The sequence below is a fragment of the uncultured Microbacterium sp. genome (genome assembly GCF_900078385.1).
In the GTDB taxonomy this organism is placed as follows: Bacteria; Actinomycetota; Actinomycetes; order Actinomycetales; family Microbacteriaceae; genus Microbacterium.
Genome location: NZ_FLQR01000011.1, coordinates 1 through 113,229 on the forward strand (window position 1 = coordinate 1; position 113,229 = coordinate 113,229).

The following is a 113,229-nucleotide window of genomic DNA, read 5'->3' on the forward strand; positions in this document are numbered from 1 at the left end:
GGCTCCGGCCCCGGCAGCACCCGCCGCTCCGGCTCCGGCTGCCGCCGAGGCACCGGCTCCCGCCGCGCCCGGCGCAGCCGCCCCGGCAGCCCCCGGCGCGACGCCCGGTGCGCCGCAGCCGCCGCGCCCGGGTGGCGCGCGCCCCGGCAACAACCCCTTCGCCTCGGCGCAGGGCATGGGCCAGCGTCCCGCCGGTCCGCGTCCGGGCAACAACCCGTTCGCATCCGCGCAGGGCATGGGCCAGCGTCCCAGCCCCGGCAACATCCCGCGTCCCCAGGCCCCGCGCCCGGGCGCACCCCGACCCGGCGCCCCGCGTCCGGGCGGTGCGGGTCGTCCCGGCGGTGCCGGTCGTCCCGGCGCGCCCTTCCAGCAGCGTCCCGGCGGCCCCGGCCGTCCCGGCGGCGCGCCCGGAGGGTTCCAGCGTCCCGGTGCACCGGCAGGCGGCGGCTTCGCCGGCCGTCCCGGCGGTGGCGGCGGTCGTGGCCGCGGCCCCGGCGGTGGCACGGCAGGTGCCTTCGGCAAGGGTGGCGGCAAGTCCAAGCAGCGCAAGTCGCGGCGGGCGAAGCGGCAAGAGTTCGAGATGCGGGATGCCCCGGTCGTCGGCGGCGTCAACGTCTCCCGCGGCAACGGGGAGATCATCCGCATGCGCCGCGGCGCGTCGATCTCGGACTTCGCGGACAAGATCGAGAACATCACCGGCTACACCGTGCAGCCCGGCACGCTCGTCACCATCCTGTTCAACCTGGGTGAGATGGCGACCGCCACCGAGTCGCTCGACGAGGCGACGTTCGAGGTGCTGGGTGCCGAGCTCGGCTACAAGATCCAGATGGTCTCGCCCGAGGACGAGGACAAGGAGCTCCTCGAGAGCTTCGGTCTCGACCTCGATCAGGAGCTCGAGGACGAGAACGAGGACGACCTCGAGATCCGTCCGCCGGTCGTGACCGTCATGGGTCACGTCGACCACGGTAAGACGCGACTCCTCGACGCGATCCGCAACGCGAACGTGGTCGCCGGCGAGGCCGGTGGCATCACGCAGCACATCGGCGCGTACCAGGTGTGGACCGAGCACGACGGCATCGAGCGCGCGATCACCTTCATCGACACCCCGGGTCACGAGGCGTTCACCGCCATGCGTGCGCGTGGTGCGCAGGTGACCGACCTCGCGATCCTCGTGGTCGCCGCCGACGACGGCATCATGCCGCAGACGGTCGAGGCGCTCAACCACGCCCAGGCCGCCGGTGTGCCGATCGTCGTCGCGGTGAACAAGATCGACAAGCCCGACGCCAACCCCGGCAAGGTCCGTCAGCAGCTCACCGAATACGGCCTCGTCGCCGAGGAGTACGGCGGCGACGTGATGTTCGTCGACGTGTCAGCGCGCGACGGTCTCAACATCCAGGCTCTCCTGGATGCCGTGCTGCTGACCGCCGACGCGGGCCTGGACCTCACGGCCAACCCGAACAAGGCGGCGCGCGGTGTCGCGATCGAAGCCAAGCTCGACAAGGGTCGCGGTTCGGTCGCCACGGTGCTCATCCAGTCCGGAACGCTCCGCATCGGCGACGCGATCGTCGCGGGCACCGCCTACGGCCGCGTGCGCGCCATGGCGGACGAGAACGGCGAGCCGGTCCTCGAGGCCGCCCCGTCGCGACCCGTCCAGGTGCAGGGCCTCAACTCGGTCCCGCGTGCCGGCGACACCTTCATCGTCACCGAGGAGGATCGCCTCGCCCGCCAGATCGCGGAGAAGCGTGAAGCCGCCGAGCGCAACGCACAGCTGGCCAAGGCCCGCAAGCGCATCTCGCTCGAGGACTTCACCCGTGCGCTCGAAGAGGGCAAGGTCGAGTCGCTCAACCTCATCATCAAGGGCGACGTGTCCGGTGCCGTCGAGGCGCTGGAGGAGTCGCTCCTCAAGATCGAGGTCGACGACTCGGTGCAGCTGCGGATCATCCACCGCGGTGTCGGTGCCGTCACGGAATCCGACGTCAACCTCGCGACGATCGACAACGCGATCGTCATCGGCTTCAACGTCCGTCCGGACGCGAAGGCCCGCGAGCGCGCCGCCCGCGAGGGTGTCGACATCCGGTTCTACTCGGTCATCTACAACGCGATCGACGACGTCGAGCAGTCGCTCAAGGGCCTGCTCAAGCCGGAGTTCGAAGAGGTCCAGTCGGGTGTCGCCGAGATCCGCGAGGTGTTCCGCTCCTCCAAGTTCGGCAACATCGCCGGTGTCATCGTCCGCTCCGGGACGATCACGCGCAACGCCAAGGCGCGCATCATCCGCGACGGTGTCGTGCTCGCCGATGGCCTGGCCATCGAGTCGCTGCGCCGCTTCAAGGACGACGTCACCGAAGTGCGCACGGACTACGAAGCCGGTATCGGCCTCGGCAAGTTCAACGACATCCAGGTGGGCGACGAGATCGAGACCACCGAGATGGTGGAGAAGCCGCGAGGCTGAGTCGCAACCGCTGAGGGGCGCCCACGGGCGTCCCTCAGCCGTCGAAGGGAACAGTCATGGCCAGTGAACGTCAAGCGCGTCTGGGCGACCGCATCCGCGTGATCCTCGCGGAGCGCCTCGAGAAGGGGCTGCGCGACCCGCGCCTCGGCTTCGTGACGATCACGGACGTCCGCGTGACGGGCGACCTGCAGCACGCCTCGGTCTTCTACACCGTGTACGGCTCCGACGAGGAGCGCGCGTCCTCCGCGGAGGCGCTGAAGGCGGCGACCGGGATGCTGCGCAGCGAGGTCGGCAAGCACCTCAACGTGCGCCTGACCCCGTCCCTGGAGTTCATCCCGGACGGCATCCCGGAGAACGCCGGCCACATCGCCGACCTGCTCCGCGAGGCGCGCGAGCGCGACGCCGCGGTGGCGGGCCTGGCGACCGGCGCGACGTACGCCGGCGAGTCCGACCCGTACGTGAAGCCGCGCGAGCTGGACGACGACGAGGGCTGAGGTCCGCCGCGCTCAGGCCGGCAGGCGCAGCATGCCGTCCGCTGCTTCGGCCAACCCGTCCGCGATGAGCGAGTCGATCGCGCGATCCCGCTGCTGCGGGTCGGGCCAGTCGGGCAGCACGTCTGCGAGAGGCACGGCGTGCGCCTCGCGCAGCATCCGCAACGCCGCGCCGCGCGCCTGCCGGTCGCTGCCTTCGTACGCCGCCTGACGACGTCGGCCATCGCCGGTGTCGGGGTACCCGGCCCCGCGCCACGCGCACACATCGACGAGGGGACACGCCTCGCAGCGCGGTGACCGCGCGATGCAAACCACCGCGCCGAGCTCCATGGTCGCCGCGTTCACGATCGCGGCCTCCGCGTCGTCCTCCGGCAGGATGGCCGCCATGGCCGCGAGGTCGCGCTTGGCGGGCGGACCCGGCTGCGAACGGCCCTCGACGGCCCGGGCCAGCACGCGGCGCGTGTTCGTGTCGACGACGGGATGCCGGTCGCCGTACGCGAACGTCGCGACGGCGCGCGCCGTGTAGTCGCCGATGCCCGAGAGCGCCAGGAGCGCGTCGACGTCGCGCGGCACGATCCCGGCGTGCCGGTCGCGGATCTCGACGGCGGCGCGGTGCAGCCACAGCGCGCGGCGGGGGTAGCCGAGGTTCGCCCACTGCCGCACGGCCTCGGCGGGTGGGGACGCGGCGAGGGCGACCGGCGTCGGCCACCGGATGAGCCAGGCCTCCAGGTGCGGGATGACGCGCGTCACCGGCGTCTGCTGCAGCATGAACTCGCTCACCAGCACGCCCCATGCGCCGAAGCCCGGCGCCCGCCACGGGAGGTCGCGGGCGTTCGCGCGGTACCAGTCCAGGAGCGGGCGGGAGAGGTCGGGCACCGCTCCAGCCTACGGAACCGCTCGACCCCCGCTGCGGCTTCGCGCGACGCCTAGGGTGGAGCCATGCTTCCCGTCACCCCGGCCTCCACGCTCTGGCGCGATCTCCGCGACGAAGTGCGGCAGCACTACCGCGGCGGCCGCATCCTGGTGGCCGTCGACGGGGAGGACGGCGCCGGCAAGACGGTGTTCGCCGACAACCTCGCCGCCGTGTTCGCCGAGGACGGGTCCGCGGTCTTCCGAGCCTCGATCGACGGCTTCCACCGGCCGCGCGCCGAGCGCTACGTCCGAGGTCGCACCTCGCCGGAGGGGTACTACCGCGACTCGTACGACTACGCGACCTTCCGGCGGGTGCTCGTCGATCCGTTCCGCGGGGGAGCGACGGCCGATGCCGGCTTCCAGCTCGCCGTGTTCGACGTCGACCGCGATGAGCCGGTCGCGTCCGAGTGGGTGACGGCTCCCCGCGACGCCGTCCTCATCGTCGACGGCATCTTCCTGCACCGTCCCGAGCTGCGCGGCATCTGGCACTGGTCGGTGTGGCTGGACGCGCCCCTGGACATCCGCTACGAGCGGATGGCCCGTCGCGACGGGACCGACCCCGACCCGGCCGCCGCCTCGAACCGGCGCTACCGCGACGGGATGGAGCTGTATCTGCGCGACGCGGATCCGCGCCGCGCGGCCGCCGCCATCGTCGACAACACCGATCCGGCGGCACCGGTCCGCGTGTTCCGCGACTCCTGCTGACCCGACAGGGACGCACGGGACGGTCCCGCCCCCGCCCGTAGGCTGGAGGCATGCGCGTCCCCGCCCCGACCCTCCCTCGACGCCCTGCGCCGACCGCCGTCCCCAGGGGCATCCGGTGACCTCCGCGCCCCGCGGCATCCTGCTCGTCGACAAGCCGGGCGGCATCACGAGCCACGACGTCGTCGCCCGCGCGCGACGCGCCCTGCAGACCCGCAAGATCGGCCATGCCGGCACGCTCGACCCGATGGCCACCGGTCTCCTCGTCCTCGGGGTCGGTCCCGCGACCCGCCTGCTCACCTACATCGTCGGCCTGGACAAGACCTACGAGGCGACGATCCGCCTCGGCGTCGCCACCGACTCCGACGATGCCGACGGCGTCGAGACGGCACGCGCGGATGCCGTCGCGGTCGCTGCCGTCACCGACGATGCGATCTCCGACGGCGTCGCCGCCCTGTCCGGCCCGATCTCGCAGGTGCCCTCCCGGGTCTCGGCCATCAAGGTCGGCGGCCGCCGCGCCTACGATCTCGCGCGCGCGGGCGAACATGTCGAACTCGCGGCACGGACCGTGACGATCTCGCGCTTCGAGGTCACCGGCATCCGACGGCAGGACGACATGATCGACCTCGACGTCGTCGTGGACTGCTCGAGCGGGACCTACATCCGCGCCCTCGCGCGCGACCTCGGCGCCGCGCTCGGCGTCGGGGGACATCTCACGGCGCTCCGGCGCACCCGGATCGGGCCGTTCGTGGTCGACGGTGCGGTGGGCGAGATCGCCCCCGACACCGAGCTGCGCAGCGACGCCGCGGTCGCGGCATCCGTCCTCGGCGCCTTTCCCGTCACCGCCGACGAGGCGCGCGATCTCCGGCACGGCAAGCGGCTCCCCGGCGCGGCGGCGCGCATGGTCACCGCGAACCCCGCCGCCATCGATCCGGACGGCCGCCTCGTGGGAATCGTGGAGCGGCGCGGCGACGACGTCAAGAGCATCATGAACATGGCGGAGGAGCCCCTGTGATCCTGTGGTTCACCATCGTCCAGCTCGTGGCCGCGGGCGGGGTCGGCCTGCTGTGCATCGTGCTGGGCCTCGCGGGCCGCCGACCGAGCGACCTGTCCGTGGGTGGGCTCGCCCTCATCCTCCTGCTCCTGCTCGCCCAGGTCGTCGTCGCGATCGTCGCGCCCCTCGTCGGCAACCCCCCGAGCGGCAGCGCGCTGGAGTACTGGGTCTATCTCGTCTCGGCGGTGCTGCTGCCGCCGGCCGGCGTCGCGTGGGCGCTCATCGAGCGCAGTCGGTGGAGCACCGTCATCATGGGGATCGCCGCGCTCGCCGTCGCGGTCATGGTGTGGCGCATGCACGTGATCTGGACCGTCCAGGTCGCCTGAGCGGCCGGGCGCACCCCGTGCCGCCTATCATTGACAGGTCATGTCCACGACCCGTCCCCGCATGACCGGCATCGCCCGCGTCCTCGTGATCGTCTACGCGATCATGGCGATGGCGGCCACCGGTCGCTCCTTCGTCCAGATCGTCCGCGAGTTCGACGCCGCTCCGCTGGCGTACTCGCTCTCGGCGCTCGCCGCCGCCGTCTACATCCTCGCGACGCTCGCGCTCATCCGCAGTGCGTCGCGGGCCTGGTACATCGTCGCGTGGGTCGCGATCGGGTTCGAACTCGTCGGCGTCCTCGTCGTCGGCACCCTCTCCCTCGCCGTGCCGGCGCTGTTCGACCACCCGACCGTCTGGTCCGGCTACGGCGCCGGGTACATCTGGGTGCCGCTGATCCTCCCCTTCCTGGGCCTCTGGTGGCTCGCGCACACGCGCGACGCCGTCGGCGAGGAAGCCGATCCCGCCCTCGAACGGTCGTCCTGGTGATCGTCTTCCGCGACCCGACCGAGGTGCCGGCGGGATTCGGGCCGAGCGTCGTCGCGATCGGGAAGTTCGACGGGGTCCACTCCGGCCACCGCGCCGTGATCGACCGGGCCCGCGTCGCCGCGGAGGATGCCGGTGCGCGCGTCGTCGCCGTCACGTTCGACCGCAACCCGCTGAGCCTGCTGCGCCCCGAGCTCTGCCCCGCGCCGCTCGTGAGCCTCGACCAGAAGCTCCGTCTTCTCGCCGAGCAGGGCATCGACGCGACGCTCGTGCTCCGCTTCGACGAGCAGCTCGCGGCGCTGACCGCCCGCGCCTTCGTGGAGCACGTGCTCGTCGACGCCCTCGGCGTCGTCACGGTCATGGTCGGCGACGACTTCCGCTTCGGGCGCGGGGGAGCAGGCGACCCCGCGCTGCTCGGCGAGCTCGGCGCCGAGTTCGGCTTCCGCGCCGACGTCGTCGGCGACGTCGAGGGAGGCGGGCGCCGGGTCTCCTCCACGTGGGTGCGGGACCTCCTCGCCGCCGGCGACGTCGAGGGCGCCGCCCGGCTCCTCGGACGCCCGCACGCGGTGCAGGGCGAGGTCGTGCACGGGCTCAAGCGCGGCCGCGAACTGGGGTTCCCCACGGCGAACCTGTCCGCCGACGTCGAGGGGTTCGTCCCGGCCGACGGCGTCTACGCCGGCTGGCTCGTGGACGAGGGGCTCCCCGCGGTCGCCGGCGGCATGCACGCGGTCACGCGCTACCCCGCGGCCATCTCGGTCGGCACGAACCCGACCTTCGACGACGTCCTCGTGCGCCAGGTCGAGGCGTACGTCCTCGACGAGACCGACCTGGACCTCTACGGCCACCGCGTGTCGGTCACCTTCACCGACCGCATCCGCGGCATGGTCGCGTTCGAGGGCATCGGGCCGCTCATCGCGCAGATGTCCCAGGACGTCGCCGAGGTGCGTGCCGCACTGTCCTGACCACGCGCGGCAGGGAACCCGCGGCGCCGGACGATCGGGTGCGCGTCAGTACGAGGACGCGTCGACCGCGCCCGTCGCGCCCTCACCGGCATCCACGCGGCGGGCTTCGCCGAGGATGACGGCGCTGCCGCTCGTGCCGAGGCGCGTCGCGCCGGCGTCGATCATGGCGAGGGCGTCGGCGTAGCTGCGGACGCCGCCGGAGGCCTTGACCTGCACGTCGGCGCCGACGTTCTCGCGCATGAGCCGGACATGCTCGACGGTCGCGCCGCCGCCGGCGAAACCGGTGGACGTCTTGACGAAGTGCGCGCCGCCGGCCTCGGTCAGCCGGCTGCCGCGGGCGATCTGCTCGTCGTCGAGGTACGCCGTCTCGAGGATCACCTTGGTGATGTGACCGGATGCCGCCTCCACGACGGCACGGATGTCGTCGGTGACGACGTCGTCGAAGCCGGAGCGGAGCGCCCCGATGTTGACGACCATGTCGACCTCCGTCGCCCCGTCGGCGAGCGCCTGGCGGACCTCGGCCACCTTCGCGGCCGTCGAGGTGGTGCCGTGCGGGAAGCCGATGACGGTGCCGACGGCCACGCCGGTTCCCGCGAGCCGGCTGACGGCGTGGGGGATGTCGCTCGGGCGCACGCACACGCTGAAGACGCCCCACTCGGCGGCGATGTCCAGTTCGGCGTCGACCTGGTCGCGCGTCAGTTCGGGCTTCAGGATCGCGTGGTCGAGGGTCGCGGCGAGGGCGCGCTCGGTGATGGTGGCCATGCAGCCAGCGTACGCCGGATGGCCCGAGGGTCATGCGGTGAGCGCGGCGCGAAACGGAGGTAACGGAAAGGTAACGGTGTCCGCTACAGTGGGCCGCGACGACGACGTCACCCACTGAAGGACCACCCCGATGCCCGAATCGAGGACGGCCGAACGGCTTCCCGCCCTGCTCATCGTCTGCGCGCTCGCCCTGGCATGCGTCGTGGTCATCATGACGGGGGTGACACCCACGAAGATCACCGCGCAGGAACTGTGGGGCTCGGCCCGGACGCCCGGCGAGCGGGCGTTCATCGCGAGTCACCGGGGCGGGGCGGAGTCCGCGCCGGAGAACACGCTCCCCGCCGTGGCCGCCGCGCTCGCCGCCGGCTTCGAGTACGTCGAGGTCGATCTCGCCCTCACGGCCGACGGTCAGGCCGTCCTCATGCACGACGCCGCAGTGGACCGCACGACCGACGGGCACGGACTGCTCGCCCGGATGACGCTGGCCGACGTGCGGGCGCTGGATGCGGGATCCTGGTACGCGGCCCGCTACGTCGGCACCCGGGTTCCGACGGCGGGGGAGTTCCTCGATCTCCTCGCCGAGCGGGACGGCCGCGCCCTGCTCGACCTCAAGGGCACGTGGACGCCCGCTGCCGCTGCCGCCCTCGCCGACGCCGTCACCGCCCGGGGCCTCGAGCGCCGCGTCGTGGCCTCGAGCTTCGACGCACGGACCCTCGCCCTCGTCGCCGCCCGCTCGGATGCCATCCCTCGGATGGCGATCCTCCGCACGCTTCCCTCGGATGTCGTGCGGGCGATCCGGCAGGTCGACGTCCGCGGGATCGTCGTGGACCGCGCAGCGATCGCCGCGCGCCCCGAGATCGTCGAGGAGCTGCACGCCGCCGACCTCCGCGTCGTCGTCTACACCCTCAACAGCGATCGGCACTGGGATGCCGCGGCGCAGTGGGGCGTGGATGGGATCGTCACCGACGATCCCGGGGCGCTCGCGGTCTGGCAGCGCGGGCTCGCGATGGACTGAGGAATACCCCCGGGGGGTATCCTGTTGTTGCACGTGAACGCAACACGAGGAGTCCCCATGAGCATTCAGGCCTACGCCGTCGAAGGAATGACCTGCGGCCACTGCGCCGCCGCCGTCACCCGTGAGGTGAGCGCCGTGGCCGGCGTATCCGAGGTCGCCGTGGACGTCGCCGCGAAGACCGTGACGGTCACCGCGGACAGCGCGCCCGCAGACGAGGCCATCGCCGCCGCCGTCGCCGAGGCCGGCTACAGCCTCACCGGCCGCCGCTGATGTCCGCGGCACCGGACGGTGCCGCCGTGCGCGACACCGTCCTCGACATCGAGGGCATGACATGCGCCAGCTGCGTCGCGCGCGTGGAGAAGCGGCTGCAGCAGGTCGACGGGGTGACGGCATCCGTCAACCTCGCGACCGAGACCGCCCGCGTGAGCTTCCCGCAGGGGGTCGATCCCGAGCGCCTCGTCGCCGCCGTCCGGGAGGCCGGCTACGACGCCTCCCTGCGCACGCCGCGCATGGACCACACCGCCGACCACACCGCCCACCACGACGACGGCGGTCACGTGCACGATGTCGCCGACCGTCCCGGGTCGACGCCGCTGCGCACCCGCCTGCTCGTCAGCCTCGCCCTCGCCGTCCCCGTCGTCGCGTTCGGCATGGTCCCGGCATGGCAGTTCCCCGGCTGGCAGTGGGTGTCGCTCGTCCTGACGGCGCCCATCGTCCTGTGGGGCGGCTGGCCGTTCCACCGCGCCACGATCGCGAATGCGCGCCACGGCGCCATGACGATGGACACCCTGATCACGCTCGGCACGATGGCCGCCTTCGGCTGGAGCGTGTGGGCCCTGCTCTTCGGGTCGGCGGGCCGGATCGGCCTCATGCACGAGGTCGTCCTGTTCGGCCCCGTGCACGACGCCACGGCGCTCGTCTACTTCGAGGTCGCAGCCGCCGTCACCGTCTTCCTCCTCCTGGGGCGCTTCATCGAGCAGCGCTCGAAGGGGCGCGCCGGCGCGGCCCTGCAGGCGCTGCTCCAGCTCGCGGCGAAGGATGTCGAGCTGGCGGACGGCACGCGCGTGCCGGTCGAGCGGCTCCGCGTCGGCGACGTCTTCGTCGTGCGCCCCGGCGAAAAGGTGGCGACCGACGGCATCGTGCGCGACGGGCGCGCCTCGGTCGACGAGAGCATGATGACCGGCGAGTCCGTCCCGGTCGACGTGAGTGCCGGGGATGCGGTGACCGGCGGCACGCTCGCCGCCGACGGTCGACTGCTCGTCGAGGCGACGAGCGTCGGCGACGACACCCGCCTCGCGCACCTGGCGCGCCTCGTCGAGGAGGCGCAGGCCGGGAAGAGCCGCGTGCAGCGGCTCGCCGACCGCATCTCCGCGGTCTTCGTCCCGATCGTGATCGCGCTCGCCGTGCTCACGCTCGTCGGCTGGATCGTGGCCGGGGAGCCCCTGGCCGCCGGCTTCACCGCCGCCGTCGCCGTCCTCATCATCGCGTGCCCGTGCGCGCTCGGGCTCGCGACCCCCATCGCGATCCTCGTCGGCACCGGCCGCGGCGCCCAGCTGGGCGTCCTCATCACCGGCCCGGAGGCCCTCGAGAGCGCCGAGCGCATCGACACGATCGTGCTCGACAAGACGGGAACCATCACGGAGGGACGGATGACCGTCGTCGCCGTCACCCGGATCGACGACGCCGCGACCGCCGACATCGAGCGGCTCGTGGGCTCGCTCGAGCACGCGTCCGAGCACCCGATCGCCCGCGCGCTCGCGAGCCTCACGCCCGCGCACCTGCCCGTCGCGGACTTCGCGGGCCTCGCCGGCCGCGGCGTGACCGGCACCGTCGACGGGCACGACGTGTTCGCCGGTCGGGCGGCCTTCGCGGCCGAGCAGTCCGGCGCGCTCCCGGATGCCGCCCGCGCCGCCGTCGAGCGGATCGAGACCGACGGCGCGACCGCCTCGTCGCCGGGTGGGACGGCCGCGTCCGTGGCGTGCTCGCGGTCGCCGACACGGTCCGCGCCGACAGCGCCGAGACGGTGGGGGCGCTGAAGCGCCTCGGCCTCGAGGTCGTCCTGCTCACCGGCGACAACGCCGGCGCCGCCCGCGCGGCCGCCGACGCGGTCGGTGTCGACCGCGTCATCGCAGGGGTCCTCCCGGAGGGCAAGGTCGACGAGATCGCGCGTCTGCGTGCCGACGGTCATCGGGTCGCGATGGTCGGCGACGGCGTCAACGACGCCGCGGCCCTCGCCACCGCCGACCTCGGGATCGCGATGGGCGGCGGCACGGATGCCGCCATGCACGCGAGCGACATCGCCCTCGCCGGTCACGGCATCGCGCCCGTGGTCACCGCGATCCGGCTCAGCCGCCGCACGATGCGCGTCATCCGCGGCAACCTGTTCTGGGCGTTCGCATACAACGTCGCCGCCCTGCCGCTGGCCGCGCTGGGCCTGCTGAACCCGATGATCGCCGGGGCCGCCATGGCGTTCTCGAGCGTGTTCGTCGTGCTCAACAGCCTGCGGCTGCGCACGGCACCGTGACGAGGCGCTAGACTTTCCGCGAGGACCGCATCCCGCCGTCGCCGCAGCTCGCAGAAGCGAGTACCCGCAGCCGGGAGGATCGGGCCCCACGCATTCCCGCCGCCGCTTCGCGGCGACTCCGTTCGACCGGCCGCACGATCGCCGGCACTGCCGGCTCTGCGCCGGCTCTCACGCTCAGGAGGAGCATGCCGACCACGGCATCCACCGCTCGCAAGTCGTCGTCCCGGCGTCGTTCGGGCTCATCGGCCCGCCGCGACGACGACGCGCCGCTCATCCCGATCCTCGCCCGCAAGGTGCGCGAGGTCGAGGCGAAGGCCCAGCGCGGCAAGCTCGGCCCCACCAACCGCGTCAAGTTCCAGGTCATCGCGTTCCTCGTCCGCGAGGAGCGGGCCCGGGTCAAGGCCGACGACGTCGTGCCGGCCGCCGCGCGCGCCGAGCTGCTGAAGCGCCTCGACGGCGTCGCGACGATCCTCGCCAAGACCGCTGCGCGCGACACCTCTCTCATACAGCTGCTCGAAGTCGACCAGGCGACCTCGCCGGTCGCGCGCCGCATGCGCCGCGACTGGCTGCTCGAGTCGGGCGCCGAACTGCCCGAGGACGAGCTCATCATCACCGACGCCGCCCCCGCGCAGACGCCTGTCGTTCCGGCGGCGCTCGCCGAGCGGCAGGTCATCCCGCCGCAGATCGACGCGCGACGCGAGTCGAACCCGTTCCTCGCGCCCGACGTCAGCCTGCGGACCCCCGCCTCCACCCCCCGCCGCCGACTCGACGGCTGGGAGCTGATGGGCCCGCTGTACAAGGCGTTCGAGACCGGCGCCGGCGGCGGCGCCGCGTCGATGGAGCTGCCCGAGGTCCCCGAGTTCGACCGCCTCTCGCCCAAGGGCCTCGAGGTCATGCCGCACCAGTCGCGCTTCCTCGAAGCCGTGCGCGCAGGTCACCGCTCCTTCCTCCTCGCCGACGAGCCGGGCCTCGGCAAGACGGCGGAGTCCGTGCTCGCGGCATCCGTCGCGAACTCGTATCCGCTGCTCGCGGTCGTCCCCAACGTCGTGAAGATGAACTGGGCCCGCGAGGTGGAGCGGTGGACGCCGCAGCGCCGCGCCACCGTCATCCACGGCGACGGCGGCCAGGTGGACGCGTTCGCCGATGTCTTCATCGTCAACTACGAAGTGCTCGACCGGCACCTGGCCTGGCTCGCCTCGCTGGGCCTGAAGGGCATGGTCGTCGACGAGGCGCACTTCATCAAGAACCTGTCCTCGCAGCGCTCGCAGAACGTGCTCGGTCTTGCGACCCGCATCCGCGAGCAGGTGCGCAACCCGCTCATGCTCGCCCTCACCGGCACGCCGCTCATCAACGACGTCGAGGACTTCGACGCGATCTGGCGCTTCCTCGGGTGGACCAACGGCGAGAAGCCCGGCCCCGCCCTCATGGAGAAGCTCGACGCGACCGGGCTCACCCCGGCCGACAAGTCGTTCTACCCGGAGGCCCGCGACGCCGTCATCTCGATGGGCATCGTGCGGCGAAAGAAGAAGGACGTCGCCGCCGACCTCCCGGACAAGCTCATTGCCGACCTCCCCGTCGAGCTGGACGACGAGTTCGGTCGCTCGATCCGCGAGGCGGAGCGTGAGCTCGGTCAGCGCCTCGCGGCGAAGTACCGCCGCATCATCGAGGCGCGCGGCGACCGCGTGTTCCTCGGCGAGTTCGACGAGGACATCGTGCGCCTCGTCGCGCACGGCGAACTCGAGGAGGCCAAAGCCGCCGGCTCCGGCTCGGAGAACGTCTTCACCATGGTGCGCCGGATCGGCCAGGCCAAGGCGCTGCTCGCGGCGGACTACACCGTGCAGCTGCAGCGCTCGGTGGGCAAGGTCGTCTTCTTCGCGAAGCACATCGACGTCATGGATGCCGCGGAGGACCTCTTCGCCGCCGCGGGGCTGCGCACCGTCTCGATCCGCGGCGACCAGACGACCCCCGCGCGCCAGCAGGCCATCGACGCGTTCAATACCGACCCCGAGGTGGCCGTCGCGGTCTGCTCGCTGACCGCCGCCGGCGTCGGCCTGAACATGCAGGCCGCATCGAACGTCGTGCTCGCCGAGCTGTCCTGGACCGCCGCCGAGCAGACGCAGGCGATCGACCGCGTGCACCGCATCGGCCAGGACGAGCCGGTCACGGCGTGGCGGATCATCGCCGCGCACACGATCGACACCAAGATCGCCGAGCTCATCGACTCCAAACAGGGACTCGCGGCGCGCGCGCTCGACGGGGAGGCCGTCGACCCGACCTCCAGCGACTCTGTGCAGCTGTCCGCGCTCATGCACCTGCTGCGCCAGGCGCTCGGCGGCGCCTGACCGACGTTTCCCGGCCGGGGGCCGTCGACGGTTATCGACGGCCGGACCGGTGGCAACGCGGCATCCGGCGGCGATAGTGTCGAATCCAGGCAACGGAGCCGCAGCATCCCTGAAACCCCGAAGGATCTCTCCATGAAGATCGGCATCCTCACCAGCGGCGGCGACTGCCCCGGCCTGAACGCGGTCATCCGCGGCGTCGTGCTCAAGGGCACGACCAACTACAACATCGAGTTCGTCGGCATCCGCGACGGCTGGCGCGGAGTGGTCGACGGGGACTTCTTCCCGCTCACGCGCCACGAAGTGAAGGGCCTGTCGAAGGTCGGCGGGACGATCCTCGGCACGAGCCGCACCAACCCCTACGAGGGTCCGCGCGGCGGCGCCGAGAACATCGCCAAGACGCTCTACGGGCACCGCATCGACGGCATCATCGCGATCGGCGGCGAGGGCACCCTCGCCGCGGCGAACCGTCTCGCCAACGACGGCATCAACGTGCTCGGCGTGCCGAAGACGATCGACAACGACCTGCGCGCGACGGACTACTCGTTCGGCTTCGACACGGCCGTCAACATCGCCACCGACGCGATGGACCGCCTCCGCACGACCGGCGACTCGCACCAGCGCTGCATGGTGGCCGAGGTCATGGGCCGGCACGTGGGCTGGATCGCGCTGCACGCGGGCGTCGCCGCCGGCGCGCACGTGATCTGCATCCCCGAGGTGCCCATGTCGATCGACGAGATCGTCGCGCAGGTGACGAAGGCCCATGACCGCGGCCGCGCGCCGCTCGTCGTCGTGTCCGAGGGCTTCACGATCACGGGCATGGACGAGGCGTACAGCGACAAGGGCCTCGACGCCTTCAACCGCCCCCGCCTCGGCGGCATCGGCGAGATCCTGGCGCCGGAGATCGAGCGCCGCACCGGCATCGAGACCCGTGCGACCGTCCTCGGCCACATCCAGCGCGGCGGTTCGCCGTCGGCGTTCGACCGCGTCCTCGCGACCCGTCTCGGCCTGCACGCCGCCGACGCCATCATGGACGGCGCATGGGGCCAGATGGTGTCGCTGCGCGGTACCGACATCGTGCGCGTGTCGTTCGAGGACGCCCTGGGCGAGCTCAACAACGTCCCGCTCTACCGTTACGAGGAAGCCGCCGCGCTCTTCGGGTGAGGTCGGCCTCGCGCGGGCGGCGGGCCTCCGGCATCCCGGTCGGCCGATGAACCGGCCCTTCCGTGGCGTGTCACGTCATTCGCGGGTGCGGACGCGTGGGGCCCACGCGAAGCGGGACGGGGTGACTGCGGGCGTCACGCAACGCGCGTGTCGGCCCTTCGGCCACCGGCAGGTTGTGTGACACGCGCCAGCTGTGACGGCGGCGGACCAGGCGTGGGATGCGGTCACGCGACGGAAACGGAGCGGATGCGCGGCGCGGACGTCGAGGTCAGTCGAGGCCGGGCCGCCAGCCGGCGGCGACGAGGGCGTCCGTCACTTTGGCGAGCGCGCGTCGCGAGTCCGGCCGCAGGTGGTGGCTCAGGATCCGCACGTGGGTCCAGCCTTGGCCGCGGATGGCGTCCCACCGGTCGGCATCCTTCGCGAACTGCTGCTCGTCGAAGGCGTGCGTGCGGCCGTCGTGTTCCACGGCCACGCGGAAACGTGTGTACGCGAGGTCCAGCCGTGCGACGAAGCGACCGCGCTCGTCTCGCAGGTCGAGGTTGAGTGACGGTTCCGGCAGACCCGCTCGCCCGAGCAGCAGCCGCAGATGAGTCTCCTCGGCCGTCTCGGCGCCGACCCTGACCTCTGCGAGCGCCCGTGCGAGCAGATGCCCCCGCAGGTCTCCGGCCTCCACGATCTCGGCGCGAAGCTCCGCCGGCGTGACTATCCGACGCCGGGGGCACACGAGGTGGTCTGCGGCGGCGATCAGGTCGTCGAGCTCCCACGTCGACGCCGCCTGCCGCCATGTCCGCGCAGGGTGCTCGATCGGCAGGCCCCGCGCAGTGCCTCGGAAAGGCGCGCGCGCCTGCAGCCGATGCCCCGCTATGCCATCGCGGCGAGGCTGGCCCGCGGGACGACGAGCGGATACATGCAACTCCCACGACGGATCCCGCAGGTACGGCAGGGGCACGCCGAGGAGGGCGAGCGCGGTGCCGTGGCTGAAGAACTGGTCAGGAGTCAGCGCGGGCGCGACCGCCGCGGCGCGCGCGAGCAGGTCGGCGCGAAGTCGTTCCTGACGGTTGACCACCGGAGTTGCGATGGTGGCCGAGCGGGGAACCCGCACCCCGCGCGTCGGTACGAGCAGGTCTCGCGCCCTCAACCGGGATGCGGTGACGCCACGCGCCATCGCATCGGAGACGCGAAACGGCCGCGCCTCAAGTTCCGGAGGAAGCGGTGTGATCCTCGTCATCCGCCCAGTGGACCGCGGAACGGCCGCGAGCTGTTCAGCGCTGAGCAGATCCGTACGCGCCCGGGCGTTCCCGGTTTGTGGGGAGGAGGCGCCGCGTGTCACAGCTCATGCGGGTGCGGCGGTGCTTCGCGGCGCCTTCTGTGACATACCTGTCTGGAATGTCACACGAGACGCGGGTCGACGCGACAGAAACCCGCGCAACGTGTGACACGGCGGACAGGCGGGCGCGCGCGGGGCGCGACCGCGCGGGACGCGCGCGCGCCACCTCCTCAGTCGGCGAGGCCCAGGACGTCCAGCAGCCAGGCCAGCTCGAACGCGCGCTGCTTCCAGGCGTTGTAGCGACCGCTCACGCCGCCGTGGCCGGCGACCATCTCGCACTTCAGCAGCGCGTCGGCGCCCACCTCGCGCAGCCGCGCGACCCACTTCGCCGGTTCGACGTACAGCACGCGCGTGTCGTTGAGGGAGGTGACGGCGAGGATCCGCGGGTACTCCACACCCTCGCGCACGTTCTCGTACGGCGTGTACGACTTCATGTACTCGTAGACGCTCGGGTCGTGCAGCGGGTCGCCCCACTCGTCCCATTCCACGACCGTCAGCGGCAGCGACGGGTCGAGGATCGTGGTGAGCGCATCCACGAACGGCACGTCCGCGAGGATGCCGGCGAAGAGGTCCGGCGCGAGGTTCGCGACAGCGCCCATGAGGAGCCCGCCCGCCGAGCCGCCCTCCGCGACGAGCAGCTCCGGCGTCGTGCGGCCTTCGGCCACGAGGTGCCGCGCGCACGCGACGAAGTCCGTGAAGGTGTTCCGCTTGTGCAGCAGCTTGCCGTCCTCGTACCACTGCCGGCCCATCTCGCCGCCGCCGCGCACATGCGCGATCGCGAACACGACGCCCCGGTCGAGCATCGACAGGCGCGCCACCGAGAACCCCGGGTCGATCGAGTGCTCGTACGACCCGTAGCCGTAGAGATGCACGGCGCGGGGCGCGTCGCCGTCGCCGGACGTCCGCTTCCAGACGAGCGAGATGGGGATGCGGGTGCCGTCCTCGGCCGTCGCCCACAGGCGCTCCTGCGCGTACTCCTCCGGGTCGTAGCCGCCGAGCACGGGCTGGCGCCGGCGCAGCAGGAGGTCGCCGGTCTCGACGACGTAGTCGTAGACGGTGCCGGGGGTGACGAACGAGCCGTAGCCGAGCCGCAGCACGGGGGGCGCCCACTCCGGGTTGCCGGAGGCGCCGACGGTGTACAGCGGCTCGTCGAACGCGAGTTCGGTCAGCGCGCCGCTGCCGTAGGCGAGCAGCCCCACCCGGGACAGACCCTCGCGCCGGTACGACACGACGCCCCAGTCGCGGAACGCCGACACGTCCTCGAGGCGCCGGCCCGGCACGTGGGGCAGCACGACTTCACGTGCGCCCTCCGGGTCGGATGCCGCGACGCGGACGAGCTCGAAGTCCAGCGCGCCGTCGTTGTGCAGGATGTACAGCACGTCCTCGCCGTCGACGACGGCGTGCGTGAGCGAATAGTCCACGCCCTCGCGGCGCGGCCAGACGGGCCGCAGCGGCGACCGGAGGTCGGCGGCATCCACGAGGAATTCCTCGCTCGTGATCGACGACTCCGCCGCGATGACGAGGTAGCGGTCGCTGCGCGTGAAGCCGGCCCCCACCCAGTACCGCTCGTCGGGTTCGTGGAAGAGCTTCTCGTCGGTCGCGGCATCCGTCCCGACCTCATGGAGCCACACGGTGTCGGGTCGCCACGCGTCGTCGACCGTGGTGTACACGACGAACCGGCCGTCGGGGGAGAACATCGCCCCCGCGGAGGTCTCCGGGATGACGTCGCCCAGATCGCCGCCGCTCGCGAGGTCGCGGATGCGCAGCGTGTAGCGCTCGTCGCCCTGCGTGTCGACGCCGTAGAGCAGGCGCGCGCCGTCGGTGGACACGTCGAACGTGCCCAGAGAGAAGAACTCGTGCCCCTCGGCCTCGACGTTGCCGTCCAGGAGCACCTGCTCACCGGGGATCTCGACATCGGGGGAGAGGACGGGCGGCGTCCAGTCGTCGGGGTCCGCGAGCGGCGCGCGGCAGTGGATGCCGTACTGGCTGCCCTCGACCGTGCGGCTGTAGTACCACCACGACCCCCGCCGGCTCGGGACGGACAGGTCGGTCTCGAGGGTGCGGCCCTTGATCTCCTGATAGATCCGCTCCTGCAGGGCCTCCAGGTGCGCGGTGCGCTGCTGCGTGTAGGCGTTCTCGGCGCTCAGATGCGCGAGGACCTGCTCATCGTCCTTCGCGCGCAGCCATTCGTAGGGATCGACGACGTCGTCGCCGTGGTGGCTGCGCGTGGTGGGGCGGGTGGGGACGGTGGGGGCGGAGGGCTCCGAAATGGTCACCGTCCCACGCTAACCGACCCCCCTCGGAGTGGATGCGGCGGTTCTGCGATCGGCCGCGGATGTGCGAGGATTTCCGTGGTCCGGTTGCCGGAACATGAACCCACGGTGAACTGTTCGTTCGCACCGCCGATTCCATCGGCACCCTCCCCACGAATCCCGACGGAAAGCGAACTGTGGAAACCGCCGTAATCATCGTGCTGCTCGTCATCGCGTTGGCGCTGTTCTTCGACTTCACCAACGGCTTCCACGACACCGCGAACGCGATGGCGACGCCCATCGCGACGGGTGCCCTGAAGCCCAAGGTGGCCGTGCTGCTGGCCGCGAGCCTCAACCTCGTGGGCGCGTTCCTGTCGACCGAAGTGTCCAAGACCATCTCGCACGGCATCATCCGCGAGGACCAGATCGAACCGCTGGCGTTCCTGCCGATCATCTTCGCCGGTCTCATCGGCGCGATCACCTGGAACATGCTCACCTGGCTGCTGGGCCTTCCGTCCAGCTCCTCGCACGCGCTGTTCGGCGGCCTCATCGGGGCGACGCTCGTCGGGGCGAGCACCAGCGCGATCGACTTCGGGGTCGTGCTGAGCAAGGTCGTGCTGCCGGCGCTCATCGCGCCGTTCACGGCCGGCGTCATCGCCTTCCTCCTCACGCGCCTCGCCTACGCCATGACGCGTCGCTACGACAACAAGCCGGACGGCCGCGACGGATTCCGCTGGGGTCAGATCTTCACGTCGTCGCTGGTGGCGCTCGCGCACGGCACGAACGACGCGCAGAAGACGATGGGTGTGATCACCCTCGCCCTGATCATGGCCGGCCTGCAGGACGGCGCGCACGCCGATCCGCAGCTGTGGGTCATCCTCGCCTGCGCCTTCACGATCGCCCTCGGCACGTACATGGGCGGCTGGCGCATCATCCGCACGCTCGGCAAGGGCCTCACCGACGTCAAGCCCGCGCAGGGCTTCTCGGCGGAGAGCTCCACCGCCGCCACGATCCTGGCCTCCAGCGCCCTCGGCTTCGCGCTCTCCACGACGCAGGTCGCCTCGGGCTCCGTCATCGGCTCGGGCCTCGGTCGCCGCGGCTCGACGGTGCGCTGGCGCACGGTCGGCCGCATCGCGATCGGCTGGCTGCTGACCCTGCCCGCCTCGGGCGCCGTCGGCGCGTTCGCCGCGCTCCTCGTCGTCTGGTTCGGCCACTGGGGCGTCCTCGTCGACGCGATCCTGGCGGTCGCGATCATCCTCGGCCTCTTCTGGCGCTCGCGCCACAACCGGGTCGACGCGTCCAACGCGATGAGCGAGGTCGCCGACTCCGGTCTGGCGGTCAAGGTCAAGCGCAACCCGCCGCCGACCCGTCGACAGCGCGAGATCCTGCGCGAGCAGGCGCGTCTGAAGGCGGAGCAGGCGGCGCGCGAGAAGGCGGAGCGCAAGGCCGCGGCGAAGGCGGAGGCCCGTCGGGTCGCCGACGAGAAGCGCAAGACCGACAAGCGCGCGGCCGAGAAGGCGCGCGCCGCAGGCAAGCCGGAGACCCGCCCGACCGCGAAGGGGGACGAGAAGTGACCGTCTCGATCGACTGGCTCGCGTTCCTGCAGGTGTTCGGCGCGGCCCTCGCCGCCGGTACCGTGGTGGTCGCCTTCTACGCGCTGGGGCTGCGGATGCTGGTGCGCGCGGGCCGCGCGCCGGTCGTCGCCCCCGCGGAGTTCACCGACGCCATCACGGTGATCACGGAGAAGGAAGCCCACCGTGCCGCGAAGGCGGCCGCGAAGGCGTCGCGCAAGAGCCCGCTCACGGAGGGGCAGAAGCGCGTCGCGCTCGTCGCGGCGTACGCGGCGTTCGGCATGTGCGCGCTCGCCGTCCTCTCCGGACTGCTCCTGATCGTCTTCGGACACTGACGCGGCCCGGCTTCGGGCGCTGACCGGGGCCCGATCTAGGCTGTCGACATGGAGACAGTGCAGTTCGGGCGGCACGCCCCCGCCCGGCGGGTGATCGTGCACCTCAGCGACACCCACCTGCTCGCCGGCAATGCGCCGTTGGGCGGGCGCTACGACACCGCGGCGAATCTCGCGGCCACCCTCGCCGCCGTCGAACGGACCGGGGTGGCGCCGGACGCGCTCGTGTTCACCGGAGACCTCACCGACCTGGGGGAGCCGGACGCGTACCGCGCGCTGCGCGCCGCCGTCCAGCCGCTCGCGGATCGACTCGACGCCCCGATCGTCTGGGTCGCCGGCAACCACGACGAGCGTCCTGCCCTGCGCGGCGCGCTGCTCGGGCTGGAGCCCAGCGGCGAGCCCGTCACCGGCGTGTGGGACCTCGGCGGCCTCCGGCTGATCGCGCTCGACACGAGCGTGCCCGGCTGGCACCACGGCGACCTCGACGACGGTCAGCTGACGTGGCTGCGCGGCATCCTCGCCGAGCCGGCTCCGCTCGGCACCCTGCTGGCCCTGCACCATCCGCCCCTGCCCAGCCACATCCCGTTCTTCGACATCCTCGAGCTGCGCCGTCAGGATGCGCTGGCCGAGGTCATCGCGGGATCCGACGTGCGCGGCATCCTCGCGGGTCACCTGCATTACTCCACCAGCGGGTCGTTCGCCGGCGTGCCCGTCAGCGTGGCCGCCGCCACCTGCTACACGATGAACCTGCAGCGCCCTGCCACCGAGGTCAACGGGATGGATGCCGGACAGTCGTTCCACCTCGTGCACGTCTACGACGACACCATCACGCACTCCGTGGTCCCCGTCGTCGCGGCCGAGACGGCGGAGACGTTCTCCGCGGACTGGGTGGCGCGGATGGCGGAACTCACCCCCGAGCAGCGCCTCGACGCGTTCTCGCGCAAACGCTGACCCTCGCCCGGACGTACAACGTCCGGGGTGGCGGTGTCCACCGCGTCCATCCATCCCGGATGTGCCCGCGGGTAGGCTCGGGGGCACACACCCCCTACCCGCTGTGACGACCCACAAGGACTGCACACCATGGCCGAGGACGCGATGACGCGCACGGAAACCGATTCACTGGGATCGCTGGAGATCCCCGCCGATGCCTACTGGGGCATCCACACCGCCCGGGCCCTGGAGAACTTCCCGATCTCCCTGCGCCCCATCTCCGTCTACCGCGACCTCGTCGTCGGACTCGCGATGGTCAAGCAGGCCTCCGCGCGCGCCAACCGCGAGATCGGCGTCCTCGACGAGGAACGCGCCGGCCTCATCGACGAGGCCTGCCGTCGCATCATCGACGGCGAGTTCCACGACCAGTTCGTCGTCGGCGTCGTCCAGGGCGGTGCCGGCACATCGACGAACATGAACGCGAACGAGGTCATCACCAACGTCGCGCTCGAGATCGCCGGGCGCCCCAAGGGTGACTACGAGTTCCTCTCGCCGATCGACCACACGAACCGCAGCCAGTCCACGAACGACGTCTACCCGACCGCCATCAAGGTGGGGCTCGGCCTCGACCTGCGGACCCTCCTGGAGGAGCTCGACCTCCTCCGGCAGTCCTTCCTCGCCAAGGCGCACGAGTTCCACGACATCCTCAAGGTCGGCCGGACACAGCTGCAGGACGCCGTCCCCATGACGCTCGGGCAGGAGTTCCACGGGTTCGCGACGACACTCGGGGAGGACTACCACCGGCTCAAGGAGAACGCGTACCTCCTGTGCGAGGTCAACATGGGCGCCACCGCGATCGGCACGGGCATCACGACCCACCCCGGCTACGCGACCGCCGTCATCCGGCACCTCCGCGACATCAGCGGCCTCGACCTGGAGACCGCGGAGGACCTCGTCGAGTCCACGAGCGACACCGGCGCCTTCATGTCGTTCTCCTCGTCGCTCAAGCGCAACGCGATCAAGCTCTCGAAGATCAGCAACGACCTGCGCCTGCTCTCCAGCGGCCCGCAGGCGGGCTTCGGCGAGATCAACCTCCCCGCCCGGCAGGCGGGCTCGAGCATCATGCCCGGCAAGGTCAACCCCGTCATCCCCGAAGTCGTGAACCAGGTGGCGTTCGCGGTCGCCGGCGCCGACCTGACGGTCACGATGGCGGTGGAAGGCGGGCAGCTGCAGCTGAACGCGTTCGAGCCGATCATCGCGCACTCGATCTTCCAGTCCATCACGTGGATGCGGCGGGGGATGCGGACGCTGCGCATCAACTGCATCGACGGGATCACGGCCAACCGCGAGCGGCTCGGGGCGATGGTCGGCTCATCGGTCGGCGTCGTCACGGCGCTCACCCCGTACATCGGCTACGCCGCCTCGGCGGCCCTCGCGAAGGCGGCGCTGCTCACCGGACGCAACGTCGGCGACCTCGTCGTCGAGGCCGGGCTGATGTCCCGCGAGGACGTCGACAAGCAGCTCTCCCCGGCGCGGCTCTCTGGGCTCGAGACCGTCACGCAGGCGATCCCGATCCACACCGCCGCCGAAGACGTCATCTGAGCGTGAGCGCGGCGCCTTTGCGAGGGCGCCGCGCTTCGATAGCGTCGCACTGCCGGGATGTTCCGGCATTCACTTCAGGAGGCCGCATGACCGACCCGCAGAACCCGACCCCGCCCGCCTACGAGCCCCCCGCGTACCAGCAGCCGGCGTACCAGCAGAGCGCCGCTCCCGCCTACGCCGCACCCGCCTACCCCGCGACCGGCTACGACGCGCCCGGCGCGCCCATCCCGGGCCGCACGATGGGCATCGTCGCCTTCATCCTGTCCTTCTTCATGCAGCCGGTCGCCCTGATCCTGGGGATCATCGCGCTCGTGCAGAGCAAGAAGGCGGGGCACAAGAACGGCTTCGCCGTCGCGGCCATCATCATCAGCTCGGTGCTGCTCGTCGTCGGCATCATCGTGGCCATCGCGCTGTTCGCGTGGTTCGGGACGGCCGCGGCCGACCTGACGACGCAGCTGCAGGCGTGCCTGGACAACGGCGGCACCGGCAACGTGGAGATCAACGGCATCACGATGTCGTGCGAGGAACTGCTCTCCGAGTCCGGCTACTGAGCCGGATCCGATACGACGGCGGCGGCCTGCGGGCCGCCGCCGTCCGTTCGTTCAGCCGAGGATGCGGCAGTGCGTCGTGAGCTCGCCGATCCCGTCGATCCCGACCGTCACGGTCGAGCGGTCGCGGAGGAACACCTGCGGGTCGCGCGAGTAGCCGGCGCCGCCGGGGCTGCCGGTGGAGATCAGGGTGCCCGGAAGCAGCGTCGCGGCCTGGGAGAGCTGGGAGATGAGGGCGGAGACCGGCCGGATCATCTGCCCGGTCGACGCGTCCTGCACCGTCTGTCCGTCCACGACGGCCCAGATGTGCAGGTCCTGCGGATCGGGCACCTCGTCGGCGGTCACGACGACCGGTCCCGTCGGAGTGAAGCCGTCGAACGACTTGCACCGCGACCACTGGGCCTCGGAGAACTGGATGTCGCGTGCCGTGATGTCGTTGACCACCGTGTAGCCCCAGACGTGGTCGAGGGCGGCGTGCTCGGCCACATCGTGCGCGGGACGGCCGATGATGACGCCGAGCTCGGCCTCGTAATCGATGGACTCGCTGAGCGACCGGGGCCAGGTCGTGGTCGCGTCGTGCCCGGTGAGGGAGTTCGGCCAGAGCACGAACACGGTGGGCGCCTTGTCGGCCTTCAGCCCCAGCTCGCTCGAGTGGGCCGCGTAGTTCAGGCCGATCGCGAGGACGACCGGCGGGCGCTGCACGGCCGACGCGAAGGCGAAGCCGTCCAGGGACCGCCAGTCGGCGGTGGATGCGGCGGCATCCCGCACGCGCTGCAGCAGCGCGTCGCCGCCCTCGATGAGGGCTTGCAGGTGGGTGGGGGCACCGTCGAACAGGGTTGGGACGAGGAGCGCCTCGCCGCGCTGGATGACGGCGAGCTGCGGCTCGTCGCCCCCGGGCGGGGTCACATGGGCGAAGCGCATCCGTCCAGGCTACCCGTCGCGCCTCTCGCTCATCCCGTCGGAACGTGCACCCATAGGCTGATCGCCATGACCTACCCGTCTCCGCTGGCGCAGCCTCCGCACGGCACTCCCGCGCTCATCCCGCCGGCGCCCGCCGCGGCGCCCGCACTGCCGGTCCCGGCGCGGAGAGGGCGGTCAGCGCCGATCTGGGGGTTCGGGATCCTGATCGTCCTGCTCGTCGCCCTCGCGGCGTACCTCCTGACCTTCCTGGGCGTGGTGGCGTCGGGGGTGGGCATGCTGCTCGCCCTGCTGCCGCTCGCGGGAGTCCTCCTCGCCATCCGCCTCGTCGACCGATGGGAGCCCGAGCCGCGCTCGCTCGTGGTCTTCGCCATCGCGTGGGGCGCGGTCGCCGCCGTGGCGATCGCCCTGCTGGTGGACATCGTGCTCACCCTCGTGCTCGGCGACGACGCCTCGCCGGCGCGGGAGGCGTTCTCTACCGTCGTGCAGGCACCGCTCGTCGAGGAGTTCGCCAAGGGCCTCGGCGTGCTGCTCATCTTCGCGGTCGGCCGGCGCGCATTCGACGGCCCGGTCGACGGTGTCGTCTACGGCGCCCTCGTGGGCGCCGGGTTCGCCTTCACGGAGAACATCCTCTACTTCGCCACGAGCCTCATCGAAGGCGGCGTCGCCGAGACGACCGCGACGTTCTTCCTCCGCGGCATCCTCTCCCCGTTCGCGCACGTCATGTTCACGGCGGTCACCGGCTACATCCTCGGCCGCGCGGCGCGGGCCGGCCGCACGGCGGGGACATCGGTCGGGCTCTGGACGCTCGGCGTGCTCGGCGCCGCGGCGCTGCACGCGCTGTGGAACGGCTCGGCACTGTTCGCGGACTTCTTCGCCCTGTACGCGACCCTGCAGGTGCCGCTGTTCCTCGGCTTCATCGTGGGGGTTGTGCTGCTGCGCCGGGAAGAGGCACGACTGACGCGCACCCGGCTCGGCGAGTACGCCGCGGCGGGCTGGTTCAGCCCCGCCGAAGTCGACATGCTCGCGACTGCGCAGGGGCGCCGGCGCGCGGTCGCGTGGGCGCGGACGCTTCCCGGCGACCGCTCGGCCACGATGCGCGGTTTCATCGCCGAGGCGACGGCGCTCGCCGCCGCGCGTCAGCGCGCGCTGTCCGGTCGCGACCCGGGTGCCGCCGAGGACGAGCGGCTCTTCCTCGCCCGCACGACCGCCACGCGCGACCGGCTGCTGCGTCGTTGAGCGCGACCCGCCGCTCGCCGACCGGGAATGACTCAGCGCCCGGTGCAGTGGCGATGCCTACGTGTCTACCGGGCGCTGAGTTGGCCTGGGGCCATTCTCTCCGGGCCGTCCGGGGGTGTCAAGGGTGCTCGCGTTGACCCGGTCGCCGCGCTCGGGTTGGATGGGAGCATGACTGATGACCGCACCAAGCCCGAGTTCGACGCCCCCGTGGGCCCCGCCCCCGCAGACCTCGTCGTCCGCGACCTGATCGTCGGCGACGGCGCAGAGGCGAAGCCCGGCGACACCGTGACCGTCCACTACGCCGGTGTCGAGTACGACTCCGGAGAGGAGTTCGACTCGTCCTGGGGCCGTGGCGAGAGCATCCAGTTCCCGCTGCGCGGTCTCATCCAGGGCTGGCAGGACGGCATCCCCGGCATGAAGGTCGGCGGGCGTCGCGAACTCGTGATCCCCCCGCACCTGGCGTACGGCCCGGCCGGCGGCCACTTCCTCGGCGGCAAGACCCTGATCTTCATCATCGATCTGATCGCCGTCGGCTGAGACGGATCGAAAGGGCGGATGCTGCGGCATCCGCCCTTTCGCATGCCCGCGCATCCTTTTTATATTCTTGGGAATAGATAAGCGCGCCCGGCGTTGCACCCTGTCAGACCAGCCCCACCGGCCCCCGCCTCACAGAACAAGGGACAGCACATGACCACGACCACCTCCACCATCGAGATCCCCGGCTACAAGGCCGGCACCTGGGTGCTCGACCCCTCGCACAGCGAGGTGTCCTTCAGCGTCCGCCACATGATGATCTCGAAGGTCCGCGGCGCATTCGGCCTGAAGAGCGCGACGATCGTCGCCCCGGAGAACCCGCTGGATGCCCGCGTGGAGGCCACCGTCGACGTCACCTCGATCGACACGAAGGACGAGGGCCGCGACGCACACCTGCGTTCGGCCGAGTTCTTCGACGTGGAGCAGTTCCCGACGCTGGAGTTCACCTCCACCGGCGTCCGCTACGAGGGCGGCGACTTCCTCGTCGACGGCGACCTCAGCATCCGCGGCGTCACGAAGCCCGCCACGTTCGAGCTCGAGTTCGGCGGCTTCGGCACCGACCCGTGGGGCAACTACAAGGCCGGCGCGACGGCGAAGACCGTCATCAACCGCGAGGACTTCGGCCTGACGTGGAACGCGGCGCTCGAGACCGGCGGCGTGCTCGTCGGCAAGGACGTCACGATCACGCTCGACCTGCAGGGCTCGCTCCAGGCCTGACCTGATCGCTGTGCGAAGCGCGGGTGCCCCTCCGGCATCCGCGCTTCGTCATGTCCGGCGGAATCCGCCGCCGAAGAGCACGCGGCCGATCGCACGGCCGGAGCGGTGCACCGCCGACGCGAGCCGATCATCCGCCGCGCGATGCACAAGGGTCCTCAAGCCGCGACCGGACCGCGTGAGGCGGACGATCTGCACGGCAGTGAGCGCGACCACCACCGCCGGGCCGCCCACGGAGAGCGACCAGGAGACCCACAGCGGGAACGCCGACGACGCGCCGGAGAGCAGGCGGGCGAGTCCGCTCGCCAGCGTCCACACACTCAGGGCGAGGACGAGGATCGGTCCGAGCATGGGGTGGACGTCGTTGATCCGGAACATCGAGCCGGTCACCATCCACAGCAGTGCGGCGAGAAGGGTGAACAGTGCGATGACGAGCACCACACCCGCGACGACGCTCAGCACGGTGACGAGCACGAGGGCGGCGGTACCCCAGCCGGACGATGCCGACCACGCCTGCAGGCCCGCCCAGGCCGCGTCGAGCGCGGTGGGCAGCGGCGGCTCCGCGCCGCCGAACGCCCAGCCCAGCGCGACGAACAGAGCGAGGACCGAGACCAGGACGGACAGGGGGATCGTCGTCAGCGCGAGCGCCTCCCCGCGGGTTCCCCTTCGCGCGAGCGCCACGAACACGACGAGGGTCAGGAGCACCGCGAAGAAGAGCAGGATGAGCGTCTCGAGCCGTCCGCTGAGGCTTTGGCCGACCGCCTCGTTCGCGTCGATCCGTCCCCACTGCCAGTTCAGGTGTGCCACGACCACGAGCAGCAGCCCGACGATGTCCCGCACGCGGAAGATGCGCGCGAGCGCGGGGTCGGGGTCCTCGCGTCGAGAATCCCAGACGCGGGCGAGTGCGCCCCAGATCGCGCCGGCGATGAGCAGCACGGCCCCCACGACGAGCATGACCACCGACAGTAGGAATCGCATGGATGCCTCCCCAGTCAGCTTCCTGGCGCAAAGCTACGGGAACGGCGGGCGGACGGGAAGGCTGTAGGCCCGCGTCAGCTGCGTGCGGGGGCGCGCAGGCGCAGCCGGTCCTGCGCGAGCAGGATGCCGAGGAAGACCACGACGGCCCCCACCGGCTCGTTCCAGGACAGGTGCTCGCCGAGGATCACGACGCCCAGCACGACGCCGACGACCGGGGTGATGTAGGTGACGGTCGACGCGCGCGTCGGCCCCCACGCGCGCAGCACGTTCTGGTTCCAGATGTACGCGACGCCCGTGCCGAGGCAGCCGAGCAGCACCAGGCTCAGCACGATCCACACGTCGAGGGACACCGGCGTCAGGGCGATGAGCGGAGTGAGCAGGAGCATGATGACGGCCGCGATCCCGATGTTGAGGAACGAGAAGACGAGCGCCGACATCCCGGTGTCGGACGTGAAGCGCCGCATGTAGGCGAGGCTGAAGCCGTAGCACGCGGTCGCCCCGAGGATCGCGAGCTGCGCGATGAGGGACTGCGCGAGGTCGAGCCCCTGCCACGGCGCGATGATCACCATGACGCCCGCGATGCCGACGAGGATCCCGGCGATCTGAACGGGCTTGAGCTTCTCGACGCGGAACACCGCCCACGCCATGATCGCCGTCATGATCGGCGTCGTGGCGTTGTAGATGCTGGCCAGGCCCGAGGTCACGTGCTGCTGCGCCCAGGAGAAGAGCAGGAACGGGATGACGCAGAACGACACCGCGAGCACGACCATGTGCCCCCAGACCCGCAGGCGCCGGGGGAGTCGTTCGCGCCGGGCCAGGACGAACAGACCCAGCGTCAGTCCGCCGAGGACGAGCCGGGTCCACGCCACCTGCGCGGGGGACACCCCGCCCAGGGCCACCTTCATGAACAGGAAGCTGGAGCCCCAGATGATGCCCGTGAGGATGAACTGCCACACGATCGTCGACGACCGCAGCCCGGTGCGGGCGGGCGGGACGACGGTCGGGGATGCGGTGGTCACGGGCCGACTCTAGACCCGGGCTCCGACGCGGAGGACCGCGCGAGGATGCGACGGCCGGAATCCGCCGACGTGCGACCGGATCCCTTCGTCAGCGGCCGCTCACGACGTCGGGTGCTCGGCGTCGTACGTGCGGAACCGCGGGTTCAGACGCACGAGGAACAGCACGAGCCCGATGATGACGAAGCCGCCGAGGAGCGGCGGGAACCACAGCGTGGTGGCCGTCGCGAGGACGCCTGCGTAGAGCGAGCCCAGCCGCGGGCCGCCGGCGACGACCACGATGAACACGCCCTGCAGTCGGCCCCGGATGGCATCCGGGACAGCGGACTGCACCATCGTGTTGCGGAAGATCGAGCTGATGTTGTCGGCCGCTCCGGACGCCGCGAGCGTGAGGGCGGCGACGACGATGAGCGCGACGTTGGCGCTGTGCTCGTCCACGACCGCAGGCGCGAAGACACGGAGGGCGCCGAGCACCAGCACGAGGGCGAATGCCGCGATCGACGCGCCGTACGCGATGATCGCGCGCTCGATCCCGCGCCCGTGCCACCGGTACCGGGAGACCGGGCCGGACAGGAGGCTTGAGAAGAACGCGCCGACCGCGATGGCCGCCGTGAGGATGCCGGTGGTGATGGGTCCGCCGCCGAGCAGCAGCGCGCCGATCGCAGGGAACAGGGCGAGGGGCTGCCCGAACGTCATGGCGACGATGTCGAGGAGGAACTGCAGGCGGATGTTGCGGGCGCCCCGGAGGAAGCCCCAGCCGTCGGCGAGCGAGCGCAGTCCGGGTCGCACGATCGCGCCCTCGGGGCGGATGGCGGGGAGCGTCCACAGGCCGAGGAAGAGCGCCGACATGAGCACGAGGTCGATCGTGTAGGTCCATCCGTAGCCCGTGAACGCCACCAGCACGCCGGCCGCCGCGGGACCGATGGAGACCATGATGCCCATCGTGATCCCGCCGAGCGCGGAGGCCGCCGGCAACAGCGACGCGGGGATCAGCCGCGGCACGATCGCGGAGCGCGCGGCCATGACGACCGAGTTCGCGGACGAGTTGACGACGGCGATGACGTACAGCCACGCGATCGTCTCGGCGCCCGTCCAGGTCAGCATCATGAGCACCGCGGTGGAGGCGAACGTGACGGTCGCGGCGATGAGCGCCACGCGGCGCCGGTCGAAGGCGTCCGCGAGCATCCCGCCGTAGAGCCCTGCGACGATCATCGGCACGAGTCCGGCGACCGCGATCATCGACACCGCGAAGGTGGATGCCGTCAGCTCGTACATGTGCAGCATGATCGCGACGATCGTCAGCTGACCGCCGAGGCCGGCCAGCGTCGACCCGATCCACATCCGCGCGTACGCGGGGCTGGTCGTCAGCGGCCGCAGATCGATGAAGTGGTCGCGGCGCAGGCGCGGCATCACTCGGCAGCCCCGCGCGGTGGACGGAGGCGACGCAGGGGGTGGGGCACCGTACGAGCCTAGAGGCCGCTCGATGGGTCCGGTCCGGGGCCGAGCAGCCGCCGGGTTCGACCTGGTAGACTCTCCAGGTTGCCGTTTGATCGGCCGCGGATAAAGAGAGCTCGCACATCAGGTGCCGAGCGCCGCGCAATGACCAGAAAGGGGATCCCATCTATGCCACTCGAGTCTGACGCCAAGAAGGCGATCATCGAAGAGTACGCGACGCACCCCGGTGACACCGGATCCCCCGAGGTGCAGGTCGCGATGCTGACGCAGCGCATCAAGGACCTCACAGAGCACCTGAAGGAGCACAAGCACGACCACCACTCGCGTCGTGGTCTGTTCCTGATGGTCGGTCAGCGCCGTCGTCTGCTCGGCTACCTCCAGGACATCGACATCGCGCGCTACCGCTCGCTGATCGAGCGCCTGGGGCTCCGCCGATAAGGCACCGCTCACCAGCGTTCAATCGTCTTCTGCGAAGGCCGTCCCAGGTGTGGGGCGGCCTTCGTCGTCTCCGCGCGACGCGGCGGCGTTCAGCCGGCCGTGCGCGCCGCCACGAGGTCGGCGTGCCAGATCCCCGCGACGTCGGGATGGGCGCGGAGCCGCGACTTGAGCGCGTTCTCGCCGTAGAGGGAGTGGATGGGGTTCGCGGGATCCTGCGTGACGCCGCGGGCGTGGGACGCGAGCTCGGCGGGCAGCTCGATGATGGGCAGCTGCGCGTCGAGGGCGGGGTTGAAGAAGAACGGCACCGAGATCCGGTCATCCGGGAAGGTCGGCGAGATGACACGGTGGTCCGTCGCCGTGAGGTAGCCCTGTGTCGCGTACTCGAGGAGCTCGCCGATGTTGACGACGAACGCGCCGGGCACGGGCGGGGCGTCCACCCACTCGCCGCCCCGTCGCACCTGGAGTCCGCCCTTCCCGGGCTCCACCCAGAGGAGGGTCAGGACGCCGGAGTCCTTGTGCGCGCCGACGCCCTGCTGAGGCGTCGGGTCCTCCTTGCCCGGGTAGCGGACGATCTTGATGAGCGTCGAGGGCTCTCCGAAGTGCTCGTCGAAGTACGATTCCGGCGCGCCGAGCGCGATCGCCCAGGCGCGCAGCAGACGGCGCGCGACCCCGGACAGGTGGTCATGCCATTCCGCGGCGACGGTGCGCAGCTCCGGCTGGGCGTCCGGCCAGAGGTTCGGTCCGATGAGGCGGGCGTAGTCCGGGGCGTCCGGGTCGGCCACGGCCTCGCGTTCGGGTCCGATGTCGATCTGCTCGCGCCAGTCGACCTTCCCCTGCGTGCGCTCGCCGCCCACCCGCGTGTAGCCGCGGAAGTGAGGGCTCCTGACGTTCTCGATCGCGAGCTTGTCGGCCGCCGGCAGCGCGAAGAAGTCACGCGCCGCACGGTGCAGCCGCGCCTCGAGTTCAGCGGGCACGCCCGTGCCCGTGAGGTAGAAGAACCCGACCTCGTGCGTCGCACGCCGCAGGTCGTCGCGGAACCGCGCGGCGGCCTCCGGGCCGTCGTCGAGGCGGGACAGGTCGAGGACGGGCAGGTTCAGCTCGGACATGGATCGAGGCTAGTCAGCCGTGCCGGCGGCGAGGGCTTTGTTGCCGTGCGTTACCGCGTGCGCTCCCGCTCGTCGGAGGGAGCCGTTTTCGCGAGGGAAGGTTGGTGAGGGTAACCTAAGTCACGTGCTCGCCACCCTCCTCGCCACCTTCCTCATCGGCCTCCGTGAAGGCCTCGAGGCCGCCCTGGTGGTCGGCATCCTCGTGGCCTACCTCACCCGTCTCGGACGCCGCGACGTCCTGCCCCGGCTGTGGGCCGGTGTCGGGCTCGCGGTGGTGCTCGCGCTCGGCATCGGCGCGATCCTCACGTTCGGCTCCTACTCGCTCACCTTCGAGGCGCAGGAGCTCATCGGCGGGGGACTCTCGCTCCTGACGGTCGCGATGGTCACCTGGATGATCTTCTGGATGCAGCGCACGGCGCGCACGCTCAAGAAGTCGCTGGAGGGCGGCATCGACCGGGCCCTCGCGACCGGCGGGATGTGGGCCGTCGTCGTGATCGGCTTCGTCTCCGTCGCGCGGGAGGGCATCGAGACGACCCTCCTGCTGTGGTCGATGGTGCAGTCCTTCGACGATGCCCCGTCCGCGCTGCTCGGCGCCCTTCTGGGACTTGCCGCCGCCGTCCTCCTGGGCTGGCTCCTGGCCCGCGGGATGGTGCGGCTGAACCTGCGCGTCTTCTTCACGTGGACCGGGGCGTTCCTCGTCGTCGTCGCCGCCGGAGTGCTCGCGTACGCGCTGCACGATCTGCAGGAGGCCGGCGCCCTGCCCGGCCCCTTCACCGCCGCCGCCCCCATCGACCCCGTCACCGGGACCGTGGCCGTCGGGTGGGCCGCCTTCCCGTTCGGCTGGGCCTTCGACGCATCCGCCGCGATCCCGCCGCGCAGCCCGCTCGCCGCCATCCTGCAGGCGACCGTCGGCTTCATGCCGCAGATGACCTGGCTGCAGGTCATCGCCTGGGCGGTCTACATCGTCGTGGTCGGCTTCTTCTTCATCCGGGGCGTCACGCGATCCGGCCCCGCCCGCCCGGCGTCCGCCGCATCGGCGGTCGCCGAGCCCGCCGCGTCCACCTCGCCGAAGGCGGCATCCGCCCGGCCCGCGATCCCCACCTCTGCACAGCAAGGAGCAGTATGACCCGCCTCCGTTCCCTCGCCGCCGTCGCGGCGCTCGGCCTGACCGCCACGGCGCTGGCCGGGTGCGTCGCGAAGTCCGAGCTCGCGTCAGCCGACGCACTCACGGTGGATTCGTCGGCATCCGCGTGCACGGTGTCGGCGGCCGCCGCCACGAGCGGCACGCTGACGTTCGACGTGAAGAACTCGAGCAGCGACGTCACGGAGTTCTACCTCCTCGCCGAGGACGGCCTGCGGATCGTGGGCGAGGTGGAGAACATCGCCCCCGGCGCGTCGCGCACGCTCACCGTCGTCGCGCAGCCCGGTGACTACTTCACGCTCTGCAAGCCCGGGATGGTCGGCGAGGGCGTCGGCCGTGCGGCCTTCGCCGTGACGGGCGAGAAGGTCGCGGCGACCGGCGACGACGCCGCGCAGAAGCAGCAGGCCGTCGACCTGTACGGGGCCTTCGTCAAGGACCAGGTGGAGACGCTGCTCCCCGCGGTGCAGGAGTTCGCCGCCGCGTACGCAGCGGGAGACGACACGATCGCCCGGGCGCAGTTCCCGCAGGTCCGCGCGTACTACGAGCGGATCGAGCCGATCGCCGAATCGCTGGGCGATCTCGATCCGAAGATCGACTACCGCGAGGTCGACGCGGTCGCGGAGGGCTTGGACTGGACCGGCTTCCACCGCATCGAGAAGGACCTCTGGGTGCCCGCCGAGGACGCCCTGAACTCCGACGACATCACGCCCGCCTGGCAGGACTGGGCGCCGTCCACCGATGCGCAGCGGCAGACGTTCGCCGCCGGTCTCGTGGCCGATGTCCAGACGCTCTTCGACTATGTGCACGGCGACGATTTCACCGCCGCGCTCGACGCGCAGGGCGTCGCGGGGCTGTCCAACGGCGCCATCGCACTGCTCGACGAGGTCGCCAACGGCAAGATCAGCGGCGAGGAGGACTGGTGGTCGGGCACCGACCTCTGGGACTTCGCCGCCAACGTCGAGGGCTCCAAGATGGCGTTCTCGCTCGTGAGCGACTTCGCCGCGGCGAAGGGCGACGAGGGCGCGACGCTCGTCGAGGACATCGACGCCGGCTACGCCGACCTCGAGGCGAAGCTCGCGACCTACGGAAGCCTGGAGGCCGGGTTCGTGACCTACAGCGAGCTGACCGACGCCGACCGGCGCGACCTCACCGGGCTCATCAACGCGCTCGCCGAGCCGCTGTCCCAGCTGACCGGCACGATCCTGGAGTGATGAGGATGCGGAGGAGTGACGGATGATGCGCGACGGTGACCTCGAGGCGGCGACGGAGGACCCGCCCGCCGAACCGGCGGAGGCCCCCCGAGGTCTCAGCCGGCGCGGACTCCTCGGGCTGATCGGCGCGGGAGGACTGGTCGCGGGCGGCCTCGGCGGGGCCGCGATCGGCGCGGCGGCGGCAACCGGCGGCGGCGCATCCGGCGGGCGCGCGGTGCACCCGTTCCACGGCGAGCATCAGGCGGGCATCACGACCGCCGTCCAGGACCACCTGCACTTCGCGGCCTTCGACATGGCGGACGACGCCACGCGCGAGGACCTCGTGTCGCTCCTGCAGGACTGGTCCTACGCCGCGGCCCGGATGACGCAGGGTCTCGACGTGAGCGCGAGCGGGGCCGTGGGCGGGTCGCCGCAGGCGCCGCCGGATGACACCGGGGAGGCGCTCGGGCTGCCGGCATCGTCGCTCACGATCACGATCGGGTTCGGGCCCGACCTGTTCGAGAAGGACGGCGTCGACCGCTTCGGCATCGCGGCGCGCCGCCCGGCCGGGCTCGCGCCGCTGCCCCGCTTCCTCGGCGACGATCTCGTCCCGCTCGGCACGGGCGGAGACCTCTGCGTGCAGGCGTGCGCCGACGACCCGCAGGTCGCCGTGCACGCCGTGCGCAACCTCAGCCGCATCGCGTTCGGTCGGGCCGCCCTGCGCTGGTCGCAGCTGGGCTTCGGCCGCACCTCGAAGACCACGACGGCGCAGGCGACCCCCCGGAACCTGTTCGGCTTCAAGGACGGCACCGCCAACATCCTCGCCGACGACACCGACGCCCTGCGGGAGCACGTCTGGGTCGGAGGCGAGGACGGCGCGGACTGGCTCGTCGGCGGCAGCTACCTGGTCGCCCGGAAGATCCGGCAGAAGATCGAGACGTGGGACCGGCTGCGCCTCATCGAGCAGGAGCGCTCGGTCGGACGCACGAAGGGCGAGGGGGGACCGCTGTCCGGCGGCGGGGAGTTCACCGAGCCCGACTTCGGCGCGGCCTCCGCCGCCGGGGCGCCGGCCATCGACCAGCGGGCTCACGTGCGGCTCGCGCATCCGGACTTCAACGACGGCGTCCGCATCCTCCGCCGCGGCTACAACTTCGTCGACGGCAACGACACGCTCGGAGCCCTCGCGGCGGGACTGTTCTTCGTGTCCTATCAGCGCAGCCCGGAGCAGTTCGTCACGATCCAGAAGGCGCTGGCCACCGACCTGCTGGGGGAGTACTTCGTGCACGTCGGCTCGGGCGTGTTCGCGGTCCCGCCCGGTGCGGCATCCGGATCGTACGTGGGAGCCGGCCTCTTCGCCTGACCGGACGCGCTCAGCCGTTCTGGCGCGGGTCGGCGTGCCGACGCGGCGGATCCGGGCGGGGCGCCGCTTCGGTGTCGCGACGCGAACCGGTCGGGTCGTCGCGACGGCCTTCCCGCTCGGCGAGGCCGGGGTCGGCGAACAGCCACCGGGGCCGCGGCTCGACGAGCGGACGGAAGAGCCGCCGCACGGGGCGGGTCGCGAGGGCCAGGGCGATGACGACGGCCAGCAGCACGACGATCGGGAGGACGAGCCAGGTCGGCTCCGCGGTGCGCAGGAAGCCGTTCTCACGGAACGGGTACAGCACGAAGGAGTGCAGCAGGTAGACGTACATCGTGTACTGGCCGAAGTGCGTCCAGCGGTGCTGGCCGCGGGGGATGAGGGCGAGGAACGCGATGCTCAGCACGAGGGCGATCGCCATGAGCGCGAGCCGCACCCCGCCGGCCCACCACTCGGTGCCGCCGAGGTCGGCGTAGCTTTCGTCGTACTGCAGCCAGTCGCGGAGATTCACGTCCCGCCACGCGTCCGCGAAGAACCAGCCGACGAAGCCGACCACCGCGAACATCCCGATCGCGATCGCCCGTACCCACCAGCGTCGCCGGCGCAGGAGGTCGAACCGGTGGACGATCCGATGGTGGGCGAGCCACCAGCCGAGCGTGAAGAACGGCAGCAGTCCGAGGGTGCGGTCCAGCGACAGGGTGGAGTCGATGTTGGGGAGGTATCCCACCGTGAGGGAGATCACGGCCGTCCACAGCAGCGGCCAGCGCAGGAGCGCCAGGTACGGGAGGACGAGGCGGAAGATGCCGAGCGCGAGCAGGAACCACAGCGTCCATGACGGCTGTGTGAGGTTCGGGTTCGCCCGCCCCTCCACGAGCCACTTCGTCAAGGTCCAGAGCGCCTCGAAGATGACGTACGGCGCCACGATGTCGGTCAGCACGCGTGCCATCTGCGTGCGCGACGGCGAGTCCGACTTCGAGAAGTACCCGGAGATGATCGCGAAGGCGGGCATGTGGAACGTGTAGACGAGCAGGTACAGGCCCAGGGCGATATCGGAGTCGTACGTGAGTCGCTGCACCGCGTGGCCGAGGACGACGAGGACGATGCATGCCAGGCGCGCGTTGTCCCACAGCGGCTCGCGGCGTTTCGTCCGCGCGGCGGTGCCCGGAGGTGTGGCGCCTGCCGGCGCCGCTGCACTGCCGCTCATCCCCACCACCGCTCGCTCGGGAGTGACCAGACTATCCCGCTGGACGCGCTCCCAGCCCCGTGCCGGACGGCCGGTGTAGCGTCGGGACCCCCCGGGCAGGCTCATGCCCGGGTCACGGAACGAGGCACATCATGTCCGCAGCAGGCCTCACTCTCGGCGTCATCGGCGCATCGCGGAAACCGGACGAGCGGCGGGTGCCCGTCCACCCGGGACACTTCGACCGGATCCCCGACGACCTCCGCGCGCGGATCGTGCTGGAGGAGGGGTACGGCGAGCGCTTCGGCATCTCCGACGACGACCTGCGTCCCCTCGTCGGTGCGGTGGCGAGCCGTTCGGCGCTGATCGCGGCATCCGATGTCCTGCTCCTGCCCAAGCCGCAGCAGGAGGACCTCGCGGAGATGCGCGACGGCCAGGTGCTGTGGGGCTGGCCGCATCTGGTCCAGGACGAGCGGATGACGCAGCTCGCGATCGACAAGCGGCTGACCCTGATCGCGTTCGAGGCGATGCAGCACTGGGGAGCGGACGGTGCCTTCGGCCTGCACGTGTTCCACATGAACAACGAGCTCGCCGGCTACTGCTCGGTGCTGCACGCGCTGCAGCTGTGCGGATCGACCGGCGATTACGGACGCCGGCTCACCGCCGTCGTGATCGGTTTCGGCGCCACGGCGCGCGGCGCGGTGACAGCGCTGCGGGCGCAGGGCGTGCACGATGTCCGCGTGCTCACGAACCGGCGCGCGGCATCCGTGGCGTCGCCGATCCACGCGGCCCACATCATCCAGTTCGACCACGACGACGAGCCCTACCTCAGCGAGGTCATCACCGATGACGGCCGTGTCCCGCTCGCGCCGTTCCTCGCGGAGAGCGACATCGTCGTCAACTGCACGCTGCAGGACCCGAACCGTCCGCTGCTGTACCTGCGCGAGACCGACCTGGACGCCTTCCGTCCGGGGAGCCTGATCGTCGACGTGTCGTGCGACGAGGGGATGGGCTTCGAGTGGGCCCGCCCGACGACGTTCACCGAGCCGATGTTCACCGTCGGCGGCACGGTCAACTACTACGGCGTGGACCACAGCCCGTCGTACCTCTGGAACTCGGCGAGCTGGGAGATCAGCGAGGCGCTGCTCCGCTTCATCCCGACCGTGATGGGCGGACCGGGCGCCTGGGCTTCGAGTGAGACCGTCCGTCGGGCGATCGAGATCCAGGACGGCGTTATCGCCAACCCCGCCATCCTCGAGTTCCAGGGGCGAGGCGGCGGATACCCGCACGCCCGGGAGTGAATCGCGGGAATACTCTGGTCGGGTGCGCGTTACATGGGATACATTCACATGAATAGAAGACGCGAGGAGCGATCATGAGCGACATCGGATCCCAGATGCAGTTCGGCATCTTCACCGTGAGCGACATCACGCAAGACCCGACGACCGGCCACACACCCAGCGAGGCCGAGCGCATCCGTGCGACGCTGACGATCGCCAAGCACGCGGAGGACGTCGGCCTCGATGTCTTCGCGCTCGGCGAGCACCACAACCCGCCGTTTTGGTCGTCCTCGCCCACGACGACCCTCGCGTACATCGCCGCGCAGACCGAGCGCCTCATCCTCTCCACCGCGACCACCCTCATCACGACGAACGACCCGGTGAAGATCGCCGAGGACTTCGCGATGCTGCAGCACGTCTCCGGCGGTCGCACCGACCTCATGCTGGGCCGCGGCAACACCGGACCCGTCTACCCGTGGTTCGGCAAGGACATCCGCCAGGGTCTGCCCCTCGCCATCGAGAACTACGCCCTGCTGCACAAGCTGTGGCGTGAGGACGTCGTGGACTGGGAAGGGAAGTTCCGCACGCCCCTGCAGGGCTTCACGTCCACGCCCCGTCCGCTGGACGGCGTCGCGCCCTTCGTCTGGCACGGCTCCATCCGCACGCCGGAGATCGCGGAGCAGGCCGCCTACTACGGCGACGGGTTCTTCGCGAACAACATCTTCTGGCCCGCCGAGCACTACCAGCGTCTCATCGCGCTGTACCGGCAGCGCTACGCGCACTACGGACACGGCACCCCCGAGCAGGCCATCGTCGGCCTCGGCGGGCAGGCGTTCCTGGCGAAGAACTCGCAGGACGCCGTCGCGCAGTTCCGTCCGTACTTCGACAACGCCCCGGTCTACGGGCACGGCCCGAGCCTCGAGGACTTCTCCGAGATGACGCCGCTCACCGTCGGCTCGCCGCAGCAGGTCATCGACCGGTACGCCGGGATGCGCGACCTCTACGGCGACTACCAGCGCCAGCTGTTCCTCATGGACCACGCCGGCCTGCCGCTGAAGACGGTCCTCGAGCAGCTCGACATCCTGGGCGGCGAGGTCGTCCCGGTGCTCCGCAAGGAGCTGGCGGAGAACCGCCCCGCCGAGGTGCCCGACGCCCCGACCCACGCCGGTCTCGTGCGCAAGGCCTACGGCGACGGACCGGCCCGCGAGGCGCGCCCGCGCGCGAACCGCGGCGACAACCTCAGCGGCCCCTCGCCCTACGACGACACTCCGGCCACGGCCGGGGCGGCCTTCGGCCTGGCCGGGGGTGCGCGATGACCGCCCGCCGCATCGCCGTCGTCACCGCCGGCCTGTCGAACCCCTCGTCGACCCGGATGCTCGCCGACCGCCTCGCGGCGGCGACGCTGGCCGCGCTCGCCGAGCGCGGGATCGAGGCTTCCGTCGACACGATCGAACTGCGCGACCTCGCGCACGACATCACCGACAACCTCCTCACCGGCTTCGCTCCGCCGGCGCTCGAGCGTGCGATCAACGCGGTCGTCTCGGCCGACGCGGTCATCGCCGTCACGCCGATCTTCTCGACGAGCTACTCCGGGCTGTTCAAGTCGTTCATCGACGTGCTGGACCCCGACGCGCTGACCGGGACCCCCGTGCTGATCGGCGCCAACGCCGGCACAGCGCGGCACTCGCTGGCGATCGACTACGCCATCCGGCCGCTGTTCGCGTACCTGCACGCCGAGGCGGTCTCGACGGGGGTCTTCGCGGCATCCAGCGACTGGGGCTCCCGCGCCGACGACGTCGCGCCGCTCAGCGCCCGCGTCGAGCGCGGCGCGAAGGAGCTCGCCGACGCCGTCGCCCGGCGCGAGCCCGCGACCGCCGTCGATCCGTTCGACCCCGCGCAGTACCTCGGCGACGGCCGGTCGTTCGGCCACCTGCTGGGCGGCCTCGCCGGCGAATAGCCGGCCGGGTCCGGTCCGGGTCCTCTCCCGAGCCCCGCGGGGCGTCAGCCCCGGAGCACGCTCGCGCTGTGCGCGCGGACGAGGTCGGCGAACGCCGCGAACGGCGCGGAGGCCAGCGCGAGGGGCGTGCCCTCCGCCTCGGGATGCCACTGCACGGCGACGATCGGCAGCTCGGGGTGCTCGACGGCCTCGATGACGCCGTCGTGGGCGACCCCGGTCGCGATGAGACCCGCCCCGAGATCGCGGATGGCCTGGTGGTGCCCCGACGCCACCGACACGGTCGCCGTCGGCAGCTCCGCGGCCAGCCGTGAGCCCGCGGAGACGGCGACCGGGTGCCACGTCCACTCCAGCCCGCCGGTCTCGTCCGCGCCCGGGACGTGCCCGCCCGGCAGATCTTCGACGAGCGTGCCGCCGAAGGCGACGTTGAGCACCTGCAGGCCGCGGCAGACGCCGAGGATCGGGATGCCGGCCGCGACGGCGGCCGCGGTGATGTCGAGGTCGAGCTCGTCCTGCGCCGGGTTCACGTCGTAGCAGGGCGCGGACACGTCGCCGCCGTACCGGGCGGGGTCGATGTCGCCCCCACCGGGCAGGACGAGTCCGTCGAAGCCGGCGAGGTCGGCGGTCCGCACCACGACGACGTCGAGATCCTCGGCGCGCACCAGCGCGGCGACGTCGTCGAAGATCGCGTTCGCCAAGCCCACCCGCGCGTCGGCGCCCTCCGCGTCGGACAGGCGTGCGGGGATGGCGATGCGGGGGAGGCTCATGCCTCCCATTCTTCCGCAGCCGCCGGCGGCGATCAGCCGCTCTTGCGGCGGAACTCCCGCTTCGTCACGGCGCCGTGGGTGCCGTGCACCGCGGAGTCGCCGTCGAGGTGGGCCTCGCCCTTGCGGTGCTGTGCGTTCTTCTTCTCCAGCGCTTCCTTGAACTTGCGCTTGACGTCGTCGGATGCGGCGGTTTCGTTGTTCCCGTCGGTACTCATACCCCCACGATACGCACGCCGACGGCACGCTGGTAGGCTTGCGGAGGTTGTGCGGGGTTCCTCCGCGCATCCGCTCAAGTCAACACTGAGCTCCTGGAGCAGGCCGGCAGGAAGCTGGTCCCCTGTGGTGGGTTCCCATCTGACGATGGTGATCTTCGACTGGTGACCAGCGCAGGCGGTCACGCGGCATGTCGTTTCGACGTGCGGCGCGCCCATACTGCCTGTTCCTGCTCCTTCGCATGATCTCGTGCGCGAAACGCGCGTGCGAGTCTAAACAAAGAAGGAGAGACCTCTTGGAAGGTCCTGAAATCACCGCCGCCGAAGCCGTCCTCGACAATGGACGCTTCGGCACCCGCACCGTTCGGTTCGAGACCGGACGCCTCGCCCAGCAGGCGCAGGGCGCCGTCGCCGCCTACCTCGACGAGGAGACGATGCTCCTGTCGGCGACCAGCGCCGGCAAGCAGCCCCGTGAAGGCTTCGACTTCTTCCCGCTGACCGTCGACGTCGAAGAGCGCTCGTACGCCGCGGGCAAGATCCCCGGCTCGTTCTTCCGTCGCGAGGGCCGCCCCTCCACCGAGGCGATCCTCGTCTGCCGCCTCATCGACCGCCCGCTGCGCCCGTCGTTCGTCGACGGTCTCCGCAACGAGGTGCAGATCGTCGTGACGGTGCTCTCGATCGCGCCCGGCGAGTTCTACGACGCGCTGGCCATCAACGCGGCATCGCTGTCGACGCAGATCTCCGGTCTGCCGTTCTCCGGCCCGATCGCCGGTGTGCGCCTCGCGCTCATGCCCGGTCACGGCGAGAACGCCGACCAGTGGATCGCGTTCCCGACCGTCACCCAGCTCGAAGAGGCCGTGTTCGACCTCATCGTGGCGGGGCGCGTCGTCCGCGACGCGGACGGCAACGAGGACGTCGCGATCATGATGGTCGAGGCCGAGGCCACCGAGGGTTCCTGGAACCTCATCAAGGCCGGCGCCGTCAAGCCCAACGAGCAGGTCGTGGCCGAGGGCCTCGAAGCCTCGAAGCCCTTCATCACGCAGCTCGTCGCCGCGCAGAACGAGGTCGCGAAGACGGCGGCCAAGGAGATCAAGGAATTCCCGGTCTTCCTGCCGTACAGCCAGCAGACCTACGACTTCGTCGCCGGCCGCGCGTACGACTCGCTCGTCCCGATCTACCAGATCGCGGACAAGCAGGACCGTCAGAACGCCGACGACGAGCTGAAGGACCGCGTCCGCGCCGAGCTGGTCTCCGCCGTCGAGGCCGGGGAGCTCCCCGCCGTCGCGACGACCGAGTTCTCCGCCGCGTACAAGTCGGTCACGAAGACGATCGTGCGCGGTCGGATCCTCGCCGAGGGTGTCCGCATGGACGGCCGCGGTCTGGCCGACATCCGCCCGCTCGACGCCGAGGTGCAGGTCATCCCGCGCGTCCACGGCTCGGCGATCTTCCAGCGCGGCGAGACCCAGATCCTGGGTGTCACGACGCTGAACATGCTCAAGATGGAGCAGCAGATCGACTCGCTGTCGCCGGTCACGCACAAGCGGTACATGCACCACTACAACTTCCCGCCGTACTCGACCGGTGAGACCGGTCGCGTGGGCAGCCCCAAGCGTCGCGAGATCGGGCACGGCTTCCTCGCCGAGCGCGCGCTCGTGCCGGTGCTGCCGAGCCGCGAGGAGTTCCCGTACGCGATCCGCCAGGTGTCCGAGGCTCTCGGCTCCAACGGCTCGACGTCGATGGGCTCGGTCTGCGCGTCGACCCTGTCGCTGCTGAACGCCGGTGTGCCCCTGCGCGCCCCGGTCGCCGGCATCGCGATGGGTCTCGTCTCCGACGAGGTCGACGGCCAGACGCGCTACGCCGCGCTGACCGACATCCTCGGCGCCGAAGACGCCCTCGGCGACATGGACTTCAAGGTCGCCGGCACGAGCGAGTTCGTCACCGCCATCCAGCTCGACACGAAGCTCGACGGCATCCCGTCGTCGGTGCTGACCGCCGCGCTGCAGCAGGCCCGCGAGGCCCGTCTGACGATCCTGAACGTCCTGACGTCCGCGATCGACGGCCCCGACGAGATGGCGCCCACGGCTCCGCGCGTGATCAGCGTGCAGATCCCGGTCGACAAGATCGGCGAGCTCATCGGCCCCAAGGGCAAGACGATCAACGCGATCCAGGACGAGACCGGCGCTCAGATCTCGATCGAGGACGACGGCACCGTGTACATCGGCGCCACCGACGGCCCGTCCGCCGAGGCCGCCCGCGCCCAGGTGAACGCGATCGCCAACCCGACCAACCCGGAGGTCGGCGAGCAGTTCCTCGGCACCGTGGTGAAGATCGCGGCGTTCGGTGCGTTCATCTCGCTGCTCCCCGGCAAGGACGGCCTGCTGCACGTCAGCGAGGTCCGCAAGCTCGCCGGCGGCAAGCGCGTCGAGAACGTCGAGGATGTCCTCGGCGTCGGTCAGAAGATCCTCGTGAAGATCACGAAGATCGACGACCGCGGCAAGCTGTCGCTCGAGCCCGTGGTCGAGGAGACCGCCGACAAGGGCGCCGCAGAGGTGCCCGTCGAGGCCTGATCCGCCGCGCACGACCACGGATGCCCGTCCCTCCCGTCTCGGAGGGGCGGGCATCCGTTTTCTGCGTCGCCCACCGGCCGGACGACGGGCGGTGAGACCTGCCGCGCGGGTTGGGCACGCTCCCACGCCAAACCGTTATCGAATGTTTACCGGCCGTTCGCCGCAGCGGCCGGAAGTGTCGGAGGCCTGGCCTACCCTCGGAGTTACCGCACGGGGGTGGGTGATCAACTCGGAGACTCCGCCAGAGGACTCGTGAGGGGGTGCACCGTATGGGTATGTTCGGGGTCGGATCGCCGATCACCACGGCCCGCGCCGACGAGCCGCAGGGCGGCGTTGCACACCCGTCGTCGCCGATCCCGGTCCAGGGTCCGCCGCTCGGCCAGGCCGTGCGCACGACGCTGGGGGAGAGCGGTCTGAGCGTCTTCCCGCTCATCATGGGCGGCGGCGAATTCGGCTGGCACGTCGACCCGGCGGCATCCCACTCCATCCTCGACGCGTACCGCGAGCGCGGCGGCAACGCCGTGCACACGTCGGACAGCTACTCGGCCGGCCGCAGCGCGCACATCATCGGCCAGTGGATGCACGCGCGCGGCATCCGGGACGAGATCGTCGTGGGCGTCCGCGTCGGCTCGAGTCCCGAGCATCCGGGGCTCGGCGCCGTCAACCTCGTCCGCGCTGTCGAAGGGGCGCTCACGAGGCTTCGCACCGACCGCGTCGACATCCTCTACCTCGATGCCACCGCCGACAGCGCGACCTCGCTCGAGGACGTCCTCGCGACGGCGGAGTGGCTCGTCGGAGCCGGCAAGGTGCGCGCGCTCGGGTCGTTCGGGCACACGGCCGCGCAGCTCGTCGAAGCGCGGATCCTCTCCTCCGCCGGCTACCCGCGGATGACGGTGCTCGACGTTCCGTACAACGTGCTGCACCGGCAGGACTTCGAGGGCGACCTGCGCCTCGTCGCCGGCGCCCAGGGCATCTCCTTCACGCCGTCGCAGGCGCTGGAGCACGGCTTCCTCGCCGGGGCGGTGCGGTCGCGTTCGCTCGTCGCGCAGTCCGTACGGGGCGTCCAGCTGGCGTCGAACATGAACCGTCGCGGCACCCGCACGCTCCGCGCCCTCGACAAGGTGGGCGCCGAGCTCTCGATCCCGACGGCCGCCGTCGCGATCGCCTGGCTGCTCGCGCAGCGCGTCGTCGCCGCGCCGATCGTCAACGCGTTCGCGGTCTCGCACGTCGAGGAGATCATGCAGGGCGTCGGCGCCCGTCTCAGCCGCGCGCAGCTCGCGGACATCGCCCGCGCCGCCGCCTGACGATCGCCCGTCGGCGGGCTGACATAGGGTGGAAGTGGCCTGCCCTGAGCCGTCCCCCCGACGAAGTGAGCGTGTGACCGTGTCGCAGTATCTGTATCTCGTGCGCCACGGCGAGCACGTCGGCGCCGAGCACGGGCTGGCGGACGGTCCGCTGTCACCACGCGGGCGTCGGCAGGCGCAGCTGATCGCCGACCGCCTCTCGGGCGTGCCGCTGACCGCCGTGTGGCACTCGCCCCTCGAGCGCGCCGCGGAGACGGCCCGCGCCGTCGCCGATCGTCTGCCGGCGGTGTCGCCCGTGGCCTCGCCGCTGCTGTTCGACTGCGTGCCCACCGGCATGACACCGGAGACGCCGAGCGCCTACGAGGCGTTCTTCGGCGGCATCACCGAGGCCGAGATCGAGGCTGGGTCCGCGCAGATGTCCGATGCCGTCGACGAGTTCCTCGTCCGCAAACCCGGATCGCACGACCTCCTCATCACGCACAACTTCGTGATCTCGTGGTTCGTCCGCGAGGTGCTCGAGGCACCGGATTGGCGCTGGCTCACGCTCAGCCAGGCGCACTGCGGTCTCACGGTGCTCGTGCAGCGCACCGGCCGGCCGTGGACGCTCGTGACGCACAACGACCTCGCCCATCTGCCGATGGAGCTGCGCACGGGCCTGCCCGAGCACCCCTTCGTCTGACCGCGGGGCCGGGAGCTCAGCGCAGCGTCTTGCCGTACCAGCGCGTCGCGTTGGGGTTGTCGTTGTAGGGCTCGATGGCGGTGAAGCCGCTCCGGGCATACAGGCCCCCGGCGGCCTCCAGCGTGTGGTGCGTGTCCAGCACGAGCTCGGCGGCGTCCCACTCCCGCGCGCGCGCCTCGAGCGCCTCCAGGAGCAGTCGCCCCCAGCCGCGGCCACGCGTCGACGGACGCAGATACAGGTGCTTGACCTCGTAGCGGATGCCGTCCGGCCCGTCCGCGATGCGCCGGATGCCGCCGCATCCGACGTCCTGCCCGTCGTCGCCGTGCACCACGAGGAAGATCCCCGCGGGCGGCTCGAACGCGGCCGGATCCGGGAACACCGGGGTGTACGCCCGGTCCGGGAAAGTCTCCCCGCGCATGTGGAAGTACTCGCCGAGAAGGGCGTGAGCGCGGGGGTCGTCGGTGCGTGTCGGGCTCAGGCTGACCATGCCTTCGAGCGTATCCCCGTAGTCTTGAGCCCATGACGACGACGCGGGTTGCCCTCGTCGGTGGCACCGGGAAGCTCGGCGGGATCATCGCCGCAGTGATCGACGCCGCCGAAGACTTCGAGACGATCGCGGTGCTCGGGTCGGGGTCGGACATGAGCGAGATCGACGGTGCCGACCTCGTCGTGGACGCATCGACGCCCGCCGTGTCGATCGATGTGGTCCGCGCCGCGATCGAACGCGGCATCAACGTGCTCGTGGGCACCTCCGGCTGGTCCGCAGAGCGCATCGCGCTCGTCCGTCCGCTCGTCGAGGCGGCCGGGACCGGCGCCGTGTTCATCCCGAACTTCTCCATCGGCTCGGTCGTCGGCAGCGCGCTGGCCGCCGCCGCCGCCCCGTTCTTCCCGTCCATCGAGATCGTCGAAACCCACCGGGAGACGAAGATCGACTCGCCGAGCGGGACCGCCGTGCGGACGGCCGAGCTGATCGCCGCCGCGCGTCGCGAGGTCGGCCCCGTCGAGTCGCCGCACGTCGATCAGCGGGCGCGCGGCCAGCAGGTCGCGTCCGTCCCCGTCCACTCGCTACGCCGCCCCGGCGTCGTCGCGCGGCAGGAGACGATCCTCTCCGGGCCGGGCGAGTCGCTCACGGTCGTGCACGACACGATCGAACCCTCCGCCGCGTACGCGCCCGGTATCCGCGCCGCTCTGCACGCAGCGCGCGACGCGCAGGGCGTGACGGTCGGGCTCGACAGCATCATCGAGATCGCCATCCGGATGCCGGCGACCCCGCCGCCCGCGCGCCCCGTCGCCGAGGGCGGCGTGCCCGGCCAGGTCGCCCGCACGACCGGAGCATGAGCGCGCGCATCGGCGTCGCCGTCATGGCGGTGCTCCTCGTCGTCTACATCGTGCTCGTCGGGCAGCGCGCCGTTCTGCTCCTCACGACCGGCGAACCCATCGGCGTCGCGATGGGCGTCGCGCTCATCGTGCTGCCCCTCATCGCGGCGTGGGGGCTGTGGCGGGAGCTGTCCTTCGGGCTCCGGGCCGCGAAGCTCGGCAAGCGGCTCGAGGCGGAGGGCGGGCTGCCGGACGACGAGGTCGATGTCCGCGCGAGCGGCCGTCCGATCCGCGACCAGGCCGACGCGCTCTTCCCCGCCTACCGTGCCGAGGTCGAGGCGCACCCCGGCGACTGGCGTGCGTGGTACCGGCTCGGGCTGGCGTACGACGGGGCGGGCGACCGCACGCGCGCCCGCCAGGCGGTGCGCAAGGCGATCGCCCTGGAGGCGGGCGCGCGACGCGGCTGAGCGGCGCCGCTCGTGCGCGAAGGGGCGGAACGGCTGATCAGGCCGGCACGGCCGCCGCGACGGCATCCTCGACGGTCGGATGCGTGAACGAGAACCCGGAGGCTGTGAGCGCACCCGGGACCACGTGCATGTCACTCGTCAGCAGCGACTCCGTCGCATCCGGTCCGAGGACCAGACGCATGCCCCACACGGGGGCGCGCAGCGCGTAGGGCCGGTTCATGCGGCGGGCCAGCGCGAAGCCGAGGTCGTTGGCCGTCGCGCGTTCGGGACCGGCGAGGTTGACCGGCCCCGTGAGCCCCGCGTCGATGACGTGACGGATCGCGCGCACCTCGTCCTCGAGCGAAATCCACGGCCACACCTGCGTCCCGCGCCCGATCGGGCCGGACACGCCCAGGCGGGTCAGGAGGAGGAGCGGCTTGAGGACGCCCTCGGGGTGCACGATCGGGGCGGTGCGCACGAGCGCGACGCGGGCCGCATCGCCGGCGGAGAGCGCCGCGGCCTCCCACTCGCCGCACAGATCGGCGAGGAACGTCTCCCCGCGCGGCGCCGTCTCCGGCAGCAGCATGCCCGGGACGGACGGGTAGTAGCCGACGGCGGATGACGACACGAAGGCCGGCGCGTCGGCTCCGAGGGAGCGGACGGCGCGGGCGAGCGCCTGCGTGGGCGTGATGCGCGACCAGACGAGCTCGTGCTTGTAGCGTGCGGTCCACGGGAAGCGGCCGATGCTCGCGCCGTTGAGGTTGACGACCGCCGAGGCGCCGTCCAGGACGCCGGGGTCGAGCTCTTCGGCGTTCGGATCCCACTGCACTTCGTCGGGGCTCGTGGGTGGCCGACGGACGAGCCGTGTCACGGCTACACCGTCACGGGTGAGCGCGTCGGTCAGCGCCCGGCCGATGAGGCCGGAGGAACCCGAGACGACGACGCGCGCGGGCGCGTCAGGCAAGCGTCGCCTCGAGGGTGATCTCGATGCCGCTGAGCGCCGCGGACACGGGGCAGCCGGCCTTCGCCTCTTCGGCCAGGCGGGCGAAGTCCTCGGGAGACAGGCCGGGGACGACGGCGTTGACGTTGAGGTGCGAGCCGCTGATCCCGGTGCCCGGGAGGAAGGTCACCGACGCGGTCGTCTCGATGCTCTCCGGCGGCGTCCCGTTCTCGGCGAGGGCGTGCGAGAGCGCCATGCTGAAGCATGAGGAGTGCGCGGCCGCGATGAGCTCCTCCGGCGTCGTCACCGAGGTCGAGCCTTCACTGCGGGCCTTCCAGTTCACCGCGAACGGCCCCTGGTTCGAGCTCTCCAGAGCCACCTCGCCCGATCCGTCGGCCAGGCCGCCCTTCCAGGTCGTGCTCGCTTCGCTCGTGACGCTCATGCTGATCCTCCTCGACGCGGACGCGGCCGTGTGCCACCCGTGCGTCGAGCCTAGACTCACCGCCGCGCGGAGGAAACGATGCCGTCAGACGCGGACGGTGGATGCCGTCACGCGCCCCAGTTCCAGCTCGATGACGTCGCGGCTGGGTGCACCGCCGAAGCGCGTCTGCACGACGCCGTCGCTGTCGAGGATGAGCGTGGTCGGCGTCTGGAGCACGTGGAAGTGCTTCGCGATGTCGGGGCGGTGCGTGAGGTCGACGTCGTAGTGCACGACGCCGGGGCTCGAGTCCGCGATCGCCGCGAGGGTGCGGTGCACGCCCGGGCACCGGCTGCACATCTCGCTGCTGAACTGCAGGAGTGTGGCCGCATCGCCGAGCTGTGCCGCGCCGAAGCGGCGCGGATCGACGACCTCGTCCGGGTCGACCCGGCACGGGCGGCCCTGCTGCCAGCGCAGGTAGACGCCGACGCCGACCGTCGCCGCGAGCAGCGCGGCGAGGATCAGTACGGCGTTCAGGAGGTCCACAGCGCCCCACACTAGCGCCCGACGCTGTGGGCGGGCGCACGTGACGGCCCAAGATGTCGCGTTACGGGCCGGGTGGGGGGACCGGTCGGTAGTCTGGCTGTCGTGACCGATGCATCCGTCCCCACGCCCTACGAGGATCTGCTGCGGGAGGTGCTGGCGGACGGCATCCATAAGGACGACCGCACCGGCACCGGCACCACGAGCGTGTTCGGGCGTCAGATCCGCTTCGACCTGTCGCAGGGCTTCCCGCTGATCACGACGAAGCGCGTGCACTTCAAGTCGATCGCCTACGAGCTGCTGTGGTTCCTGCGCGGCGAGTCCACCGTGCGCTGGCTGCAGGAGAACGGCGTGACGATCTGGGACGAGTGGGCCGATGCGTCCGGCGAGCTCGGCCCGGTGTACGGCGTGCAGTGGCGCTCGTGGCCGACGCCGGACGGCGGGCAGATCGACCAGATCGCGCAGGTCATCGAGCAGATCAGGGCCAACCCCGACTCGCGCCGACTCATCGTGTCGGCGTGGAACCCCGCCGACATCCCGAACATGGCACTCGCGCCCTGCCACGCGCTGTTCCAGTTCTACGTCGCCGACGGCAAGCTGTCCTGCCAGCTCTACCAGCGCAGCGCCGACATGTTCCTCGGCGTTCCGTTCAACGTGGCCTCCTACTCTCTGCTGACCCTGATGATCGCGCAGCAGACCGGACTCGAGCCCGGCGACTTCGTCTGGACCGGCGGCGACTGCCACGTGTACGACAACCACCTCGCGCAGGTCGAAGAGCAGCTGAGCCGCGAGCCGTACCCGTACCCGACCCTGCGCTTCACGCGGACGCCGGAGTCGATCCTCGACTACCGGTACGAGGACTTCGTCGTCGAGGACTACCGGCACCACCCGGCGATCCGCGGTGCGGTGGCGGTGTGACGACAGCGCGGATCGGCCTGATCTGGGCGGAGGCCGCCGGGGGAGTGATCGGCGCGGACGGTGGGATGCCGTGGCACGTGCCGGAGGACCTCGCGCACTTCAAGGCCGTCACGCTCGGGGCGCCCGTCATCATGGGGCGTCGGACGTGGGAGTCCTTCCCCGACCGATTCCGGCCGCTGCCGGGGCGTCGCAACATCGTGGTCACCCGCAGTGCCGAGTGGGATGCCGACGGTGCGGAGCGCGCCGGTTCGCTCGACGAGGCGCTGGCGCTGGCGGGCGACGCGGCGGAGGTCTGGGTGATCGGCGGCGGCGGCGTCTTCCGCGAGGCGATCGGTAAAGCCGACGTGCTCGAGGTCACGGAACTCGACCTGCGGGTGGACGGGGACACGTACGCGCCCGCCCGGTCGGGATGGTCGACGGCGGGCGTCGATCCACGGGAGGGGTGGCACACGTCGCGGAGCGGCATCCGGTACCGATTCCTGACTCTGGAGCCGGCGACGTAGTCTGCACGGATGGCGAAGACGGCACTCATCACCGGAGCGAGCTCGGGGCTCGGCAGCGAGTTCGCTCGGCAGCTCGCCGCGCGGGGAGCCGGTCTCGTGCTCGTCGCCCGCGACGCGGCGAAGCTCGGTGACCTGGCGTTCGCGCTGACCCGCGAGTTCGAGGTCGAGTGCGAAGTGCTCGCCGCCGACCTCACGACAGCGGACGGACTCGCGGCGGTCGAGGCGCGGCTCGGCGACGCGGCGCGCCCCGTCGAGATCCTCGTCAACAACGCCGGGTTCGGGCTGGACCTGCGGTTCGAGCGCAACGACCTGGCCGCCGAGGACCGGCACCTCGACCTGCACGTCCGCGCGACGATGCACCTGACGCACGCCGCGCTGCCCGGGATGCTGGAGCGGCGCTCCGGCCGCATCATCAACGTCGCCTCGGTGGCGGCATTCCTGCCGCGGGGGACCTACGGGGCCGTGAAGGCCTGGGTCGTCGCGTTCAGCCGGTGGGCGAACGCGACGTACGCGCCGCGTGGCGTCGCGGTCACGGCCCTCTGCCCGGGGTTCACGCACACGAACTTCCACGAGCGGATGGGCCTCGCGCCCGGACGCGAGGGTGTGCCGGGTCCGCTGTGGCTCGACGCGCGATCCGTCGTCGCCGAGGGTCTCCGCGACGCCGCGCGCGGAAAGGCGGTGTCGATCCCGTCGCTGCGCTACAAGCTCCTCGTCGGCGTGGTCCGCCTGATCCCGTCCGGCCTCGCCGCCCGTCTGGCCCGCACCGGCCGGTAACCGCGCCGGCGTCGCCGCGGGTCCCGTCCGGCCCGGCGGCGCCCACCGGCGCGACCCGCCCCGCCCGCCCCGACCCCGGCCCACTCCGGTGGCGCCGCGGTGCAAAACGCAGGACCGACCGTGACGCCTGGGGCGCATGTCGTCTCCGCTGCCCCACCTTTCACACCTGATCCTGCAGTTCGCCGCGCGATCGCCGTCCGGCGCCGTCTCCTGCACATCGCCGGCTGACACCTCACTCCGCACCGGTCGCGCCGGGACTCGTCGTCACAAGACCGGCCCGGCGCCACTGTGGCCTGGTGACCGGACGCGTTGTGGACGCCCTCGAGGCACGGGGTGGCGTCGCCGCGGCCCGGGACGTCCTCGAGTCAGGCGTGACCCGCGCGGCACTTGCACGCGCGGTGCGCGACGGCTGGGCGTTCCGAGTGCGGCACGGGGTTTACGCGCTCGGTCGGACCTCGCCCGCCGTCCTCGCGGCCGCCGCGCACGGGGGCGCGGTCGCCTGCGTCACCGCGCTCGCACTGGCGGGCATCTGGGTGCTCGCCGATCCCGGACTCCACGTGTGGCTCGGCGACAAAGGGCGCGCGCATCAACATCCCGGATGCCGCTGCGTCGACCACCATGGCGAGGGTCGAGCGACCTTCGGAGTCGTGCCGGTCTCCGATGCGCTGGTGCAGGCGGCGCGGTGCCTCAGCAGGGAGGGGTTCTTCGCCGCGTACGAATCGGCGTGGCGTCTCGGGCTCATCGGCGCGGCCGACCGCGTCGCCGTCCGGTCGGCGCTCCCGGCCCGGCTGCGCCGCGTGCTCGACATCGCCCGCGGTGACGCCGAGTCCGGGCTGGAGTCGCTCCTCCGGCTGCGGCTCGCGGACCGCGGCATCCGGCTGGACTGTCAAGTGCCGATCCCCGGTGTCGGACGGGTCGACTTCGTGCTGGCCGGACGGATCGTCCTCGAGGTGGACGGCCGCGAGAACCATGACGGACCGTCGAAGCGGCACAAGGACCTCGTCCGTGACGCCGCCGCGGCCGCCGCGGGGTACGAGACTCTCCGGTTCGACTACGCGCTCGTCGTCTACGACTGGCCGCTCGTCGAGGCCGCGATCCTCCGCCGCCTCGGCCGCTGACTGATTCGAGGCCGGGTCAGCCCTCCCGGTCGCGAGCAGACCGCAGGAGCACCGGTGACTGACGGGCCCCGTGAGCCACATGGGTCGCACCAGTCACAGGTGCTCCTGCAGATCGCCGACCCACCCGGCTCGACGCGACCACACGGCCACCGCACGGCGACCAGCCCCGCCCCACCCGACCCCGGCCCGCCGGAGACCGGCGCCGCGTCGACCGGGAGCCGAACCGATAGCCTGGGGGGATGACGCACACGAGCAACCCTTTCGGACAGGTACTCGTCGCGCTCGTCACCCCGATGACGGCCGACGGCGAGGTCGATTGGCCCGCCGTCGAGAAGCACATGGACGACGTCATCACGGCCGGCGCCGACGGCATCGTCGTGACCGGCACCACGGGCGAGACCAGCACCCTGACCGACCCGGAGAAGCTCAAGCTCGTCGAGGTCGGCAAGGACGTCGCCGCGGGCCGCGCGAAGATCATCACCGGCGGCGGCTCCAACGAGACCGCCCACGCGATCGAGCTGTACAAGGCCAGCGAGAAGGCCGGCGCCGACGGCATCATGATCGTCACGCCGTACTACAACAAGCCCACGCAGGCCGGCATCCTCACGCACTTCCGGCTCGTCGCGGACGCGACCGATCTGCCGGTCATCCTGTACGACATCCCCGGCCGCACGGGCGTCCCGATCAAGTACGAGACGATCCTCCGGCTCGCCAAGCACCCCAACATCCTCGCGATCAAGGACGCCAAGGGCGACTTCAGCGAGGTCAGCCGGGTCCTGAACCAGACCGACCTCATGTACTTCTCCGGCGACGACTCGAACGTGCTCCCGCACCTCGCGATCGGCGCGACGGGCCTCATCGGGGTGACGGCGAACGTGGCGGCTGCTCCGTACCGCGTGATCGTGGATGCGGTGAACCGCGGCGACCTGAAGGCCGCGACCGCGGCGCACCAGCAGCTCGAGCCGCTCGTGCGCGCCGTCATGACGCACGTCCCCGGCACCGTGAGCGCGAAGTACATCCTCCACGGCCTCGGCCGCATCTCCAGCCCCCGCGTGCGCCTGCCGCTCGTCGGGCCGGAGGAGTGGGAGGCCGCGGCCATCGAGGACGAGCTCGCACTCGTCAAGGGCGTCCAGGGCGCCGACTTCTCCAACTTCCGCCCCGACCGCAACGCGGCCGCCGGCGGCGCACTGCCCAAGGTGCACGGCACCACACGCTGAGCCCGGCGCTCACACCCACAACCGAACAAGCGGATGCCGCGGCATCCGGAGGAGGCATCCCATGCCCACGAACGTCTACGATCCGCCTGCCCTCGAGCCCGGCACCCTCCGCGTCACACCGCTGGGCGGCCTCGGCGAGATCGGCCGCAACATGACGGTCTTCGAGTACGGCGGCAAGCTGCTCATCGTCGACTGTGGTGTGCTCTTCCCCGAGGAGCACCAGCCCGGCGTCGACCTGATCCTGCCCGACTTCGAGCCCATCAAGGACCGCCTCGACGACATCGTCGCGGTCGTGCTCACCCACGGTCACGAAGACCACATCGGCGCCGTGCCGTACCTGCTGCGCCTCAAGCGCGACATCCCCGTCATCGGCTCGGGCCTCACGCTCGCGCTCGTCGAGGCGAAGCTCAAGGAGCACCGGATCAAGCCGTACACGCTGACGGTGACGGAGGGTCAGACCGAGAACATCGGGCCGTTCGAGCTCGAATTCGTCGCGGTCAACCACTCGATCCCCGACGCGCTCGCCGTCGGCATCCGCACCCCCGCGGGCCTCGTGCTCGCGACCGGCGACTTCAAGATGGACCAGCTGCCGCTCGACGGCCGGCTCACCGACCTCCGCGCCTTCGCCCGGCTCGGCGAGGAGGGCGTGGACCTCTTCCTCGTCGACTCGACCAACGCCGACGTCCCCGGCTTCACCCCGCTCGAGCGCGCCATCGGCCCGGTCCTGGATCAGGTGATCGCCAAGGCCCCGCGCCGCGTCATCGTCGCGAGCTTCTCCAGCCACGTCCACCGCGTGCAGCAGGTCATCGACGCCGCCGCCGAGAACGGCCGCCGCGTCGCGTTCCTCGGCCGCAGCATGGTGCGCAACATGACGATCGCCGAGGACCTCGGCTACCTGAAGGTGCCGGATGGCGTGCTCATCGACTACAAGAAGGCCAAGGACCTCCCCGACGACCGGATCGTCTACATGTCCACGGGCTCGCAGGGCGAGCCGATGGCCGTGCTGTCGCGGATGGCGAACCTCGACCACGCGATCGAGCCGGGCCCCGGTGACACCGTCATCCTCGCCTCGAGCCTCATCCCGGGCAACGAGAACGCGGTGTACCGCGTCATCGACGGGCTCACCAAGCTCGGCGCGAACGTCGTGCACAAGGGCAACGCCAAGGTGCACGTCTCGGGCCACGCCGCCGCCGGCGAGCTGCTGTACTGCTACAACATCCTCAAGCCCCGCAACGTCCTGCCCGTGCACGGCGAGTACCGCCACCTGATCGCGAACGCCAAGCTCGCCCAGGACACCGGCATCCCCGCCGAGCGCACGATCATCGGCGAGAACGGCACCGTCGTCGATCTCAAGGACGGTCACGCGGAGGTCGTCGGGCAGCTCGACCTCGGGTTCGTGTACGTCGACGGCTCGACGGTCGGCGAGATCACGGATGCCGATCTGAAGGACCGTCGCATCCTCGGCGAGGAGGGCTTCATCTCCGTCATCGTCGTGGTGGATGCCGCGACCGGCCGCATCATCACGGGTCCCGAGATCCACGCCCGCGGGTTCGCGGAGGACGACGCCGTGTTCGACTCGGTCAAGCCCAAGATCGCCGCCGCGCTCGCCGAGGCCGCGCAGTCCGGCGTCCGCGACACGCATGCGCTGTCGCAGGTCGTCCGCCGCACGATCGGCCGCTGGGTCAACCAGGCGCTGCGCCGCCGACCGATGATCGTGCCGCTCGTCATCGAAGCCTGACCCGGGCCTCCGCCGATGTCCTTCCGCACCCGCCCCGCCGTGCAGGCCGACGGCGCATTCCTGGCCGACATGGTCGTGGAGGCGGCGAACTGGCGGCAGGGCGGGGTGCGGCCGCGGCACGAGATCCTCACGCACCCCGACCACAGTCGGTACATCGCCGGATGGATGCGGTCGGGGGATGCCGGCATCGTCGCGATCGACGAGCAGGATGAGCCGGTCGGCGCGGCGTGGTACCGCGTCCTGCCGCGCACCGACCCCGGTCTCGGGTACCTCGCGACCGGGGTGCCGGAGCTGATCATCGGCGTGCGGCCGATCTGGCGCGCCCACGGCGTCGGCCGGACGCTGCTGCAGCGGCTGTGCGAACAGGCGCGGGCGGACGGGCACGGCCGGATCAGCCTGTCGGTGGAGCGCGGCAACTTCGCCCAGACCCTCTACCGCTCGGAGGGCTTCGCCGTCACGCAGAGCGGATTCGGGCGCGACACCATGGTCAAGCTCCTGCGCTGACCCCCGCGCCGCACGATCGGCGACCGGCCCTTCGCGCCGAACAGCCGCGTCAATCCGCGGGATCGCGCACCATGCGGCCTACCGTGGGGGGATGGCCAGGAGCAGCAGTCCGACCGCGAGCCCGCGCGCGTCCGCGAAGGGCTCCTCTTCGCGCGCGCCGAAGGCGGCGCCCGCCCCCAAGCGCTACGTCGACGAGCCGGAGAAGCCGCCCGCCCTCGCCCGCGCCTGGATGGGCCTCGCGCACGCCACCGGCGGCGTGTTCCGCACGTTCGGGCCGGAGACGCTCGAGAAGGATCAGCGCCGCGACGGGTTCCCGTTCGTCCTCGTCCTCCTCGCGATCGTCGGCGGCGTCGTGGAGTGGTTCCTGATCGGCACCGAGGTCGGCACGACGATCAGCGCGTTCTCGGTCGGGGCGCTCGTCGGCCGCGAGGCGTTCATCCTGCCCGTCCTGCTGCTCTTCCTCGCCGGCTGGTTGTTCCGCCACCCGCCGTCCGTGCACGACAACGGCCGCATCGGCATCGGCTTCGGCCTCTTCATCCTCACCATCGCGGGCTTCTGCCACGTGCTCGGCGGTCGCCCGCAGCCGAAGTCCGGCCTGCCGGCGCTGAGCGAGGCCGGCGGCCTGTTCGGCTGGATGATCGGCGAGCCGCTCGCGATGCTCCTCACGAACATCGGCGCCGGAATCGTGCTGGGCCTGCTGAGCGTGCTCAGCATCCTGATCCTCACCAAGACCCCGCCGAACCGCATCGGCGCGCGCCTCGGCGACCTCTACGCGTGGATGTTCGGCACGGAGCGCGTGCCCGCCGACGCGTCGACGGTCGCGTGCACGCCCGACGCGGACAAGGATGCCGGCGACAGCCTGCCGTGGTGGCGGCGGAACAAGTCCGGCCGCGAAGAGGTCGACGACGCCCACCTCGGCTCCGACGATCTCACCGCGCTGCTGGACGGCTCCGGCCCCGGCGCCTTCGAGACGGCGGTCACGGTGCCGACACCCGCGCCGGACGCACCGACCGAGATCATCGACCCGGCCGTCGTCGCCGGGGCGAAGCGCGCCGCCGGGAAGGCCGACACCGCGATCCGCGAGGACACGCAGGAGATCGTCGACGACGGGCTCCTGCCGGGCTTGAGCGGCCTGGGCGGCGACCACGACGGGCGTCCGCCGGCCGCTCCGTACCGCCTGCCGTCGGTCTCGACGCTCGCCGAGGGCACGCCCCACAAGGCGCGCTCCGAGACGAACGACCAGATGGTCCGCGCCATCATGGGCGTCTTCGAGCAGTTCTCCGTCGACGCCCGTGTCACCGGCTTCTCGCGCGGCCCGACCGTGACGCAGTACGAGATCGCCCTCGGCTCCGGCGTCAAGGTCGAGCGCATCACGGCGCTCACCAACAACATCGCCTACGCCGTCGCCTCCAATGAGGTGCGGATCCTCGCGCCGATCCCCGGCAAGAGCGCCATCGGCGTGGAGATCCCGAACCTCGACCGGGAGATCGTCACGCTCGGCGACGTGCTGCGCTCGCCGGCCGCGGGCGCCCAGACGCATCCCATGACGATCGGCGTCGGCAAGGACGTCGGCGGCGGCTACGTCATCGCGAACCTCGCGAAGATGCCCCACCTCCTCGTGGCGGGCTCCACCGGCTCCGGCAAGTCGAGCTTCGTGAACTCCATGATCACGAGCCTGCTGATGCGGGCGAAGCCCGCCGACGTGCGCATGGTGCTCATCGACCCCAAGCGCGTCGAGCTCACGAGCTACGCCGGCGTCCCGCACCTCATCACCCCCATCATCACGAACCCCAAGAAGGCCGCCGAGGCGCTGCAGTGGGTCGTGAAGGAGATGGACATGCGGTACGACGACCTCGCGTCGTTCGGCTACCGGCACATCGACGACTTCAACCGCGCCGTCGTCGCGGGGGAGATCAACCTGCCGGTCGGCAGCGAACGCGTGCTGAAGCCCTACCCGTACCTCCTCGTCGTCGTGGACGAGCTCGCCGACCTCATGATGGTCGCGCCGCGCGACGTCGAGGACTCGATCGTCCGCATCACGCAGCTCGCCCGGGCCAGCGGCATCCACCTGGTGCTCGCGACCCAGCGTCCCTCCGTCGACGTGGTCACGGGCCTCATCAAGGCCAACGTGCCCTCGCGGCTCGCGTTCGCCGTGACGAGCGTCACGGACTCCCGCGTCATCCTCGACCAGCCCGGCGCCGACCGGCTCATCGGGCAGGGCGACGGGCTGTTCCTGCCGATGGGCGCCTCCAAGGCGATCCGCGTGCAGGGCGCCTGGGTGAGCGAGGCCGAGATCGAGCGGGTCGTCTCCCACGTCAAGGGTCAGGAGCGTCCCCAGTACCGCTCCGACGTCGCGGCCGTCGCGGAGAAGAAGGATATCGACGCCGACATCGGCGACGACCTCGAGCTGCTCCTCGCGGCTGCCGAGCAGATCATCTCGACGCAGTTCGGCTCGACCTCGATGCTGCAGCGCAAGCTCCGCGTCGGCTTCGCGAAGGCCGGGCGCCTCATGGACCTGCTCGAGTCGCGGGAGATCGTCGGGCCCTCCGAGGGCTCCAAGGCCCGCGACGTGCTGGTGACCCCCGACGAGCTGCCTGCCGTGCTCGCGCGGCTGCGCGGCGACGAGCCGCCGGCATCCGCCGCGGGCACGGCGACAGACCCCTACGGTCCGAACGCCGTCGACGCGCAGTTCCACGGCTACGAGGTCGTCGAGGAGGACCGCGGCGACGAGGACGCCTGGGGCCTCACCGGCCGCGACTGACGCGACTAGGCTCGGTCTGTGGCGATCCCGAGGCAGCTCCCGAACGCGATCACGATCGTGCGCATCCTGTGCGCCCCGATCTTCGTCTGGATGCTGCTGGCCGATGCCGGCGCCGATGGCGCGCTGCGCTGGGGCGCGGCGGTCCTGTTCATCGTGGCGATCGCGACAGACGGGATCGACGGCTACCTGGCCCGCCGCCACGACATCGTCACGGACCTCGGCAAGCTCTTGGACCCGATCGCGGACAAAGCGCTCACCGGCTGCGCGTTCGTGTGCCTGTCCATCCTCGGCGAGCTGCCCTGGTGGATCACGATCCTCGTGCTCGTCCGCGAGGTCGGCATCACCGTGCACCGGCTCATCGTCGCGGGTGACCACGTCGTCGCCGCCGCGTGGATGGGCAAGCTCAAGACCGTGGCCCAGGCCGTCGCGCTCTCCCTCGCCCTCCTGCCCCTGTGGACGGTCGTGGGGGAGTGGATCCACATCGTCAACGCGATCGCCATGACCATCGCCGTCGTGCTCACCGTCGCGAGCGGCCTCGACTACGTGCTGACGGCGATCCGCGCCGCGCGGGACGGCTCCCGCGGCGAGGTGCGCGCATGACGCACCAGCCGCCCAGCTCACTGCCCGAGGACCTCGAATCCACGCTCGTCTCCCCGAGCCGGCGCACCGAGCCGGAGCGCCTCGTCGCCCGCCTCAAGGACCTCGGCTGGTCGGTGGGTGTCGCCGAGTCGCTCACCGGCGGGCTCGTCGTGTCGTCCCTCGTCTCGGTCGCGGGCGCTTCCGCCGTCGTCCGCGGCGGCATCGTCGCGTATGCGACCGATGTGAAGGAGTCGCTGCTGGGCGTGGATGCCACGCTGCTCGAGGCGCACGGACCCGTCCACCCGCGCGTTGCGCGGCAGATGGCCGACGGCGTGCGCCGCGCGGTCGGCCGCGACGGCATCCCCGCCGATGTCGGCATCGCGACGACCGGCATCGCCGGTCCGCTGTCGCCGGATGGTCAGCCCGTGGGCACCGTGCACATCGCCATCTCGACGCCGCTGGGGTCGCGTGTGGAGTCCTTCCAGCTCGGCGGGGACCGGGAGGCCATCCGCGCCGAGGCCGCCGCCCGCGCCCTCCGACTGGCACTGGACGCGCTGTGAGCGACCGCGGCGTGACGGAAGAGCTGTGACGGGCGGGAATACCCGTGGTTTCAGCTCCGTTACGTATCAGTGATTCCCACCCATTCCCCAGCGCTGCGGGTCTAGGGTGACTGGCAAGTGAGGTAGCGTGATCCCCTCGGGGACGCGGAAGATCGAAGGAGGGGGCCCGACATGATCCTGGTTCGTCAAGAGATCGGCGATGTCCTGCGCGACTTCCGCCTGCAGAAGGGCCGCACCCTGCGACAGGTCGCAGGTCGCGCGAGCGTGGCGCTCGGCTACCTCAGCGAAGTCGAGCGTGGACAGAAGGAAGCCTCGAGCGAGATCCTGGCCGCCGTGGCGGACGCCCTCGATGTGCCCATCTCCACGATCATGCGTGAGGTCGGCGACCGCATCTCGGTGCTCGAGGGGCTGCACACGTTCTCCGACGTCGTCCCGGACGACATCGCTTCGCTGGACGAGGTCCAGCCCGAGCTCTCCCTGCGCTGAGCCGGCACTGTACGCATGCGCTTGAGCGAGTTCCATCGCGCCGTCGAGGATGAGTTCGGCGCGCGCGGCGCGACGCTCGTCGACGACTTGAGCCTCGTCGCCCTGGAGAACCGCACGCCGCGCGAAGCGCTGAAGGACGGTGTCCCCGCCCGCGACGTGTGGCTCGCGCTCTGCGGCGAGATGGATGTGCCCGCCGCGCGGCGGCACGGCGTCGGTCGGCTGGATCCGCGCGGCCGCTGACCCGGAGATCGGGTTCCGACACGCGGCGTGTCATCGAAGCTCTGTTCGATTTCCGCGTAGTCTCCTGCACAAGAGGTGTCGTGGAAGCGTCTTCCTCGATGCGAGGGTTCAGCCGACGGATGTCGGAGGTCCTTCGTAGCGTGGGAGACGTCAGACAGACACCACATGCCTTGTCGCAGCATCACCCCGCCGGGGCGAGCGCGACAGCCTATAGGCGACGGAACGCGAGCATAAGGAGCACGCCATGCCCTCAGCAGTTGACCGCGAGAAGGCCCTCGAATCGGCCCTCGCCCAGATCGACCGGCAGTTCGGGAAGGGCTCGGTGATGCGCCTCGGCAGCGACGACCGCGCCCCCGTCGAGGTCGTCCCCACCGGGTCGATCGCCCTCGATGTCGCCCTCGGCATCGGCGGGCTCCCGCGCGGCCGCATCGTCGAGATCTACGGACCGGAGTCCTCCGGTAAGACGACGCTCACGCTGCACGCGATCGCGAACGCCCAGCGCGCCGGCGGCATCGCCGCGTTCATCGACGCGGAGCACGCCCTCGACCCCGACTACGCACAGAAGCTCGGCGTCGACATCGACGCGCTGCTCGTGTCGCAGCCCGACACGGGCGAGCAGGCGCTCGAGATCGCCGACATGCTCGTCCGCTCCGGCGCGATCGACCTCATCGTGATCGACTCGGTCGCCGCACTCGTGCCCAAGGCCGAGATCGAGGGCGAGATGGGCGACTCCCACGTCGGCCTGCAGGCTCGCCTCATGTCGCAGGCGCTCCGCAAGCTGACCGGTGGACTCAACCAGACGAACACGACGATGATCTTCATCAACCAGCTGCGCGAGAAGATCGGCGTGTTCTTCGGTTCGCCGGAGACCACCGCCGGCGGCAAGGCGCTGAAGTTCTACGCCTCGGTCCGCCTCGACATCCGCCGCATCGAGACCCTCAAGGACGGGACGGACGCGGTCGGAAACCGCACCCGCGTCAAGGTCGTGAAGAACAAGATGGCGCCGCCCTTCAAGCAGGCCGAGTTCGACATCCTGTACGGCGTCGGCATCTCGCGCGAGGGCAGCCTCATCGACTTCGGCGTCGAGCACGCCATCGTCAAGAAGTCCGGTGCCTGGTACACGTACGACGGTGAGCAGCTCGGTCAGGGCAAGGAGAATGCGCGCAACTTCCTGATCAAGAACGCCGATATCGCCGCCGACATCGAGACGAAGATCAAGCAGAAGCTCGGCATCGGACAGCCCAAGGTCGTCGAAGAGTCCGACGAGCTGGCCGCCCGCCGCCCCGCCTGATCATGCGTTCGGACAACGGGGGCGAGCGCGACGACGAGACGCTCGCCCCCGTCATCCCGCTCTTCGGCGGGGCGACGGGTGCGGACACGGCGCCAGTGCGCCACCGGCCCGGCGTCGACAACGGCCCCGGGCCGCAGACGCCGGAGTGGCACCCGACCTGGGTGGCGGAAGAACCGCCGGCGCCCGCGGTCGACGACGACTCTGCCGCAGCCGACGCGCTCGCACGCGCGGAGAAGGTGCTCCTGAAGAAGCTCCGCACCCGCTCGCTCTCGATCCGTGAGGCCCGCTCCGCGCTCCGGGAGCACGACCTGGACGACGACGTCGTCGCGGCATTGCTCGACCGCTTCGTCGCGCATGGGTACCTGGACGACGAAGCCCTCGCCGAGCAGCTGATCCACAAGGCCGTCTCCCGCAAGGGGCAGGGTCGGCAGGCGATCGCGCAGACGCTGTCCCAGCGGGGGATCGGGCGTGACGTCATCGACATCGCCCTCGAGTCGCTGCCGGACGACGAGGCCGAACGCGCCCTCGAGTTCGCGCGTGCCAAGGCCGGCTCGATGGACTCCCTCGAACGCGACGTCGCGCTGCGTCGCCTCTCCGGTCAGCTCGCGCGGCGCGGCTACGGCTCGACCGCGCTGAGCGCGGCACGCCAGGCTCTGGACGAGCGCGCGAGCCCCAAGAGCCGCGTCCGCTTCGAGTGACGGGCAGGGACGCGGCGGCGCCGCGGATACCTCGCTAGGATCGGGCCCGACGAGCGGAGGATGCCGTGGCGATCGAGGTGCAGGGGCTCACGAAGCGCTACCGCGCGAAGGTCGCCGTCGACGACATCTCCTTCACGGTGCCCGACGGGGGCGTGTTCGCCTTCGTCGGCACCAACGGCGCGGGCAAGTCGACGACGATCGGCTGCCTGACGACGATCCTGCCCTTCGACGCCGGTGAGGTGGTCGTGAACGGGCACGACGTGCGCCGTGAGGGGGGTCAGGTCCGCGAGTCCATCGGGGTCGTCTTCCAGGACTCGCTCCTGGACCCGCTGCTGACCGCGCGGGAGAACCTCCGCCTCCGTGGCCGGCTCTCCCACGTGCACGGCGGCGCGCTCGACCAGCGGATCCGCGAGGTCGCCCAGCTCATCGGCCTGGAGGAGTTCCTCGACCGCCGGTACGGCGTGCTCTCCGGCGGCCAGAAGCGACGCGTCGACATCGCGCGCGCCCTGCTCCCGGAGCCCGCGGTGCTCTTCCTCGACGAACCGACGGCGGGACTCGACCCCGCCAGCCGCGCCCTCGTCTGGTCGACCCTGCACGAGCTCAGCGCGCGCACCGACTTCACTGTGTTCCTGACGACGCACTACCTGGAGGAGACGGAGGAGGCGGCGCGCGTCTGCGTCATCGACGACGGCCGGATCATCGCCGATGACACGCCGGCCCGTCTGCGCGCGCAGTACAGCCGCAGCACCCTGACCGTCACGACCGACGACGCGGACGCCCTCCTGGAGCTCAGCCGCGCGGCGGGGGCCGACCCGGTGCGCGAGGGCGACGTCGTCGCCGTCGCGGTGCCGGACGCCGACGCGGCGCGGGCGCTCCTCGCCGCGCACGGCGACCACGTCCGCGATTTCGAGTTCCGGCACGGCCGCATGGACGACGTCTTCCTCGCGCTCACCGGGCGCCCGGCCGATCAGGACGCGGCCGCATGAACGTGGTCGCCGCGATCGTCGGGCGCAACCTGCGCCTCTTCTTCCGCGACCGCCTCAACGTCTTCTTCTCCCTGCTGGGCGCCGTCATCCTCTTCGCGCTCTACACGCTGTTCCTCGGGAACCTGCAGACCTCCGACCTGGCCGGGTCTCTTCCCGGCGCCTCCACGGGCGAGGTGCAAGCCTTCGTCGACAGTTGGATGTTCGCGGGCATCGTCCTCATCACGACCGTCACGACGGGGCTCGGCGGGCTGGCGGTGCTGGTGGACGACGATCAGTCCGGCCGGTTCCGCGACTTCCTCGTGGCGCCGCTGCGCCGCGGCCAGCTCGTCCTCGGCTACCTGCTGTCGGCGGTGCTGGTGGCGGTGCTGCTGTCGGTCCTCGTGCTGGTGATCAGCATCCTGTATCTCGGCCTGATCCGTGGCACCTGGCTGACCGTACCCGCGATCCTCCGGAGCCTCGCGATCGTCCTCCTGGCGTGCGTCTCCTTCACGGCGCTGTCCGCGCTCATCGTGTCGTTCGTGCGCACGAACGGCGCCTTCTCCGGACTCGCCACGATCGTCGGCACCATCCTCGGCTTCATCGCCGCCGCGTACATCCCGATCGGAGTCTTCCCCGACGGGGTCGCATCCGTCGTCGCTGCCCTGCCGTTCGCGCAGGCCGGGATGCTGCTGCGCCGGGAGTTCGCCGGCGATACCCTGGCGCAGATGACGGCCGATGTCCCCGATGCCCGAGAGGCCTTGCGCGCGGTGTACGGGCTGGATCTGAGCATCGGCGACTGGGCGGTCCCGGCATGGTTCGTGGTCGTGGTGCTCGTCGCGCTGGCGGCCGTCTGCACCGTGCTGTCGGCCGTGCGCACGCGCCTCCGCATCCGCTGAACAGAGCCCGCGCCGTCCCGGCTCGTAGAATGTGTCCATCATGACTTCCCCGTCCTCCTCGCCGACCCTCATCGCGCCCTCGGTCGCCGCGCACGCCGCCGACGGCCGCGCCCGCACCTACGAGGTACGCACGTTCGGGTGTCAGATGAACGTGCACGACTCCGAGCGACTGTCCGGTTCGCTGGAGAGCGCGGGCTACGTCCTCGCCGAGGCGGGCGCCGAGGCCGACGTCGTCGTCATCAACACGTGCGCCGTCCGCGACAACGCCGCCGGCAAGCTCTACGGCACGCTCGGGCATCTCAAGTCCCGCAAGGACAAGCACGAGGGCATGCAGATCGCGGTGGGCGGCTGCCTCGCCCAGATGGACAAGGATGCCGTCCTCGACAAGGCGCCGTGGGTCGATGTCGTGTTCGGCACGCACAACATGGGCTCCCTGCCGAGCCTGCTCGAGCGGGCACGGCACAACGGCGACGCGGCGCTGGAGATCCTCGAGTCGCTCGAGGTGTTCCCCTCGACGCTGCCGACCAAGCGCGACTCGATCTACAGCGGCTGGGTCTCGATCTCGGTCGGCTGCAACAACACCTGCACCTTCTGCATCGTGCCGAGCCTGCGCGGCAAGGAGAAGGATCGCCGCCCGGGCGACATCCTCAGCGAGATCCGCCTCCTCGTCGACGACGGCGCCCTCGAGGTGACCCTCCTCGGCCAGAACGTGAACAGCTACGGCGTCGAGTTCGGCGACCGGCAGGCGTTCGGCAAGCTCCTGCGCGCCGCGGGCGAGATCCCCGGGCTCGAGCGCATCCGCTTCACGAGCCCGCATCCCGCCGCGTTCACGGACGACGTGATCGACGCGATGGCCGAGACGCCCGCCGTCATGCCGCAGCTGCACATGCCGCTGCAGTCCGGCTCGGACAGCATCCTGAAGGCGATGCGTCGGTCCTACCGCAGCGAGAAGTTCCTCGGCATCCTCGACCGCGTGCGCGAGCGCATCCCGCACGCGGCGATCTCGACGGACATCATCGTCGGGTTCCCGGGCGAGACGGATGCCGACTTCGAGGACACCCTCCGCGTCGTCGAGCAGGCCCGCTTCGCGAGCGCCTTCACGTTCCAGTACTCGATCCGCGAGGGCACTCCCGCCGCGACGATGCCCGACCAGGTCCCCAAGGCCGTCGTGCAGGAGCGCTACGAGCGGCTCATCGCCCTGCAGGAGCGCATCTCGCTGGAGGAGAACCAGAAACAGGTCGGCCGCGAACTGCAGGTGCTCGTCTCCACCGGCGAGGGCAAGAAGGATGCCGCGACGCACCGCCTCACGGGCCGCGCCGAGGACAACCGTCTCGTGCACTTCGAGCTCCCCGTAGGCTCGCGGACGCCTCGCCCCGGCGACATCGTGTCGGTCGTCGTGACGCACGCCGCGCCGTTCCATCTCCTCGCCGACAGCACCGACGGCGCCCCGCTGCGCATCCGTCCGACGCGCGCCGGCGACGCGTGGGACCGCGCTCAGGCCGAGTCCTGCGGCGTGCCGGCCCCGGCGGCCCAGACCGGTGCCCCGCGCGCCGTGTCGCTGGGACTGCCCACGCTGCGCATCGGACAGTGACCGCCCCGCGCCTCTGGGCCCTCGTCGGGGCAACCGGCACCGGCAAGACGGCGCTGTCGCTGCGCCTCGCGGAGGAGCTGGCCCGCCGCGGCGGGGGAGCGGAGATCGTCAACGCGGATGCCATGCAGCTGTACCGCGGCATGGACATCGGCACCGCGAAGCTTCCCGAGGCCGAGCGCCGCGGCATCCCGCACCATCTCTTCGACGTGCTCGCCGTGACCGACGAAGCCGCCGTCGCGGCCTACCAGGCGCAGGCGCGGGCCGCGATCGAGCGGATCATGTCGCGGGGAGCGGACGCGATCCTCGTCGGCGGCTCGGGGCTGTACGTCTCGAGCGTCCTGTACGACTTCCGGTTCCCGCCGCGCGACGACACCCTGCGCGCCGAGCTGGAGCAGGAGCTCGCCGAGCGCGGTCCGGGGTCGCTGCTCGGCCGACTGCGCGACCTCGACCCCGCGACCGCCGAGCGGGTCGACCCGCGGAACGGCCGGCGGATCGTCCGCGCGCTCGAGGTCGTGCTGCAGGGGGAGGACACGCACGGCGCCGCGCTTCCCGCCGCGCCCGTGCTGTGGCACGAGCCGACCTCGATCATCGGGGTCCACGTCGACCGCGCCGAGCTCGTCGCCCGCCTCGACGCCCGCGTCGAGCGGATGTGGACAGGCGGGCTGCTCGACGAGGTGGCGGGGCTCCGCGCCGACGGCCTCGACGACGGACTCACGTCCCGCCGCGCGATCGGGTATGCGCAGGCGGTCGCTCAACTGGCGGGCGAGAAGACCCAGGACGAGGCGATCGCCGAGACGCAGGCGCTGACCCGGCGCTACGCGCGCCGCCAGGTGTCGTGGTTCAAGCGGTACCCCGGCATCGTGTGGGTCGGTCCCGACACCGACCCCGCCGCGCTCATCGACGGGGCGGTCTGACCGACCCGGGTTGTGCCCCGCCCGCGGCCGGCCGCCGGCGCCACGATCTAGACTGGCGGGATGCCGCAGACCATCCCGTTCACGAAGGGCCAGGGGACCGGCAACGACTTCGTCATCGTCGCAGACCCCGACGGAGCGCTCGCGCTGAGCGATGATCAGGTCGCGGCCCTCTGCGACCGGCGGTTCGGGATCGGCGCCGACGGCACGCTGCGCGTCGTGCGCTCGGCCGCCCTCCCCGAAGGTGCGAGCACGCCGGACGCGGAGTGGTTCATGGACTACCGCAACGCCGACGGGTCGGCCGCGGAGATGTGCGGCAACGGCATCCGCGTGTTCGCGAAGTACCTCGTCGACGCGGGCCTCGCATCCCTCGACGGCGATGAGGTGCTGCGCATCGGGACGCGCGCGGGCGTCAAGACCGTGACCCGCGTCGACACCGGCTTCGAAGTCGACCTGGGCATCTGGCGTCCCGACGACGCCGACGTTCTGGTCCGCGCGCGCGGTCTGTCCGTCGCCCGCCCCGGCCAGGGCATCGACGTGGGCAACCCGCACGTCGTCGTGGCGCTGCACACGATCGCCGAGCTCGAGGGTCTCGACCTGACGGTCCAGCCCGTGCTCGACCCCGTTCCGAGGGCCGGCGCGAACGTCGAGTTCGTCGTGCCCGCCGACCCGCTCGTGCGGGACGGCGTCGGCGCCATCACGATGCGGGTGTTCGAGCGGGGCGTCGGCGAGACGCTCTCCTGCGGCACCGGTGTCGCAGCCTCCGCACTCGCCGTGCGGCATTGGGCCGGCGCCGGAGCCCCCGAGCGGTGGACGGTCGACGTTCCCGGCGGGCGCCTCGGCGTCCGCGTCGTGACGCACGAGGACGGCGAGCACGTCCTGCTCTCCGGCCCCGCCGCGCTCGTCTTCAGCGGCGAGGTCGCGCTGGCCTGAGCGGCCGCCGCCTCAGGGCAGGTCGATCGGCGCCGTGGCCGGCGTGCCGTGCCGGCGCACGCGCAGCACGCGGAAACCACGACCCGTTGCTGCGCGCGAGACCGAGTAGCCCTTCTCGAACGTCGCCGCGAGCCAGCGCTGCAGCGAGTCCGAGCCCAGGTTCCGCTGCACGACGAGCCACGCGTCGCTTCGTTCGTCGAGGCGCGGGATCCACCGTTCGAGCAGCCCGTGCAGTTCGTTCTTCCCGACGCGGATGGGCGGGTTCGATCGGATGGTGCGGAACGAGACGTCGTCGGGAACATCCTCGGGGAGCACGGCGTTGACATTGTCGAGCCCGAGGGACACGGCGTTGCGCCGTACGAGGTCGAGAGCACGCTCGTTGACATCGACGGCCCACACGGTCGCGTGCGGGGCTTCCAGCGCGAGTGACAGCGCAATGGGACCCCATCCGCTTCCGAGGTCGAGCAGGTGACCGCCGGCCGGCGGCGGCGGCGTGTTCGCCAAGAGGACGCCCGTCCCGCCGTCGACGTGCTCGGGGCTGAAGACGCCCCCTGCGGTCTCGACCTCCATCGGACGGCCCGCGAGGGTCACGCGGATGCGCCGGAGGTTCTCGGCACTGGACGGGGTCGCGCTGAAGTAATGATCGCTCCCCACGGTGACGAGCGTAGCGGAGGAGCCGCCCGGCGGGGGAGGCTAGAGTGCACGGGTGGACCGCGAGGCCGCCCTCGGAAGGACGATATGACAGACGCCATGACACCCCAGAGCACGGACGAGACGCCGGTGGACCCGGTGGATCGTGTGCTGGCGCGCGCCGACGCGCGATCCGCGGTGCGCGTGTTCGGTGGCGCGCAGGCGCTGCAGGATGCCGCGACGGTCACCTACGGCGACAGCGACGGCGAGCAGTGGGACCGTGAGGAGCGCGCCGCGCTCCGCCGCGTCCCTGGGCTGTCCACCGAGCTCGAGGACGTCACCGAGGTCGAGTACCGGCAGCTGCGGCTGGAGAACGTCGTGCTGGTGGGCGTGTACCCGCAGGGGTCGCAGGAGGATGCCGAGAACTCGCTGCGCGAGCTGTCCGCCCTCGCCGAGACCGCGGGCGCCGTCGTGCTCGACGGCGTGCTGCAGCGCCGCCCGCATCCCGACCCGGCGACCTACATCGGCCGCGGCAAGGCCTCCGAGCTGCGCGACCTCGTGGCAGCCGTCGGCGCCGACACCGTGATCGCCGACACCGAGCTCGCCCCGAGCCAGCGCCGTGCGCTCGAGGACGTCGTGAAGGTCAAGGTCATCGACCGGACCACCGTCATCCTCGACATCTTCAGCCAGCACGCCAAGAGTCGCGAGGGCAAGGCGCAGGTCGAGCTCGCACAGCTCGAGTACCTCCTGCCGCGCCTGCGCGGCTGGGGTGATTCGATGAGCCGCCAGGCCGGTGGCCAGGTCGGCGCCGGCGGTGCGGGCATGGGCTCGCGCGGCCCCGGTGAGACGAAGATCGAGCTGGATCGTCGCCGCATCCGCACGAAGATGGCGCTGCTGCGCCGCCAGATCCGCGACTTCGGTCCGGCCCGCGAAGCCAAGCGCGCCGACCGCAAGCGCAACACGATCCCCTCCGTGGCGATCGCCGGCTACACCAACGCCGGCAAGTCGAGCCTCCTGAACCGGCTGACGAGCGCGGGCGTCCTCGTCGAGAACGCGCTGTTCGCGACCCTGGATGCGACTGTCCGCCGCGCGGAGGCCGCCGACGGCCGCGTGTACACGCTCACCGACACCGTCGGCTTCGTCCGGAACCTGCCGCACCAGCTCGTCGAGGCGTTCCGCTCGACGCTCGAGGAGGTCGCCGACGCCGACGTCATCGTGCACGTCGTCGACGGATCCCATCCCGATCCCGCCGCCCAGCTGCTCACCGTGCGCGATGTGATGGGCGATGTGGGCGCGCGATCCACGCGCGAGATCGTCGTCTTCAACAAGGCCGATCTCGTCGACCCGGACACGCGGCTCGTGCTGCGTGGGCTGGAGCCCGGCGCCCTGTTCGCCTCGTCACGGACCGGTGAGGGCATCGCCGAGCTGCGCGCCGCGATCGAGGAGGCGCTGCCGCTGCCCGCCGTCGAGGTGCGCGCGCTCGTGCCGTACGAGCGCGGCGACCTCATCAACGCCGTCCACGAGAGCGGGCACATCATCTCGACGCGCCACGAGGAGGAGGGCACGGCCGTGCATGCGCACGTCTCCGAGCACCTCGCCTCGCAGCTCGCGCCATACGCGCTCAGCTGAGCGCGACCGGATCCACGCCCGGCGTCGCGAAGCCGAACACCTGGCCGACGAAGGCCAGCTCCGTCGCGAGCGCGTGGACCATCGTGTCGGCGCGGCGGAAGCCATGGCCCTCGCCCTCGTACAGGACGTACGCGTGCGGGACGCCCCGCGCCGCCAGCGCCGCACGGATCGCCTCCGCCTGCGTCGGCGGGACGACGGCATCCTCCGCCCCCTGCAGCAGCAGGAGAGGGACGCGGAACCGGTCCGGACGGCCGAGCGGGGACCGCTCGATGTACACCGACTCGGCCTCCGGCAGCGGTCCGATGAGACCGTCGAGGTAGCGGGCCTCGAAGTCGTGCGTGTCCGCGGCGAGGGCACGCGCGTCGCCCACCCCGTAGCGGGAGATGCCCGCGTGGAAGACGTCGGTGCCCACGAGTGCGGCGAGCACGGTCCATCCGCCGGCCGAGCCGCCCTCGATGGCGAGGCGTCGCGCGTCGGCGCGGCCCTCCGCCACGAGACCGGCCGCCGCGGCGGCGACGTCATCGACATCCACGACGCCCCACTGTCCCCGCAGCCGCTCGCGGTACGCGCGCCCGTAGCCGGTGGACCCGCCGTAGTTGACATCGAGCACGCCGATGCCGCGGCTCGTGAAGTAGGCGATCTTGCCGTCCGCGACACCGCCGACGTGCGAGGTCGGGCCGCTGTGCACGAACACGATGTACGGCGGGAGCTCCTCCGCCGGCGCCCTGACCTCGGGGTTCGTCGGCGGGAAGTCGAACGCGTGCACGTCGCCGCGCGGACCCGCGAAGGTGACGGGTCGCCCCGCGGGGTACCACTCCGCCGCGAGCCCGCCTGCTGCGGGCGTGACACGTTCGACGGTGCCCGATGCGCCGATCAGCCAGATGCCGCTCCCGTCGGCGCCGGCACCCGAGACCAGTGCGCGGACGCCGTCGCACGCCTCCACGACGAGACGCGTCGTCGCGGGAAGATCGACGGGGGATGCCGTGCCGTCGGCGCCGATCAGGACCAGACGGTCGCTCCCCTGGGTCTGCACCGCCAGGACGCCGCCGTCGCGGAGCGGCGCGTACCACCGCACGCCGAGCACCCATAGGGGCCCGCCGGTGTCGGCGTCCGCCGGGAAGACGGCATCCGCATCCAGATCGGCGTCCAGACGCACCCGCGACAGGTTCCAGCGCCCGCTCGCATCGTCGGTGAAGAGCAGCTCGTCGGCTGACACCCACTCCGGCTGCAGCGCCGCCGTCTCTCCGGACGAGAGGCCGGTCCACTCGGCCACGACGCCGTCCTCGAGTCGTCCGACGCGCACCTGCGTCCGATCCCACGGCATGTCGGGGTGATCCCACGCGACCCAGGCCAGGTGCCGGCCGCCGGGGGACAGGGCGGGCTGCGCGAGGAACGTGCTCCCGGCCACGAGGCTCGTCACCGTCCCGTGCGCGTCGATCGACACGATGTCGCGGAGGGGGACCGGCTCGTCGCCGTGGCGCTCGCGGACCGCCAGCAGGATCCCCTCCTGCCACCGCAGACCGCCGAAGCGGACGTCCTCGTCCTCGGCCGGTGGCGTGAGTGCGCGGGGCTCCTCACCCGGCCGCACGGTCCACACCCGCTGGTCGCTCTTCTCGACGAAGAACAGCCGCCCCTCCTCCGTCGCCGCCCAGGACCCGCCGCCGTACTCGTGCACGCGCGAGCGCGCGTTCCACGGCGCGGGCAGAAGGCTCTCGATCGCCCCGTCGGCGCCGCGGCGCCGCACCGCGGTGCGCCCGCCCTCGTCGGGGAGCGATTCGCCCCACCAGATCTCACCACCCGCGAACGCGGCTCCCTCGTAGCGGGCGGAGCTCGACGTCGCCCGCTCGGCGGTGAGCGGAGAAGGCCAGGAACCGTAGGGCATCTCTGCGGGCATGGGTCCACCGTAAGCCCCGTGCAACATCGCGTCACACGCCTGCGCGCCGCTTCCGGGCGGTCGTAAAGTGATGCCATCGACGCCCGGTCATCGCCGGGCAGGAGCGACAGCCGAGCCCGGCACCCGCCCGCGATGCACTGCCGTCCCGCGACGGAAGTGCGACCGCGGCCGACCGGCCCGAGACGACGCCCCTGACCCTGGAGAGACCATGTCGAGCGCAACCCCCGCCGCCGCGGTGCCGTTCTCCTTCGAGATCTATCCGCCGCGCACCGACGCCGGGCTGCCCGCGCTGCACGAGACGATCCGGCGGCTGGCCGCCGCGGGCCCGGAGTTCATCTCGGTGACCTTCGGGGCGGGCGGGTCGACCGGCGGACGCTCCCTCGAGGTGCTCACGCACATCCTGCGGGAGACCTCCATCCCACCGCTGGCACACCTCACGTGCGTCGGATCCAGCTACGCGGACGCGACGACCCTCATCCGGGAGTTCCTGGATGCCGGGATCACGCGGTTCCTCGCGCTGCGCGGCGACCCGCCCGCCGACGCCGTGGAGGGCGAGGAGTACGTCGGCGACCTCTCCAGCGCCGCCGAGCTCGTGCAGCTCATCGATCGCGTGCAGGCCGAGCGCGCGCCGTACACCGAGGCTCCCGTCCCCGGCACCCCGGGCGCCGCACGCGTGGCGCCGCGCACCCGCGTCGAGATCGCCGTCGCCGCCTTCCCCAACGGCCACCCGCGCTCCCGGCACCGCCTCGAGCACATCGATGCGCTGCTGGCCAAGCAGGCCGCGGGCGCGACGTTCGCGATCAGCCAGCTGTTCTTCCACGCCCACGACTACCTGGGCTTCGCCGACGTCGCACGCGCCGCGGGCGTCACCATCCCGATCCTGCCCGGCATCATGCCGATCACGTCGCCCGGCCGACTGCGCCGTGTCGTCGAGCTGACCGGCGAAGCGCTGCCCTCCGACCTGGCGGTCGCCCTCGACGTGGAGCCGACCGTCGAGGGGCGCCGTGAGATCGGCATCCAGCACGCGGCCGCGCTCGCGCGCGACGTCCTCGCCGGCGGGGCCGCCGGCATCCACCTCTACGCCTTCAACAACCATGACAACGTGCTGGCCGTCCTCCGCGAGGCCGGCGTCCGCACCCGCACCGAGGAGTTCTCCGCATGACCGCTTCCTTCCCGACCGGCACGATCCTGGGATACCCGCGCATCGGCCGCCGCCGCGAGCTCAAGCGCGCTGTCGAGCAGCACTGGTCCGGTGCCCTCACGCTCGAGCAGCTCGAGACGACGGCCGCCGACCTGCGCCGCGCGACCCGCGCGCGACTGGTGGAGCTGGGCCTCGGCCGCGCCGACTCGTCGATCCCGGAGTCGTTCTCCTTCTACGACCAGGTGCTCGACGCGGCGGTCACCGTCGGGGCGCTTCCGGCACGGTTCGCCGACCTGCGCGACGCGGACGGGCAGATCCCCCTCACGGCGTACTTCACGGCCGCGCGCGGCGAGGGCGACCGTGCCGCGCTGGAGATGACGAAGTGGTTCGACACGAACTACCACTACCTGGTCCCCGAGATCGGGCCCGAGACGGTGTTCGCGCTGTCCAGCGACCGGTTCGCCCGTCAGGTCGCGGAGGCGCGTGCGGACGGCGTCACGGTGCGCCCCGTCGTCGTCGGTCCCGTGACGCTGCTCGCGCTCGCCAAGGCGACGGATGCCGCACCGGAGGGCTTCCGCCCGCTCGATCGCCTCGAGGACCTGCTGCCGGTGTACGTCGAGCTCCTCGCGACGCTGCGGGCCGCCGGCGCCGACTGGGTGCAGCTCGACGAGCCGGCCCTCGTGTCGGAGAGCCTCGGCGCGACCCCCGCCGAGCTCGCCGACGCCGCGCGACGCGCCTACGACGTGCTCGGCTCCGCGACCACGCGCCCTGCGATCCTCGTCGCGGCCGGGTACGCCCAGCTCTCCACCGCGGCGTGGGAGGCACTCGCGGCGGCGCCCGTCGAGGCGCTCGCCCTCGACCTGCACCGAGGCGACGTGCCCGCGCCGGTGCCGGGCCTCGCGGGCAAGACGCTCGTCGGCGGCGTCGTGGACGGACGCAACGTCTGGCGGGGCGACCTCGCCGCCGCCGCGACGACGCTCGACGAACTGCGGGCCCTCGGCGCACCCGTGGCCGTCGCCACGTCGACCTCGCTGCAGCACGTGCCGCACGACGTCGTCGACGAGACGGTCCTCGACCCGCGCCTCGCGTCCTGGCTCGCCTTCGCCGATCAGAAGGTGCAGCAGGTCGCGACCCTCGCCCGCGGACTGCGCGAGGGGCGGGATGCGATCGCGCCCGAGCTCGACGCGGCGACGGCCGCAGCGGCGGATCGGCGCACGGCGGGCGGCGTCCGGGACGGCGCGGTCCGCACCCGCGTCGCGCAGCTGACCGCGTCCGATCACCGGCGCGAGGACTACGAGGTCCGCCTCGCCGCGCAGGAGGAGGCGCTGCCGCTGCCGGCGCTGCCGACGACCACCATCGGGTCGTTCCCGCAGACCGACGAGATCCGCCGCGCCCGCGCCCGGCTCACCCGCGGCGAGATCACGGCGGGGGAGTACGACGGGTTCCTCCGCGACGAGATCTCCCGCGTCATCGACCTCCAGCTCGATCTCGGGCTCGACGTGCTCGTGCACGGGGAGCCGGAGCGCAACGACATGGTCCAGTACTTCGCGGAGAACCTCGACGGCTTCGCGGTCACGCAGCACGGCTGGGTTCAGTCCTACGGCTCCCGTGCGACGCGGCCCTCGATCCTCTGGGGCGATGTGTCACGCCCCGCCCCCATCACGGTGCCCTGGTCGCGATACGCCCAGTCGCTGACCGAGAAGCCCGTCAAGGGGATGCTGACCGGCCCGGTCACGATCCTCGCATGGTCCTTCGTCCGCGACGACCAGCCGCTCGCCGACACGGCTGCGCAGGTCGCCCTCGCGCTCCGCGACGAGATCGCCGATCTCGAGGCGGCCGGCATCCGCATCATCCAGGTCGACGAGCCGGCGCTGCGCGAGCTGCTGCCGCTGAAGGCCGCCGACCAGCCCGGCTACCTCGACTGGTCCGTCGGCGCCTTCCGCCTCGCCACGGGCGGAGCCCGGACGGAGACCGCCGTGCACACCCACCTCTGCTACTCCGACTTCGCCGTTGTGATCGACGCCATCGCCGCTCTCGACGCGGACGTCACCTCGATCGAGGCGGCCCGCAGCCGCGGCGCCGTCATCGAGGACATCGCCCGATCCGGCTTCTCGCACGGGATCGGGCCCGGCGCGTACGACATCCACTCGCCGCGGGTGCCGTCCGTGGCCGAGGTGACCGACCTGCTGCAGCGTGCCGCGGATCGGCTGCCGCTGCGGCAGGTGTGGGCCAACCCGGACTGCGGTCTCAAGACGCGCGGCTACGAGGAGACCGTCGCGGCGCTCCGCAACCTCGTGAGCGCCGCGCACGCTGTCCGCGTCCGCGCGGAGGCGACCGTCTGAGCGGACGCTGCGCGTCGCCTCTGCGCGTCGCCTCTGCGCGTCGCCTCTGCCTTGCGGGCTCAGATGGCGCGCAGCACCGCCACGACCTTGCCGAGCACGACGGCGTCGTCGCCGAGGATCGGCTCGAACGCGGAGTTGCGGGGGAGCAGCCAGGTGTGGCCGTCGCGCTGGCGGAAGGTCTTCACCGTCGCCTCCTCGTCGAGCATCGCCGCGACGATGTCGCCGTTCTCCGCCGTCGCCTGGGAGCGCACGACGACCCAGTCGCCGTCGCAGATCGCGGCGTCGATCATCGACTCGCCGCTGACCTTGAGCATGAACAGATCGCCCTTGCCGACGAGCTGGCGCGGGAGCGGGAAGATCTCCTCGACCTGCTGCTCCGCCGTGATCGGGATGCCGGCGGCGATGCGTCCGACGAGGGGGACCAGAGCCGCGTCGCCGACCGAGGGCGCCGTGTCGGCGGGGTTCTCCGTCGCGGCGCCGGGCAGGTCGATGAGGACCTCCATGGCGCGCGTCTTGCCGGGGTCGCGGCGCAGGTAGCCGCTGAGCTCCAGCTGGTTGAGCTGGTGGGTCACGCTGGAGAGCGACTTGAGCCCGACGGCGTCGCCGATCTCGCGCATGCTCGGCGGATAGCCGTGCCGCGCGATGGATCGCTGGATGACCTCGAGGATCGCCAGCTGCTTGTCGCTGAGGCTCTTGCGCCGACGGGTCTGCGGCTTCTCGCTCATCTCGCGCTCCTTCTCGTCACCCGCCTCCGGGCACTCGGCTTCGAATGTCGGAGGTCGGTGATGGGGTGTGTTCATCGAAACCGTATCCGGTATCGGGCCTCTCCACCGCCAAGCGTTCGCGTGTCGCGTTCGAAGAGAATCCGAGAACGGATGCACTTGACACTGTAGCTGTTCGAAGATAGCTTCGGAAGAGAAGTTCGCCTCCGGTTCTCCCGGCCGAGGGCGGGAGGCGAACTTCTCCACATCCGAGGCAGCAGTCCTGAGGAGGAGCCATGACCACCATCGACATCGCCGGCGTCGCCGCCATTTCGGCCCCGTCGACCCGTCTCCGTCTCACGACGCGGGGGCGCCGCGTCCTCGCCGCCCTCGCCTCGGTCCCCGCCGTCGTCGCGCTCAGCATCGCGATCGTCTCCGGCGGCGGCGCCCTCGCCTCGGGCGAGCGGAGCGCTCCTGAGGGCACGTTCGAGACCGTCACGGTGATGCCGGGTGACACCCTGTGGTCCGTCGCAGAGCGCGTCGCCCCCACCGCCGACCCGCGCGACGTCGTCGACGCGATCATGCGGCTCAACGCACTGAGCAGCGCCCGACTAGATGCCGGACAGCAGGTCGCCATCCCGCTGGAGTACGCGCCGGGCGAGTGACGCCGAGCCCTACCATGGGACGGTGACTGTTCGTCTGGAAGACCTCCCGCTGCGCGACGATCTCCGGGGCCTCACGCCCTACGGAGCGCCCCAGGCTCCGCTCCCGGTGGCGCTCAACGTCAACGAGAACACGCACCCGGTGCCCGAAGAGGTCGCCGACGACATCATCGTGAGCATCGCGCAGGCGCTGCGCAGCATCAACCGCTACCCCGACCGCGAGTTCACCGAGCTGCGCGAGGGCTTCGCGGACTATCTCGGACACGGGCTGTCGCGCGAGCAGATCTGGGCCGCGAACGGCTCGAACGAAGTGCTCCAGCACCTGCTGCAGGCATTCGCGGGTCCGGGGCGGACGACCTTCGGGTTCGCGCCGACCTACTCGATGTACCCGCTGCTGACCCGCGCGACCGGCGCCCGGTACGTCGCCGGGACCCGCGGAGTCGACTACACGCTCGACGCCGCCGACGCGGCCGCGCAGGTCGCCGAGGCCGAGCCCGACGTCGTCTTCCTCTGCGCGCCGAACAATCCCACCGGCACGCCCCTGCGCACCGATGTCGTCGAGGCGGTCTACGACGCCACCGACGGCATCGTGATCGTCGACGAGGCCTACCAGGAGTTCGCGCCGCACGAGGAGCGGTCCGCTTTGACCCTCCTGCCCGGCCGCGAGCGCCTCGTCGTGAGCCGGACCATGAGCAAGGCGTTCGCTTTCGCCGGCGCGCGCGTCGGATATCTGGCGGCCGACCCGGCCGTCATCGATGCGCTGCGCCTCGTGCGACTGCCGTACCACCTGAGCGCCCTCACGCAGGCGGCGGCGACGGCGGCGCTGAGACACGCGCCGACGATGCTGCAGATGGTCGATGACATCGTCGGCCAGCGGGACCGCATCTCCGCCACGCTGTCGGCCCTCGGCTACACGCCGTACGAGAGCTGGACGAACTTCGTCCTGTTCGACGGCGTCGAGGACCCCGCGGCCACCTGGCAGGCGCTGTACGACCGGGGCGTCCTGATCCGTGACGTCGGCATCCCGCACAGCCTCCGCGTGACGGCGGGCACCGAGGACGAGTCGACGGCCTTCCTCGAGGCACTCGCATCCCTCTGACCGCGGGGGAGGCCGTCATGCGGCCCGCGCCGCGATGGCGCGCTCGGTAGACTCGGAGGCATGAGCAGCCCCGCGCCCCGCACGGCCTCCCTTCGCCGCGCGACGAGCGAATCCACCGTCGAACTCGAGCTCGATCTCGACGGGACCGGCCAGAGCCACATCGACACCACGGTGCCGTTCTTCGACCACCTGCTCACGGCGTTCGCGAAGCACTCGCTCACCGACCTGACGGTGCGCGCGTCGGGCGACACCGAGATCGACGCGCACCACACCGTCGAGGACGTCGCGATCGTGCTCGGTCAGGCCATCCGCGAGGCGCTCGGCGACAAGGCGGGCATCTCCCGCTACGGCGACGCCCTCGTCCCGCTCGACGAGGCGCTCGCGCAGGCCGTCGTGGACATCAGCGGCCGCCCCTACCTCGTGCACACCGGGGAGCCCGCGGGCTACGAGCACCACCTCGTCGGGGGGCACTTCACCGGCTCCCTCGTCCGTCACACCTTCGAGGCCATCGCGTACAACGCGGCGCTGACGATGCACATCACCGTGCTCGGCGGCCGCGACCCGCACCACATCGCCGAGGCCGAGTACAAGGCGTTCGCCCGCGCTTTCCGACAGGCCAAGGCCCTCGACCCGCACGTGCGCGGCATCCCCAGCACGAAGGGCGCTCTGTGACCGACGCCCCCTTGGTCGCTGTCCTCGATTACGGCTCCGGCAACGTCCACTCGGCGGTCAAGGCCCTCGCGGCCGCCGGCGCCGACGCGCGCCTGACGCGCGATCGCGGTCTCATCCAGGACGCCGCCGGTCTCGTGGTCCCGGGGGTCGGCGCGTTCCGCGCGGTTATGGACGCGCTCCGCGCGAGCCGCGGCGACGAGCTCATCGAGCGCCGTCTGGCCGGCGGGCTGCCGGTGCTCGGGATCTGCGTCGGGATGCAGGTGCTCTTCGAGCACGGCGTCGAACGCGGCGTCGACACCGAGGGCATGGGGGAGTGGCCCGGGTCCGTGACCGAGCTCGACGCCCCGGTGCTGCCGCACATGGGCTGGAACACTGTCCGGTCCGGCGAGGGATCGGTGCTGTTCCGCGGCATCGAGCAGGAGCGCTTCTACTTCGTCCACTCCTACGCGGCGCAGCACTGGACGCTCGAGGTCATGCGGCCGTTCGCCGAGCCGGTGCTGACCTGGTGCGACTACGGCGCGCCGTTCCTGGCCGCCGTGGAGAACGGCCCGCTGTCGGCGACGCAGTTCCACCCCGAGAAGTCGGGGGCCGCCGGCATCCGGATGCTCGGCAACTGGATCGGCGCTCTGCCGCAGGGCTAGTAGGCTGTCACTTCGTGCATGCGCGGATCCGCGCGCGCGAGTCAACCGCCTGCTGGAGCCATGAACGATTTCGCTTCCACCCCTGAACTGATCCTGCTGCCCGCCGTCGACGTCGCGGACGGCAAGGCCGTCCGCCTCACGCAGGGCGAGGCCGGCACCGAGACGAGCTACGGCGACCCGCTCGAGGCCGCGCTCGCCTGGGCCCGCGACGGCGCCCAGTGGATCCACCTCGTCGACCTCGACGCCGCCTTCGGCCGCGGCAACAACACCGCCGTGTTGCGGAAGGTCATCAAGCAGCTGAAGGGTGTGCAGGTCGAGCTCTCCGGCGGCATCCGCGACGACGCGACCCTCGAGGCCGCGCTCGAGAGCGGCGCGGCGCGCATCAACCTCGGCACCGCGGCGCTGGAGAACCCGGAATGGGCCTCCGACGTGATCTACCGCTACGGCGAGGCGATCGCGGTCGGCCTCGACGTGCGCGGCACGACCCTGGCCGCCCGCGGCTGGACCCGCGACGGCGGCGATCTGTGGCAGGTGCTCGAGCGCCTCGAGGACGCCGGCTGCAGCCGGTACGTCGTCACCGACGTCACGAAGGACGGCACGCTGCGCGGCCCCAACATCGAGCTCCTCCGCGAGGTCGTCAGCCGCACTCCCAAGCCCGTCGTCGCATCCGGCGGCATCTCGAGCCTCGACGACATCGCGGCGCTCCGCGAGCTCGTGCCGCTCGGTGTCGAGGGCGCGATCGTGGGCAAGGCCCTGTACGCGGGCGCGTTCACGCTCGCCGAGGCGCTGGATGTCGCCGGAGGCTGACCACTCCTGCGGACCCGCCGATTCGGCCGGCGTCCCGTGGGCCGGCCGCAGCTTCGAGGCGAACCCGCACGCCGCGGACGACGGCTCCGCCGACCCCGCGCTCCTGGCGGCCCTGCTGGCATTCCGCGCGGGCGACGGAGACGCCGTCGCGGTGGTCGACGCCTACCGCGCCGCACGCCTGCTGATCCCGCTGGTCGCGGAGAAGGGCGAGGAGGGCGTAGGCCCGACCGGCCTGACCGTCGACAAGACGCAGGAGCTCTCGATCGTCACGGTCGCCGCACCCGACGGGCGCCGCGTGCTGCCCGTCTTCACCTCGGTCCAGACGCTCGCTGCGTGGGACCCGTCCGCGCGGCCCGTGCCGGTGGACGGCGTGCGCACGGCCCTGTCTGCGGCCGCCGACGACACCGATCTCGTCGTGATCGATCCGGCCTCGCCGACCGAGTTCGTGCTGCGGCGCCCCGCCGTCTGGGCGATCGGCCAAGGACTGCCCTGGGAGCCGGCGCACGCGTCGCCGGAGGTCTTCGCGGGCCTGCACGAGAGCATCGGCGGAGAGCTCGGCGTTCTCGACCTGTCCGTCGCCCCGGGCGACCCGGGCGCGCGCCTTCGGGGCCCGGAGCTGGTCGTGCGACTGCAGCTGATCGAGGGTCTCGATCAGAGCGAGCTGGATGCCGTGCTGCAGCGCCTCGCCGCGCGCTGGGCCGCCGATGACCGCATCGCGGTGCTCGTCGACTCGTTGACGGTCAAGCTCCTCCGCGCCTGACCCGCGCAGGATGGCGAAGGCCGGCGCCGAGGGTCAGTTGACCGGGCCGGTCCACTTCTCGCCGGGGCCCTTGCCGATCGGGTCCGGGATGACCGACGCCTCGCGGAACGCGAGCTGCACCGAGCGCAGGCCGTCGCGCAGCGATCGGGCGTGCATGTCGCTGATCTCGGGGGCGCCGGCGGTGATGAGGCCGGCGAGGGCGTTGATGAGCTTCCGGGCCTCGTCGAGGTCCTTCTGCGTCTCCGGGTCGTCGGCGAGGCCCACCTTGACGGCCGCCGCGCTCAGCAGATGCACCGCGGTCGTGGTGATCACCTCGACGGCCGGAACCGCCGCGATGTCACGGGTCGCGGCCTGCGAGGCGCGCTCCTCCTCTTCCCAGCGCGCGAGGCGCTCGGCATCCTGTTCCCCGGGTCCGGACGGAATCGTGTCCACGTGCTGCTCTCTGCTAGACTTGGCGCGCACCGGAGTGTTCTACTCCGGATCGAAAGAGGATCACATCCCACCCGCGCTTGCCGTTCCAGGCTACCGGGTCTCGCACTCCGCCCCGTTCACCCGGGGTGGCACGGGTGCAGAACACTGAATGCCGATGCGCGTGCATCGTGCGGGGTGGACGTGATGCTCTTCCGCCCGAGGCGCAGCCTTGCGTCCCGGTGGCCGTCGCCCGCATGAAGAGGAGTTCCGCATCAGCGATCCCCGCACCAACGACCGCATCCGCGTCCCCGAGGTTCGCCTCGTCGGTCCCGCTGGAGAGCAGGTCGGCGTCGTTCGTATCGAGGTCGCCTTGCGTCTGGCGCAGGAAGCCGAGCTGGACCTGGTCGAAGTCGCCCCGAACTCGAAGCCCCCGGTCGTCAAGATCATGGACTACGGCAAGTTCAAGTACGAAGCGGCGCAGAAGGCCAAGGAAGCGCGTCGCAACCAGGCGAACACGGTCCTCAAGGAGGTCCGCTTCCGCCTGAAGATCGACAACCACGACTACGAAACGAAGCGCAAGCGCGCCGAGGGCTTCCTCAAGACGGGTGACAAGGTCAAGGCCATGATCCTGTTCCGCGGTCGTGAGCAGCAGCGTCCCGAGCAGGGCGTGCGCCTGCTCAAGAAGTTCGCGGAGGACGTGGCCGAGTTCGGCACCGTCGAGTCCAACCCGATGATCGACGGACGCAACATGGTCATGGTCATCGCCCCGCACAAGAACAAGTCCGAAGTCAAGACGGAGCAGAACGCCGCTCGCGCGGCGAACAAGGAAGCCGCCCGTCAGGCCCGCGGCAGCTCGTCGCCCGAGGGCGACGCCTCCGAGGGTGACGCCCCCGAGTCCGCCGAGACGGCAACCGCCCCCGCCGAATAGGCGCCCACAGACTCCCGCTCCGGCGGGAAATACAACGAAGGAAGAGACATGCCGAAGCAGAAGACCCATTCGGGTGCCAAGAAGCGCTTCAAGATCACCGGCAGCGGCAAGATCATGAAGCAGCAGGCGAACCTCCGCCACAACCTCGAAGGCAAGCCCACCAAGCGCACCCGTCGCCTCACGCAGGACCAGGTCCTCGCCAAGGGTGATGCCAAGGTCGCCAAGAAGCTCCTCGGCCACTGAGCGCCGACGCACGTTAGGAAGTAGAACGAAATGGCTAGAGTCAAGCGGGCGGTAAACGCCCACAAGAAGCGTCGCGTCATCCTCGAGCGCGCCTCCGGTTACCGGGGTCAGCGGTCGCGTCTGTACCGCAAGGCGAAGGAGCAGGTCACCCACTCGCTCGTCTACGCGTACCGGGACCGTCGCAAGCGCAAGGGCGACTTCCGCCGCCTGTGGATCCAGCGCATCAACGCCGCGAGCCGCCAGAACGGGCTCACGTACAACCGCTTCATCCAGGGTCTGGGTCTCGCGGGTGTGCAGGTCGACCGCCGCATGCTCGCCGAGCTGGCCGTCAACGAGCCCGCCGTCTTCACCTCGCTCGTCGAGACCGCGAAGAAGGCGCTGCCCGCCGACGTCAACGCGCCCAAGGCCTGAGAACGGCTTGACAGGGGCGTCCTCCTTCGGGAGGGCGCCCCTTTCGCATGCCCCGGATGTCGTCCTACGGGGATGCCGGCAGCCGCGGCCCTACACTGAGAGCGTGCTCGAGAACCCCCGTTCGCCGCGCGTGCGCGCTGTGGCGAAGCTGACCAAGCGCAGCGCCCGTCAGGAGACCGGCCTCTTCCTCCTGGAGGGCCCGCAGGCCGCCCGGGAGGCCCTCACGTTCCGGCCCGACACCCTCGTCGAGCTGTACGCGACCCCGACGGCCATGGAGAGACACCAGGACGTGAAGGATGCCGCGGAGGACGCCGGCGTCGAGATCATCTTCACGACGGAGGCCGTCCTGGACGCGATGGCCGACACCGTCACGCCACAGGGAATCGTCGCGGTAGCCCGGCAATCGCCCACCGCGGCGCGCGACATCTTCGCGGGTTCGCCGCGTCTCGTCGTCATCTGCGAGGAAGTGCGCGATCCCGGGAACCTCGGCACCATCATCCGCGCCGCCGACGCGGCGGGGGCGGACGCCGTGGTCCTGACCGGACGGACGGTCGACCCGTACAACCCCAAAGTCGTGCGGGCGACGACCGGCTCGCTGTTCCACGTGCCGGTGGCCGTGGGGGCGGAGCTCGGCGAGACCGTCCAGCGTGCCCGCGCGGCCGGGCTCCGGGTGATCGCCGCGGACGTCGGGGGAGAGGACTTCCTCGCGCACCGGGGGACGCTCGCAGAGCCGACCGCGTGGCTGTTCGGCAACGAGGCGCGAGGCCTCGACGAGGATGCGCTGGCCCTCGCCGACCTGTCGCTGCGCCTGCCCATCTACGGCGCCGCGGAATCGCTCAACCTCGCCACCGCCGCGAGCGTCTGCCTGTACGAGAGCGCCTTCGCGCAGCGCGCCGGCGCCTGACGCCGCGCATTCCGGGCCTGTTACAGATCGGTAAAGGTCCCGTCAAGACCCTGCGCCCCCGGCGGGCGATCCGTAGGGTGGCGTCATGGCGACTCCAGAGAACGAGGCTGCGCCGCGAACGTCGAACATCGACGTCCGCCGCGGTCAGCCCCTCGTCGTGATCTCCGATGTCCAGAAGCACTACGGCGACTTCCAGGCGCTGAAGGACATCGACCTCACGGTCAATCGCGGTGAGGTGGTCGTCGTCATCGGGCCGTCCGGCTCCGGCAAGTCGACTCTCTGCCGCACGATCAACCGGCTCGAGACCATCACGAGCGGCAGCATCACGATCGACGGCAAGGAACTGCCGAAGGAGGGCAAGGGACTCGCCGCGCTCCGCGCCGACGTCGGCATGGTCTTCCAATCGTTCAACCTGTTCGCCCACCTCACGATCCTCGAGAACGTCACGCTCGGCCCCATCAAGGTCAAGGGCATGAAGAAGGCCGAAGCCGAGACGCTCGCGAAGAAGCTCCTGGACCGGGTGGGCGTGGGCCAGCAGGCCGCGAAGCTGCCCGCACAGCTCTCCGGCGGACAGCAGCAGCGCGTCGCGATCGCGCGCGCCCTCGCGATGCAGCCCAAGCTCATGCTCTTCGACGAGCCGACGAGCGCCCTGGACCCCGAGATGATCAACGAGGTCCTCGACGTCATGGTGACCCTCGCCCAGGAGGGCATGACGATGATCGTCGTGACCCACGAGATGGGCTTCGCCCGGAAGGCCGCCGACCGCGTCGTGTTCATGGCCGACGGACAGATCGTCGAGGAGGCCACGCCCGACGAGTTCTTCACGCATCCCAAGAGCGATCGCGCCAAGGACTTCCTCTCCAAGCTCATCACCCACTGAGAACGTCCGCGCCCATGCACCGGCGCGACGACCGAAGAAGAGATCGAAACCAGGAGGATCACATGCGCAAGACACGCATCGCCGGCGCTCTCGCCGGCATCGCGATCGCCGCACTCGCGCTCGCGGGCTGCAACAGCGGAACCCCCGGGGCAGACCCCGCCGAGCCGGGTGAGGGGGAAGGCGACGGCACGTGGTTCGAGGTCGCCTCCGAGCCCGTCGAGGTCGAGGGCAGCGACACCGTCGCCGCGATCACGGAGCGCGGGAAGGTCAGGATCGGCGTCAAGGAGGACCAGCCGAACCTCGGCTACCTGGACCCCACAACCGGCGAGCGCAGCGGGTTCGACATCGACATCGCGCGCTGGATCGCGGCATCCCTCGGCTACGACGAGGAGGACATCGAGTTCTCGGTGATCGACTCGAAGGCGCGCGAGGACTCGATCACGCGCGGCGACATCGACTACTACGTCGGCACGTACTCGATCAGCGACGCCCGCAAGGAGCTCATCTCGTTCGCCGGCCCGTACTTCATCACCGGTCAGGGTCTGCTCGTCATGGCGGACAACGACACGATCACCGGTCCTGACTCACTGACCTCTGACATGATCATCTGCTCGGCCACCGGCTCCACCTCCATCCAGAACATCCAGCGGGACTACCCGTCCCAGACCGAGGAGTTCGACAAGTACTCCGAGTGCGTCGAGGCCATGAAGAACGGCCAAGTGGATGCCGTCACGACCGACGAAGCGATTCTCCTCGGGTACGCCGCGCAGGATCCCGACAACCTCAAGGTGACCGGCGAGGTCTTCAGCGAGGAGCGCTACGGCGTCGGCATCAAGAAGGGCGACACGGCGTTCGTCGAGTACGTCAACACGCTGTTCACGGACGGCGGCGACATCTGGCAGGCCATCTTCGACAAGAACCTCGGCGCGGCCGGGGTCGACGGGAACCAGCCGGCGGTCGACCCCGTCGAGTGACCCCTGCGGGGCGGTGCGCCGTTGACGCGGCGTCACCGCCCCGCCCCACCCCCGGCACGATGAGAGGAGAACGGTGAACCAGGTCTTCGACTACCCCGACCTGTGGGTCGAGGCGCTGATCGGCACCCTCATCCTCTTCTTCGCGGGCGGTGGGATCGCCCTCGTCCTCGGGTTCATCGTCGGGGCGATGCGCGTCTCCCCGGTGCCGATCGCCCGCGCGGTCGGGACGGCATACGTCAACACGATCCGCAACACCCCGCTCACGCTCGTGCTGTTCTTCTTCGCCTTCGCGGTGCCCCTGCTGATCCCGATGCCGCGCGGCAGCTTCCTGCTGCTGGCCATCCTGGGCCTCGGCATCTACACCGCGACCTACGTCGCCGAGACGCTGCGCTCCGGCATCAACACCGTCCCGATGGGGCAGGCCGAGGCGGCGCGGGCGCTCGGCATGGGCTTCGGGCAGGTGATGGGCTACGTCGTGCTGCCACAGGCGGCGCGCTCGGTGATCCCGCCGATGATGAGCGTCCTGATCGCGCTGCTGAAGAACACGACGGTGGCGTCCGGCTTCTCCGTCGTGAACCTCGGCAACATCCGCGCCAACATGAGCGAGAACGGCGAGAACCAGATGGTGACGATCCTGCTCGTGATGGCCGTGTTCGTCGCCCTCGTGCTGCTCCTGGCCTGGCTGCAGCGCGTGCTCGAGAACAAGTGGCGGGTGGCGCGATGAGCGGCTCGGTCCTCTACGACGTCCCGGGGCCCCGCGCGCAGGCGCGGAACCGGATCATCGGCGCCATCACGATCCTCGTGGTCCTGGGGATCATCGGCTTCGTGATCTGGCGGCTCTTCGCGACGGGTCAGTTCTCGGCTCAGAAGTGGGAGCTGTTCGGCTACACGCGCGTCTGGCAGATGATCGGCACCGCCACCCTCGCGACCGTCACCGCCTTCGCGGCGGCGGGCGTCGGCGCGCTCGTCCTGGGCTTCGTCCTCGGCATCGGCCGTCTGTCCGACCACGCGTGGGTCCGGCGTCCGGTGACGGTGATCGTCGAACTCCTGCGCGCCGTCCCGGTCCTCGTGTTCATGCTGCTCCTGTACTACGGCTTGCCCGTCATCGGCATCCGGATGTCGAGCTACTGGGCCGTCGTCCTCGCCCTGGTCCTGTACAACGGCTCGGTGCTGTCCGAAGTGATCCGCGCGGGCGTGGAATCCCTGCCCCGGGGCCAGCAGGAGGCCGGCTACGCCGTCGGGCTCCGCAAGGCCGGCGTCATGCGGCTCATCCTGCTGCCGCAGGCGATCCGCGCCATGATGCCGGTCATCATCGCCCAGCTCGTCGTCACGCTGAAGGACACCGCGCTCGGCTTCATCATCACCTACCCCGAGCTGCTGTACACGGCCAAGCTCCTGGGCTCGAACGCCAACTTCGGCTCGCCCCTGATCCCGTCCGCGCTCATCGCCGGCTCGATCTACATCGCCATGTGCCTCGCTCTCAGCTACGTCGCGCACCGCGTCCAGCAGCGCACGCAGCGCTCGCCCAAGGTGCAGCTGACGATCGCGCCGCTGCAGGAGACCACCGACACGCAGCTCATCGCGACGCAGACCGAGGATCATCACCACGGCCGGCACCCCGGCCACTGACACCCGGACCACGGGCACCCCGACCACGGGGGCGCCGGAAGGCGGCCATCGCCGCCGGTAGACTCGTTCTTCGTGTCTGACGCACCCGAAATCACCCCCGACGCGGTCGAAGCCGCCGTCGCCGACGCGCTCGCCGCGATCGCCGCGGCCGGCGACACCGCCGCACTGAAGGCGTCCCGCGCCGCCCATACCGCGGAGGGCTCGCCGCTCGCACGCCTGAACGCCCAGCTGCGGAACGTCCCGAACGAGCGCAAGGCCGAGTTCGGCAAGCTCGTCGGCGGCGCCCGAGGGCGCGTGACCCAGGCGCTCACGGCGCGCGAGGCGGAGCTCGCCGAGGCGGAGACCGCCGCGACGCTGGAAGCCGAGCGCATCGACGTCACGGCGCTCCCGCAGCGCGCGCGCGTCGGGGCGCGGCATCCGCTCACCCTCCTGCAGGACCAGGTCGGCGATATCTTCGTCGGCATGGGCTGGGAGATCGCGGAGGGTCCCGAGCTCGAGCACGAGTGGTACAACTTCGACGCCCTCAACCTCGACGCCGACCACCCGGCGCGGCAGATGCAGGACACGTTCTACGTCGACCCCGTGGCCCGCCACCTGCTGCTGCGCACGCAGACGAGCCCCGTGCAGATGCGCACGATGCTCACCCGCGACCTGCCGATCTACGTCGTCTCGCCGGGACGCGTGTTCCGCACCGACGAGTTCGACGCAACCCACCTGCCGGTGTTCAGCCAGTTCGAGGGCCTCGTGATCGACAAGGGCATCACGATGGCGCACCTCCGCGGCACCCTCGACCACGTCGCCCGCGCCCTCTTCGGGGCCGAGGCGAAGACGCGCCTGCGCGCCAACTACTTCCCGTTCACCGAGCCGAGCGCCGAGCTCGACCTCTGGCACCCCACCTTCAAGGGCGGCGCCCGCTGGATCGAGTGGGGCGGCTGCGGCATGGTCAACCCCAACGTGCTGCGCGCGGCGGGGATCGACCCGGAGGTCTACTCCGGCTTCGCGTTCGGGATGGGGATCGAGCGGACGCTGATGTTCCGCTCGGATGTGAAGGACATGCGCGACATGGCCGAAGGCGATGTCCGCTTCAGCGAGCAGTTCGGAATGGTGGTCTGATGCGCGTCCCGCTCTCCTGGCTGCGTGAATACGTCGATGTCGCGGCCGACGCGACTCCCGAGGACGTCCTCGCCTCCCTCGTCTCCGTCGGCTTCGAGGAGGAGGACGTCCACGGCTTCGACCTGTCCGGCCCGATCGTCGTCGGCCGCGTCGTCGAGTTCGTCGAGGAGCCGCAGTCCAACGGCAAGACCATCCGCTGGTGCCAGGTCGACGTCGGCGAGCGAAACGGCGGCGTCCGGGGCGTCGTCTGCGGTGCACGGAACTTCTTCGAGGGCGACAAGGTCGTCGTGACGCTCCCGGGCGCCGTGCTGCCCGGCCCGTTCCCGATCGCGGCGCGCACGACCTACGGCCATGTCTCGGACGGCATGATCGCCTCCGCGAAGGAGCTGGGGCTCGGCGACGAGCACTCCGGCATCCTGCGTCTGACCGAGCTCGGGCTCGACCCCGAGGTCGGCGCCGACGCGATCGCGCTCCTCGGCCTCGACGACGTCGCGGTCGAGATCAACGTGACGCCCGACCGCGGCTACGCCCTGAGCCTGCGCGGCGTCGCGCGCGAATTCGCGCACGCCACCGGCGGGGCGCTCCGCGACCCCGGCCTGCGGCCGTTCGAGGACCTCGAGCAGCCCACCGGCGGGTTCCCGGTCTCCGTCGTCGACGACGCCCCGATCCGGGGGAACGTCGGCGCGAGCGAGTTCGTCGTGCGCATCGTCCGCGACGTCGACCCGTCCCGACCGACCCCGCCGTGGATGGTCGCTCGGCTGACGCTCGCCGGCATCCGCTCGCTCGGCATCCTCATCGACATCACAAACTACGTGATGCTCGAGCTCGGCAACCCGATCCACGGCTACGACCTCGACCGGCTGCAGGGCGGCATCACCGTCCGACGTGCGACCGAGGGGGAGAAGCTCACGACACTGGACGGCAAGGAGCGCACGCTCAGCGCCGAGGACCTGCTCATCACCGACGAGTCCGGCCCCATCGGCCTGGCCGGCGTCATGGGCGGCGGCACGACCGAGATGAGCGACGGCACGCGGAACGTGCTCATCGAGGCGGCGATCTTCGACACCGTCTCGATCGCGCGCACCGCCCGCCGGCACAAGCTGCCCTCGGAGGCCTCCAAGCGCTTCGAACGCGGCGTCGACCCGCTCATCCCGTTCGTCGCCGCGCGCCGCGTGGCCGACCTCATGGTGGAGCTCGCCGGCGGGACGCTGGACACCGAGATCGGCGGCGCCCTCTTCGCCGAGGTGTTCGTGTCGTCCGTCCCGCTCCCGCGCGGCTTCGTGTCGGGTCTCATCGGCGTCGACTACGCCGAGGCGGAGATCACCGACGCCCTGGAGATGGTGGGCTGCGAGGTGACCGCCACCGACGACGGCTGGGAGGTCATCCCGCCCACCTGGCGCCCCGACCTCACCGACAAGTGGACCCTCGCGGAGGAGGTCGCCCGCATCACGGGGTACGACCGCATCCCGTCCGTGCTCCCGGTGCCGCCGTCCGGCCGCGGGTTCACGCCGTCGCAGCAGGGACGTCGCCGTGTGGCCAACACCCTCGCCGCCGCGGGCTACGTCGAGACGCCGTCCTTCGGGTTCACGACGGAGGAGCAGAACGACCTGCACGGCTCCGCATCGGGGGAGCACCTGCCCTCCGTCAAGATCGCGAACCCCCTCGACGGGCAGGCGCCGTTCCTGCGCCGGTCGCTCGTGCCGGGACTCCTGCAGATCGCGCACCGCAACGTCTCCCGCGGTTTCACCGACCTGAGCCTCTTCGAGACCGGCTCGGTCTTCCTGCCCGAGGCCGGCGTCGCGTACGGCACCGATGTCGTGCCCGCCGCGACGGCCCGACCGGATGCCGAGACCCTCGCGTCGCTGGACGCCGCGATCCCGCCGCAGCCGCGGCATGTGGCCGTGCTCCTGACCGGCAACCGGGTCGCCAAGCAGCCCGGCCAGCCGGCCGAGCCGTTCGACGTGGGCGATGCCCTGGACGCCGCCCGCACGATCGCCGCCGCCGCGGGCGTCGAGATCGAGGTCGTGCAGGGACAGCGCGCCGCGCTGCACCCCGGCCGCACGGCCGTCCTCTCCGTCGGCGGCGCGGAGGTCGGCTACGCCGGCGAGCTGCTCCCGGCCGTCGCGGAGGCGGCCGACCTCCCGGGTCGGGTCGTCGTCGCCGAGCTCGACCTCGACGCGCTGCTCGAGCTCGCGGGGGAGCGCGTGGTCGCGGCCTCGCTCTCCGGATACCCCGCGGCGACGCAGGACGTCTCGCTCGTCGTGGATGCCGGCGTGCCGGCGGCCGCGGTACGCGCGGCGCTCGTCGACGGTGCGGGCCGGCTGCTCGAGTCGCTGCGTCTCGTCGACGACTACCGCGGCCAGGGCGTGCCCGAGGGATCGAAGAGCCTGACCTTCGCCCTCCGCTTCCGCGCGCCCGACCGGACGCTCACGGCCGCCGAGGCGACCGACGCCAAGCTCGCGGGCGTCGCCGTCGCGGCGGAGCGCTTCGGCGCCGCCCTCCGCGAGTAGCCCGGCGCTACCGGCTGCCCCAGTTCCAGGCGGGGACGTCGAGGAACCCCTGGTCCTCGACCGACGTGCCGGCCGTGCCGCGGCGCAGTTCGATGCGGCCGTCGTCCGGAAGCCGGTCGACCAGCGGGCGCGCATGGGAGACGACGATGAGCTGCGTCCGCTCGGACGCGGCGGCGATCAGCGCCGCGAGCGGTTCGAGCAGCGCCGTGTGCAGACTCGCCTCCGGCTCGTTCAGAACGAGCAGAGGAGCCGGGCGCGCGGGCAGGAGCGCGGCGCAGAGGAGGAGGTAGCGGAGCGTCCCGTCGGAGAGCTCCGCGGCATCGAGCGGGCGCAGGAGCCCCGGCTGATGCAGCGTCAGCCGGAACAGCCCGTCGGCCGCCTCGACCTGCACACGGCTGCCCGGGAACGCGCCGGACACGGCGCGGTCCAGGGCCGCCCCGTGCCCCGCGTCGACGACCGTCGCCCACACGGCGGCGAGGTTCGCGCCGTCGTGCGCGAGGGTCTGCGACCGTGTGCCGACCTGCGCGCGCCGGGCCGGAGCGTCGGCATCCACCCGGAAGTGGTCGTAGAAGCGCCATCCGCCCATCATGCGGCGCAGGGTCAGCAGCTCGGGGGCGGTGTCGCCGTCGGCGAGGTCGGTGACGATGCTCTCGTACGAGGCGAGCTTCTGGTCGAGGTCGATCCACGCGCCGTCCCGCACGCGGGTGTTCCCGCGGAGGCGGTCGATGAGGAGGGTCGCGGGCTTGGCGAGCGCGCCGGCGAAGACCTGCTCCCGTTTGATCTCGGGGTCGCGGGCGAACGGGTTCGCCTGGTCGACCTGCGGGATGCCGAGGTCGACGAGGTAGCCGAGCTCATCCGACGCGAAGCCGAGCTGCACGGCGACCGGCTTCCGGCGCACCGTGCCCTGCTCGCCGCCGCCCTCCGGTCCCGCCCACAGCAGCGACGGCAGCCCGCCCTCGCGGGCGACGGCGCCCACGAGTTCGCCGCGGGCGGCCGAGGCGAGGAGGCGGAGCGCGCGGTAGAGGTTCGACTTGCCGGAGCCGTTCGGTCCCGTCACGACCGTGAGGGGAGCGAGCGGCACGATGACATCGCGCAGCGAGCGGTAGCCGGCGACGGCGAGGGTCTGCAGCATGCCTCCACTGTGCCAGCACGCCCCGACGCTCGCGCAGGCACCTGAGCCGGATGGCTCATTCGGGCCATGCGGATGGCCGATCCGCGCGACGCGGGCCGAGGTTCCCGCGGCGTTGACTGCCGGGCATGTCAGCACTCACTCTCCACGTCCTCGACCAGCCCGCCCTGCTCGGCCGGCTGGCGCTCGTCCCCACCGGTCGCCCCCGCGCGGCCGGCCCCGGCCGCTTCACGGTCGGGTCGGTCACGATCGATCCTCGGCTGAACGGGCCGCGCCGCGCGGCGAACGGCGGCTTCGCGGCCGGGACAATCGCGCGACACGTCGATGCCGACGTCGTCACGGTCGTCCTGCGGCGCCCCGTGCCGCTCGGGCGCGAACTCGACGTCGTCACGGCCGGGCGCGGGGGGATCGAGGTGGTCCGCCGGCGGCGGGTCGTCGCGGAGGCCCGCCCCGGGGCACTGCACGAGGGACCCGCCCCGGTGCCGCCGTCGTTCGCCGACGCCCTCGCGGCGCGGGCCGCGCATCCGCTCGTCGGGTTCCGGCATCCGCTCTCCGACTGCGTCGTGTGCGGCCCGTCCCGCTCCGACGGGATGGGCGTCACGCCGGGTCCCGTGCCCGGCCGCCCCGATCTCCTGGCGGCGCCGTGGGTCGTCGGCGCCGAGACGGCGACCGCGGGCCTCGCGCACTTCCCGGCCGTGTGGGGTGCGATGGACTGCACGAGCTATCCGGCCGCCGCGTTGCGTGCCCGCGAGCTGTGTCTCCTCGGCACCATGACGGCATCGGTCGAGCGCCGCCCGCACGTCGGCGAGGAGCTCGTGGTCTACAGCTGGACCCGGGAGCATCACGGACGCCGGTACGAGACCTCCGTGCGCCTCGTCGACGGGCGGGGGGAGACGGTCGCCTGCGCCGATGCGACGTGGATCGCGCTCCGGCGCCGGCGCCGGTCGTACCGGGGCGAGGCGGAGCGGCCATGATCCATACTGATCTCGTGGAGGCCGCCGCCCCGCCGATCCGGTATGCGCGGTCGGGATCGGACGATGTCGCCTGGACCGAGCGCGGAACGGGCGCGCCCGTGCTCCTCGGCGGCTGGTGGATGAGCCACCTGGAGCGGGATGCGGAGTACCCGCCGCTGCGTCACTTCCTCGACGCGCTCGAGAACCGGCGCCGGGTGATCCGCATGGACGCCCCCGGCAGCGGGTTGTCCCGCTCGCGCCGGGAGACGCCCGCCGCGCTCGGTCCGCACACCGACGCCCTCCTCGCCGTCGTTGATGCGGCGGGTGCCGAGCAGGTGACGCTGCTCGCGGGCTCGTCCGGCTGTCCCATCGCCGTCGCGTTCGCCGCGCGGCACCCCGACCGGGTGCGCCGGCTCATCCTGTGCGGCTCCTACCTGCACGGCGACGCGATCGCGAGCCCCGCCGACCGGGAGGCGCTCGTCGACCTCGTCCGCCGCAGCTGGGGCGTCAGTTCGCGCGTCATGGCGGAGATCTTCTACCCCGACGCGACGCCCGAGGAGCAGCGCGCGTTCCTGCGGCACCAGCGGGCGACGGGCTCCGCCGCGGCGGCGGCCGCCGCGCTCGCCGCCGTGTACTCCTTCGACGCGCGCGCGGACGCGGCATCCGTGTCCGCGCCGACACTCGTCCTGCACCGCCGCGGCGACCGGGCGATCCCGCTCGCCCTCGGCGCGGAGACCGCCGATGCCATCCCGCACGCCCGGCTCGAGGTGCTCGACGGCAGCGCTCACCACCCCTGGCACGGTGACAGCGGGGCTGTCGTCCGGCACGCCCTCTCGTTCGACGGGGATCATGTCGGGCGTGACCTCGAGGACGCGCCGCCGACGGCGTCCGCGGCATCGCCGCTCTCCGAGCGGGAGCGGGAGGTGCTGCTCCTCGTCGCGCGCGGCATGACCGATGCGCAGATCGCGGACCGGCTCTTCCTCAGCATCCACACCGTGCATCGGCACGTCGCGAACGCGCGCGCGAAGCTCGGCGCGCCCTCGCGCGCCGCCGCGGCGGCGTGGATCGTCGCTCGGGGCGAGTGAGCGCACCGGCGCGCTGCCGAGAACGGCCCGCACCGACGGTGGACGGGGCCCCCGGCGCCGACGATAGGCTCGGGCGATGACCGAGTCACCCGACCTGCCGGCCCTGCAGCTGACCGGACTCGTGAAGCGGTTCGGTGACAACGTCGCCGTCGCGGGGATCGACCTCGTCGTGCCCGCAGGCTCGTTCTACGCCCTCGTCGGGCCCAACGGCGCCGGCAAGACGACGACGCTGTCGATGGCCACGGGGCTGCTGAGACCGGATGCCGGCGACGTGCGCGTGCACGGGGTGGACGTCTGGGCCGATCCGGTCGCCGCGAAGGCGATGATCGGCAACCTCGCCGACGGCGTCCGCCTGTTCGACCGGCTCACCGGCGAGCAGCTCATCACCTACACCGCCATGCTCTTCGGCATCCCGCGCGCCGAGATCGCGCCGCGGGTCGCGGATCTCCTCGAGATGATGGACCTCGGCGACGCCGCCGGCACGATCGTGGCCGACTACTCCGCCGGCATGACCAAGAAGGTCGCGCTCGCCTGCGCGCTCGTCCACGCGCCCCGGCTGCTCGTCCTGGACGAGCCTTTCGAGGCCGTGGATCCCGTGTCGGCCGCGAACATCGAGGACGTGCTGCGCAGCTACACCGTGTCGGGGGGCACCCTCATCGTCTCGAGCCACTCGATGGACCTCGTGCAGCGGATGTGCGACCACGTCGCCGTCATCGCCGCGGGTCGCGTCCTCGCGGCCGGGACCGTGGACGACGTCCGCGCCGGCGAGAGCCTGCAGGACCGCTTCGTGTCCCTCGTGGGCGGCCGGCACGTCTCGGAGGGGCCGCAGTGGTTGCGACAGTCCTGAGGCTGCGCTTCCGCATCCTCGGCAACACCCTGGCGCGCCGGCCGTGGCAGCTCGTCGGCTTCTGCTTCGGCGTGCTGTCCGCGCTGTGGGTCCTCGTCGCCGTCGTCGCCGGGCTCGTCGCGCTGGGCGTCTTCCAGGGCCTCGACGTCGCCCGCACCGTCGCCGTCGTCGGCGGGTCGACGCTGCTGGTCGGCTGGATCGTCGGGCCGCTCCTCATCGCCGGCATGGAGACGACCATCGACGGGGCGAGGCTCGCCCCGTTCCCGCTCACGACGCGTCAGGTGATGGCGGCGCTGACCGCCACGGGACTCACCGGCATCCCCGGCATCGTCACCGCCCTCGGCGCGCTCGCGACCGTCGTCCTCTGGGTGCGGTGGCCCGCCGCCGCGATCGCCTCCGTCCCGGCATCCGCGCTCGCCGTGCTCACCTGCGTCGTCGCGACGCGCTTCATGGGCACTCTGTCCACAGGCCTCGGCGGCAACCGGCGCAGCCGGGAAGTCGTGGGCACCGTCGTGCTGACGCTGCTGATCATGTCGGGGCCCATCGTCGCCGGCGTCCTGGCGCTCCTCGACAGCACCGGTGACCTCGTCACGCGCGTGGCGCAGGCCGGCGACATCCTCGGGTGGACGCCGTTCGGGGCCGCATGGGCAGTCCCCGGGGACATCGCCGCCGGGTCGTGGCCCACCGCGGCCGTGAAGCTCGCGATCGCCGTGGGAACCCTCGTCGTGATGTGGGTGCTGTGGTCGCGCGCGCTCGAGACATCGCTGACCTCCCCGCCGCGGACGGCGGCGCGCAGCGTCCGCCCCGGGACGCTGGGTCTCTTCGGCCGCATGCCGACCGGTGGCGTCGGCGCCACCTGGGCGCGTGCGCTGACGGCCTGGGTGCGCGACCCGCGCTACCTCCGGCAGCTGCTCGTCGTGCCGCTCTTCCCGGTGCTGTTCGCCTTCTCCACGGGTGTCGACAGTCTGCTGTTCACGGCATCCGCGGTGGCCGCGGCGTTCGTCCTGGCCGTGGCCGGCTACTCCGACATCTCCTACGACGGCACCGCGTTCGCCACGGTTCTCGCGAGCGGCGTCCGGGGGCGGGCCGACCGCCTCGGCCGCCTCCTCGCGGCGGCGTGCATCGGCGTGCCGCTAACGCTCGTCATCGCCGTCGCCACGGTCGCGATCGCCGGACGGATGGAGCAGCTGCCGGCCGTCCTCGGCGGCGCGTGGGGTCTGCTGCTGGTCGGCTACGGGGTCACGGCCGTGTCGTCCGCGCTCATCGTGACGCCGGTCGCCGCCGCCGGCGACAGCCCTTTCAAGAGCGTCCCCGGCCAGACCTTCGTGAGCGGTCTCCTCGTCTTCGTCGTCTGGCTGGTCATCGCGGTCCTCGCCGCACCGGCGCTCATCCTCGCGACGATCGGCATCGCCACGGAATCGGCCCTGTACGGCGGCCTGGCGCTGGGTGTCGGGCTGGTGGTCGGCGCGGCGGTCGTCCTCGCCGGCGTCATGCTCGGCGGTCGCACGCTCGACCGCACCGGCCCCGTTCTGCTGGCCCGCATCAAGGCGTTCCCCGTCTGAAGGTTGCGCTCTCAGCGGACCAGGTGGCGGGCGACGGGCGCGTTTGCTGGGATGGCGGGATGACTCGCGTTCTCGTCCTCGGCGGCACCGGATGGCTGAGCGGCCGCATCGCGCGCCGATGGGTGGATGACGGAGCCTCGGTCACCTGCCTCGCGCGGGGCGGCCGGCCCGCACCGGCGGGCACCCGTCTGATCGTCGCCGACCGCACCGCGCCGGACGCGTACGCGGCGGTCGCGGGGGAGGAGTGGGACGAGATCGTCGACATCTCCTCCGACCCCGCCGCCGTCGGCGCCGCGGTCGAGGCCCTCGGGGAGCGGGCGGCGCACTGGAGCTACGTGTCGAGCCTGTCGGCGTACGCCGACAACGCCGATCCCGACGCCGACGAGTCCGCGGCGCTCGCCGTGCCCCTGGAACCCGGGGACGAGTACGACTACTCCCGCGCCAAATCCGCCGCCGACCGTGCCGTCTCCGCGCTCGGCGACCGCGCGGCGATCGCGCGTCCGGGTCTCATCGTCGGTCCCGGCGACCCCACCGACCGGTTCGGATACTGGCCGTCGCGCTTCGCGCTCGCCGGCGCCGGGCCTGTCCTCGTGCCCGACGCCGAGGGCCTCGCTGCCCAGGTGATCGACGTCGACGACCTCGCGGACTTCGTCGTGGCCGCGGCCCGGCGCGGCTGGACGGGCACCGTCAACGCGATCGGCCCCACGATGCCGCTGGCCGCCATGCTCGGCGTGGCGCGCGCCGTCGCGGGGCACACCGGCGCCCTTCGCGCCGCCTCGCCGGAGTGGCTCGTCGGCCAGGGCGTCGCGCACTGGGCCGGGCCCCGTTCGCTGCCGCTGTGGCTGCCGGCCGACATGCCGGGCTTCGCGACCCGCCGGGGCGACGCGTACCGCGCGGCCGGAGGCGGCATCCGCCCGCTCGAGGAGACCGTCGCGCGCGTCCTCGCCGACGAGCGCGAACGCGGTCTCGACCGGGCCCGCGCGAGCGGCCTCACGCGGGCCGAGGAGCTCGACCTCCTCGCCGCGCTCGCCTGACGCCGGGGCCGCCCGCAGGCTCGCGCTGTCGAAAGCGGCACGCGCTGCGGAACGTTCGACCGCGTGTGCTGCTTTCGACCGCGCGACGGGCGGCGCCGCCCCCGGATTTGGCGGATGCCGCACCGCGGCGCTATCGTCTCCGCATGCGCGCCCCCGCGAACTGCACCGTCTCGACGGTCCTTCGCGTGCGCCGGCGTCTGAGCGGCCGCCGACTCTAGGCGACCCCGCGTGCTCCCCATCCGGGTCGAGCCGCAGGTGTCGCCGGTCTCCGGTCCCGATCGCCGTCCGAGGCGACACCCTCTCAGACAATAAGGTTGAAGCATGACCATTTCGGTCGCCGTCTCCGGCGCCTCCGGCTACGCCGGCGGCGAGATCCTGCGCCTGCTCGCCGCCCACCCCGACGTCGAGATCCGCACGGTCACGGCGCACTCGAACGCGGGCCAGCCGCTCGTCGAGCACCAGCCGCACCTGCGCTCCCTCGCGCACCTGACACTGCATGACACGACGCCGGAGATCCTCGCCGGCCACGACGTCGTCTTCCTCGCGCTGCCGCACGGGCAGTCCGGTCAGTACACCGACGCCCTCGGCGACACCCCGCTCGTCATCGACGCGGGCGCCGACCACCGGCTGACCTCGCAGGACGCGTGGGACGCGTTCTACGGCGGCCCGTTCCACGAGCCGTGGGCGTACGGGGTGCCGGAGCTCCTCGTCGGCGGCCGCAAGCAGCGCGAGCACCTCGCCGGTGCGACGCGCATCGCGGCTCCCGGTTGCAACGCGTCGACCGTCGCGCTGAGCCTCGTGCCCGGTGTCGCGGCGGGCGTCATCGACGCCGCCGACATCGTGACGGTCCTCGCCGTCGGCCCGTCCGGCGCCGGGAAGAGTCTCAAGACGAACCTCCTGGCCTCGGAGATCCTCGGCTCCGCGAACCCCTACGCCGTCGGCGGCACCCACCGGCACATCCCGGAGATCCGGCAGGCGCTGACGGATGCCGGAGCCACCGGCCGCATCGGCATCTCGTTCACGCCCGTGCTCGTGCCGATGGCGCGCGGCATCCTCGCGACCTCCACGGCGCCGATCGTCGACGGGGCCTCGGACGCGCAGATCCGCGCCGCGTGGGAGGACGCGTACGGCGACGAGACGTTCGTGCAGCTGCTGCCCGAGGGCCGGTTCCCGCGCACCGCCGACGTGCTGGGTGCCAACACGGGCCTCATCGGCCTCGCGATCGACCGCGCCGCGAACCGCGTCGTCATCGTCACCGCAGTCGACAACCTCGTCAAGGGCACTGCGGGCGCCGCCATCCAATCGATGAACATCGCCCTCGGCCTCCCCGAGGCCACGGGCCTGAGCGTGAACGGAGTCGCCCCGTGAGTGTCACGGCAGCGCAGGGATTCGAAGCCGCCGGCGTCACGGCGGGCCTGAAGAGCAGCGGCGGGAAGGATCTCGCCGTCGTCGTGAACCGCGGGCCGTACAAGACCGGCGCGGCCGTCTTCACGAGCAACCGGGCCAAGGCGAACCCGATCATCTGGTCGCAGCAGGTCATCGCGGACGGCGTCGTCGAGGCCGTCGTGCTCAACTCCGGCGGCGCGAACTGCTTCACCGGCTCGTTCGGCTTCCAGACGACGCATCAGACGGCCGAGAGGGCCGCGGAGCTGCTCGGCGTCAGCCCCGGCGACATCCTCGTCTGCTCGACGGGTCTCATCGGCACCGGCGACGAGGTCTTCCGCGGGAAGGTGCTCGCGGGCACCGCCGACGCGATCGCGGCGCTCGCCGCCGACGGCGGAGACGACGCGTCGCTGGCGATCATGACGACCGACACCAAGCCCAAGCGCTCCATCGTCAGCCGGCACGGCTGGACGATCGGCGGCATGGCGAAGGGCGCCGGGATGCTGGCGCCCGGCCTCGCGACGATGCTCGTGGTCATCACGACCGACGCCCGCCTCGAACCCGCCGAGGCCGACGCGGCGCTCCGCCGCGCGACGGCCCGCACGTTCGACCGGCTGGACTCCGACGGCTGCATGTCGACGAACGACCAGGTGACGCTGCTCGCGAGCGGCGCCACCGGGCTGCGCCCCGACCTCGACGAGTTCGCGCTGGCGCTCACCGAGGTGTGCCAGGACCTCGCCGAGCAGCTGCAGGCCGACGCGGAGGGCGCGAGCCACGCGATCGCGATCCAGGTCGTGCACGCGGCATCCGAGACGGATGCCGTCGCCGTCGGCCGCTCCGTCGCCCGCAACAACCTCTTCAAGGCCGCGATCTTCGGCAACGACCCCAACTGGGGCCGCGTGCTCGCCGCGATCGGCACCACCGACGCCGCGTTCGATCCGTACGACGTCGACGTGTGGTTCAACGGCGTGCGCGTCTGCACGCAGGGCGGCCCGGACCGCCCCCGTGAGGAGGTCGACCTCACGCCGCGCGCCACGTCGATCCTCATCGACCTGCGCACCGGCGACGCCGAGGCCACGATCCTCACGAACGACCTCACCCACGACTACGTCCACGAGAACAGCGCGTACTCCTCATGACCGACATCCAGCAGACCACCCCCGAGGAGGCCGCCGTCAAGGCGGGCGTCCTCATCGAGTCGCTTCCGTGGCTGCAGCGCTTCCGCGACCAGATCATCGTCATCAAGTACGGCGGCAACGCCATGATCTCGGAGGAGCTGCAGGAGTCCTTCGCGCAGGACATCGCCTATCTCCGCTTCGTCGGCGTGAAGCCGGTCGTCGTGCACGGCGGCGGCCCGCAGATCTCGACGATGCTCGACCGGCTCTCCATCCCGAGCGAGTTCAAGGGCGGGTACCGCGTCACGAGCATGGAGGCCATCAGCGTCGTCCGCATGGTGCTCACGGGCCAGATCAACCCGCAGCTCGTCGCCAAGATCAACGCGTACGGGCCGTTCGCGACGGGTCTCTCCGGCGAGGACGCGGGCCTGTTCGGCGGTCGCCGGCGCGGTGTCGTCATCGACGGGGAGGAGCACGATCTCGGCCACGTCGGCGACGTCGTCGAAGTGAGCCCGCAGGGCGTCCTCGACCAGCTCGCCGCGGGCCGGATCCCGATCGTCTCCTCGATCGCGCCCGACCTCGACAACCCGGGCCACTCGCTGAACGTCAACGCGGATGCGGCCGCCGCGGCCCTCGCCGTGGCGCTCGGCGCGACGAAGCTCGTCGTCCTGACCGACGTGCCCGGACTGTACGCCGATTGGCCGGACCGCGACTCGCTCGTCTCGCACCTGACGGCCTCCGAGCTGCGCGCCATGCTGCCCCGGCTGGAGTCGGGCATGATCCCGAAGATGCAGGCCTGCCTCGACGCGGTCGACGGCGGCGTCGACACGGCGGCGATCATCGACGGCCGCCAGCCCCACTCGGTGCTGGTGGAGATCTTCACGGAACAGGGAATCGGAACAGAGGTGGTGGCGCAGTGACCGGCGCATCGACGACGGACAAGCCGAGCTGGAAGGACGACGCGTCGCGCGACCTCGTCCTGAACTCGGGCGACCGCTACGCGCTGTTCGTGCGCGGAGAGGGCGCCTACCTCTGGGATGACGAGGGGCGCCGCCACCTGGACTTCCTCGGCGGCATCGCCGTCGTCTCGCTGGGGCACGCGCATCCCGTGTTCGTCGAGGCGGCTGCGGCGCAGGCCGCGATCCTCACGCACGTCTCGAACTACTTCGCGACCCCGCCGCAGCTGGCCCTCGCGGCCCAGCTCAAGCGGCTCGCCGGCACGGGCCCCGCCGGCCGCGTGTACTTCGGCAACAGCGGCGCCGAGGCCAACGAGGCGGCGTTCAAGCTCGCCCGCCTGCACGGCGGCGCGGACCGCCCGCGGATCCTCGCGCTCAAGGACGCGTTCCACGGCCGCACGATGGGCACCCTCGCCCTCACCGGCAAGCCGTACATGCAGGCGCCGTTCGAGCCCATGGTGCCGGGTGTGGAGTTCCTCGACTCCACCGTCGAGGCCCTCGAGGCGGCGATGGACGACCGCGTCGCGGCGCTGTTCGTCGAGCCCATCAAGGGCGAGGCCGGTGTCATCGAGCTGCCCGAGGGCTACCTCGCCGCAGCGCGCGAGATCACCGCCCGACACGGCGCCCTCCTCGTCATCGACGAGATCCAGACGGGTGCGGGACGCACCGGCACATGGTTCGCGTTCCAGCACGCCGGCATCACGCCGGACGCCATCACGGTCGCCAAGGGCATCGGCAACGGCATGCCGATCGGCGCGCTCATCACGTTCGGCGCGGCGGGGGAGCTGTTCTACCCGGGCACCCACGGCTCCACCTTCGGCGGCAACGCCCTGGCCACCGCGGTGTCCTCCGCCGTGCTCAGCGAGATCGAGCGGGCCGGACTCCTCGAGAACGCCGCCGTGCGCGGCGCGCAGGTGCGAGAGGCCGTCGCCGCGATCGGGTCGGACCTCGTCGAAGGATGCCGCGGGCAGGGGCTCCTCGTCGGCGTGGCGCTCCGGCATCCCGTCGCCAAGGCCGTCGTCGCCGCCGCCCAGCAGCACGGCCTCATCGTCAACGCGGCCAACGACTCCACCATCCGCCTCGCGCCCCCGCTCACGATCGGCGACATCGAGATCGACGAGTTCCAGGAGCTGTTCGAGAAGGCGCTGCGCACCGTCGAGGACGCACTGCTGCTCGATGAGAACCACCCGACCCCGGAGGTGTCCGCATGACCCGCCATCTGCTCCGTGACGACGACCTGACGCCTGCCGAGCAGGCGGAGATCCTCGACCTCGCGCTGGACCTGAAGAAGGACCGCTGGAAGGTCAAGGCGCTCGAGGGGCCGCAGACGGTCGCGGTCATCTTCGACAAGTCCTCCACCCGCACGCGGGTGTCGTTCGCGGTCGGGATCGCCGACCTCGGCGGGTCGCCGCTGATCATCTCGACGGCCAACAGCCAGCTCGGCGGCAAGGAGACCCCGTCCGACACGGCGCGCGTCCTCGAGCGGCAGGTCGCCGCGATCGTCTGGCGCACGTACGCGCAGGCGGGGCTGGAGGAGATGGCGCGCGGCACGCGGGTGCCCGTGGTCAACGCGCTGAGCGACGACTTCCACCCGTGCCAGCTGCTCGCCGACCTCCTCACGATCCGCGAGCACAAGGGTGACCTCGCCGGCCTCACCCTGACGTTCTTCGGCGACGGCAAGTCCAACATGGGCCACTCGTACCTGCTCGCGGGCGTCACCGCGGGGATGCACGTGCGCGTCGCGTCCCCGGAGGCCTACGCGCCCCGCGCCGACGTCGTCGCCGACGCCGAGGCCATCGCGGCGCGGACCGGCGGATCGGTCACGCTCAGCACCGACCCCGCCGCGGCGGCCGCCGGGGCCGACGTGATCGTCACCGACACGTGGGTGTCGATGGGCAAGGAGGAGGAGAAGGCCGCGCGCCTGCACGACCTCGGCGCGTACAAGGTCACGACCGCGACCATGGCGCTCGCCGACGAAGACGCGATCTTCATCCACTGCCTCCCCGCCGACCGCGGCTACGAGGTGGACGCCGAGGTCATCGACGGCCCGCAGAGCGTCGTGTGGGACGAGGCCGAGAACCGCCTGCACGCCCAGAAGGCGCTGCTCGTGTGGCTTCTGCGCCAGCAGTGACCACCGGCGTGGCCCTGTGAGCGCCGCGGCGCGGCGGGAGGACCCGCGCGCATGGAACAGGTCCGGCCGCCTGCACGGCGTCGACCTCGCACGCGCGCTCGCCGTGCTCGGCATGTTCGCGGCACACATGCTCACGGTCGACGACTTCTCCTGGAGCGACCCGGCCACCTGGGCGGACGTCGCGAACGGGCGCTCGTCCATCCTCTTCGCCGTGCTCGCCGGCGTGTCGATCGCGCTGGTCTCCGGAGGTCGGCGGCCGGTCGCCGGAGCCGCGCTCGGTCTCGTACGCCGTCGCCTCGCGGTCCGCGCCGGCCTCCTGTGGCTGATCGGCATCGCGCTGATCATCACGGGCGTGCCGCTCCTCATCATCCTGCCCGCCTACGCCCTGCTGTTCCTCCTCGCGCTCCCGCTCCTGCGCCTCGGGGCGCGCGCGCTCTGGGGCATCGCCGCCGCTCTCGCGCTCGTCATGCCGTGGGTGCAGCCGGCCCTCGACGCGCTGCCGCTCTGGGACGGACCCGCGGGCGAGGCCCTGGATCTCGCGCTCGGCTGGGGCTACCCGTTCCCGCTCTGGACGGCCTTCCTCGTCGCCGGGCTCGCGGCGGGACGCTCCGACCTCCGCGCGGTCCGCACGCAGGTCGCGCTCGCGGCGGGCGGTGCCGCCGCGGCGGCGATCGCGTACACGGTGGATGCCGCGACCCGCGCCGCGGAGGACGAGGGGTACCTCGGCCTCGTGTGGACCGCCGCCGCGCACTCCGGCGGCATCCTCGAAGTCGTCGGCTCGGGCGGGTTCGCGCTCGCCGTGCTGGGCGTCTGCCTGCTCGTCTGCCGGACGCCCCTGACCTGGGCGCTGCTGCCGCTCCGCGCCGTCGGCACGATGCCGCTGACGGCCTACGTCGGCCAGGTCTACGCCTGGGCGATCGTCGCGGCCGCCACGATCGGCGACGTCTCGGACCTCGGCCGATTCCGCGACCTCGAGCCGTTCTGGCCGTTCGCGCTCCTCACCATCGCGGCCTGCACGGCGTGGGCGCTGCTGCTCGGGCGCGGGCCCATGGAGCGGCTCGTCGCCGCCGGGGCGCGCCTCGCCGTCCCGGGGCGGGTGTAGGTCCGTGGATGCCGTGCCGGGCTCGCGCGTCGTTTCGCCTCAGCGGCCGCGGCAGACAGAATGGTGGAGCACCGTGAACCGACCGGCGGGAGCCTGATGACGAACGCGCCTCGTGACATCCTCGTCGTCGCGCACGCCCACCGGGAAGACACCGTCGCCGCCGCTCGGCGCGTCATCGCCGCCCTCACCGCGGCCGGCGCCCGCCCCGTCCTCGCGGCGGACGACGACGCCCTGGTGGCGGAGCTCTCCGACCTCGGCCCCCTCGCGCTGCTCGGCTCCGACGTCCCCGTCGCCGACGTCGAGATCGCGATCGTCCTGGGCGGCGACGGCACGATCCTCCGGGCCGCCGAACTCGTCCGCGACGGCACCGCGCCGATCCTCGGCATCAACATGGGTCACGTCGGTTTCCTCGCGGAGATCGAGGCGGATGTCATCGACGACGCCATGCGTCGGGTGATCGCGCGCGACTACGAGGTCGAAGAGCGGATGACGCTGTCCGCGCGGGTGAAGGATGCCGACGGCACGGTCATCTACGAGACGTGGGCGCTCAACGAGGCGACCGTCGAGAAGGCCTCCCGCGAGCGGATGATGGAGGTCGTCATCGAGATCGACGGCCGCCCGCTCTCGACCTTCGGCTGCGACGGCGTCGTCGTGTCGACCCCGACCGGATCCACCGCGTACAACTTCTCCGCCGGCGGTCCGGTGATCTGGCCGACCGTGGAGGCTCTCGCCGTCGTGCCGCTCTCCGCGCACGCGCTCTTCGCGCGTCCGCTCGTCGTGGGGCCGGAAGCCGCCATCGCGATCGAGGTGCTCGCGCGCACCGACGGCATCGGCATCCTCTGGGCCGACGGGCGACGCTCGCACGACCTGCCGCCCGGCGCCCGCGTCGTCGTGCGACGCTCCGACATCCCGGTGCGCCTCGCGCGGCTGCATCCCGCCCCCTTCACCGACCGGCTGGTGCGGAAGTTCCAGCTCCCCGTGACGGGGTGGCGCGGGCCGGTGCGCTCCCACGCCCGGGAGGCCGAGTGATCGAGCAGATGCGTCTGCGCGATCTCGGCGTGATCGCGCAGGCGACCCTGCCGATGGGCACCGGGTTCACCGCCATCACGGGTGAGACCGGCGCCGGCAAGACCATGGTCGTCACGGGTCTCGGGCTGCTGCTCGGCCAGCGCGCCGACTCCGGCGCGGTCCGCTCGGGCGCCGAGCAGGCCTGGGTCGAGGGCGTCTGGATCGTTCCGGAGGACGGACCGGTCGTCGAGCGCGTCCACGACGCCGGCGGCGAGGTCGAGCCGATCGGCGACGGCCGCGCCGAGCTCTACCTCGGTCGGACGCTGTCCAGCGAAGGCCGGAGCCGCGCGACGGTCGGCGGCCGCACCGCGCCCGCCGGCGTCCTCGCCGACCTCGCCGACCAGCTCGTCGTCGTGCACGGCCAATCCGACCAGCTGCGTCTGCGCAGCGCCGCCGCGCAGCGCGACGCGCTCGACCGGTTCGGGGGCGAGGAGGTGGCGACCCCCCTCGCCGCGTACCGCGCCGCGTGGACCGGCTGGCGCGCCGTCACCGACGAGCTCGCGACCCTGACCGCCGAGCGCGACGGCCGCGCGCGCGAAGCCGACGAGCTGCGTGCCGCGCTCGAGCAGATCGAACAGGTCGACCCCCATGCGGGGGAGGACGTCGAGCTGTCGCAGCGCGCGGAGCGCCTGGCCAACGCGGAAGACCTCCGCCTGGCGGCCGCGACGGCGCACGCCGCGCTCTCCAGCGACGACGATCAGCCCGACGCCCAGGCCCTCCTGGGCGAGGCCCGGCGGATCCTCGACCGGGTCTCGCACAGCGACCCCGCCCTCGCCACGGTCTCCGACACGCTCGGGGAACTCGGCTACCGGGTCGCCGACGTCGCGGGAGAGCTCAGCAGCTACCTGGCCGACCTCGACGAGTCCGGCCCGCACGAGCTCGCGGCCGTCGAAGAGCGCCGCGCCGCGCTCGGCGCCCTCCTCCGGGCGCACGGGACGCTCGACGAGGTCCTCGCCCTGCGGGGCAGCGGCGCGGCCCGTCTGGCCGAGCTCGACGACGACGGCGACCGCGTCGAGCGGCTCGCCGCTCAGACGCAGGAGGCCGCCGCTCTCGTCGATGCGCATGCCGCCACCCTGACCGCCGCGCGCACGCGCGCGGCCGAGCGCCTCGGGGCGGCGGTCACCGCAGAGCTCCGCGAGCTCGCCCTGCCCGACGCCCGGATCGTCGTCACGGTGGCGCCCGGCGCCGAGACCGCACAGGGCCGCGACGACGTCACGATCCTCCTCGCCCCGCACCCCGGCGCCGAGCCGCGGCCCGTCGCGCGCGGCGCGTCCGGTGGCGAGCTCAGCCGCGTCATGCTCGCGATCGAAGTCGTCATCGCCGCGACCGACCCCGTCCCGACGTTCGTCTTCGACGAGGTGGATGCCGGCATCGGCGGCGCCGCGGCCATCGAGGTCGGCCGGCGCCTCGCGAAGCTCGCGCTCACGAGCCAGGTGATCGCCGTGACCCACCTCGCGCAGGTCGCCGCGTTCGCCAACAACCATTTGAGCGTCGTGAAGGCCAGCGACGGCTCCGTGACGGCCTCCAGCGTGCGCGCGCTGACGGGCGCGGAGCGCGAAGCGGAGATGGCCCGCCTGCTCTCCGGCCTGCCCGATTCGGACGCCGCACTGGAACACGCTCGGGAGCTGCTCAGCCTCGGCTCCCCACGACTGATAGGATGAAAGCCCGTGACGGACACTTCAGACTCGGGCATCATTTCGAACGACACCACCAGGCACATTTTCGTGACGGGCGGTGTCGTTTCCTCGTTGGGCAAGGGGCTGACCGCCGCCAGTCTCGGCAATCTCCTCACCGCGCGGGGCCTTCGCGTCGTGATGCAGAAGCTCGACCCGTACCTCAACGTCGACCCGGGAACGATGAACCCGTTCCAGCACGGCGAGGTCTTCGTCACGGATGACGGCGCCGAGACCGACCTCGACATCGGGCACTACGAGCGCTTCCTCGACATCGAGCTGAGCCAGGCCGCCAACGTCACGACGGGGCAGATCTACTCGCAGGTCATCGCTCGCGAGCGGCGCGGCGAGTACCTCGGCGACACGGTCCAGGTCATCCCGCACATCACCGACGAGATCAAGCGGCGCATGCGCCTGCAGGCCGACGAGTCCCCGAAGCCCGACGTCATCATCACCGAGATCGGCGGCACCGTCGGCGACATCGAGTCGCAGCCGTTCATCGAGTCGGCCCGGCAGATCCGCCACGAGCTGGGTCGCGGGAACGTCTTCTTCGTGCACGTGTCGCTCGTGCCGTACATGGGCGCCTCCGGCGAGCAGAAGACCAAGCCCACCCAGCACTCCGTCGCGGCCCTCCGCTCCATCGGCATCCAGCCGGACGCGCTCGTCCTCCGCAGCGACCGGCCCGTCACCGAGTCGAACAAGCGCAAGATCGCGCTCATGTGCGACGTCGACGAGGATGCCGTCGTCAACGCCGTCGACGTGCCGTCGATCTACGACATCCCGACCATGCTCAACGAGCAGGGCCTCGACGACTACATCGTCCGTGCCCTCGGGCTCGGCAAGGCGGACGACGTCGACTGGACGCGCTGGCAGAAGGTGCTCCAGGCGGTGCACAACCCGAAGCACGAGGTCACGATCGGGCTCGTCGGCAAGTACATCGACCTGCCCGACGCGTACCTCTCGGTCACCGAGGCGCTCAAGGCCGGCGGTTTCGCGCAGGAGACCAAGGTGAAGATCACCTGGATCCCGTCCGACACGTGCGAGACCCCCGAGGGCGCGGAGAAGGCGCTCGCGCCGCTGGACGGCATCGTCATCCCCGGCGGCTTCGGCATCCGCGGCATCGAGGGCAAGCTCGGCGCGCTCAAGTTCGCGCGCGAGCAGGGCATCCCGACCCTCGGCATCTGCCTCGGCCTGCAGTGCATGGTCATCGAGTACGCGCGCAACGTCGCCGGCCTCGAGGGCGCCTCCTCCAGCGAGTTCGACCCCGACACCTCCTTCCCGGTCATCGCGACGATGGCCGAGCAGGTCGACATCATCGAGAGCGGCGACCTCGGCGGCACCATGCGCCTGGGCCTGTCCGAGGCGGAGCTCGCGGAAGGGTCGCTCGCGGCGGAGCTGTACGGCTCGACCCGGGCGTCCGAGCGGCACCGCCACCGCTACGAGGTCAACAACGCGTACCGGCAGCAGATCGCCGACGCCGGCTTCGTGTTCTCCGGCCTCGAGCCGAACCGCAACCTCGTCGAGTACGTCGAGCTGCCCCGCGACGTGCACCCCTACTACATCGCCACGCAGGCCCACCCCGAGCTGCGCTCGCGTCCCACCGAGGCGAACCCGCTGTTCCGTGGCCTCATCGCGGCGGCGCTCGAGCGTCACCGCGCCAGCGAGCTGTTCGATGACGTCGAGAATGACTGAGCTGCTGCAGGACGACCCTGCCGAGGTCGAGGTCATCCGGAGCGAGACGGTCTTCGAGGGTCGCGTGTGGAACATCCGCCGCGACGAGGTCTCCTACGCCGGCGAGAGCATCGTCCGCGAGTACATGGACCACACCGGCGCCGTCGCGATCCTCGCGCTCGACGACGAGGACCGGGTGCTCCTGATCAAGCAGTACCGGCATCCCGTGCGGATGCGCGACTGGGAGATCCCCGCCGGTCTGCTCGACGTCGCCGAGGAGCACCCACTGCTGGCCGCGCAGCGCGAGCTCGCGGAGGAGGCGGACCTCACCGCGGCCCGCTGGGACGTGCTGGGGGAGTTCTACACGACCCCCGGCGGCAGCGACGAGGCGATCCGCATCTACCTCGCCCGCGATCTCGCGGCCGCACCGGAGGTGTTCGCGCGCTCCGCCGAGGAGGCCGACATCGAGGTGCGCTGGGTGCCGCTCGACGAGGTCGTGGATGCCGTGCTCGATCGCCGCGTGCAGAACCCGTCCCTCGTGGTCGGTGCGCTCGCCGCGCACACGTCGCGCGCCCGCGGGTGGGCGACGCTCGCGCCCGGCGACGTGCCGTGGCCGCGCCGGTCGCGCGCGATCGGGGCAGCCACGACGTGAAGCTCGAACGCGCCGTCGACGCCTACCTGAGGCACATCTCGATCGAGCGCGGGCTGTCCGAGCACACCGTCGGCGCGTACCGGCGCGACCTCGCGGTCTACACGCAGTGGCTGACGCACCGCGAGATCGCGACGACCGAGGCGGTGACCGCGGCGACCGTCGCGGAGTTCGCCGCGGAGCGCGCATCCGCACAGCCGCCGCCGGCGGCGACGTCGCTCGCGCGGCTGCAGTCCTCCGTCCGCGGGCTGCACCGCTTCCTCGTCCGGGAGGGGATCGCCACGGAAGACCCGACCGGCCGCCTCCGGCCACCCAGGGCCCCGCAGCGGCTCCCGAAAGCGCTCACGATCGATCAGGTCGAGGCGCTGCTGGACGCGTCCGGCCCGGCGCCCGGAACGCCGAGCGACGGCGACCTGATCGGGCTCCGCGACCGGGCCCTCCTCGAGCTCCTCTACGCCACCGGCGCCCGCGTCACCGAGATCGTGCAGCTCGACGTCGACGATCTCGCGCACGGCGACGTGCTGCGCGTCCGAGGCAAGGGGTCGAAGGAGCGCATCGTGCCGATCGGCTCGTATGCGCGAGGTGCCGTCGACGCCTACCTCGCCCGCGCCCGGCCGGAGCTCTCCCGTCGCGGGCGGGCGACGCCCCGGCTCTTCCTCGGCGCGCGCGGTGCACCTCTGTCGCGGCAGAGCGCGTGGCTCGTCATCCAGCAGGCCGCAGACCGTGCGGGCCTCACCGCGCACGTCTCGCCGCACACCCTCCGCCACTCGTTCGCGACGCATCTCCTCCAGGGCGGCGCTGACGTGCGGGTCGTGCAGGAGCTCCTCGGCCACGCCTCGGTCGCGACGACGCAGATCTACACCCACGTGACGGTCGACGCCCTCCGCGACGTGTACGTCACCTCGCACCCGCGGGCGCGCTGACCCGCGCAGGGACGGCGCGGTTTCTCACGGCGGGCGCGGCGCGCATCCGGTGACGGGAGCGGCCAGGATGAGCGCGTGACCACACGCGCGCCGCTCGACACCCCGACCTACCGCCCCGGCCGGGCGCTCTCGATCTTCTGGATCGTGGCCGGCCTCGTGGCCTGGGTCGTGTCCTTCCTGCTGTACCGCGAATACGTGGGGCAGCTCACGGGGGCCGACGCACTGATCTCGTGCGACATCAGCCCCATCGTGACGTGCGGCCCGAACCTCCTGTCGCCCGGCGGCAACCTCCTCGGCTTCAGCAACTCGATCATCGGGATCGTCCTCTTCCTCGGCCCCATCTATGCGGGGGTGGGCGCCCTGGCCTCCCCGCACGGCATGCGCGCCTGGTACTGGCGGGTGTTCGGCGTCTTCGTGCTCGGTGGGTTCCTGCTCGTCCACTTCTTCGCCTACCGCAGCGTCTTCGAGTACGGGTCGCTGTGCCCCTGGTGCATGGTCGTCTGGCTCATGACCATCCCGCTCTTCTGGACCGTCCTCGGGTGGTCGCTGCGGGAAGGCCTCTGGGGCGCCGGCGCGCGCCGCGCGGGCGCGCTCGTGCTGTCCTGGCTGCCGCTGATCGTGCTGCTGGACTACGTCGTGATCGCCGTCGCGGCCCAGCTGCGACTGGATGTGCTCGGGAGCCTCTGACACGGGCGTGGCCGCCGGGCGCGCGCGCTTCCCTGTGCGAGAATCAGGGGCACGCAACAGGAGGCAGGAGTGTCGGTGACGACGGACAAGGCGCGGGGGAGCAAGAAGAAGGCTTCCACCGATGACACCCCGATGGGTCCCACCGGTCGCCCGTACCACGGCTTCGCCACACCGCCCAAGCTCGATGGCCACGGCCCGGCGCGCATCATCGCCCTGTGCAACCAGAAGGGCGGCGTCGGCAAGACGACGACGACCATCAACCTGGCCGCGTCGCTCGCGAAGTACGGCCGGCGCGTGCTCGCCGTCGACTTCGACCCGCAGGGCGCGCTGTCGGCGGGCCTGGGCATCCCGACCCACGACGTCCCCACCATCTACGACCTGCTGCTGGACACCAAGCGCGACCCGCGCGAGGTCATCGTGTCCACGGCTGTCGAGAACCTCGACGTCATCCCGGCGAACATCGACCTGTCCGCCGCGGAGGTGCACCTCGTCAACGAGGTCGCCCGCGAGACGATCCTCGCCCGCGTGCTCCGCAAGGTGTCGTCCGACTACGACGTCATCCTCGTCGACTGCCAGCCCTCGCTCGGCATCCTCACCGTCAACGCCCTGACCGCGAGCCACGGCGTCCTCATCCCGCTCGAGTGCGAGTTCTTCGCGCTGCGCGGCGTCGCGCTCCTCATCGAGACGATCGACAAGGTGCGCGACCGGCTGAACCCGTCGATCACGCTCGACGGCGTCCTCGCGACGATGTACGACCCGCGCACCCTCCACTCCCGTGAGGTGCTGGAGCGCGTCGTGGAGGCGTTCGGCGATGACGTGCTGGAGACGGTCATCGGCCGCACCGTGAAGTTCCCGGATGCCTCCGTGTCGGGGGTTCCGATCACCACATTCGCGCCCGAGCACCCGGCCGCCCAGGCCTACCTGCGATTGGCGCGGGAGCTGGTCGCCCGTGGCGCCGTCGCCTGACGAAGAGTCCGCGGCAGAGGAGACGACCGAGGGCTCTGCGGGTTTCCGCGTGACGCTCGGCGTCTTCGACGGACCGTTCGACCTCCTGCTCACGCTGCTGTCCAAGCATGAGCTCGACATCACCGAGATCTCGCTCAGCAGGGTCACGGACGAGTTCATCTCCTACCTGCGCGGCCTCGACGCCGACGAGGAGCTGGAGCAGGCCTCCGAGTTCCTCGTGGTCGCGGCGACCCTCCTCGACATGAAGGTCGCGGGGCTCCTTCCGCAGGGCGAGCTCGTCGACGCGGAGGCCGTCGCGCTGCTCGAAGCGCGCGACCTGCTGTTCGCCCGCCTGCTGCAGTACCGTGCCTTCAAAGAGGTCTCTGCGTGGTTCGCGCGCTGCCTCGCGCGGGAGGACCGCCGGCACGCCCGGTCGGTGCGACTGGACGAGAAGTATCGCCGGGCCGCCCCCGAGCTCGTCTGGACGCTGTCCGCCGATGACTTCGCGGCCATCGCGCTCCTCGCCTTCACCCCGCGGGAGATCCCGCACGTGGGGCTCGACCACCTGCACGCCCCGCTCGTCTCGATCCGCGAGCAGGCCGCCGTCGTCGTCTCGGCTCTCCGGGGTGCCGGGACGCTCAACTTCCGCGAGCTCATCGCCGGGGTGACGCAGCCCGGTATCGTCGTGGCGCGGTTCATCGCCGTGCTCGAGCTCTACCGTCACGCCGCCCTCTCGTTCGAGCAGCTCGAGCCGCTCGGCGAGCTCACCCTGCGCTGGACCGCCGAGCGCTGGTCCGAAGAGAACCTCGCCACTCTGGGAGCCGACTATGACCGATGATCACGTGACTGTCGACGGTGGGCCGGAGGACCGGCTGACCGCGGCCGATGAGACGCCCGTCCAGGCCACCCCCGTCGAGGTGGCCCGCCGCCTCGAGGCGATCCTGCTCGTCGTCGACGAGCCGCAGAGCCTCGTCGCGCTGGCCGCCGCCGTCGCCGCGCCCGTCCCCGCCGTGCGCCAGGCCGTCGAGGGACTGGTCGCCGACTACGACGGCGAGACCGGTGGACCGCGGCGCGGCTTCGAGCTGCGCGAGGTGGGCGGCGGCTGGCGCCTCTACGTGCGCGAGGAGCATGATGCCCTCGTGTCCGAGTTCGTCAACGCGCAGGCGCCGTCCCGCCTGTCCCAGGCGGCGCTGGAGACCCTCGCCGTCATCGCCTA

The 113,229-nt window shown here is 71.7% G+C and carries 110 protein-coding genes and 2 pseudogenes (1 of these 112 only partly in view); 91 read left to right on the forward strand and 21 right to left on the reverse strand.

Translation table 11 applies throughout. The features are described from left to right. Together infB and rbfA are read left to right on the forward strand one after the other, a co-directional pair. Nucleotides 1–2,449: translation initiation factor IF-2 (gene infB / locus QZL85_RS13535; protein WP_295577652.1), on the forward strand; the 2,449-nt coding region annotated here is incomplete at its 5' end. A 56-nt stretch (nt 2,450–2,505) separates the two neighbouring features. After that, nucleotides 2,506–2,943 (forward strand): 30S ribosome-binding factor RbfA, encoded by a 438-nt coding sequence (rbfA, locus tag QZL85_RS13540; protein WP_295577654.1) that lies wholly within the window; start codon nt 2,506–2,508, stop codon nt 2,941–2,943. A gap of 12 nt (nt 2,944–2,955) precedes the next feature. Here rbfA and QZL85_RS13545 read toward each other — a convergent pair whose 3' ends face one another. Further along, nucleotides 2,956–3,816, reverse strand: coding sequence for an A/G-specific adenine glycosylase (locus QZL85_RS13545; RefSeq protein ID WP_295577656.1), 861 nt, complete (start codon nt 3,814–3,816; stop codon nt 2,956–2,958). A 63-nt stretch (nt 3,817–3,879) separates the two neighbouring features. On the opposite strand from QZL85_RS13545, the gene QZL85_RS13550 reads away from it, so the two are divergent. From QZL85_RS13550 to QZL85_RS13570, 5 genes are all read left to right on the forward strand, one after another. After that, nucleotides 3,880–4,557, forward strand: a complete 678-nt coding sequence (locus QZL85_RS13550) for a uridine kinase (RefSeq protein WP_295577658.1) — start codon at nt 3,880–3,882, stop codon at nt 4,555–4,557. Nucleotides 4,558–4,672: 115 nt separating this feature from the next. Further along, nucleotides 4,673–5,569, forward strand: a complete 897-nt coding sequence (truB, locus tag QZL85_RS13555; protein ID WP_295577661.1) for a tRNA pseudouridine(55) synthase TruB — start codon at nt 4,673–4,675, stop codon at nt 5,567–5,569. After that, entirely contained in the window at nt 5,566–5,934 is a 369-nt protein-coding gene (locus QZL85_RS13560) for a hypothetical protein (RefSeq protein WP_295577663.1), read from the forward strand. The genes truB and QZL85_RS13560 overlap by 4 nt, the downstream gene beginning before the upstream one ends. 40 nt (nt 5,935–5,974) lie before the next feature. After that, entirely contained in the window at nt 5,975–6,418 is a 444-nt protein-coding gene (locus QZL85_RS13565) for a hypothetical protein (RefSeq protein ID WP_295577665.1), read from the forward strand. After that, the gene (locus QZL85_RS13570; RefSeq protein ID WP_295577667.1) at nt 6,415–7,377 is read left to right on the forward strand and encodes a bifunctional riboflavin kinase/FAD synthetase; all 963 of its coding nucleotides are present in this window, start codon (nt 6,415–6,417) and stop codon (nt 7,375–7,377) included. The genes QZL85_RS13565 and QZL85_RS13570 overlap by 4 nt, the downstream gene beginning before the upstream one ends. Nucleotides 7,378–7,422: 45 nt before the next feature. On the opposite strand, the gene deoC is transcribed toward QZL85_RS13570, so the two are convergent. Then, complete coding sequence (gene deoC, locus QZL85_RS13575) at nt 7,423–8,139, reverse strand: deoxyribose-phosphate aldolase (protein ID WP_295577669.1); 717 nt, start codon at nt 8,137–8,139, stop codon at nt 7,423–7,425. A gap of 130 nt (nt 8,140–8,269) precedes the next feature. Between deoC and QZL85_RS13580 the strand changes: the two genes are divergently transcribed. The 6 genes and pseudogenes from QZL85_RS13580 (at nt 8,270) to QZL85_RS13600 (ending at nt 15,181) form a co-directional block, all read left to right on the forward strand. After that, entirely contained in the window at nt 8,270–9,154 is an 885-nt protein-coding gene (locus QZL85_RS13580; RefSeq protein ID WP_295577671.1) for a glycerophosphodiester phosphodiesterase family protein, read from the forward strand. A gap of 57 nt (nt 9,155–9,211) precedes the next feature. After that, complete coding sequence (locus QZL85_RS13585; protein WP_295577673.1) at nt 9,212–9,424, forward strand: heavy-metal-associated domain-containing protein; 213 nt, start codon at nt 9,212–9,214, stop codon at nt 9,422–9,424. 56 nt (nt 9,425–9,480) lie between these two features. Continuing rightward, a pseudogene (locus tag QZL85_RS15200) lies at nt 9,481–10,785 on the forward strand (heavy metal translocating P-type ATPase); the annotation flags it as partial. Between the two features lie 182 nt (nt 10,786–10,967). Then, a pseudogene (locus QZL85_RS15205) lies at nt 10,968–11,678 on the forward strand (HAD-IC family P-type ATPase); the annotation flags it as partial. Between the two features lie 185 nt (nt 11,679–11,863). Next, nucleotides 11,864–14,020 carry a DEAD/DEAH box helicase gene (locus QZL85_RS13595; RefSeq protein ID WP_295577676.1) on the forward strand — a complete coding sequence of 719 codons (2,157 nt, stop codon included), beginning with the start codon at nt 11,864–11,866 and terminating at the stop codon, nt 14,018–14,020. A gap of 132 nt (nt 14,021–14,152) precedes the next feature. After that, nucleotides 14,153–15,181: a 6-phosphofructokinase gene (locus tag QZL85_RS13600; protein WP_295577678.1), complete on the forward strand. Its 1,029-nt coding sequence runs from the start codon at nt 14,153–14,155 to the stop codon at nt 15,179–15,181. A 268-nt stretch (nt 15,182–15,449) separates the two neighbouring features. Here QZL85_RS13600 and QZL85_RS13605 read toward each other — a convergent pair whose 3' ends face one another. Together QZL85_RS13605 and QZL85_RS13610 are read right to left on the reverse strand one after the other, a co-directional pair. After that, entirely contained in the window at nt 15,450–16,247 is a 798-nt protein-coding gene (locus QZL85_RS13605) for a DUF559 domain-containing protein (RefSeq protein ID WP_295577680.1), read from the reverse strand. Between the two features lie 431 nt (nt 16,248–16,678). After that, nucleotides 16,679–18,784, reverse strand: coding sequence for a S9 family peptidase (locus tag QZL85_RS13610; protein WP_295577682.1), 2,106 nt, complete (start codon nt 18,782–18,784; stop codon nt 16,679–16,681). A 173-nt stretch (nt 18,785–18,957) separates the two neighbouring features. Here QZL85_RS13610 and QZL85_RS13615 point away from each other — a divergent pair, with 173 nt between their 5' ends. From QZL85_RS13615 to QZL85_RS13635, 5 genes are all read left to right on the forward strand, one after another. After that, a complete protein-coding gene (locus tag QZL85_RS13615) occupies nt 18,958–20,334 on the forward strand; it encodes an inorganic phosphate transporter (protein ID WP_295577684.1) in 1,377 nt (458 codons plus the stop codon). Next, nucleotides 20,331–20,666, forward strand: coding sequence for a peptidase (locus QZL85_RS13620; protein ID WP_295577686.1), 336 nt, complete (start codon nt 20,331–20,333; stop codon nt 20,664–20,666). The genes QZL85_RS13615 and QZL85_RS13620 overlap by 4 nt, the downstream gene beginning before the upstream one ends. Before the next feature lie 48 nt (nt 20,667–20,714). Then, nucleotides 20,715–21,614, forward strand: a complete 900-nt coding sequence (locus QZL85_RS13625) for a phosphodiesterase (protein ID WP_295577689.1) — start codon at nt 20,715–20,717, stop codon at nt 21,612–21,614. A gap of 129 nt (nt 21,615–21,743) precedes the next feature. After that, on the forward strand, nt 21,744–23,195 hold the full coding sequence (locus tag QZL85_RS13630; RefSeq protein WP_295577691.1) for an aspartate ammonia-lyase: 1,452 nt from the start codon (nt 21,744–21,746) through the stop codon (nt 23,193–23,195). Nucleotides 23,196–23,281: 86 nt separating this feature from the next. Next, complete coding sequence (locus QZL85_RS13635; RefSeq protein WP_295577693.1) at nt 23,282–23,746, forward strand: DUF4190 domain-containing protein; 465 nt, start codon at nt 23,282–23,284, stop codon at nt 23,744–23,746. A 51-nt stretch (nt 23,747–23,797) separates the two neighbouring features. Here the strand turns inward: QZL85_RS13635 and QZL85_RS13640 are convergent, their stop codons facing one another. After that, nucleotides 23,798–24,664: a fumarylacetoacetate hydrolase family protein gene (locus tag QZL85_RS13640; RefSeq protein WP_295577695.1), complete on the reverse strand. Its 867-nt coding sequence runs from the start codon at nt 24,662–24,664 to the stop codon at nt 23,798–23,800. Nucleotides 24,665–24,730: 66 nt separating this feature from the next. Here QZL85_RS13640 and QZL85_RS13645 point away from each other — a divergent pair, with 66 nt between their 5' ends. The 3 genes from QZL85_RS13645 (at nt 24,731) to QZL85_RS13655 (ending at nt 27,151) form a co-directional block, all read left to right on the forward strand. Further along, nucleotides 24,731–25,900: a PrsW family intramembrane metalloprotease gene (locus QZL85_RS13645; protein WP_295577697.1), complete on the forward strand. Its 1,170-nt coding sequence runs from the start codon at nt 24,731–24,733 to the stop codon at nt 25,898–25,900. A 168-nt stretch (nt 25,901–26,068) separates the two neighbouring features. Further along, complete coding sequence (locus QZL85_RS13650) at nt 26,069–26,437, forward strand: FKBP-type peptidyl-prolyl cis-trans isomerase (RefSeq protein WP_295577699.1); 369 nt, start codon at nt 26,069–26,071, stop codon at nt 26,435–26,437. Nucleotides 26,438–26,587: 150 nt separating this feature from the next. After that, the gene (locus QZL85_RS13655) at nt 26,588–27,151 is read left to right on the forward strand and encodes a YceI family protein (RefSeq protein WP_295577702.1); all 564 of its coding nucleotides are present in this window, start codon (nt 26,588–26,590) and stop codon (nt 27,149–27,151) included. 48 nt (nt 27,152–27,199) lie between these two features. Here QZL85_RS13655 and QZL85_RS13660 read toward each other — a convergent pair whose 3' ends face one another. The 3 genes from QZL85_RS13660 to QZL85_RS13670 all read right to left on the reverse strand — a co-directional run bounded on the left by QZL85_RS13660 (nt 27,200) and on the right by QZL85_RS13670 (nt 30,552). Further along, complete coding sequence (locus QZL85_RS13660; RefSeq protein WP_295577704.1) at nt 27,200–28,126, reverse strand: hypothetical protein; 927 nt, start codon at nt 28,124–28,126, stop codon at nt 27,200–27,202. Nucleotides 28,127–28,200: 74 nt separating this feature from the next. Beyond that, a complete protein-coding gene (locus QZL85_RS13665; protein WP_295577908.1) occupies nt 28,201–29,100 on the reverse strand; it encodes a DMT family transporter in 900 nt (299 codons plus the stop codon). A 144-nt stretch (nt 29,101–29,244) separates the two neighbouring features. Next, nucleotides 29,245–30,552, reverse strand: a complete 1,308-nt coding sequence (locus QZL85_RS13670) for an MFS transporter (RefSeq protein ID WP_295577706.1) — start codon at nt 30,550–30,552, stop codon at nt 29,245–29,247. Between the two features lie 213 nt (nt 30,553–30,765). On the opposite strand from QZL85_RS13670, the gene rpsO reads away from it, so the two are divergent. Further along, complete coding sequence (gene rpsO, locus QZL85_RS13675) at nt 30,766–31,035, forward strand: 30S ribosomal protein S15 (protein ID WP_019180606.1); 270 nt, start codon at nt 30,766–30,768, stop codon at nt 31,033–31,035. Nucleotides 31,036–31,124: 89 nt separating this feature from the next. Here rpsO and QZL85_RS13680 read toward each other — a convergent pair whose 3' ends face one another. Beyond that, on the reverse strand, nt 31,125–32,141 hold the full coding sequence (locus QZL85_RS13680) for an isopenicillin N synthase family oxygenase (RefSeq protein WP_295577708.1): 1,017 nt from the start codon (nt 32,139–32,141) through the stop codon (nt 31,125–31,127). A gap of 124 nt (nt 32,142–32,265) precedes the next feature. On the opposite strand from QZL85_RS13680, the gene efeU reads away from it, so the two are divergent. The 3 genes from efeU to efeB are packed head-to-tail and all read left to right on the forward strand — an operon-like array spanning nt 32,266 to nt 35,832. Then, nucleotides 32,266–33,267, forward strand: coding sequence for an iron uptake transporter permease EfeU (gene efeU / locus QZL85_RS13685; RefSeq protein WP_295577710.1), 1,002 nt, complete (start codon nt 32,266–32,268; stop codon nt 33,265–33,267). Continuing rightward, on the forward strand, nt 33,264–34,493 hold the full coding sequence (gene efeO, locus QZL85_RS13690) for an iron uptake system protein EfeO (protein WP_295577712.1): 1,230 nt from the start codon (nt 33,264–33,266) through the stop codon (nt 34,491–34,493). The genes efeU and efeO overlap by 4 nt, the downstream gene beginning before the upstream one ends. A 25-nt stretch (nt 34,494–34,518) precedes the next feature. Beyond that, the gene (efeB, locus tag QZL85_RS13695) at nt 34,519–35,832 is read left to right on the forward strand and encodes an iron uptake transporter deferrochelatase/peroxidase subunit (protein ID WP_295577911.1); all 1,314 of its coding nucleotides are present in this window, start codon (nt 34,519–34,521) and stop codon (nt 35,830–35,832) included. Nucleotides 35,833–35,842: 10 nt separating this feature from the next. Here efeB and QZL85_RS13700 read toward each other — a convergent pair whose 3' ends face one another. Further along, nucleotides 35,843–37,033 carry an acyltransferase family protein gene (locus QZL85_RS13700; RefSeq protein WP_295577715.1) on the reverse strand — a complete coding sequence of 397 codons (1,191 nt, stop codon included), beginning with the start codon at nt 37,031–37,033 and terminating at the stop codon, nt 35,843–35,845. Nucleotides 37,034–37,164: 131 nt separating this feature from the next. Between QZL85_RS13700 and QZL85_RS13705 the strand changes: the two genes are divergently transcribed. The 3 genes from QZL85_RS13705 to QZL85_RS13715 all read left to right on the forward strand — a co-directional run bounded on the left by QZL85_RS13705 (nt 37,165) and on the right by QZL85_RS13715 (nt 40,246). After that, a complete protein-coding gene (locus tag QZL85_RS13705) occupies nt 37,165–38,310 on the forward strand; it encodes a N(5)-(carboxyethyl)ornithine synthase (protein ID WP_295577717.1) in 1,146 nt (381 codons plus the stop codon). A 74-nt stretch (nt 38,311–38,384) separates the two neighbouring features. Next, nucleotides 38,385–39,605 carry an LLM class flavin-dependent oxidoreductase gene (locus QZL85_RS13710; protein WP_295577719.1) on the forward strand — a complete coding sequence of 407 codons (1,221 nt, stop codon included), beginning with the start codon at nt 38,385–38,387 and terminating at the stop codon, nt 39,603–39,605. Further along, nucleotides 39,602–40,246 carry a CE1759 family FMN reductase gene (locus QZL85_RS13715; protein WP_295577722.1) on the forward strand — a complete coding sequence of 215 codons (645 nt, stop codon included), beginning with the start codon at nt 39,602–39,604 and terminating at the stop codon, nt 40,244–40,246. The genes QZL85_RS13710 and QZL85_RS13715 overlap by 4 nt, the downstream gene beginning before the upstream one ends. Nucleotides 40,247–40,290: 44 nt before the next feature. On the opposite strand, the gene QZL85_RS13720 is transcribed toward QZL85_RS13715, so the two are convergent. Next, nucleotides 40,291–41,010 (reverse strand): gamma-glutamyl-gamma-aminobutyrate hydrolase family protein, encoded by a 720-nt coding sequence (locus tag QZL85_RS13720; RefSeq protein WP_295577724.1) that lies wholly within the window; start codon nt 41,008–41,010, stop codon nt 40,291–40,293. A 32-nt stretch (nt 41,011–41,042) separates the two neighbouring features. Next, nucleotides 41,043–41,225: a DUF5302 domain-containing protein gene (locus tag QZL85_RS13725; protein ID WP_295577727.1), complete on the reverse strand. Its 183-nt coding sequence runs from the start codon at nt 41,223–41,225 to the stop codon at nt 41,043–41,045. A gap of 293 nt (nt 41,226–41,518) precedes the next feature. On the opposite strand from QZL85_RS13725, the gene QZL85_RS13730 reads away from it, so the two are divergent. The 3 genes from QZL85_RS13730 (at nt 41,519) to QZL85_RS13740 (ending at nt 45,772) form a co-directional block, all read left to right on the forward strand. After that, on the forward strand, nt 41,519–43,789 hold the full coding sequence (locus tag QZL85_RS13730; RefSeq protein ID WP_295577729.1) for a polyribonucleotide nucleotidyltransferase: 2,271 nt from the start codon (nt 41,519–41,521) through the stop codon (nt 43,787–43,789). Between the two features lie 269 nt (nt 43,790–44,058). Next, complete coding sequence (locus QZL85_RS13735) at nt 44,059–45,093, forward strand: aldo/keto reductase (RefSeq protein ID WP_295577731.1); 1,035 nt, start codon at nt 44,059–44,061, stop codon at nt 45,091–45,093. 79 nt (nt 45,094–45,172) lie between these two features. Further along, nucleotides 45,173–45,772 (forward strand): histidine phosphatase family protein, encoded by a 600-nt coding sequence (locus tag QZL85_RS13740; protein ID WP_295577734.1) that lies wholly within the window; start codon nt 45,173–45,175, stop codon nt 45,770–45,772. 16 nt (nt 45,773–45,788) lie between these two features. On the opposite strand, the gene QZL85_RS13745 is transcribed toward QZL85_RS13740, so the two are convergent. Next, nucleotides 45,789–46,259, reverse strand: a complete 471-nt coding sequence (locus QZL85_RS13745) for a GNAT family N-acetyltransferase (RefSeq protein ID WP_295577736.1) — start codon at nt 46,257–46,259, stop codon at nt 45,789–45,791. A 32-nt stretch (nt 46,260–46,291) separates the two neighbouring features. On the opposite strand from QZL85_RS13745, the gene QZL85_RS13750 reads away from it, so the two are divergent. Together QZL85_RS13750 and QZL85_RS13755 are read left to right on the forward strand one after the other, a co-directional pair. Continuing rightward, on the forward strand, nt 46,292–47,110 hold the full coding sequence (locus QZL85_RS13750; protein WP_295577739.1) for a 4-hydroxy-tetrahydrodipicolinate reductase: 819 nt from the start codon (nt 46,292–46,294) through the stop codon (nt 47,108–47,110). Continuing rightward, nucleotides 47,107–47,556, forward strand: coding sequence for a hypothetical protein (locus QZL85_RS13755; RefSeq protein WP_295577742.1), 450 nt, complete (start codon nt 47,107–47,109; stop codon nt 47,554–47,556). The genes QZL85_RS13750 and QZL85_RS13755 overlap by 4 nt, the downstream gene beginning before the upstream one ends. A gap of 37 nt (nt 47,557–47,593) precedes the next feature. Here the strand turns inward: QZL85_RS13755 and QZL85_RS13760 are convergent, their stop codons facing one another. From QZL85_RS13760 to QZL85_RS13770, 3 genes are all read right to left on the reverse strand, one after another. Continuing rightward, nucleotides 47,594–48,499, reverse strand: coding sequence for a TIGR01777 family oxidoreductase (locus QZL85_RS13760; protein ID WP_295577744.1), 906 nt, complete (start codon nt 48,497–48,499; stop codon nt 47,594–47,596). Then, nucleotides 48,492–48,917 carry an OsmC family peroxiredoxin gene (locus QZL85_RS13765; protein WP_295577746.1) on the reverse strand — a complete coding sequence of 142 codons (426 nt, stop codon included), beginning with the start codon at nt 48,915–48,917 and terminating at the stop codon, nt 48,492–48,494. The genes QZL85_RS13760 and QZL85_RS13765 overlap by 8 nt, the downstream gene beginning before the upstream one ends. A gap of 84 nt (nt 48,918–49,001) precedes the next feature. Then, on the reverse strand, nt 49,002–49,439 hold the full coding sequence (locus QZL85_RS13770) for a thioredoxin family protein (RefSeq protein WP_295577748.1): 438 nt from the start codon (nt 49,437–49,439) through the stop codon (nt 49,002–49,004). Nucleotides 49,440–49,532: 93 nt separating this feature from the next. Here QZL85_RS13770 and QZL85_RS13775 point away from each other — a divergent pair, with 93 nt between their 5' ends. The 19 genes from QZL85_RS13775 to dapF all read left to right on the forward strand — a co-directional run bounded on the left by QZL85_RS13775 (nt 49,533) and on the right by dapF (nt 68,119). After that, nucleotides 49,533–50,354, forward strand: a complete 822-nt coding sequence (locus tag QZL85_RS13775; RefSeq protein ID WP_295577914.1) for a thymidylate synthase — start codon at nt 49,533–49,535, stop codon at nt 50,352–50,354. After that, entirely contained in the window at nt 50,351–50,857 is a 507-nt protein-coding gene (locus tag QZL85_RS13780; RefSeq protein WP_295577751.1) for a dihydrofolate reductase, read from the forward strand. Before QZL85_RS13775 ends, QZL85_RS13780 begins: the two co-directional genes overlap by 4 nt. Before the next feature lie 9 nt (nt 50,858–50,866). Then, nucleotides 50,867–51,631 (forward strand): SDR family oxidoreductase, encoded by a 765-nt coding sequence (locus QZL85_RS13785; RefSeq protein WP_295577754.1) that lies wholly within the window; start codon nt 50,867–50,869, stop codon nt 51,629–51,631. A 296-nt stretch (nt 51,632–51,927) separates the two neighbouring features. Next, nucleotides 51,928–52,749, forward strand: coding sequence for a type IV toxin-antitoxin system AbiEi family antitoxin domain-containing protein (locus tag QZL85_RS13790; protein ID WP_295577756.1), 822 nt, complete (start codon nt 51,928–51,930; stop codon nt 52,747–52,749). A 239-nt stretch (nt 52,750–52,988) separates the two neighbouring features. Then, complete coding sequence (dapA, locus tag QZL85_RS13795; protein WP_295577758.1) at nt 52,989–53,966, forward strand: 4-hydroxy-tetrahydrodipicolinate synthase; 978 nt, start codon at nt 52,989–52,991, stop codon at nt 53,964–53,966. Nucleotides 53,967–54,027: 61 nt separating this feature from the next. Beyond that, a complete protein-coding gene (locus QZL85_RS13800; protein ID WP_295577760.1) occupies nt 54,028–55,704 on the forward strand; it encodes a ribonuclease J in 1,677 nt (558 codons plus the stop codon). 15 nt (nt 55,705–55,719) lie between these two features. Then, entirely contained in the window at nt 55,720–56,208 is a 489-nt protein-coding gene (locus QZL85_RS13805; protein WP_295577762.1) for a GNAT family N-acetyltransferase, read from the forward strand. Nucleotides 56,209–56,299: 91 nt separating this feature from the next. Then, nucleotides 56,300–58,969 (forward strand): DNA translocase FtsK, encoded by a 2,670-nt coding sequence (locus tag QZL85_RS13810; protein ID WP_295577764.1) that lies wholly within the window; start codon nt 56,300–56,302, stop codon nt 58,967–58,969. A gap of 18 nt (nt 58,970–58,987) precedes the next feature. Then, entirely contained in the window at nt 58,988–59,569 is a 582-nt protein-coding gene (gene pgsA / locus QZL85_RS13815; RefSeq protein WP_295577767.1) for a CDP-diacylglycerol--glycerol-3-phosphate 3-phosphatidyltransferase, read from the forward strand. Continuing rightward, a complete protein-coding gene (locus QZL85_RS13820; RefSeq protein WP_295577769.1) occupies nt 59,566–60,108 on the forward strand; it encodes a CinA family protein in 543 nt (180 codons plus the stop codon). Before pgsA ends, QZL85_RS13820 begins: the two co-directional genes overlap by 4 nt. Before the next feature lie 171 nt (nt 60,109–60,279). Then, nucleotides 60,280–60,594, forward strand: coding sequence for a helix-turn-helix domain-containing protein (locus QZL85_RS13825; RefSeq protein WP_295577771.1), 315 nt, complete (start codon nt 60,280–60,282; stop codon nt 60,592–60,594). A 15-nt stretch (nt 60,595–60,609) separates the two neighbouring features. Further along, nucleotides 60,610–60,834 (forward strand): DUF3046 domain-containing protein, encoded by a 225-nt coding sequence (locus QZL85_RS13830; protein WP_295577773.1) that lies wholly within the window; start codon nt 60,610–60,612, stop codon nt 60,832–60,834. 244 nt (nt 60,835–61,078) lie between these two features. Then, on the forward strand, nt 61,079–62,125 hold the full coding sequence (gene recA, locus QZL85_RS13835; protein ID WP_295577775.1) for a recombinase RecA: 1,047 nt from the start codon (nt 61,079–61,081) through the stop codon (nt 62,123–62,125). 2 nt (nt 62,126–62,127) lie between these two features. Further along, the gene (locus QZL85_RS13840) at nt 62,128–62,823 is read left to right on the forward strand and encodes a regulatory protein RecX (RefSeq protein WP_295577778.1); all 696 of its coding nucleotides are present in this window, start codon (nt 62,128–62,130) and stop codon (nt 62,821–62,823) included. 65 nt (nt 62,824–62,888) lie between these two features. Beyond that, nucleotides 62,889–63,809: an ABC transporter ATP-binding protein gene (locus QZL85_RS13845; RefSeq protein ID WP_295577780.1), complete on the forward strand. Its 921-nt coding sequence runs from the start codon at nt 62,889–62,891 to the stop codon at nt 63,807–63,809. Continuing rightward, complete coding sequence (locus QZL85_RS13850) at nt 63,806–64,684, forward strand: ABC transporter permease (protein WP_295577782.1); 879 nt, start codon at nt 63,806–63,808, stop codon at nt 64,682–64,684. The genes QZL85_RS13845 and QZL85_RS13850 overlap by 4 nt, the downstream gene beginning before the upstream one ends. 40 nt (nt 64,685–64,724) lie before the next feature. Beyond that, on the forward strand, nt 64,725–66,275 hold the full coding sequence (gene miaB, locus QZL85_RS13855; RefSeq protein WP_295577784.1) for a tRNA (N6-isopentenyl adenosine(37)-C2)-methylthiotransferase MiaB: 1,551 nt from the start codon (nt 64,725–64,727) through the stop codon (nt 66,273–66,275). After that, nucleotides 66,272–67,189 carry a tRNA (adenosine(37)-N6)-dimethylallyltransferase MiaA gene (gene miaA, locus QZL85_RS13860; protein WP_295577786.1) on the forward strand — a complete coding sequence of 306 codons (918 nt, stop codon included), beginning with the start codon at nt 66,272–66,274 and terminating at the stop codon, nt 67,187–67,189. Before miaB ends, miaA begins: the two co-directional genes overlap by 4 nt. A 60-nt stretch (nt 67,190–67,249) precedes the next feature. Continuing rightward, a complete protein-coding gene (dapF, locus tag QZL85_RS13865) occupies nt 67,250–68,119 on the forward strand; it encodes a diaminopimelate epimerase (RefSeq protein WP_295577788.1) in 870 nt (289 codons plus the stop codon). Between the two features lie 12 nt (nt 68,120–68,131). Here the strand turns inward: dapF and QZL85_RS13870 are convergent, their stop codons facing one another. Further along, complete coding sequence (locus tag QZL85_RS13870; protein WP_295577791.1) at nt 68,132–68,773, reverse strand: class I SAM-dependent methyltransferase; 642 nt, start codon at nt 68,771–68,773, stop codon at nt 68,132–68,134. An 84-nt stretch (nt 68,774–68,857) separates the two neighbouring features. Between QZL85_RS13870 and hflX the strand changes: the two genes are divergently transcribed. Further along, nucleotides 68,858–70,378: a GTPase HflX gene (hflX, locus tag QZL85_RS13875; RefSeq protein ID WP_295577793.1), complete on the forward strand. Its 1,521-nt coding sequence runs from the start codon at nt 68,858–68,860 to the stop codon at nt 70,376–70,378. Here the strand turns inward: hflX and QZL85_RS13880 are convergent. Then, a complete protein-coding gene (locus tag QZL85_RS13880) occupies nt 70,371–72,272 on the reverse strand; it encodes a prolyl oligopeptidase family serine peptidase (RefSeq protein ID WP_295577795.1) in 1,902 nt (633 codons plus the stop codon). The two genes, hflX and QZL85_RS13880, sit on opposite strands and share 8 nt — an antisense overlap. A 208-nt stretch (nt 72,273–72,480) precedes the next feature. On the opposite strand from QZL85_RS13880, the gene QZL85_RS13885 reads away from it, so the two are divergent. After that, nucleotides 72,481–73,434: a methylenetetrahydrofolate reductase gene (locus QZL85_RS13885; RefSeq protein ID WP_295577797.1), complete on the forward strand. Its 954-nt coding sequence runs from the start codon at nt 72,481–72,483 to the stop codon at nt 73,432–73,434. Beyond that, on the forward strand, nt 73,431–75,755 hold the full coding sequence (gene metE, locus QZL85_RS13890) for a 5-methyltetrahydropteroyltriglutamate--homocysteine S-methyltransferase (RefSeq protein WP_295577799.1): 2,325 nt from the start codon (nt 73,431–73,433) through the stop codon (nt 75,753–75,755). The genes QZL85_RS13885 and metE overlap by 4 nt, the downstream gene beginning before the upstream one ends. 59 nt (nt 75,756–75,814) lie before the next feature. Here the strand turns inward: metE and lexA are convergent, their stop codons facing one another. After that, nucleotides 75,815–76,480, reverse strand: coding sequence for a transcriptional repressor LexA (lexA, locus tag QZL85_RS13895; RefSeq protein ID WP_295577801.1), 666 nt, complete (start codon nt 76,478–76,480; stop codon nt 75,815–75,817). Nucleotides 76,481–76,752: 272 nt separating this feature from the next. On the opposite strand from lexA, the gene QZL85_RS13900 reads away from it, so the two are divergent. The 6 genes from QZL85_RS13900 to QZL85_RS13925 are packed head-to-tail and all read left to right on the forward strand — an operon-like array spanning nt 76,753 to nt 81,097. Then, on the forward strand, nt 76,753–77,121 hold the full coding sequence (locus QZL85_RS13900) for a LysM peptidoglycan-binding domain-containing protein (protein WP_295577803.1): 369 nt from the start codon (nt 76,753–76,755) through the stop codon (nt 77,119–77,121). Between the two features lie 22 nt (nt 77,122–77,143). Beyond that, the gene (locus tag QZL85_RS13905) at nt 77,144–78,217 is read left to right on the forward strand and encodes a histidinol-phosphate transaminase (protein WP_295577805.1); all 1,074 of its coding nucleotides are present in this window, start codon (nt 77,144–77,146) and stop codon (nt 78,215–78,217) included. Between the two features lie 60 nt (nt 78,218–78,277). Beyond that, a complete protein-coding gene (gene hisB / locus QZL85_RS13910) occupies nt 78,278–78,889 on the forward strand; it encodes an imidazoleglycerol-phosphate dehydratase HisB (protein WP_295577807.1) in 612 nt (203 codons plus the stop codon). Continuing rightward, nucleotides 78,886–79,530 carry an imidazole glycerol phosphate synthase subunit HisH gene (gene hisH, locus QZL85_RS13915; RefSeq protein WP_295577809.1) on the forward strand — a complete coding sequence of 215 codons (645 nt, stop codon included), beginning with the start codon at nt 78,886–78,888 and terminating at the stop codon, nt 79,528–79,530. Before hisB ends, hisH begins: the two co-directional genes overlap by 4 nt. A gap of 60 nt (nt 79,531–79,590) precedes the next feature. Next, complete coding sequence (gene priA, locus QZL85_RS13920) at nt 79,591–80,337, forward strand: bifunctional 1-(5-phosphoribosyl)-5-((5-phosphoribosylamino)methylideneamino)imidazole-4-carboxamide isomerase/phosphoribosylanthranilate isomerase PriA (protein ID WP_295577810.1); 747 nt, start codon at nt 79,591–79,593, stop codon at nt 80,335–80,337. Continuing rightward, nucleotides 80,321–81,097, forward strand: coding sequence for an SseB family protein (locus QZL85_RS13925; RefSeq protein WP_295577812.1), 777 nt, complete (start codon nt 80,321–80,323; stop codon nt 81,095–81,097). The genes priA and QZL85_RS13925 overlap by 17 nt, the downstream gene beginning before the upstream one ends. Before the next feature lie 33 nt (nt 81,098–81,130). Here the strand turns inward: QZL85_RS13925 and QZL85_RS13930 are convergent, their stop codons facing one another. Next, nucleotides 81,131–81,529 (reverse strand): DUF1844 domain-containing protein, encoded by a 399-nt coding sequence (locus tag QZL85_RS13930; RefSeq protein ID WP_295577814.1) that lies wholly within the window; start codon nt 81,527–81,529, stop codon nt 81,131–81,133. A 208-nt stretch (nt 81,530–81,737) separates the two neighbouring features. Between QZL85_RS13930 and infC the strand changes: the two genes are divergently transcribed. The 10 genes from infC to pheT all read left to right on the forward strand — a co-directional run bounded on the left by infC (nt 81,738) and on the right by pheT (nt 91,100). Continuing rightward, nucleotides 81,738–82,436: a translation initiation factor IF-3 gene (gene infC / locus QZL85_RS13935; protein WP_295577816.1), complete on the forward strand. Its 699-nt coding sequence runs from the start codon at nt 81,738–81,740 to the stop codon at nt 82,434–82,436. 48 nt (nt 82,437–82,484) lie between these two features. Continuing rightward, nucleotides 82,485–82,679, forward strand: coding sequence for a 50S ribosomal protein L35 (gene rpmI, locus QZL85_RS13940; RefSeq protein WP_028495987.1), 195 nt, complete (start codon nt 82,485–82,487; stop codon nt 82,677–82,679). Between the two features lie 30 nt (nt 82,680–82,709). Next, entirely contained in the window at nt 82,710–83,090 is a 381-nt protein-coding gene (gene rplT, locus QZL85_RS13945) for a 50S ribosomal protein L20 (protein ID WP_028495986.1), read from the forward strand. Nucleotides 83,091–83,193: 103 nt separating this feature from the next. Beyond that, nucleotides 83,194–83,994, forward strand: coding sequence for an RNA methyltransferase (locus QZL85_RS13950; RefSeq protein WP_295577820.1), 801 nt, complete (start codon nt 83,194–83,196; stop codon nt 83,992–83,994). An 85-nt stretch (nt 83,995–84,079) separates the two neighbouring features. Further along, nucleotides 84,080–84,874 (forward strand): amino acid ABC transporter ATP-binding protein, encoded by a 795-nt coding sequence (locus QZL85_RS13955; RefSeq protein WP_295577824.1) that lies wholly within the window; start codon nt 84,080–84,082, stop codon nt 84,872–84,874. A gap of 62 nt (nt 84,875–84,936) precedes the next feature. Continuing rightward, on the forward strand, nt 84,937–85,848 hold the full coding sequence (locus QZL85_RS13960) for a glutamate ABC transporter substrate-binding protein (protein ID WP_295577826.1): 912 nt from the start codon (nt 84,937–84,939) through the stop codon (nt 85,846–85,848). Between the two features lie 73 nt (nt 85,849–85,921). Continuing rightward, on the forward strand, nt 85,922–86,572 hold the full coding sequence (locus QZL85_RS13965) for an amino acid ABC transporter permease (RefSeq protein ID WP_295577829.1): 651 nt from the start codon (nt 85,922–85,924) through the stop codon (nt 86,570–86,572). After that, nucleotides 86,569–87,477, forward strand: a complete 909-nt coding sequence (locus QZL85_RS13970) for an amino acid ABC transporter permease (protein ID WP_295577832.1) — start codon at nt 86,569–86,571, stop codon at nt 87,475–87,477. Before QZL85_RS13965 ends, QZL85_RS13970 begins: the two co-directional genes overlap by 4 nt. Before the next feature lie 72 nt (nt 87,478–87,549). Continuing rightward, a complete protein-coding gene (gene pheS / locus QZL85_RS13975) occupies nt 87,550–88,590 on the forward strand; it encodes a phenylalanine--tRNA ligase subunit alpha (protein ID WP_295577835.1) in 1,041 nt (346 codons plus the stop codon). Next, a complete protein-coding gene (gene pheT / locus QZL85_RS13980; RefSeq protein WP_295577837.1) occupies nt 88,590–91,100 on the forward strand; it encodes a phenylalanine--tRNA ligase subunit beta in 2,511 nt (836 codons plus the stop codon). The genes pheS and pheT overlap by 1 nt, the downstream gene beginning before the upstream one ends. Before the next feature lie 7 nt (nt 91,101–91,107). Here the strand turns inward: pheT and QZL85_RS13985 are convergent, their stop codons facing one another. Further along, the gene (locus tag QZL85_RS13985; protein ID WP_295577839.1) at nt 91,108–92,232 is read right to left on the reverse strand and encodes an AAA family ATPase; all 1,125 of its coding nucleotides are present in this window, start codon (nt 92,230–92,232) and stop codon (nt 91,108–91,110) included. Nucleotides 92,233–92,357: 125 nt separating this feature from the next. On the opposite strand from QZL85_RS13985, the gene QZL85_RS13990 reads away from it, so the two are divergent. From QZL85_RS13990 to scpB, 20 genes are all read left to right on the forward strand, one after another. Next, nucleotides 92,358–93,203: a hypothetical protein gene (locus QZL85_RS13990; protein ID WP_295577841.1), complete on the forward strand. Its 846-nt coding sequence runs from the start codon at nt 92,358–92,360 to the stop codon at nt 93,201–93,203. Continuing rightward, nucleotides 93,200–94,267, forward strand: a complete 1,068-nt coding sequence (locus tag QZL85_RS13995; RefSeq protein ID WP_295577843.1) for an alpha/beta fold hydrolase — start codon at nt 93,200–93,202, stop codon at nt 94,265–94,267. Before QZL85_RS13990 ends, QZL85_RS13995 begins: the two co-directional genes overlap by 4 nt. A 76-nt stretch (nt 94,268–94,343) precedes the next feature. Continuing rightward, the gene (locus QZL85_RS14000) at nt 94,344–95,114 is read left to right on the forward strand and encodes an ABC transporter ATP-binding protein (RefSeq protein WP_295577846.1); all 771 of its coding nucleotides are present in this window, start codon (nt 94,344–94,346) and stop codon (nt 95,112–95,114) included. Next, on the forward strand, nt 95,096–96,676 hold the full coding sequence (locus QZL85_RS14005; RefSeq protein WP_295577848.1) for a hypothetical protein: 1,581 nt from the start codon (nt 95,096–95,098) through the stop codon (nt 96,674–96,676). Before QZL85_RS14000 ends, QZL85_RS14005 begins: the two co-directional genes overlap by 19 nt. A gap of 59 nt (nt 96,677–96,735) precedes the next feature. Next, nucleotides 96,736–97,710, forward strand: coding sequence for an NAD-dependent epimerase/dehydratase family protein (locus QZL85_RS14010; RefSeq protein WP_295577850.1), 975 nt, complete (start codon nt 96,736–96,738; stop codon nt 97,708–97,710). A 321-nt stretch (nt 97,711–98,031) separates the two neighbouring features. Next, nucleotides 98,032–99,078: an N-acetyl-gamma-glutamyl-phosphate reductase gene (argC, locus tag QZL85_RS14015; RefSeq protein ID WP_295577852.1), complete on the forward strand. Its 1,047-nt coding sequence runs from the start codon at nt 98,032–98,034 to the stop codon at nt 99,076–99,078. Continuing rightward, the gene (gene argJ, locus QZL85_RS14020) at nt 99,075–100,232 is read left to right on the forward strand and encodes a bifunctional glutamate N-acetyltransferase/amino-acid acetyltransferase ArgJ (RefSeq protein WP_295577854.1); all 1,158 of its coding nucleotides are present in this window, start codon (nt 99,075–99,077) and stop codon (nt 100,230–100,232) included. The genes argC and argJ overlap by 4 nt, the downstream gene beginning before the upstream one ends. Next, a complete protein-coding gene (argB, locus tag QZL85_RS14025; RefSeq protein ID WP_295577856.1) occupies nt 100,229–101,128 on the forward strand; it encodes an acetylglutamate kinase in 900 nt (299 codons plus the stop codon). Before argJ ends, argB begins: the two co-directional genes overlap by 4 nt. Beyond that, on the forward strand, nt 101,125–102,375 hold the full coding sequence (locus QZL85_RS14030; RefSeq protein ID WP_295577859.1) for an acetylornithine transaminase: 1,251 nt from the start codon (nt 101,125–101,127) through the stop codon (nt 102,373–102,375). The genes argB and QZL85_RS14030 overlap by 4 nt, the downstream gene beginning before the upstream one ends. Then, complete coding sequence (argF, locus tag QZL85_RS14035; protein WP_295577861.1) at nt 102,372–103,295, forward strand: ornithine carbamoyltransferase; 924 nt, start codon at nt 102,372–102,374, stop codon at nt 103,293–103,295. The genes QZL85_RS14030 and argF overlap by 4 nt, the downstream gene beginning before the upstream one ends. Nucleotides 103,296–103,311: 16 nt before the next feature. Next, nucleotides 103,312–104,397 (forward strand): DUF418 domain-containing protein, encoded by a 1,086-nt coding sequence (locus QZL85_RS14040; RefSeq protein ID WP_295577863.1) that lies wholly within the window; start codon nt 103,312–103,314, stop codon nt 104,395–104,397. 96 nt (nt 104,398–104,493) lie between these two features. Further along, nucleotides 104,494–105,426 (forward strand): NAD kinase, encoded by a 933-nt coding sequence (locus QZL85_RS14045; RefSeq protein WP_295577866.1) that lies wholly within the window; start codon nt 104,494–104,496, stop codon nt 105,424–105,426. Further along, on the forward strand, nt 105,423–107,126 hold the full coding sequence (recN, locus tag QZL85_RS14050; protein WP_295577868.1) for a DNA repair protein RecN: 1,704 nt from the start codon (nt 105,423–105,425) through the stop codon (nt 107,124–107,126). Before QZL85_RS14045 ends, recN begins: the two co-directional genes overlap by 4 nt. A 6-nt stretch (nt 107,127–107,132) precedes the next feature. After that, entirely contained in the window at nt 107,133–108,830 is a 1,698-nt protein-coding gene (locus QZL85_RS14055) for a CTP synthase (RefSeq protein WP_295577871.1), read from the forward strand. Continuing rightward, nucleotides 108,823–109,461, forward strand: coding sequence for an NUDIX hydrolase (locus QZL85_RS14060; protein ID WP_295577873.1), 639 nt, complete (start codon nt 108,823–108,825; stop codon nt 109,459–109,461). Before QZL85_RS14055 ends, QZL85_RS14060 begins: the two co-directional genes overlap by 8 nt. Further along, nucleotides 109,458–110,381: a site-specific tyrosine recombinase XerD gene (gene xerD / locus QZL85_RS14065; protein ID WP_295577875.1), complete on the forward strand. Its 924-nt coding sequence runs from the start codon at nt 109,458–109,460 to the stop codon at nt 110,379–110,381. Before QZL85_RS14060 ends, xerD begins: the two co-directional genes overlap by 4 nt. 75 nt (nt 110,382–110,456) lie before the next feature. Continuing rightward, nucleotides 110,457–111,068, forward strand: a complete 612-nt coding sequence (locus QZL85_RS14070; RefSeq protein WP_295577877.1) for a vitamin K epoxide reductase family protein — start codon at nt 110,457–110,459, stop codon at nt 111,066–111,068. 132 nt (nt 111,069–111,200) lie between these two features. Further along, a complete protein-coding gene (locus QZL85_RS14075) occupies nt 111,201–112,034 on the forward strand; it encodes a ParA family protein (protein WP_295577917.1) in 834 nt (277 codons plus the stop codon). Beyond that, nucleotides 112,018–112,851, forward strand: coding sequence for a ScpA family protein (locus tag QZL85_RS14080; RefSeq protein WP_295577879.1), 834 nt, complete (start codon nt 112,018–112,020; stop codon nt 112,849–112,851). The genes QZL85_RS14075 and QZL85_RS14080 overlap by 17 nt, the downstream gene beginning before the upstream one ends. Next, nucleotides 112,841–113,229, forward strand: partial view of an SMC-Scp complex subunit ScpB gene (gene scpB, locus QZL85_RS14085; protein ID WP_295577880.1) — the 5' portion only. The gene runs 250 nt beyond the window's last position; only the first 389 of its 639 coding nucleotides appear in the window; it begins with the start codon at nt 112,841–112,843; its stop codon lies beyond the right edge, outside the window. The genes QZL85_RS14080 and scpB overlap by 11 nt, the downstream gene beginning before the upstream one ends.

What these genes read in the sequence shown, in the direction of transcription:
- rbfA (WP_295577654.1), top strand. Translation starts at nt 2,506, where the DNA reads ATGGCCAGTGAACGTCAAGCGCGTCTGGGCGACCGCATCCGCGTGATC.
- QZL85_RS13550 (WP_295577658.1), top strand. Translation starts at nt 3,880, where the DNA reads ATGCTTCCCGTCACCCCGGCCTCCACGCTCTGGCGCGATCTCCGCGAC.
- QZL85_RS13565 (WP_295577665.1), top strand. Translation starts at nt 5,975, where the DNA reads ATGTCCACGACCCGTCCCCGCATGACCGGCATCGCCCGCGTCCTCGTG.
- deoC (WP_295577669.1), bottom strand. Translation starts at nt 8,139, where the DNA reads ATGGCCACCATCACCGAGCGCGCCCTCGCCGCGACCCTCGACCACGCG.
- QZL85_RS13580 (WP_295577671.1), top strand. Translation starts at nt 8,270, where the DNA reads ATGCCCGAATCGAGGACGGCCGAACGGCTTCCCGCCCTGCTCATCGTC.
- QZL85_RS13585 (WP_295577673.1), top strand. Translation starts at nt 9,212, where the DNA reads ATGAGCATTCAGGCCTACGCCGTCGAAGGAATGACCTGCGGCCACTGC.
- QZL85_RS13595 (WP_295577676.1), top strand. Translation starts at nt 11,864, where the DNA reads ATGCCGACCACGGCATCCACCGCTCGCAAGTCGTCGTCCCGGCGTCGT.
- QZL85_RS13600 (WP_295577678.1), top strand. Translation starts at nt 14,153, where the DNA reads ATGAAGATCGGCATCCTCACCAGCGGCGGCGACTGCCCCGGCCTGAAC.
- QZL85_RS13625 (WP_295577689.1), top strand. Translation starts at nt 20,715, where the DNA reads ATGGAGACAGTGCAGTTCGGGCGGCACGCCCCCGCCCGGCGGGTGATC.
- QZL85_RS13630 (WP_295577691.1), top strand. Translation starts at nt 21,744, where the DNA reads ATGGCCGAGGACGCGATGACGCGCACGGAAACCGATTCACTGGGATCG.
- QZL85_RS13635 (WP_295577693.1), top strand. Translation starts at nt 23,282, where the DNA reads ATGACCGACCCGCAGAACCCGACCCCGCCCGCCTACGAGCCCCCCGCG.
- QZL85_RS13640 (WP_295577695.1), bottom strand. Translation starts at nt 24,664, where the DNA reads ATGCGCTTCGCCCATGTGACCCCGCCCGGGGGCGACGAGCCGCAGCTC.
- QZL85_RS13645 (WP_295577697.1), top strand. Translation starts at nt 24,731, where the DNA reads ATGACCTACCCGTCTCCGCTGGCGCAGCCTCCGCACGGCACTCCCGCG.
- QZL85_RS13650 (WP_295577699.1), top strand. Translation starts at nt 26,069, where the DNA reads ATGACTGATGACCGCACCAAGCCCGAGTTCGACGCCCCCGTGGGCCCC.
- QZL85_RS13655 (WP_295577702.1), top strand. Translation starts at nt 26,588, where the DNA reads ATGACCACGACCACCTCCACCATCGAGATCCCCGGCTACAAGGCCGGC.
- QZL85_RS13660 (WP_295577704.1), bottom strand. Translation starts at nt 28,126, where the DNA reads ATGCGATTCCTACTGTCGGTGGTCATGCTCGTCGTGGGGGCCGTGCTG.
- QZL85_RS13670 (WP_295577706.1), bottom strand. Translation starts at nt 30,552, where the DNA reads ATGCCGCGCCTGCGCCGCGACCACTTCATCGATCTGCGGCCGCTGACG.
- rpsO (WP_019180606.1), top strand. Translation starts at nt 30,766, where the DNA reads ATGCCACTCGAGTCTGACGCCAAGAAGGCGATCATCGAAGAGTACGCG.
- QZL85_RS13680 (WP_295577708.1), bottom strand. Translation starts at nt 32,141, where the DNA reads ATGTCCGAGCTGAACCTGCCCGTCCTCGACCTGTCCCGCCTCGACGAC.
- efeO (WP_295577712.1), top strand. Translation starts at nt 33,264, where the DNA reads ATGACCCGCCTCCGTTCCCTCGCCGCCGTCGCGGCGCTCGGCCTGACC.
- efeB (WP_295577911.1), top strand. Translation starts at nt 34,519, where the DNA reads ATGCGCGACGGTGACCTCGAGGCGGCGACGGAGGACCCGCCCGCCGAA.
- QZL85_RS13700 (WP_295577715.1), bottom strand. Translation starts at nt 37,033, where the DNA reads ATGAGCGGCAGTGCAGCGGCGCCGGCAGGCGCCACACCTCCGGGCACC.
- QZL85_RS13705 (WP_295577717.1), top strand. Translation starts at nt 37,165, where the DNA reads ATGTCCGCAGCAGGCCTCACTCTCGGCGTCATCGGCGCATCGCGGAAA.
- QZL85_RS13710 (WP_295577719.1), top strand. Translation starts at nt 38,385, where the DNA reads ATGAGCGACATCGGATCCCAGATGCAGTTCGGCATCTTCACCGTGAGC.
- QZL85_RS13715 (WP_295577722.1), top strand. Translation starts at nt 39,602, where the DNA reads ATGACCGCCCGCCGCATCGCCGTCGTCACCGCCGGCCTGTCGAACCCC.
- QZL85_RS13720 (WP_295577724.1), bottom strand. Translation starts at nt 41,010, where the DNA reads ATGAGCCTCCCCCGCATCGCCATCCCCGCACGCCTGTCCGACGCGGAG.
- QZL85_RS13725 (WP_295577727.1), bottom strand. Translation starts at nt 41,225, where the DNA reads ATGAGTACCGACGGGAACAACGAAACCGCCGCATCCGACGACGTCAAG.
- QZL85_RS13735 (WP_295577731.1), top strand. Translation starts at nt 44,059, where the DNA reads ATGGGTATGTTCGGGGTCGGATCGCCGATCACCACGGCCCGCGCCGAC.
- QZL85_RS13745 (WP_295577736.1), bottom strand. Translation starts at nt 46,259, where the DNA reads ATGGTCAGCCTGAGCCCGACACGCACCGACGACCCCCGCGCTCACGCC.
- QZL85_RS13750 (WP_295577739.1), top strand. Translation starts at nt 46,292, where the DNA reads ATGACGACGACGCGGGTTGCCCTCGTCGGTGGCACCGGGAAGCTCGGC.
- QZL85_RS13755 (WP_295577742.1), top strand. Translation starts at nt 47,107, where the DNA reads ATGAGCGCGCGCATCGGCGTCGCCGTCATGGCGGTGCTCCTCGTCGTC.
- QZL85_RS13765 (WP_295577746.1), bottom strand. Translation starts at nt 48,917, where the DNA reads ATGAGCGTCACGAGCGAAGCGAGCACGACCTGGAAGGGCGGCCTGGCC.
- QZL85_RS13785 (WP_295577754.1), top strand. Translation starts at nt 50,867, where the DNA reads ATGGCGAAGACGGCACTCATCACCGGAGCGAGCTCGGGGCTCGGCAGC.
- dapA (WP_295577758.1), top strand. Translation starts at nt 52,989, where the DNA reads ATGACGCACACGAGCAACCCTTTCGGACAGGTACTCGTCGCGCTCGTC.
- QZL85_RS13800 (WP_295577760.1), top strand. Translation starts at nt 54,028, where the DNA reads ATGCCCACGAACGTCTACGATCCGCCTGCCCTCGAGCCCGGCACCCTC.
- QZL85_RS13805 (WP_295577762.1), top strand. Translation starts at nt 55,720, where the DNA reads ATGTCCTTCCGCACCCGCCCCGCCGTGCAGGCCGACGGCGCATTCCTG.
- QZL85_RS13810 (WP_295577764.1), top strand. Translation starts at nt 56,300, where the DNA reads ATGGCCAGGAGCAGCAGTCCGACCGCGAGCCCGCGCGCGTCCGCGAAG.
- QZL85_RS13820 (WP_295577769.1), top strand. Translation starts at nt 59,566, where the DNA reads ATGACGCACCAGCCGCCCAGCTCACTGCCCGAGGACCTCGAATCCACG.
- QZL85_RS13825 (WP_295577771.1), top strand. Translation starts at nt 60,280, where the DNA reads ATGATCCTGGTTCGTCAAGAGATCGGCGATGTCCTGCGCGACTTCCGC.
- QZL85_RS13830 (WP_295577773.1), top strand. Translation starts at nt 60,610, where the DNA reads ATGCGCTTGAGCGAGTTCCATCGCGCCGTCGAGGATGAGTTCGGCGCG.
- recA (WP_295577775.1), top strand. Translation starts at nt 61,079, where the DNA reads ATGCCCTCAGCAGTTGACCGCGAGAAGGCCCTCGAATCGGCCCTCGCC.
- QZL85_RS13840 (WP_295577778.1), top strand. Translation starts at nt 62,128, where the DNA reads ATGCGTTCGGACAACGGGGGCGAGCGCGACGACGAGACGCTCGCCCCC.
- QZL85_RS13850 (WP_295577782.1), top strand. Translation starts at nt 63,806, where the DNA reads ATGAACGTGGTCGCCGCGATCGTCGGGCGCAACCTGCGCCTCTTCTTC.
- miaB (WP_295577784.1), top strand. Translation starts at nt 64,725, where the DNA reads ATGACTTCCCCGTCCTCCTCGCCGACCCTCATCGCGCCCTCGGTCGCC.
- dapF (WP_295577788.1), top strand. Translation starts at nt 67,250, where the DNA reads ATGCCGCAGACCATCCCGTTCACGAAGGGCCAGGGGACCGGCAACGAC.
- hflX (WP_295577793.1), top strand. Translation starts at nt 68,858, where the DNA reads ATGACAGACGCCATGACACCCCAGAGCACGGACGAGACGCCGGTGGAC.
- QZL85_RS13880 (WP_295577795.1), bottom strand. Translation starts at nt 72,272, where the DNA reads ATGCCCGCAGAGATGCCCTACGGTTCCTGGCCTTCTCCGCTCACCGCC.
- QZL85_RS13885 (WP_295577797.1), top strand. Translation starts at nt 72,481, where the DNA reads ATGTCGAGCGCAACCCCCGCCGCCGCGGTGCCGTTCTCCTTCGAGATC.
- metE (WP_295577799.1), top strand. Translation starts at nt 73,431, where the DNA reads ATGACCGCTTCCTTCCCGACCGGCACGATCCTGGGATACCCGCGCATC.
- lexA (WP_295577801.1), bottom strand. Translation starts at nt 76,480, where the DNA reads ATGAGCGAGAAGCCGCAGACCCGTCGGCGCAAGAGCCTCAGCGACAAG.
- QZL85_RS13900 (WP_295577803.1), top strand. Translation starts at nt 76,753, where the DNA reads ATGACCACCATCGACATCGCCGGCGTCGCCGCCATTTCGGCCCCGTCG.
- hisB (WP_295577807.1), top strand. Translation starts at nt 78,278, where the DNA reads ATGAGCAGCCCCGCGCCCCGCACGGCCTCCCTTCGCCGCGCGACGAGC.
- priA (WP_295577810.1), top strand. Translation starts at nt 79,591, where the DNA reads ATGAACGATTTCGCTTCCACCCCTGAACTGATCCTGCTGCCCGCCGTC.
- QZL85_RS13925 (WP_295577812.1), top strand. Translation starts at nt 80,321, where the DNA reads ATGTCGCCGGAGGCTGACCACTCCTGCGGACCCGCCGATTCGGCCGGC.
- rpmI (WP_028495987.1), top strand. Translation starts at nt 82,485, where the DNA reads ATGCCGAAGCAGAAGACCCATTCGGGTGCCAAGAAGCGCTTCAAGATC.
- rplT (WP_028495986.1), top strand. Translation starts at nt 82,710, where the DNA reads ATGGCTAGAGTCAAGCGGGCGGTAAACGCCCACAAGAAGCGTCGCGTC.
- QZL85_RS13955 (WP_295577824.1), top strand. Translation starts at nt 84,080, where the DNA reads ATGGCGACTCCAGAGAACGAGGCTGCGCCGCGAACGTCGAACATCGAC.
- QZL85_RS13960 (WP_295577826.1), top strand. Translation starts at nt 84,937, where the DNA reads ATGCGCAAGACACGCATCGCCGGCGCTCTCGCCGGCATCGCGATCGCC.
- QZL85_RS13970 (WP_295577832.1), top strand. Translation starts at nt 86,569, where the DNA reads ATGAGCGGCTCGGTCCTCTACGACGTCCCGGGGCCCCGCGCGCAGGCG.
- pheT (WP_295577837.1), top strand. Translation starts at nt 88,590, where the DNA reads ATGCGCGTCCCGCTCTCCTGGCTGCGTGAATACGTCGATGTCGCGGCC.
- QZL85_RS13985 (WP_295577839.1), bottom strand. Translation starts at nt 92,232, where the DNA reads ATGCTGCAGACCCTCGCCGTCGCCGGCTACCGCTCGCTGCGCGATGTC.
- QZL85_RS13990 (WP_295577841.1), top strand. Translation starts at nt 92,358, where the DNA reads ATGTCAGCACTCACTCTCCACGTCCTCGACCAGCCCGCCCTGCTCGGC.
- QZL85_RS13995 (WP_295577843.1), top strand. Translation starts at nt 93,200, where the DNA reads ATGATCCATACTGATCTCGTGGAGGCCGCCGCCCCGCCGATCCGGTAT.
- QZL85_RS14000 (WP_295577846.1), top strand. Translation starts at nt 94,344, where the DNA reads ATGACCGAGTCACCCGACCTGCCGGCCCTGCAGCTGACCGGACTCGTG.
- QZL85_RS14010 (WP_295577850.1), top strand. Translation starts at nt 96,736, where the DNA reads ATGACTCGCGTTCTCGTCCTCGGCGGCACCGGATGGCTGAGCGGCCGC.
- argC (WP_295577852.1), top strand. Translation starts at nt 98,032, where the DNA reads ATGACCATTTCGGTCGCCGTCTCCGGCGCCTCCGGCTACGCCGGCGGC.
- argB (WP_295577856.1), top strand. Translation starts at nt 100,229, where the DNA reads ATGACCGACATCCAGCAGACCACCCCCGAGGAGGCCGCCGTCAAGGCG.
- argF (WP_295577861.1), top strand. Translation starts at nt 102,372, where the DNA reads ATGACCCGCCATCTGCTCCGTGACGACGACCTGACGCCTGCCGAGCAG.
- QZL85_RS14045 (WP_295577866.1), top strand. Translation starts at nt 104,494, where the DNA reads ATGACGAACGCGCCTCGTGACATCCTCGTCGTCGCGCACGCCCACCGG.
- QZL85_RS14060 (WP_295577873.1), top strand. Translation starts at nt 108,823, where the DNA reads ATGACTGAGCTGCTGCAGGACGACCCTGCCGAGGTCGAGGTCATCCGG.
- QZL85_RS14075 (WP_295577917.1), top strand. Translation starts at nt 111,201, where the DNA reads ATGGGTCCCACCGGTCGCCCGTACCACGGCTTCGCCACACCGCCCAAG.